This window comes from Streptomyces sp. NPDC104202, from assembly GCF_055584185.1.
Genome location: NZ_JBVJMN010000029.1, coordinates 1 through 95,662, shown reverse-complemented (window position 1 = coordinate 95,662; position 95,662 = coordinate 1). Strand labels below are relative to the sequence as shown.

The following is a 95,662-nucleotide window of genomic DNA, read 5'->3' as shown; positions in this document are numbered from 1 at the left end:
AGAAGGGGCGACCTACGCCCGGATGGTGGATTTGGGAGTGAGGCGCGGGCCCCTCCCCCCCCCCCCCCCCCCCCCCCCCCCCCCCCCCCCCCCACCCCGCACCCCGTCCGACCCCCGTTCCCGCACCCCGTACCGTCCCCGAGCCGGTACCCGCACCCCGGAGAACCCCGTATGACCGTCACCGACCAGACCGTGCACGCCCGGCAGGCCCAGCCGGCCGAGGAGCGGTACGCCGCGGAACTCGCCTTCCTCGCCGCGCAGGACCCCGGCCCCCGCCCGCCCGGCTGGGCGCTGACGCCGCGTGCCGTCGTCACCTTCGTCTGCGGCAGCGGCGGCGTGGAGCTCGCCCTGCCCGGACGCACGGCGGGCCTGCCGTCGAAGCGGGAGATCGCGCCCAAGTTCGTCGGCGAGCGCGCCCTGGTGGAGCGGTGCGTGGTCACGCTGGCGGGGGAGCGCGGACTCCTCCTCACCGGCGAGCCCGGCACCGCCAAGTCGATGCTGTCCGAGCTCCTCGCGGCGGCCGTCAGCGGCACCAGCGCCCTCACCGTGCAGGGCACCGCCGGCACCACCGAGGACGCCTTCCGCTACGGCTGGAACTACGCCCTGCTGCTCGCCCAGGGCCCCACCTCCCAGGCCCTGGTGGACTCGCCCGTGCTCTCCGCCATGCGCACCGGCCGCGTGGTGCGGGTCGAGGAGATCACCCGCTGTCTGCCCGAGGTCCAGGACGCCCTGGTGTCCGTCCTGTCCGACCGGCGGATCACCGTGCCCGAACTCACGGCCACCGAGGACGCCGTGGTCGCCGCGGTCCCCGGGTTCACCGTCATCGCCACCGCCAACCTCCGCGACCGGGGCGTGTCGGAGATGTCCGCGGCGCTGAAGCGGCGCTTCAACTTCGAGACCGTCGACCCGATCGCCGACGCCGACGCCGAGGCGGTCCTGATCCGCCGCCAGGCCGTCGCGGCGGTCCAGCGGGCGGGCGCGGCCTTCGGCGTCGACGACGCCGTCCTGGACGCGCTGGTCACCGTCTTCCGCGACCTGCGCTCCGGCCGCTCCACCGAGGGCTGGGACGTGGAACGGCCCGGCACGGTCATGTCCACGGCCGAGGCTGTCCAGGTCGCGGCCTCCCTGGGCGTCGCGGCCGCCTACCTGCCCGGCGGCGACGTCCTCGACCTGCTGCCCGGCCACCTCCTCGGGGTCGTCCGCAAGGACGACCCCGCCGACCACGCCCGTCTCCTGGGCTACTGGGACGGCCCGGTCCGCCGCCGCGCCGAGAACGGCTCCGCCATGTGGCGCCGCCTCTGGGACCTGCGCGGGAGCCTGCGGTGACGACCCTCGACCCACGGGCCGCCGTCGACGCGCTCGCCGCGTCGCGCGCGCCGTACCTGCTGGGGGTGCGCCACCACAGCCCCGCCCTCGCCGCGGTGGTGCCCGCGCTCCTCGACGACGCCGGGGCCGAGGTCGTCTGCGTGGAACTCCCCGCCGACTTCCAGCCCTGGCTGGAGCACCTGTCCCACCCCGAGACCGTCGCCCCGGTGGCCCTGGCCGGCACGGGCGAGGCCGGCCGCCTGTCGTTCTACCCCTTCGCCGACTTCTCGCCGGAGCTGGCGGCCCTGCGCTGGGCCCGCGACCGGGGGGCCGAGGTCGTCTGCTGTGACCTGCCCCTCTCCGACCCCGGCTGGAACCCGGCCGGGACGGCCCCCGGCGAGGACGGGGAGCCCGGCCGTCGGCGCTCCTACGCCGACGCGCTCTCCGCCGCCGCCACCGGCCGGGACGGCGACGACATGTGGGACCGGGCCGTGGAGGTCCTGGCGCCCGGCAGCTCCCCGGAGGCCGTGCGCCGCGCGGCGCTGGGCGTCGGCTGGGCCCTCCGCGCCGACGCCGCCGTCCCCTCCACCGACCTGGCCCGCGAGGAGCGGATGCGCCGGGTGATCGCCGAGGCATCCGCCGGCGGGCGCCGAGTCGCCGCGGTGATCGGCGCGTTCCACGCGCCGGCCCTGGCCGCCGGGACGGGCGGGGACACCGCGCCGGAACCCCGGGCCGACAGGGGCCCCGGCCCGGCGGACGAGACCCCCGAACCGACGGGCTCCGACGCGCCGGTGACCTCCCTCGTGCCCTACTCCTTCGACCTGCTCGACGCACGCTCCGGCTACCCGGCCGGCATCCGCGACCCCCGGTGGCAGCAGGCCGTCCTCACCGCCGCCGGCGATCCGGACCGCCTCCGCGAGGCCGCCGCCGCGGCGCTGACCGGGCTGTGCCGCGAGCTGCGCCGCGCCGGCCACACCGCGGGCACCGGCGAGGCCGCCGAGACGCTGCGGCTGGCGTGCGACCTGGCCTCGCTGCGCGGACTGCCCGCGCCGGGGCGCGGAGAGCTCCTGGAGGCCGTGACGACCGTGCTCGGCCAGGGCGAACCCCTGGGCCGGGGACGGGCGCTGGCGGCGGCGCTGGAGGCCGTGTTCGTCGGCACGGCACGCGGCAGGATCAGCCCGCACGCCCCCCGCTCCGGACTGGGCCCTTCGGTCGAGGAGGAGCTCGCGGCCCTCCGGCTCCCGCGTCCCGACCAGCCCGAGCCGCGCGAGGTGCGCCTCGACCCGCTCCGCTCGGCCCTGGACGGCCGCCGCGAGGTGCTGCTCCAGCGCCTCCTGGTCATCGGCGCCTCCTACGGCGAACCCGTCGCCGTCGCCGCCACCGGCGACGGCACCGCGCTCGGCACCAAGTGGCGGCTGACGTGGACGCCGTCCGTCCCGGCTCGGCTCGACCTCGCCGGCGCCCGCGGCGTGACCGCGGAACAGGCCGCCGCGGGCACGCTCGCCGACACCGCCCGCCGCGAGGCCGCCGAGGGCGGACCGACACCCGCCCAGATCCTGGCGGGGCTCGCCGCCGCAGCCCGCTGCGACCTGCCCGACCTGGTCGACACCCGGCTCCACGAGGCGGCCGACGTCCTGCCCGCCACCGCCGACCTGCCCGAACTCCTCGCGGCACTCGACCTGCTGGAGGGCATACGGCGCGGCCACCACCCCGGCACCACCGAGCCCGCCCGGGACCTGGCGGCCGCCCTCACCGGCGAACTCCTGGAGGCCGCCGTCCGCGCCCTGCCCGGGCTGGCCGGGAGCGACACCGCGGAGGACGCGGGGGCGCTGGTCGCCCTGGCGGACCGCACCGCCGCCCGGCACCTCGGGCTCCGGCTCGACAGCGCCCTCGCCGCCCTCGTCGCCGACGCGTCGCCGCTGATGCAGGGCGCCGCACTCGCCGTGCGCGTCCTGCTCGACCTCGACCCCGCGGCCGGCCTCGGCGACCGGGTGGCCGGCTGGATCGACGCGGCGACCGCGCCCGACACCCGGCGCGCCCTCACCAAGCGCCTCGCCGGTCTCCTGACGGCCGCGGGCCCGCTGCTCCAGGCGTCCCCGGACGTGCTCTCCCCGCTCCTCGACCGCGTGGACGAGCTGGACGACCAGGGCTTCCTCGACCGGCTGCCCGCCCTGCGGGGAGGTTTCGACGCGCTGGCCCCGGCCGCCCGCGAACGGCTCCTCGCCACGGTCACCGAACGCCTCGGCGACCGGCTCGACCTCTCCCTCGACGCCCCGCCGGAACTCCTCGCCCTGTGGGCGGCGGCCGACGCCGCCGGCATGGCCGCGCTCAAGGCCCTCGCCCTGACCGGACCCGAGACACCGGCCGCGCCGGACGCCTCGCGCCGGATGCCGGACGGCGCCGCCGCCGGGGCCGGGCCGGGCGGCCCGGACACCGCCGCGACGGCCGGGGCGCACCCCGCCGGCGCCGTGGACACGGTTCCCCGTGCCCCGGCGGACGCCGCCCCCGCCGGCGCGCCGGACGACCACGCCCTCGCCACCGCCGACCGGTGGCGGCTCCTGCTCGGCCGTCACCGCGACCGTCTGTCCGCCGACGCCCGCCGGTACGCCCGCGCGCTGGACGAGCTGTACGGCGGCGGGCGGGGAGAAGGCGCCGACGACCCGGACGCGGGATCGGGCCCGGGCGGCGGCCAGGAGGCGTCGTTCCCCACCGCGCGCGAGTGGTCGCAGGAGCTGGAGGCCCTCTTCGGCGCCGACGTGCGGGAAGAGGTGCTCGCCGAGGCCGCCGACGCCGGCCGCGCCGACGTCCTGGCGCAGCTGGACCCTGCGGCGGTCCGCCCGTCGGTGGAGCTGCTGCGTTCGGTGCTCTCGCTCGCCGGCGGCATGCCCGAGGCCCGGCTCGCCCGGCTCCGTCCGCTGGTGAAGCGGCTCGTCGACGAGCTCGCCCGCGAGCTGGCGACGCGGCTCAGGCCGACGCTCTCCGGACTCGCCACCCCGCGCCCCACCCGCCGTCCCGGCGGCCGCCTCGACCTGGCCCGCACCGTGCGCGCCAACCTCGCCCACGCCCGCCGCACCGACGACGGACGCGTGGTGGTCGTCCCGGAACGGCCGGTGTTCAGCACCCGGGCGAGCAAGGAGGCGGACTGGCGGCTGATCCTGGTCGTCGACGTCTCCGGCTCGATGGAGGCGTCGGTGATCTGGTCGGCGCTGACCGCCGCCGTCCTCGGCGGGGTGCCCACCCTCTCCACGCACTTCCTGGCCTTCTCCACGCAGGTGGTGGACCTCTCGGACCGGGTCGAGGACCCGCTCTCGCTGCTCCTGGAGGTCCGGGTCGGCGGCGGCACCCACATCGCGGCCGCCCTCGCCCACGCCCGTTCCCTGATGACCGTGCCGAGCCGCACCCTCGTCGTCGTGGTCAGCGACTTCGAGGAAGGCGCCCCCCTCGCCGGACTCCTCGGCGAGGTCCGCGCCCTCGCCGCCTCCGGCGCCCATCTGCTGGGCTGCGCCGCCCTCGACGACGCCGGCGCGCCGCGCTACTCGGTGCCCGTCGCCCGCCGCCTCGTCGCCGCCGGCATGCCGGTGGCCGCCCTCAGCCCCCTCGCCCTCGCCCGCTGGGTCGGCGACCGCCTCCGTGGAGAAGCCCGTTGAACCCCGACGACCTGCCACCCGTCGCCCCCGACGTCCTCGCCGAGGCAGTGGAGCAGCTCAGCGCACGGCTGCGCAAGAAGCTCGACGCCGCCACCGCGGCGTGCGCCGAGCACGCCGTCCCCGCGGAGGACGGTTCCGTCACGCTGCGTTTCGGTGAGGACGCCGTGGTCACCCTCCGCCCCGGCCCCCTGGGTACGGTCACCCGGCCCGAACAGGCCCTCTGCACCTGTCTGCTGGCCCCCCGCTGCCTCCACCGGGCGGCCGCCCTCGGCGCGGCGCCGATCGCGGACGCCGAGCAGGCGCCGGCCGCCGGGGAGGCGGGTGCCGCCGACGGCACGGCGTCGACGGCGGACGCGGGCGGCGCCCCGGAGAACGCCGCCGAGGAGGCGCGCACGGCGGGAGATCCCGCGCCGGGCGGCCCGACCACGGCCCCCGCGTCCGCGCCGTCCTCCGGGCCCCCGCCCTCCGAGTCCTCCGCCCCCGCGGTGCTGACGGCCGGCCAGGTCCGGGCGGCGGAGGCGCTGTGGGCGGCGGGTGCCGAGGCGCTGGCCGCGGGGGTGACGGCCGGCGGGGCCGTGGTGCAGGCGGAGCTGCTGCGCGCGGCGCACACCGTGCGGCTGGCCGGGCTGCCCCGGGCCGAGGCCGCCGCCCTGCGCGTGGTGCGGGGGCTGCGCTCGGCGCGGCAGCGCGGGCAGGGCCAGCGGCTCGCCGACCTGGCGGACGCCTTCCGTGACCTGCTCGCCGGCGCGGCCCTCCTGATGTCCGGTGCGGCCGGGTCCGAGGCGGCGGGCTCGACGCGCCGGGCCTACGAACAGGGCGGCAGCCTGCGGGTGTTCGGTCTCTGCCGGGAGCCGGTGCTGTCGGCCACCGGCTACGGAGGGGTCGCCACCCACCTGGTGGGACAGGACGGTGCGGCCTATGCGGTGTCCGATGTGCGCCCCGGCGGTCTCGCCCGCGCCAGGGGCGCGGGCACGGCGTCCGTGACGCTCGGCGGGGGCGTGCTCGACCACGCCGGTCTGGCGCGCGGCGGCCTCCGGATCGTCGGTGCCACCGTCTCGGCGGACGGCCGCCTCGGCGCCGGCCGGGGCGTCAGCGCGACGCCGCTGCGCGGGGTCCACTGGTCCGAGGAGCCCGCGGCGGCGCTGTTCGCGCGGCCGGTCCGCGAGGCGACGGCCGCCGCGCTGGACGGTCTCGCCCGGGGGCAGGGCGGTGCCGAGGCGGGGTTGCTGGGGTGCGACGTGGAGGTGGTCGGCGCGGCGGGGGAGTACGTCGTGGTGCGCGTGGCCGGCGACGGCCCCTTGCTGCGGCTCCGTCCGGCCCACCCCCACCCCGACCTGCCGCACGCGGACAACCTGCGGCGCATCGCCGGGTACCCGGGCGTCCGGTTGAGGGTCCTGGGCCGTCCCGACCCGGACCGGGCCGCGACGCTCCGGCCGCTGGCCGTGGGAGCCGTGCCGGACGCGCCGCACACGCTGAGACTGCCGGACGAGTGGCTGGGCCGGGCCGACCTGGGGTACGACCGCCTTCAGGGTGCCCACTTCCCGCGCGGGGCGGCGGACTCCACGCCCCGGGGGCCGGTGACCACGGGGCCCGACCCCCTGGCGGACGCGCCGTTGTGGCGGGTGCGCCGGCTCCTGGAGACCGGTGTCGCGGGCGGCCGCCGGGCCGTGGCCGAGGCGGGCCGCGGGGCGGACGCGCCCGGCCTGTTCGCGCCGCTGCACCGCGCGGGTCTCGGCGGCGCCGCCCGGCTCGCGGCGGAGCTGGCGGCGGAGGCGGACCGGCGTCCCCGGGACTCCTTCGGCCGTCTCACCGACGCCTCGTCCGACGGCTACGCCCGTGCGTGGCTCGCCTCGGCCGCGCACCTGGCCGCCGCCGAACGCTCGCTGGTGATGGCGTCCTGGTCCTGACCCCGGCCGCCCCCGCGGGCGTCCGGGGCGGTTCGTCCGCGGACGGTCAGCCCTCCGCCTCCTTGCGTGCGCGGAAGGCCGCGGCCTTCGTGCGGTTCTGGCAGGCGGTCGAGCAGAACTGGCGGGCGGCGTTGCGGGAGGTGTCGACGTAGACGCGGTCGCAGCGCTCGGCGTGGCAGACGCCGAGGCGGCTCGCGAGGCTGCCGCCGACGGCCAGGGCGAGGGCGGTGGCGCAGGCGGCGGAGTGACCGGTGGCGAAGGTGTCGTCGGCCCCGTGGAAGTGCAGTCGCCAGGGCGGGGCGCCCGTCTCGTCCCCCGCCCGGCCGGCTTCGGGGGTGCGGCCGAGGCGGGGCCGGGCGCCGGTGTCGCGCAGGAGGTCGTTGACGGTGGCTGCGGCGGTGTCGGGGTCGTCGTCGTCCATGGCGCGGAAGACCTCGCGCAGAGCCCGGGCCGTGGTGGCGAGCGCTGCGGCCTGGCCGGCGTCGAGGGTGCGCGGGAGGGAGCCGGAGACGTCGGCGACCGCGGCCTCGACCGCCGCCAGGAGGTCCGGTCCCTCCGGGGCCGGATGCGGACGGCCGCGGGCCTCGCCGGCGGTCACTGCGTTCACGAGCGATACCGCGTACTCCAGCAGCACCGCGACGTGACTGTCGAACATCACTTGACCAGTCACTCCTCGATGGTTAGCGTGCGTGACTGACGATAGTCGATTGGACAGTCACGTGAGAGGGGCGGGATGCCGCGGACCGTATGGCTTCTGGTGGCGGCGCGGGCGATCAACCGGCTCGGCGCCTTCTCGCTGCCCTTCCTGACCGTGCTGATCAGCGCCGACTTCGGCGCGAGCGTCACCACCGCGGGCCTGCTCTCGGCCGCCTTCGGCCTCGCGACCATCCCGTCCCGGCTCGCCGGGGGCCGACTGGCCACCCGGATCGGACGGCGGCGCACGATCGTCCTCGGACTCACCGGGTGCGCCGCCGCCCAGCTCGGCATCGCCGCCGCCGGCTCCCTCGCCGAGGTGGCGGTCCTCGCCGTGCTGCTCGGGCTGTTCTTCGAGCTGTACGAGCCGCCCAGCCAGGGCCTGATCGCCGACGCGGTCGGCCCCGCCGAACGGGTCCGCGCCTACGGCCTCTTCAACGCCGCCCTCGCCGCCGGCGGCACCGGCGCGGGCCTGATCGCCGCGGCCCTGGGCCGCTGGGACCTGCGATGGCTCTTCGTCGCCGACGCGGTGACCTGTCTCCTGTGCGCGCTGGTCCTGCGCCTCGCGCTCCCCGCCGACCCCGCGGGCCGCCCCGCCCCCGGGACCGCCGGCCCCGCGGAGCCCGTACGGCCGTGGCGGGACCGGGCCCTGCGGGCCGTCTTCCTCTCGGGAACGCTGTTCGCGCTGGTCACCACACAGATCACGATGGGACTGCCGCTGACGCTGGCCCGCCGCGGCCTCGAACCCGCCGACGCCGGGCTGCTCTTCACGGCCTCGGCAGTGACGGTCGTCGCCTGCCAGCCCCTCCTGCGCCTGCGCCCGCTCGCCTCGCTCCCCGACCCCGCGGCCCTCGCCCTCGGTCACGTCCTCCTCGCGGCCGGCCTGGCCGGCTACGCCGTCGCGTCCGCGCTCCCGGCGTTCACGGCGGCCACGCTGGTGTGGACCCTCGGCGACGTCCTGATCCTCGGCCGGGTCCTCACCGTGGTCGCGGACCTGGCCCCGCGCGGCGGCACCGACCGGTATCTCGCCGCGTACGGCATCAGCTGGGGCATCGCGACCGTCCTCGCCCCCGTCACCTCGACGCAGCTGCTCGCCCACGTCGGGGCCGGTGCCCTGTGGTCCGGCACGGCGGCCCTCTGCCTCGCCCTGGCGGCGGCCCAGCTCCTCGTCGTCGGACCGCTCGTCCGAGCGGCGGGGGAGCGCCGCGCCGCTCCGGCCCCGGGCGGGGCCGCGCCGCGGACCGCGACGCCCCGCTGAGAGCCGCGGGAGCGGACGCCCCGGGCCCGCTCCCCGCGCGGGCCGACGACGGGAAGCGGGCCCGGGGCGACCGGTGACCGGGTCAGTGGCCCTCGGCGGCGGACGTCGCCACGGTCGTCGGATTCGTGTCGAGCGGGCGCAGGAAGCGCCGCTCGTACCGCTTGATGCAGCCGGTGGTGCGGGCCAGCTCGAAGGCCGCCCGGCACTCCGGGTCCTCGAAGCTGGCGTTGCGGTAGACCTCGTACTCGGCGAGGCCGGGGAAGGAGAACAGGGCGTACGCGATGTCGCTGTCCCCCTCGCCGGGGAGGAAGTAGCCGTGGTGGGTGCCGCCGAAGCGGTTGACGAGGACGATCCAGCGGCGGCCGTACTCCTCGAAGTCCTCCAGCTTGTCGGCGTCGATCTCGTACTTCAGATGAATGGTGATCATGCTCCAGTGTCCCTCCGGTCGTCGGATTTCCGGCACCTCACGGCGCGTCGGTCCTCACCGGCCGCCGCAGGAGATAGGCGGCGGCGGACGCGACGAGCACGAGCATGCACCCGGTGAAGACCAGCCCCGCGCTCTCCAGGCCCAGGGGATCGGCCAGCAGGCCGACGCCGATCACGGGGATCGAGATGCCGGTGTACGCCACCACGAACAGGGTCGAGATCACCGCGGCGCGCTGGGCGGGCGGCGCCGCCCCGGCGACCGCGGAGAGCGCGGCACGGAACGAGAGGCCCTGCCCGACGCCCCCGACCACGGCGGCGAGGACCACGAGGACCAGGAGGTCGGTGGCCAGGGCCCCGGCGAGCAGGGCGAGTCCGGCGAAGAGCACGGCGCAGCCCAGCGGCAGCGACCGGCGCACCCCCACCCGGCCGACGGCGATCTGCCCGGCGGTGGAGGAGAAGAAGGCCAGTGCGACGATCAGGCCCGTCACCGCGTGGTTGTCCACGTGCAGGTACCGGGAGAGAAAGGCGGGGCTGACCGAGGTGAACACGCCAAAGAGGGCGAAGCCCGCGAAGGAGGCGATCGCCGCCGGGAAGAAGACGCTCCGCACCGGGGCGGGCAGCGCGGGGCGCTGCGGCCGCACCGCGCTCAGCGGCCGGCGGTCCCGCACGGTCTCCGGGAGCGCGAGCACCACGACGACGGACACGGCCACCAGCGCGAGGTGCACGGCGAACGGCAGCAGCAGCGGCTCGGCCGCGTACTCCGCGAGGAGCCCGGCGAGCAGGGGGCCGCAGCCGAGTCCGCCCATGTTGGCGGCCGTCGCCACCAGCGTGGCGCGGGCGGCGCCGCCGGGCGGCGCCAGGTCCATGACGTAGGCGGTGGCGGCGCCCGTGAAGAGGCCGGCCGACAGGCCCGACAGGAGCCGGCCCGCGTACAGCCACCCCAGCCCCTCGGCGCTCAGGAAGCAGACGGCGCTCGCCGCCGCGAAACCGAGGCCCCACAGCAGCGTCGTGCGCCTGCCGACCGTGTCCGAGGCGTTACCCGCGAGCAGGAGCACACCGATGACCCCGAAGGCGTACACGGCGTACACGACGGTCACCGTCAGCTCGGAGAACCCGAACTTCTCCTGGTAGAGGGGGTACAACGGGGTCGGCAGCGTCGTGCCGGTCATCCCCACCACGAACACGGCCCCCGCGAGCAGGCACCGGAGCCACCCTTGACGATCACCAGCCATGCCGCCGACCGTAACCCCGGCGGCGGCGCCCGTCGCGGTGGCGCGAGCCCGCGATCGGGTTCAGTGGCCCAGGGAACGCTTCAGCTCGGCCTTGTTCATCGACGAGCGGCCGTGCAGGTTGCGGCGCCGCGCCTCGGCGTACAGCTGGTCGTACGTCGGGCCCTGGGCGCCGCTGTGCGAGCGCAGCCCGCCACGGCGTGAGGAGGAGATGTCCTCGACCGAACTCCTGCTGGCCGTCTTGGACTCGCCGGCGCGGGCCCGCTCCTTGTTGACGGTCCGGGCGGCGATCTCCTCGGCGCGCTCCTCACCCTCGCCGCGGTCCAGGGCGCTCTCCTTGATGTGCTCGTACTGCCGCTCGCGCTTGGCGTTCGATCCGCGGGGCATGGCCGTCTCCTCTCCGGTCGCGGCCGTTCGGCCTGTCGCGGGGCGCATGCCCGATCGGTCCCCTTGTATGCGAATCCGGGAGGGGCTCCCCGTAGAATCCTGAGCGCGGGCGAGGCCCGTCCGACAGGGACGGGCACACGTTCCTCACGGGTCCGCGCGGCGGTGGGACGGAGGGTGCCGTGACCGGTTCCGCAGGTCACCGGGGGCCCCCGCGGCGCGCCGTGGATCCCGGCTTCGCGGGGCTGACCGCCGAGAACCGCTGGCTGCGCTCCCGGCTCGCCCACCGTCACCTGCTCGACCTCGCCACCGGGATCCTCGCCGCCCAGATGCGGCTCGCCCCCGCGGAGGCGGCCGCGTACCTGACCTCCCTCGCCCAGGCGACCGGTCTGTCGGCCGACGACATCGCGGCCGACGTCGTGGACGCGGCCGGCGGGGACCGGCGGTCCGGCACCGCGCCGCTCCCCGAGAGCGGCGACCACGCCGTCGCCCACCTCGCCGAACGCCGGCGGACCCGCCGCACGGCCGCCCAGGCGGAGACCGCCGACACCGCCGGCGAGGCGGCCGGGGTCCTGCTGGCCGGCGGCCTCGCGGCGCTCGGCGCGGACAGTCTGTGGCTGTGGGAGCACACCGGGCCCGGCTGCCTGCGCCTCACCGGCCACGCGGGGGTGGGCGCGGCCGAGGCAGTGGTGTGGCAGTGGATCCCGCCGGCGGCACCGGAGCCGTTCCGCTCCGTCCTCGCGGAGGGTGCGGAGGTCTGGCTGGAGCGAGGCCCGGCCGCGGGCGTCCGGCTCCCCGGGCCGTCGGACGACGCGGCGCGCGCCCTGCTGCCACTGACCCGGCGCGACCGGACCGTGGGCGTCGCGCTCGTCGGCTGGCCGGGGCCGACGGACCTCGACGCCGGCGCGCGCCGGTCCGTCACGGGGCTCCTGGAGGTGGCGGGCACGGTCCTGGGCATCGCCGACAGCGACCGGTCGGCCCTCCCCGCGCTCGTCGACGTCCTCGACGCCCTCGCCCATCCGGCGGCCCTCCTGCGCATGCTCGGTGGTTCCGGTGCCGCGGTGGCCGTCGAGCACGTGAACGACGAGGCCGCCGCGGCGCTCGGCAGCGCGGCCCCGGCGGACGTCTCCTCCCTCGCCCGCGCCTTCCCCCAGGTCCACACGGAGCTCGCCCGCCTGGCCCGGCGGGCCGTCGGCACCACGCGCGTCCAGCGCGCCGCGCGGCTGCCGGCCTCCGCCCTGGAGGGCGAGCTCCCGCCGCTGCTCGACGTGCGCGTCGTGCCCTTCGGCGAGGAGCACGCCGTCGTGCTGTGGCACACCGACGGCGCGCCCGGCCTCGCCGCCGCCCGGGCCGTCGCCCGGCTGCAGAGCGTGGCCCCCTTCCAGGACAGCCTGACCGGCGGCGACACGGTGTGGGCGCCCCAGGCGTACGGCATCCTCGGCAGGGACAGGACCGACGCGCCGATCCCGCTCGCCGGGCTCCGCGCGATCGTGCACGAGGACGACGCCGGAGCCCTCGACGACCTCCTGGCGACGCTGACCGAGCGGCAGTCGGGCGCGCAGGGCGTCCTGCGGATCGTGCTGCCCGACGGGACCGTCCGCCACGTGCGGGTCGCTGCGGAGCCGCTGATCGCCGACGGCGGGGTCACCGGGCTCGCCGGCGTCTACCAGGACGTCTCCGACAGCCGTCGCACCGAGGCCGCCCTCACGGCCACCTTCGACCACCTCACCGCCGTCCACGACCAGTCCGAGGTCCGCCACCAGCTCGCGCTCCAGCTCCAGCAGGCGATCGTGCCCGAGGTGCCCGGCCTGCAGGAGCTGCCCGGCGGGCTCGTGGTGGCCGCCCGGTACCGGCCGGCCGCGGAGGAGTACCGGGTCGGCGGCGACTGGTACGACGTCCTCGCCCTGCCCGACGGCAAGGTCCTCGTGGCCGTCGGCGACATCGCCGGACACGGCATCGACTCCGTCACCGGCATGGTCGCCCTCCGCAACGCCCAGCGGGCGCTCGCCTTCACCGGTCACTCCCCGCGGCGGCTGATGGGCTGGCTGAACGAGGTGACCCTGCGGACCGGGGGCGGCACCACCGCGACGGCCGTGTGCGCGCTGTACGACCCCGAGGACCACGGCCTGCTCTGGTCGAGCGCCGGACACCTGCCGATGCTGCTCCTGCGCGACGGTCGGGCCCGGCTCCTCGACCCGCCCCACGACATCCTGCTGGGCGCGGTGCCCTCGTTCTCCTACCGGGAGCAGCGGATCGGGCTGCGGCCGGGCGACACGCTGCTGCTCTACACCGACGGGCTCGTGGAGCGCCGCCACGCCGGTCTCGACGAGGGACTGGCGCTGTTCGCCGCCGAGGTCGAGCGGCTCGCGGACCACGAGCCGGACCGGCTGGTGGACGAGTTGCTGCGCACGGCGACCGGCGACACCGACGACGACACCAGCATCGTCGCCGTGCGGGTACGGGACGAGGGACCGGAGCGCTGACGGCGCCCTTCCGCCGGGGCCGCCCCCGTCCCGCCGGTACGGTGGGCCGCCCGTCAGTCCGAGAGCCAGTCGCCGATCTTGGCGGTCAGTTCGTCGCCGTCGACGGGCTTGGACACGTAGTCGTCGGCACCCGCCGCCAGGGCCTCCTCGCGGTCGCCCGGCATCGCCTTCGCGGTGACCACGATGACCGGGAGGTGCGCGCGGCCTGGCATGCCCCGGATGGCCTCGATCGCGGTGTAGCCGTCCATGCCGGCCATCATCACGTCCATCAGCACCAGCCGGACCTCGTCGTGCGCGGCGAGCAGGTCGAGACCGGCGCGGCCGCTGTCGGCGGTGAGCACGCGCAGGCCGTGGCCCTCCAGGACCTCGGTGAGCGCGAAGACGTTGCGTGCGTCGTCGTCGACGACCAGCACGGTCCGGCGTTCCGCGGTCTCGCCCGCCGTGTCGTGGGGCGCGGGGCGGACGGCGGGGGCGGGGGCGACGGGGAAGGAGGCGACGGAGGCGGGCGCGGAGTCCGGGGCGAGTGCACGGGCCGGCGGGAGCAGATGGCCGGCGGGCGGCGGGCCCGAGGCGGGCAGGTAGAACGTGAAGGTGCTGCCGCGGCCGGGGGCGCTCGTCGCCTCGATGGTGCCGCCGAGCAGGCCCGCCACCTCCCGGCTGATCGAGAGGCCGAGGCCGGTGCCGCCGTAGCGGCGGGCGGCGGTGCCGTCGCCCTGCTGGAACGCCTCGAAGACGTGCCGGAGCTGGCCCGCGGGGATGCCGATGCCGGTGTCGGTGATGCGGAAGGCGAGCACGGGCCGGCCGCCGAGGAACGCGGGCGGCGTCTCCTCGGGGGCCGCGTAGGCGACGGAGAGGGCCACCCGGCCCTCGTCGGTGAACTTCAGGGCGTTGGACAGCAGGTTGCGCAGGACTTGGCGGAGGCGCGACTCGTCGCTGTTCAGCTCGGTCGGCACGTCGTCCGCCAGGGAGAGGGTGAACGCGATCCCCCGTTCGTCGGCGACCGGCCCGAAGGTCGCCTCCAGGTACTCCATCAGCTGGCGGAGGGGGAACGGCTCCTGCCGGATGTCCATCTTCCCGGCCTCGACCTTCGACAGGTCGAGGATGTCGTTGATCAGCTGGAGCAGGTCGGAGCCGGCGGAGTGGATGACCTCCGCGTAGTCGGTCTGCTTCTCCGTCAGGTTCCCCTCGGTGTTCTGCGCGAGGAGCCGGGCCAGGATCAGCAGGCTGTTGAGCGGGGTCCGCAGTTCGTGGCTCATGTTGGCGAGGAACTCGGACTTGTAGGTGGAGGTGCGGGAGAGCTGCTGGGCGCGTACTTCCAGCTCCTGGCGGGCCTGTTCGATGACCAGGTTCTTGGACTCGATGTCCTTGTTCTGCTCGGCGAGGAGCGCGGCCTTCTCCTGCAGCTCCGCGTTGGACTGCTGGAGTTCCTTCTGCCGGCTCTGCAACTCGGCCGAACGCGACCGCAGTTCGTCGGCCAGTCGGCGGTACTGCCCCAGCAGCTCGTCGGTGCGCAGATTGGCCAGCAGGGAGCTGAGCACGGCACCGAAACTGTCCACGAACCGGTCGAGGAAGTCGCGCCGCAGCCCGGTGAACGGCCGGAGCGAGGCGAACTCGAGCGCCCCGAGGACCTGGTCCTCGACGACGATCGGCAGGACGACGAGGGTGCTCGGCTCGGCCGAACCCGTCCCGGAGGCGATGGTCGCGTAACCCTCCGGGACCTGTTCGACCAGGAGGGCGCGCCGGTCGCGGGCGGCCTGCCCCACGAGGGACTGGCCGAGGTGGAAGCGGCGCGGCGGGGTGTCGGGCCCGTCGGGCGAGCCGTACGAGGCGGTCATGACCAGCTCGGTCCCGTGCTCGCCGTCGCGGGCCACGAAGAAGGCGCCGTACTGGGCGGAGACCAGCGGGGGCACCTCGGCCATGATCAGTTCGGCGATCCCGGGCAGGCTCCGGGTCCCCTGCAGCAGCCCGGTGACGCGGGCGAGGTTGGTCTGCAGCCAGTCCTGGTCCTGGTTCGACCTCGTCGTGGCGCGCAGGGACTCCACCATCGAGTTGATGTTGTCGCGGAGGTCCCGGACCTCGCCCGGCGCGTCGACCGTGATCGAGCGGGTCAGGTCGCCCTCCGCGACGGCGCTGGTGACCTCGGCGATGGCGCGGACCTGGCGGGTCAGGTTGCCGGCGAGCTCGTTGACGTTCTCGGTCAGCCGCTTCCAGGTGCCGGAGACGCCCTCCACCTCGGCCTGGCCGCCGAGCTTGCCCTCCGTGCCGACCTCGCGGGCCACGCGGGTAACTTCGGCGGCGAAGGAGGACAGCTGGTCGACCATCGTGTTGATGGTCGTCTTCAGCTCCAGGATCTCGCCGCGCGCCGAGACGTCGATCCGGCTCGTCAGGTCGCCCTGGGCGACGGCGGTGGTGACCTGGGCGATGTTGCGCACCTGGTTGGTGAGGTTGTCGGCCATCGAGTTGACGTTGTCGGTGAGGTCCTTCCAGGTGCCGGAGACACCGTGGACCTCGGCCTGGCCGCCGAGCTTGCCCTCCGTGCCGACCTCCCGGGCCACCCGGGTGACCTCCTCGGCGAACGAGGAGAGCCGGTCGACCATGGTGTTGATGGTCTCCTTCAGCTCCAGGATCTCCCCGCGCGCGTCCACCCGGATCTTGCGCGTCAGGTCCCCGAGCGCGACCGCCGTGGCGACCTGGGCGATGGACCGCACCTGCGACGTCAGGTTGTCCGCCATCGTGTTGACGCCCGAGGTCAGCTCGCGCCACACGCCGCGGGCCCCCGGCTCGCGGATCCGGCCGCCCAGCAGCCCCTGGCCGCCGACCTCGCCGGCCACCCGGGTGACCTCGGAGGTGACGAGCGAGAGCTGGCCGACCATGTCGTTGTAGACGCCCGCGATCTCGCCGAGGATGCCGCCCCCGGCGTCGGGGAGCCGGACGGTGAGATCACCGTCCCGTACGGCGGTCAGCCCGGCGAGCAGCCGGCGCAGACCGTCCTCGCCGAGCTCGCCGTGCGTCATGTCCGTGCCGGGAGGGGAGCTGCGCTCTGCCATGAAGGACCTCGCACGGGTAGGGCGCGGGCCCGGTGCCGGGGCACGTCGGCGGCCCGCCTCACTCCTCCACTGTAGGGCGGTCACCGCTCCCGGGCCCGGGGTCCACCTCCACCTCGAACCAGACGGCCTTCCCCCCGCCCCGGCGCGCCCAGCCCCAGTGCGCCGAGAGGCGTTCCAGGAGGTACAGGCCGTGCCCGGAGGCGCGTCCCGCGCGGTGCGGCCCGTGCGGGCGGGGCCGCTCCGGACTCGTGTCGCTGACCTGTACCCACAGTCGCCCGCCGGCCCGGTCGAGGCGCAGTTCGTAGGGGACACCGCCGTGGGTGCAGGCGTTGGTGACGACCTCCGAGACCAGGAGCAGCACGTCGTCGACGACGACCCGCCCCGGAGCGCCCGCGGGGCCGAACCAGTCGGACAGGGCCCGCCCGGTCAGATCGCGGCACTCCCGCACCACGCCGTCACCCCGTGTCAGCATGTGACAGCGGGTGGAAGGGGCCACGGGAGGCGTGGGCCGAGCGGTCATGCCCGGCCCCTGCCCCGGCGTCCCGCCCTCATGCGCCGGCGCGAGGGTCCTCGAGCGCGCTCTCGGCGTCCTCGTACACCCGGAACACCAGCCGCGCTCCGGTGATCTCGAACATGCGGGCCACCGGAGGGCGCAGCCCCGAGAGGTCGACGCGCCCGCCCTGGGCGAGCAGCCGCAGCCGCGCCCTCAGCAGCAGGTTCAGGCCCGTGGAGTCGCAGAAGCGCAGTCCGGAGCAGTCCACCACGAGCCGTGCCAGGCCGGCGGTGTCCCGCAGCGCCTCGCGCAGGGGTCCTGCCGTGTCGTGGTCCAGCTCGCCGCTGAGGAGCAGCACGACGGTGCCGGCGCCCCCGGCCTGGCGTCGCACCACGCGCAGCCGCCCCGGCTCCGCGGTGCTGCCCGCGGGAGCGATGCGGCCGGGGGAACCGGGGGGCGCCTGCCCGTGGCCACCACGCTCCGCTCCCGGTGTGTCGGCGGTGCCGTCGGGAGTCACGGCGGTGCGCCGTCCTCGCGGGGCGCGGCGTGGGCACCGGCCACTGCCCCGGGGCCGGGGGTGGTGCGGGTGGGCCCGCGCCCCCTCGGGGTCGGTCGCGTCGTCGCGCGCTGGGACATGATCGGCCTCGCGGTCCGTGTCGCCGTGCCGTGCGCTGTCGGTGGGCGGCTGCCCCCCGCCGCCCCGGCCATGCCCACGAGGCGTGACCGGCCGACGGCCGGGTAGGCGCGCCGCAGGCACCGAGGGGTGCGGCACGGGCGCCGGACGCGCCGCCGCAGGGGTGCGGAACGAGAGGACGTGGGGCGTGATGGTGCCGTTCGAGCTGATGGACGTGTCGCCGGTCCCGGAGGGCCGTGGCGGACGACGCACACCGCCCCCGGAGGCACGGCACGGAGAGCCGGTGGCCGTGTGGGAGGGAGCGGCGGTCAGCCTGGCCCTCACCTTCCGCGTGGGCGAGGAGACCGCCGGACTGGTCGTGGAGATGACCTGGTCCTTCGAGGGCGAGCCCCTCGGCACCACCCGGGCCGCGCTGGGCGGGTTCCGGCCCGGCGGGCCCTACGAGGTCCACCTGCCGCCCGAACGGCTGCCGGTCGGCCGGGCGCGGTGCGGGAGCTACGCGGCCGAGTGCCGCGTCCTCGACGCGAGCGGGCGCGAACTCGACCGGGCGGGTCACCGCTTCCTCGTCGTGCACCCGGCGGACTCCGTGGGCGAGGCGGCTTGAGGGCACGGCCGCCGGTCCGCCCGGGCACCCTCGGGGCGGTGCGGAGGCGCCCGGCGGGGCTTCCCGCCGCGCCGGCGCGGCCGCCGGGCGACGGGCCGGGCCCCGGGTGGGCGACCGGGAGACCTCCCCGTCGCCCGCCCCGGAAAAGGTGTACAAAGAGCGAAGGGCACGAGGAGGCTGGGGAGTCGATGCGGGACGATGGTCTGGTGGAGAGAGACTCCGGGCGGGAGCCCGATCGCTTCGGTGTCACGGTCCGGCCGGTGGCCGGCCGGGACACGTTCGTGCTGACGCTCGCCGGTGAACTCGACCGGGACACGGTCGATCCGCTGTGGGAGGTCGTCGAGACGTGCCCGGCGAGCGCCAGGATCGTCGTCGACTGCTCCGGGCTGGGGTTCTGCGACTCCTCCGGACTGAACGTGCTGCTCAGGGCGCGGATGCGGATGCAGGAGGGCGGCGGGCACGCCGACCTCGCGGGACTGCGCCATCCGGTGGCCCGCATGTTCGAGATCACCGGGGCGCTGGGGGTGTTCGCGGTCTACCGGAGCGTGGACGAGGCACTGACGGACCACGGCGACGGAGGCGGCCATGACACCGAGCGCTGACCTCCCCCAGGAGCAGGTCCGCCGGCTCGTCGTGAACGGGACCCGGGGCGTCGTGGCGCGCTGCCGGGACTTCACCGCGGCGGCGCTCGCCGACTGGGGCTGGACCCCGCCGGAGACCGAGCAGGACGAGGAGCGGGTGGAGGACGTGCTGCTGCTGGTCTCCGAGGTCGTCACCAACGCCTGTCTGCACGCCGGCGGCCCCGAGGAGCTGGTCCTGCGGCACGTGGACGGGCGGCTGCGGGTGGAGGTCTCCGACGCCAGCCCCGACCACCCTCGGTCACAGGGTCCCCGTCCGCCCGGCCTGCCCGGCGGTCACGGTCTGATGGTGCTCGACCGGCTGGCCGGCGCCTGGGGCACGGTCGACAAGAAGGGGGAGGGCGCCGTGGGCAAGGTGGTCTGGCTGGAGGTCAGCCGGCCGTCCCGCCCGCCGTGGCGTCCTCACTGAGGAGCCCCTGCCGCAGCTCGCCCAGGATGCGGGTGAGCAGCCGCGAGACGTGCATCTGGGAGAGGCCGATGCGCCGGCCTATCTCCGCCTGGGTGAGTTCCTCGCCGAAGCGGAGTTCCAGGATGCGCCGGTCGCGGTCGTCGAGCCGCGCGAGCAGGGGCCGGAGCGACGTGAGGGACTCGATCAGCTCGTAGGAGAGCTCCGAGGTGGCCAGGTGCCGCGCGCTCGCCCCCGGCCCCGAGTCCTCGTCGCCCGCCGAGGCGTCCAGCGAGCGGGCGGCGTAGCCGTGGGCCGCCAGCTGGCCCTCGGCGACGTTCTCCTCGGTGACGTCCAGCTGCTCGGCCAGCTCGGCGCGGCTGGGCCTGCGGCCGAGCCGCTGCTCCAGGACGTCGGCGCCCTTGGCGAGGTCGATCCGCAGCTCCTGCAGACGGCGGGGGACCCGGACGGCCCAGCTGGTGTCGCGGAAGAAGCGCTTCATCTCGCCGACGATCGTCGGCAGGGCGAAGGCGGAGAAGTCCACGGCGCGGCCCGGGTCGAACCGGTCGATCGCCTTGATCAGACCGATCGTGCCGACCTGGACGATGTCCTCGGTGGGCTCGGCCCGGTTACGGAAGCGCCGTGCGGCGAACTTGACCAGGCTGAGATTGAGCTCGATGAGCGTGTTGCGCACGTACGCGTACTCCGGCGTGCCCTCCTCCAGGGCCCGGAGCCGGACGAAGAGCGCCACCGAGAGCGTCCGGGCGTCGTCCGTGGACGCGGCCCTCGGCCTGACCGGCTCGGGCAGCCCGTCCAGCGCCGCCCGCCGGGTGGCCGCCCCCGGGCCCCCGGTGAGGTCCGGTGCGGGCGCGGTGGTGCGGGCGGATCGTTCTGCGGCGGTGGGCATGACGGCCGCTCCTTCGACGGTGGCGGTGGGCCTTCGGCGCCCGTACTGCGGGGCGGCGGGGGTCCGTCGGTCGGGCTTCTCCGTAGAGGATGCCCGTTATCGAGAGGTTTGACACGATTTACCCGGGAACTCGCAAGGTGCGACGCGCGCGCGTCGCCCATCGATCGCGAAGCCCCGGCGCGGGCGCGGATCGGGAGGAGGTGTCCGAGATGGACGAAGCACCGCTCTCGGCCCGTGAACGACAGGTCCTCGCGGAGATCGAGGAGGCGCTCGACCGCGACGAGCCGCTCGCCCGCCGGCTGCGCACGATGCGCGGGGGGCCACGGCTCCGCCTCCCCGCGCTCTCCCGGCCGCACCGGCGGAGTCCCGGCCGCCGCGGGCATCCCGCGCGGGCGGTCGCCGTCCTCGGCGTCCTGACGCTCGCCCTGCTCGTCCTCGCCGCCGCCACCGAGGCGCCGGCGCTGATCTGGTCGTTCGCGGCCGTGTGGGTCCTGACGCTGCTCTCGCTCGTGCGGCTCGTCCTCCGCTGGACGCGGCGCCGGACGGGCGGCCCGCGGAAGACCGGATGAGGCTGCGCCGCGGACCGCCGCACGCGCATGCTCCCCGGACACCGTCCGGGGCGCATGCGCGTGTTCAGGATGTTCGGGAGGGGAGGGCCGGGATCACCAGCGGTACCAGCGGCCGCTGCCGCTCCGCATGAAGAAGCCGAGCAGCCACAGCACGAGGACGGCGATCGCGACGTACCAGAGCACCTCGACGGCGAACCCCGCGCCGAACAGCACCAGGATCAGAAGGAGTACGAGAAGAAGGGGAACCATGATGAGCACCTCCCGGGTCTCCGAGGCCTGCCGGTCGTCCTCGGCGCGGGGGCACTCGGTTACAGCGGCGGCTGCCCCCTCCCCCCGCGATCATGCGTGGGTACACGGCGTCCGCCCCCGTACGCCCGGCCGGCGGGGTGCGAGTCCCCCGGGGGACGTTTGAGGCGCCCGGGTGAGGTGAGGCGCAGAGGTGGCGGGGGTTCCGACGGAGGAGAGGAACGCGTCGTGTCGCTCGACGGAAAGAACGTGCTCGTCCTCACGAGCAACTACGGCACGGAACAAGACGAGTTGCTGAAGCCGGCGGCCGTCCTGCGCGGTGCCGGCGCCCGGGTCACGGTCGCCGCCCAGCAGGACGAGGGCGTCCGCACCCTGGTGTCGGACCGCAGGCCGGGGGAAGTGGTCCGGCCGGACACAACCCTCGCGGAGGCCACGGCGGACGGGTTCGACGCGGTGGTCGTGCCGGGCGGCACCCTCAACGCCGACCGGCTGCGCACCGACGGCGACGCCCGACGGCTCCTGGCCGCCTTCGCCGACGCCGGCAAACCCGTGGCCGCGGTCTGCCACGGGCCCTGGCTCCTCGTGGAGAGCGGGCTGGTCCGGGACCGCGCCCTCACCTCGTACCCGTCGCTCCGCTCCGACCTGGAGAACGCCGGCGGGAACTGGGTCGACCGCGAGGTCGTCGTCGACACCTCCGGGAACCACCCCCTGATCACCTCCCGCACGCCGGACGACCTCGACGCCTTCTCGTCGGCGATCGTCGACGCCCTCGACGGGCACGGCCACGGGAACACCCACCGCACCTGACCGGAGAGGAACGGACTGATGGACAAGAGCGGCATGGACAAGGGCAAGGGACGGGTCGAGGAGACCGTGGGCAAGGCCACCGGCGACGAGCGGATGCGGGCCGAGGGGCACGCCGACCGGATGAAGGGCAAGGTCGAGGAGGTCGCCGAGAAGGCGCGCGAGCGCGCCGCGCGGGCCCGCGACGGGAAGTGACGGACCGCCTGGCCGGTCGGACCGGCCCGGAACCGAGACCGGGGCCCCGGCGCACGAGCCGCCGGGGCCTTTGCCGTCGGCACGCCGGCCCCGCACGCACGCCGGCCCGCGCGGGCCGGCCGTACCCCTGCCGGGCGCCCGGTCAGGCCGCGGCGCCCGTGGCGTCCCGGGGCAGCACGTCGAGGAGTTCGAGCAGGTACAGGAAGGCGGCGGCCATCGGCGCCTGCCCGGTCTCCCGGCGCACCTCCGGCCAGTCGACCCGCTCGCGCAGTCCGCGGGCCAACGGGAGCAAGGCCCCGAAGTCGCAGTGGTGTTCGGACAGCGCGAGGAGCCGGGAGACCATCAGGTCGGTCGGGGCCAGCACCGGCATGTGCACGGAGTCGACGGGCAGGGTCCGGGCCCGCCCCAGGAGTTCGGCGGTGACCGGCCGCCCGGCGAGGGCGAAGATCAGGTCGATGTGCTCACCGCCCGAGCGCGCCTTCACCAGCCAGTCCTCGGGCGGTTCCACGATCCGTATCCCGCGGGCGCGCAGGGACCGGATGACGAGCTCGGCGTCCTCCCGCCGCACGGCGAAGTCCGTGTCGTGCTGGAGCCGGACCGGGATGCCGTGGGCGTAGGCGGCGACGCTGCCGACGAGCGCGAACGGGCAGCCCGACGCCTTCAGCACGGCGCCGACCTCCTTCGTCGTCTCCAGGATGGCCTGGGTGTGGTCGGGCGGCAGCGCGGTCGCACGGTACTCGCCGGCCTCCCGGTCCGCGCCGTCCCGGAGCTCCGGTGCGACGGGGCGGTCCGGGGAGGCGGGCGCCGGCCGGGCGTGCGGGGAGCGCTCCTCTCCACCCGCCTCCCGGTGGAGGCCCGGCCCCTCCGTCAGGTTCACGGCCCGCTCCCGTCCTCGTGGCCCGCGACGGCCGCCAGGGGGTCGCGGCCGTCGGCCGGCAGCCGCAGGGCGCTCTCGCCGCGGGACCAGGCGTCCACGAGACGGTCGCCGAGGCGGTCGTCGAGCAGACAGGTGGCGGCGATGCCGAAGGCGACGTCGGGGGCGAGCTCCGGCTCGTCGGCCAGGAGTCCGGCGACGACCTCGCGGCGCACCAGCTGCTCGTGGACCGCGTCGGCCTCGACGTGCTCGTCGAAGTAGCGGGCGGCGGCCGGACCCGCGCCCGCGCGGCGCATCGCCTCGGCGAGACGGCCGGCGGCGGGCGGCGAGGTGGTCTCCACGACGGCGAAGTGCCCCACGAGGGCGCCGCGCAGCCTGCGGTGCAGACCGAACAGCGACATCAGGTTCGAGGAGGCCAGGGTCTCGGCACCGGCGACGTCCACGTACCGCCCGTACGCGGGGTCGAGGTCCAGGGCGGCCATGAGGTCGGCGTAGAGCCGGGAGTGCATCCGCTCCGCCCGCCCGCCGCCGTACTCGTCGTACTCGACGGCGACCATGGCGGCCTTGGCCCGGCCGCGCAGCCGGGGGACGACCCACAGGTGCGGGTCGGCCTCCTTGAGCTGCTGCACGGAGCGCAGGGCGGCGTACTCCCGCAGAGTCCGGCGTCCGCCCTCGGCCAGGAGGTAGCGGGAGACGCCGACGCCGTCGGCCGGTTCCACCAGGAGCGCGGACAGGGCCTCGTCCGCCTCTGGCGCGTCACGGCAGTCGTACCGCAGCGCGCTCTCGAAGCGGTGCTCCAGGAGCGCCCGGACCCGCAGCAGGTCCGGGTCCCATTCGAGGCTGTCGGGCACCCGGGAGTAACCCCGGTAGTGCAGTTCGTAGCAGAGGTGCAGGGCGAGGTGGAGATCCTCGCCGTACGGGTCGCAGCGCACGGTCTCGTCCTCGCCGGGGAGCCGCTCCGTGCCGTCGAGCAGCCGGCTCCGTACGGCGTGGGACACGGCACCCCGGGCCTCGGGGACCTCGGGCGCGGTCGTGACGGGCGGGTCGAGCAGGGTCATGACGGATCGACCTCCCCGGTCGGAGCCGCGGGGCCGTCCCCGTCCCCCGGGCCGCGCCCCCGCCGTGCGGCGCCGCCAGGCGGGCGGGAGCGCTTCAGGCGCGGGCGGTGGCTCGTGTCGCAGAAGGGGGCGCGGAGGGTGCGACGGCACGTGCAGAGCGCGAACACCGGTCGCTCGCAGCGCAGTACGGAGCCGTCCGGCATCACGATCTCCGCGGGCCCCTCGACGAGCAGGGGGCCCTCGGGGAGCGGACGGAGGCGGGGAGGGTCCCCGCGGCGCCCGGCGGCACCGGGGCCGGCCGGTCCCTCGTCGGTTCCCTCCGGCCGCCGGGCCCGCGGGCCGGCCGCGTCCCGCGCGCCCGCCCCCGGGGCGTTCTCCTCCGGGAAGACTGACATCTCACACCACCGATCGTCCGACTGTTCCGACACCGCGCGGGTGCCCTGACGGGCGTCCACCCCTCACGGGCGGGACGCCCGGATGACCACGAGCTCCTCCGTCCGCGCGCCCGGAGCGACCAGCCCGCGGGCCGCGAACCACTCCGCACGGGCCGACATCACCGGCCCGAAGGGCTGGACGGTCCGCTCCACGACCCGCGCCCGCAGCCCGCCGCGCCCCAGGGCGTCCAGAGTGCCGGCGACGCCGCAGAGCGACGACTGGACCAGCAGCAGGACGCCGCGGGGCGTCAGGAGACGGGGCACGCGCGCGCAGACCCGGTCCAGGAGCAGCCGTCCGTCCCTGCCCGCGTCCCAGCTCCTGCGGGCCCCGCTGACCGGGACCGCCTCGTCCTCGCTCGGGACGTACGGCGGGTTCACCGTGACCAGGTCGAAGCGCTCGTGCCGCACAGGGGCGTCCAGGTCGCCGCGGAGCGCCCGGACGTGGCAGCCGTACAGCAGCGCGTTGAGCCGCGCGCTGGCGACCGCCGCGCGCGACACGTCGACGGCGGTGGCGCGCGCGCCCCGCAGCGAGGCCGTCACGGCGAGCACCCCCGTCCCCGTGCACAGGTCGAGCGAGCGTGCGCCCGACGGCAGTTCCTCGCGCCGCAGGTGCCCGAGCAGCAGACCGGTGTCGCCCTGGGGGGCGTACACGCCGGGGAGGCGGCACATCCGCGGTGCGGGTCCGGTGCCCTCGCGCCGGTGTCCCGGGGCGGCGGCCCCGTCGGGGACGGCGAGGCGGTCGAAGACGGCGGGGCGCACCCGGATCAGCCCCGCACCGTCGCCGCGGCCAGCGCGTCCACCACCGCGGTGAGGCGGCCGTGCCGGCGGAAGACCGCGCGCTGCCGCGCGGCGCCCCCGCCGTCCGCGTGGACGCGTTCCGTCTGCTCGCGCACCCACGAGAGGTCACCGGTGGCGTCCAGGGCCGCCCGCGAGAAGTCGACCAGCGTGTCCAGGAGGTCGAGGGCGGGCCGCTCCCGGCCGTCCAGTGGATCGAGTCCCGTGCCGGAGAGGCCCTGGGCGGCGGCCAGCCGGTGGGCCCGGAGCAGGTCGGCGCCCGGCACCCGCGGCGGGGGCACCCCGTCCTGGGCGCGCGGCAGCAGCGTCGAGGCGAGTCCGCGGACGAGGATCGCGAGGAGCACCACCGTGTCGAGGTCCGCGTTGGCGTCGGCGAGGCGGACCTCCAGCGTCGGCACGTGCTCCGACGGGCGGGCGTGCCAGTACACCATCCGGTCGTCGAGGAGCGTCCCGGCTTCCACCAGCCGGGACACATGGGCGAGGTACTGCGCCTCGTCGAGGTCCGGGGTGGGTTCCACGGTCGGCCAGCGCGCGTGCTCGACCGAACGCCAGCTCTCGTATCCCGTGTCGCGGCGCCCGGCGTACGGCGAGTTGCCCGCCAGCGCCTGCAGGACGGGGAGCCACGGGCGCATGTGCCGGGCCAGGGCGAGGGCCCGCTCCCGGTCCAGCGTCCCGATGTGGACGTGGCAGCCGCAGACCAGCCCGTCGTCCCGCGCCGTGCCGTCGCCGCGGGTCACGAGCGGGGCGAACCGGCGCGCCATCAGCCGGTAGCGCTCGGTGTCCGTGACCGTCAGCGGGTCCTCGGGCGGCAGGACGGGCGTGCCGCAGGCCACCGGCATGCAGCGCGCCTCACGCGCGGCGGCCCCCACGGCCGAGCGCAGCCAGGAGAGTTCGTCGCGCAGGTACCCCCGGTGCGCGGTGGGCACCGTGCAGATCTCGATCTGGGCGTCGAAGAACTCGGCCTGCACCTGCTCGCCGAGCTCCAGGGCGGCTCGGCGGATCACCTCCGGCGCGCGGTTGACGGGAGCCCGCGTCTCCCGGTCGACCAGCACGAACTCCTCTTCCACACCCATCGTCAGGATCTTCATCGCGTGCTCCTCGCCTCGGCACGCGACTACCCGGCGCCCGTCGCCTCATGCCGTACGGCCCGCCCCGCGGCGGCACGTCCCCCTTCCGGGGCCGCCACCCGGAGCGATCGGCGGGCGCGGGCGTGTCCGGCGCCGCCGCCCGGGGCAGTCGCGGGGCGGACCGTCCCCGGCCGACCGGCCGGGACGCACCGAGCCGGGAAGGCGAACGTCATGGACGGGATCGTGCTGCTCCGCGACGACCACAAGACCGTGGAGAAGCTGTTCAAGGAGTTCGAGCGGGCGGACGACGACGACCTCGTGCGCAAGAGCGAGATCGCCGGCGCGGTGATCAGGGAGCTGACCGCCCACGCCTGGATCGAGGAGAAGGTGTTCTACCCGGCGGCCCGCGAGGCCGCGCCCGACACCGTGGACCACGCCCTGGAGAGCGTCGAGGAGCACCACGCCGTGCTGTGGATGCTCTCCGAACTCGACCGGCTCGACCCTGCCGACGAGCGCTTCGACGCGAAGATGACCGTACTCATGGAGAACGTGCGCCACCACGTCGAGGAGGAGGAGAAGGACTGGTTCCCCGACGTCCGCAAGGCCATGGGACGCAAGCGGCTCCAGGAGCTCGGGGAGCGGATGGAGGCCGCCCGCGAGGACGCCCCCGGCAGCCCGCTCGACGTCCCGAGCGCGGGCTGACGGGCGCGGTGGGCCGACGGCGGGCCGTGCAGCGGTCGTCGCCTCGCGTCCGGCGGACCGGTCGCCCCCTCGCGTCGACGGGTCGGCATGCGGTGGACGGGGGACGAGTGGCGGCCCCCGAGCCGGGTAGTCGCCGCGCGGAGGGGACGATCGTGAGGAGGTCCGGACATGCGTGGCGATACCGACGGCGGGACCGCGGGCGACCGGCGCGGCGTCAGCGACGAGGAGTTCCGGACGCTGGTCCGGGAGGCACGCGTCGAGGCGCGCCGCCGGTTCCTCGGACCCCCGCCCCGGGGTGAGGCCGACTTCGCCCTGCGCAGCCAGCACGCCGAGTTCGGCGCCGCCGCCCACTGACCGGGCCCGGCCCGCCGGACCGCGGGGCGCCCCCTCCTCCCCGGGACGCCGCGCTCCGCGCCGCGGGACCCGCGCGGCCCACGGGACGCATGGGCCGCGCACCGCCGGGTACGCGCGGGACATCCCGCCCGTACCCGTCATCACACGAGGAGGCAACCATGAGCAGGGTCGAGCAGACGATCGACGTGGACGTGCCGCTCCGCAGCGCGTACGACCAGTGGACGCAGTTCGAGACGTTCCCGCACTTCATGGAAGGCGTGGAGGACGTCCGTCAGCTGGACGACCGGCACTCCCACTGGCGCACCAGGATCGCCGGTGTGCAGCGCGAGTTCGACACCGAGATCGTCGACCAGCTCCCCGACGAGCGCATCTCCTGGCGCACCGTCGGCGACGGCGTCCGGCAGAAGGGCGTCGTCAGCTTCCAGCCCCTGGACGAGGCCCACACCCGCGTGCGTCTGGCCATGGACGTCGAGCCCGACGGCATGGCGGAGAAGGCCGCCGACATGCTCGGCATCCTGGACCGGCGGGTGAAGGGCGACCTCAAGCGCTTCAAGGGCTTCATCGAGGAGCACGGCGACGCCACCGGCTCCTGGCGCGGCCGCCTGCGCCCGGACGAGGCCGGCAGCGCCGGGACGTACCCGGACGCCGGCACCGTGCGCGGCGACGGACCGGGTCCGATGGGGCAGCCGCCCGGCCCGGGACGGGCCGCTCCTCCCACGCAGGACCGGCCGCTCCCGCCCGGACCCGCCGACCCCATGCTGTGACCGCGGAGCCCGCACCGCCGACCCCCGGCGGTGACCGCAGCGGGTGACGACGCGCCGCCACGGCGCCCCGCGCACGCGCCGACCGCCCGGGTGGACCTCGGGCGGTCGGCGCGTGCCCCGTCACGGGCCTCGCCCCTCCAGGTGAGGGGCGAGGCCCGTGTACTCAGTTGTCGGTGCCGTCCCCGGGCGCCTGCCACGAGTCGCTCCGGGCCCGCGGGGCCGGAGTCCCGGCACCGGTGGGGCGCCTGCGGCGCGCCACCCGGCGCGAACCCCACCAGAACGCCCCGAGCATCACGGCGACGAGCAGGACGCCGACCAGCACGAGGAGCAGGGAGGGGAAGCCCGCCGCGGCGGCCGTGGTGGTGGAGAGGTCGGAATGAGACATGATCGCCCTTCCGGTCGGGAAGGCACGGCGGTCGTCCGCCCGTGCCCGCTTCCGACACGCGGGTACCCGCCGCCCCCCGGCGCCATGCCTCGGGGCCCGTCGGGGCGGCCGGCCGGGAAAGCCCGTTTCGGGGCGGCCGGTCGTGGCAAGTCGCCGGGCATGACGCACATCGGGTACACGATGATGACCGAGCAGGCGGGACCCCGTGAGCTGGTGGGGCACGTGGTCGAGGCGGAGAGGGCCGGGTTCGACTTCTCCGTGATCTCGGACCACTCCTTCCCCTGGCTGGCGGAGCAGGGGCACGCACCGTACGCCTGGAGCGTGCTGGGCGCCGCGGCGCAGGCGACCTCCCGGATACCGCTGATGACGTACGTGACCTGTCCGACGTTCCGGTACCACCCGGCGGTGATCGCGCAGAAGGCCGCCACCCTCCAGTTGCTGTCCGAGGGCCGCTTCCGGCTCGGACTGGGCTCGGGCGAGAACCTCAACGAGCACGTGACCGGGGCGGGATGGCCCTCGGCGCGGGTGCGGCTCGCCATGCTGGACGAGGCGGCCGAGATCATCCGGGCACTGTTCGCGGGAGAGTACGTCACCCGGCACGGCGCGCACTTCCAGGTCGAGAACGCGCGGCTGTGGGACGTGCCGGACACCCCGCCGCCGGTGGGCATCGCGGTCTCGGGCCCCCGCTCGTGCGCGCTCGCCGCGCGGCACGGCGACCTGCTGATCGCGACGGAACCGAAGCGGGAGCTGGTGGAGGCGTTCGAGGCGCGGGGCGGTGCGGGGAAGCCGCGGATCGGCCAGCTGCCCGTCTGCTACGACCCCGACCGGGAGGCCGCGGAGGCGCGGGCCCACGCACAGTTCCGCTGGGCGCTCGGCGGCTGGCGGGTCAACTCCGAACTGCCCCTGCCCGCCTCCTTCGACCAGGCGTCGCGGCACACCCGGCCCGAGGACGTCGCGAAGGCCGTGCCGTGCGGCGACGACGTCGGGGCGGTCGTGGACGCGGTCCGGCCGTACGTCGAGGCGGGGTTCACCGACGTCGCCCTCGTGCAGATCGGCGGCGACCACCAACTGCCCTTCCTGCGCTGGGCGGAGGAGCGGCTGCTGCCCGCCCTCCGCGACCTCTAGGGGCCCGGCATGGACCGCGCCGCGCTCTTCGACGTCGACGGGACCCTCGTCGACACCAACCACCTGCACGTCCTCGCCTGGTGGGAGGCCCTGCGCCAAGGCGGCCACCGGGTGCAGGCGCGGGCCGTCCACCGGGCGATCGGGCTGCCGGGCGAGCGGCTGCTCGGCCACCTCCTCGGCGAGGACCGCGACCACGCGGAGGACGACCGCCTCAGCGCCTCCCACGACACCCTCTACGCGACCTTCTTCGCCCGGCTCCACGCGTTCGACCGGGCCGCCGACCTGCTGCGGACCCTCGCCGCCGACGGCTGGAAGGTCGTGCTGGTGACCTCCGCCAGGAACCGGGAGCTGGACGCCCTGCGGCGGGCCCTGGACGCCGACGACGCGATCACGGCCACCGCCACCTCCGACGACGTCGACGAGGGCAAGCCCGCCCCCGACCCCGTCGACCACGCCCTCGCGCTCGTCGGCGTCGACGCCGGCCGGGCCGTGTTCGTCGGCGACAGCGTCTGGGACATGAAGGCCGCGGAGCACGCCCGCGTGGCCCGCGTCGCACTGCTGTGCGGCGGCATCCCCCGTGCCGACCTGGCCGCCGCGGGCGCCGGGGAGGTCTACGACGACCCGGCCGACCTCCTGGCCCACCTGGACCGCAGCCCGTTCGCCGCCGTGCCGGCCGTACCGGACGGGAGCGCCGCACGGGGATGACGGGCCCGGCGACCCATCACGGGCGGGCTCCCGGGCCGTCTGCCCGACGGGCCCGGCGGCACCTCCCGGGGGCGGCGCTCTCAGACGGCCGTCTCCCGGACCAGCCGCAGCACGGGCCGCTCCGCCGCACCCCGGGTCGCCGGCCGGCCGGTCGTGCCGTCCTCGCCGGGGCGCCCGGGCGCCGGGCTGATCGTGGCGCCCTCCCCGAAGCGCTCCACCACGACCGGGGCGATGTACGAGGCGCGGCACACCGCGGGCGTGCCGTCCTGAGTCGCACCTTTCCCCCGTGCCGCCGCGCACCTCGGTCCGCCTGCCGCGCAGGGGGCGGCTCCGCTCCGGGTTTGACGGCCCGCCGTCCGGGCACCGCTCCACGCAGAGCGGCGTTTGTCCAGCTGAGGAGGCCGCCATGGCCCTCATGAGACGGCCGGCCGAGGTCGAGTGGCGTACCAGGGGGGACGACGGATCGAGGCGGGCGCGGGCCCAGCGACGGCCGGAAGGCGCGCGGGACCGCGTCAACAGACGGTGGCAGGAGGTCCTCCAGGAGACCCGTGTCGCGCAGACCGGGGTGCAGATCCTGTTCGGCTTCCTGCTGAGCCTCGCGTTCACCGCCCGCTTCGCGGAGCTGGGCGGCTTCGACCGCGCGCTGTACGTCGTCACCGTCGTGCTGGCCGCGTCCGCGACGGCCGCGCTCATCGCGCCGGTCTCCCTCCACCGCTGCCTGGCCGGGCTGCGGATGAAGGAGGAGGTCGTGGAGGCCGCCGGGCGGCTCATGGTCTGCGGCATGGTGCTCCTCGCGCTGACCGTGGCCTGCACGCTCATGCTCATCCTCACCGTGGTCCTGGGCGGCGCCCTGGTCGCCGGGGTCGTCGTCGGCGGGGTGATGCTGTGGTTCGTGCTCTGCTGGTACGCCGTCCCGTACAGCCTGCTGCGCAGGGCACAGCGCGGCGGCCCCCCGGGCGGCGTCGACCGGGGCGACCGCGTCGACCGCATCGACCGGGGCGACCGCGTCGACCGCGGCGAGCGGGCCGCGCGGGCCCGGGCGGAGGCCGCCGAGGCCGTCGGGACGGAGGCGGCACGATGAGCGCCGGGGAGCACGAGTACCGGATCGCGCGGTTCAGGGACCGTCTCGCCCGCGAGGAGGTCGCCGAGCTCGGGGTGCGCGTGGAACTGCGCGGTGCGGCGGTCGTCCTGACCGGCACCGTGCCGAACGCCGGGCGACGCGACGAGATCCTCCGGATCGCCGACGCGGAGCTGGCCGGCCTGCCGGTCCGCCAGGACCTCGTGGTCGCCTGCGCCGATCCCCCGGAACGCCCCGAGGAGCTGGCGTGACCGGCCGCGAGCGGACGGACGGGGTGGTGCGGGTGGCGGCCGTGGGGGACATCCATCTGAGCCCGGACTGCCGGGGCCTGCTGCGGCCGTCCTTCGAGACCCTGCCGCTCTGCGCGGACCTGCTCCTGCTCGCCGGCGACCTCACCCGCCACGGCACGGTCCCGGAGGCCGAGGCGGTCGCCGACGAGGTGCGCGACCTGGGCGTGCCGGTGGTGGCCGTCCTGGGCAACCACGACTACCACTCCGAGCGCGAGCGGGACGTGACGCGGGTGCTCGCCGACGCGGGCGTCACCGTCCTGGAGGGCGAGAGCGTCATGGTGCCGGTGGACGGCGGGAAGGTGGGCGTCGCCGGGGCGAAGGGGTTCTGCGGAGGCTTCGCGGGCCGCAGCGCCGGCGAGTTCGGCGAACCCGTGATGAAGGAGTTCGTGCGCACCGCCCGCCGGAGCGCCGAGGCACTGCACCGGGCGCTCGCCGGCCTGGCCGGGGAGGAGTGCGCGGCCAGGATCGCGCTCACGCACTTCGCGCCGGTTCCGGACACGCTCGCGGGGGAGCCGGTGGAGATCTACCCCTTCCTGGGGAGCTATCTCCTGGCCGAGGCCATCGACGGGGCGGGAGCCGACCTCGCCGTCCACGGGCACGCCCACCTGGGCACGGAGCACGGCATCACGGCGGGCGGGGTACGCGTCCGCAACGTCGCCCAGCCCGTCATCCGCAGGGCGTTCGCCCTCTACCACCTGCCGCCGGCCCGCCGGGGCGAGCACGGCGGGGAGTCGCGGCAACCGGCGGTCCGGGGACCGGGCCGAGGGACGCGCCCGTCCGGCGGGGTCAGCTGACCGCCTGCTTCACGAGGGCGCCGATGCGCTCCTCGACCTCGGGCGTCACCTCGGTGAGCGCGAAGCCGGCGGCCCACATCGTGCCCTCGTCGAGCTTCGCCTGGTCGCTGAAACCGAGGGTGGCGTAACGGGCCTTGAACTTCTCGGCGCTCTGGAAGAAGCACACGATCTTGCCGTCCAGGGCGTACGACGGCATGCCGTACCAGAGCTTGGGCGCGAGGTCCGGGGCGCTGGTGGTGACGACCGCGTGGACGCGTTCGGCGAGGATCCGGTCGGCGTCCTGCATCTCGGAGATCTTGGCCAGGACGTCCCGCTCCGCCTCGGCCGCCTTGTCCGCCTTCGAGCTGCGGCGCGCGGCCGCCTTCTGCTCCTTGGCGTGCTCCTTCATCGCGGCACGCTCGTCGGCGGAGAACCCCTCGTACGTTCCGCTTTCGGTCTTGCCCATGGCAGATTCCCCCTTGAGGGTGTGGCGAACGGGATCTTGAGACGGGACTGTAGCCCGGCAGATCACCGGCGCCCGTCATAACGCGCTGGTTTCACCACACTTGTCGTATCTGCTGTCGATCGCTTTCGCTTTCTTGTACCGCGTGCCCGCGGGCGTGTCACGGGGTCGCGGAGGTGAGGTGCCGGTGAACGCGGCGCAGGAGGGAGGCGAGTTGACGGCGCTCGTCCTCGTCGAGGGGTCCGAGGACCTCGTCGTCCGTGGCGGCGATCTCCGCGGTCAGCCCCGCGAGGGCGGCTCTGCCGTGCGGGGTCAGCCGGACCACGATGCGGCGCCGGTCGCCGGTGTCGCGGACGCAGACCACGTCGCCGAGGCGGACGAGGTCGTTGACGATCTTCACGAGGTCGCTGACGTTGATGTCGAGCCGCGTGGCGAGGGCCGTCTTCATCTGCGGGCCGAGGTCGTCGAGCAGGGTCAGGACGGTCAGGTGCCAGAGGCGTAACCCCCGGGCGGCGAGCGCGTCGGTGAGCCTGCGGCGCGCCGCCTTGCCGACGGCCGACATCAGGTAGGCGTTGAGGTCGAGCACGCTCGGCGGCGGCGTCCGCACCGGCTTCGGGGGCTGCGCCGGGCCGGGCTCGGCCGGCTCGGCCGGCTCCGGTGGAGCGGCGCCGGGGACCGGTCCCGGGGACAGGTCGGTGCCCGCCAGGGCTCTGAAGACGTCCGCCCAGTCGGTCGGCACGCTGGAGATGCCGACGAGGGTGAAGCGGTTGCCCGACGCGTCGTGCGCCGTACCGGAGACGACCGGCTGATCCATCAACTCTTCCTAGGGGTCCGGCCGGTGCGTCGGAGACACGCCGGCGACGTGCCCCGGGACCGTCCGGGGCACGTCGGTTCAGGCGGCCGTACGCAGCTCCAGCGTGCAGCACTTGACGCTGCCGCCGGCCTTGAGGAGCTCCGAGAGGTCCACGCCGACGGGGTGGAAGCCCCGCTCGCGCAACTGCTCGGTCAGCGCCGTGGCGTTGTGGGGCAGGACGACGTTGCGGCCGTCCGAGGTGGCGTTGAGGCCGAAGACCGCCGCGTCCTCCTCCGTGGCGATGACGGCGTCCGGGAAGAGCCGCCGCAGCACCGCGAGGCTGCCGGGCGAGAAGGCCGCCGGGTAGTAGGCGACCGTCGTCTCGTCGAGGACCGCGAGGGCGGTGTCCAGGTGGTAGTAGCGCGGGTCGACGAGCGTCAGCCCGATGACGGGGCGCCCGAAGAACTCCTGCGCCTCGTCGTGGGAGCGGGGGTCGCTGCGGAAGCCGGTCCCCGCGAGCAGCCACTCGCCGGCGAGCAGGTAGTCGCCCTCGCCCTCGTTGACGACCCCGGCGGTACGCAGGTCGGGGAAGCCGTTGTCCCGCAGCCAGGCGTGGTAGGCCGGGCCCTCCGCGATGCGTTCGGCGTCGCGGAAGCGGGCGACCAGGGCGCGTCCGTCGACGACGGTGGCGCCGTTGGCGGCGAAGACCATGTCGGGGAGGCCGGGGACGGGGTCGATGGTGTCGACGGTGTGCCCGAGGCTCAGGTAGACCTCGCGCAGCTTCTCCCACTGGGCGATGGCCAGGGGGGTGTCGACGGGCTTCGCAGGGTCCATCCAGGGGTTGATGGAGTAGACCACGTCGAAGTGGGTGGGCCGGCACATGAGGTAGTGCCTGGGCCGTGCGGTACGCATGGGTTTCCTCGGGGTCAGGGGCGGCCGGTGAGGTAGCCGCCCATGGAAGTGAAGTACTCGGTCGCGGGGAGTTCGCGGCCGTCCTCGGTCCGCACGCGGGTGACGGCCAGGCCGTGGTTGCGGCCGGTCCGGGCGTCGGCGCCGGCGACGATCACCACCCCGTCGCCCTCGCGGTAGAACACGCGGCCCGGGGTGCCGCCGTAACGGCCGGTGGAGACGACGGCCGAGAGGATCTCCAGGCGCTTGCCGCGGTGGTGGGTGAAGGCGGCCGGATAGGGCGCCGACTGGGCGCGGACCAGGCGTTCGAGGACGTCCGCCGGCCAGTTCCAGTCGATCCGGATGTCCTCTTCGGCGCGCTTGTGGAAGAAGCTCGCCCGGGACCGGTCCTGCGGGGTGAAGTCGGTCCGGCCGGAGGCGATCAGGTCGAGGGCGCCGATGGTGACGGGGGCGATGAGGTCGACCGTCTTGTGGAAGAGGTCGGTCGCGGTGTCGGTGGGTCCGACGGCGACCGCCCGCTGCCCGACGATGTCGCCCGCGTCGAGCACCTCGTCCATCATGTGGGCCGTCACGCCCACCTCCGTCTCGCCGTTGATCAGGGCCCAGATCAGCGGGGAGAAGCCCGCGTACGCGGGCAGCAGCGAGTCGTGGACGTTCAGGGTGCCGTGCCGCGGCAGGGTGTAGATCCGCGGCGGGATCCACGTGCGCCAGTTGTTGGCCACGATGATGTCCGGATCCGCCTCCTTGAGCCGGAGGAACAGCTCCTCGTCGTCGGGCCGGTTGCGGATGACGACGGGGACGTCGTGCTCCGCGGCCAGGTCGGCGACCGAGTCGCTCCAGATCTTCTCGTAGGCGTGCTCGCTCCGGGGGTGGGTGACCACCAGCACGACGTCGTGTTCGGAGTCCAGGAGCGCTCGGAGGGTCCGATGGCCCCAGGTCTGATAGCCGAACATGACGACCCGCATGGGCTTCCTCCTCGGATGGGGGTGGCAACGACGGCAAGTTAAGCAAGGCTTACCTAAGTTGGCAACTAGGCGTCTTTTCAAGGGCGTTCACAGCCATTGGCTGAATTCCGACTCCCGTTGCCCTGTCGACAGTCCCCGTCAGATGAGGTTAGCTTTACCTAAGTTCGGGTCGGCCGCCGTCATCGGTGTGCCCGGTGTCCCGTTCCCCCACACGCCCCACAGACGGCCCGCACGATGGGAGTGACATGTCGCAGGTCCATCCTGGTGACACCCCTCTGGTCCACGACCTCATTGGCATCGGCTTCGGCCCGTCCAACGTGGCCATGGCATTGGCGCTCAGCGAGCACAACGCCCGCGTCGGCCGGGAGGAGGCCGTCACCGCCCACTTCTTCGAGCGGCAGGCGTGCTTCGGCTGGCACCGAGGCATGCTGATCGACGACGCGACCATGCAGGTGTCCTTCCTCAAGGACCTGGTGACCCTGCGGAACCCCGCCAGCGAGTACAGCTTCCTCTGCTACCTGCAGAGCAGGGGCCGGCTGATCGACTTCGTCAACCACAAGAACCTCTTCCCGCTCCGCGTCGAGTTCCACGACTACTTCGAGTGGGCGGCGGCGAAGGTCGACGACATGGTCTCGTACGGCCACGAGATCATCTCCGTCGAACCGGTCCTCCAGGACGGCGCCGTGGAGTACCTGGAGGTGACCGCCCGCGCCGGCGACGAACTCGTCGTCCACCGCGCCCGCAACCTCGTCCTCGGCACGGGCCTGCGCCCCCGCCTGCCCGACGGCATCGAGCGGAGCGACCGCGTCTGGCACAACTCCGACCTGCTCGCCAAGGTCGACGGCCTGGAGGGCACCGACCCCGAGCGGTTCGTCGTCGTCGGCGCCGGACAGAGCGCCGCCGAGAACGTCGCCTACCTCCACCGCCGCTTCCCCGGCGCCGAGATCTGCGCCGTCTTCTCCCGCTACGGCTACAGCCCCGCCGACGACAGCGGCTTCGCCAACCGGATCTTCGACCCCGACGCGGTCGACGCGTACTTCAGCGCCCCCGACGACATCAAGCGCAAGCTGATGGACTACCACGGCAACACCAACTACTCCGTGGTGGACATCGACCTCATCGACGACCTCTACCGGCAGTCGTACCAGGAGAAGGTCCTCGGCACCGAGCGCCTCCGCTTCCTCAACGTCTCCCGGCTCACCGGCGTCGAGGACGGCCCCGACCGGGTCCGCGCCTCCGTCACCTCCCTCGTCAGCGGCGAGGAGACGGTCCTCGACGCCGACGTGGTCGTCCTGGCGACCGGATACAGTCCCGCCGACCCCGTCGGCCTCCTCGGCGACGTCGCCGGCCGCTGCCGCCGCGACGCGCACGGCCGCCTCCTCGTCGAGCGCGACTACCGGCTCGCCACCGATCCCGAACTGCGGTGCGGCATCTACCTCCAGGGCGGCACGGAGCACACCCACGGCATCACGTCGTCCCTGCTCTCCAACACCGCCGTCCGCGTCGGCGAGATCCTCGGCTCGGTGCTCGACCGCCGCAGCGCCCCGGTCCCCGAGCAGGCCCGCCCGGTCCCCGACGGCGTCGGCACCCCGCGCTAGGGGGCGTCGTGCCGATCACGCCGGGCGCGCGACGCCTGGTGCCGCGGCTCGCGTCGTCGTCGTCGGTCGGCATGGCTCCTCCGCCATGACTCCCTCCTCCGCCTTGCGATCCGTCCCCTCGGCCCCGGGGAGACCCCGGGCACCGGGCCCCGCTCCCTGATCCGGCCTGATCGACACGACACCCCCTGGCTCCCACCCGGCGCGCCCCGCACCGCGCGCCCCTCGACCGCCACCCCCCACGCACCACCCCCCGCGCCCCGCCGGGCCGCTCCGTCGTGCCCGGCCGACGCGGCACGCACTGTGAATCCCCGTGAAAGGAACGTCCGTGTCCACTGGTGCACCTCCCGTACTGGCGCGATTCGCCAGATCCGCCCCCCGGCTGGCCGTCGTCACCGTCGCGGCGCTCGCCCTCGCCGCCTGCGGAGGCGGCGGTGACCAGGCCGAATCCGGCACCCCGTCCTCGGCTCCCGCCCCGGCCGACGGCGCGCCCGCCGCCTTCCCGGTGACCGTCACGCACAAGTACGGCACCACGACGATCGACAAGGAGCCGAAGACGATCGTCACGCTCGGCCTCTCCGACCAGGACGCGGTGCTCGCGCTCGGCGTCAAGCCGGTCGGCGCCGTCGACTGGTTCAAGGAGGACCCCTACGGCAAGTGGCCGTGGACCAAGGACAAGTGGGGCGGCACGAAGCCCGAGATCGTCGGCGAGCGCGACGAGTACAACATCGAGAAGATCGCGGCGCTCAAGCCCGACCTCGTGATCGCCCAGTACTCGGGGATGAAGAAGGAGCAGTACGACACGCTGTCCAAGTTCACCAAGGTCGTCGCCCAGCCCGAGGAGCACCCCGACTACGGAGCCCCGTGGCAGGTCATGACCCGGCAGATCGGCAAGGCGCTCGGCAAGGACGCCGAGACCGAGAAGCTGATCGCGGACATCGACGCCCGCTTCAAGGCCGTAAGGGACAAGCACCCCGAGTTCTCCGGCAAGACCCTCGCCGTCGCCGACAGCTTCGAGGCCGGCAAGTACTCGGCGTTCACCAGGACCGACCCCAAGGCGATCTTCTTCGCCGGGCTCGGCTTCACGCTGAAGCCCGAGATCGACACCCTCGCCAAGCCGGGGTGGAACGCGGCCGAACTCAGCGCCGAGAAGCTGAACGTCCTCGACGTCGACCGGCTCGTCTGGGTCACCTCCAGCACCGAGGCCGACGACCGCATCAAGGCCGAACCGCTCTACAGGAAGCTGAAGGTCAGCCAGGAGAAGCGCGACCTGTTCGTGCCCTACCAGGGACCCGACATCGGCGCCGCGTTCTCCTTCAACACCGTCCTGTCGATCCCGTACGCCCTCGACGAGATCGAGCCGCTCCTCTCGGCGATCAAGTGACGCACGGTTCCGCGGGGGGGTCCGCCCGCCCCGCAGGGCCCCCATCGACGCACCACCAGGGAAAGGCCACTTCGTACGATGTTTGACGTCGAGTCGGACCGGGTGTCGACCGCCGGGACCGCCCTCACCGGAGGGCAGGCCGGCATCTGGCTGGCCCAGCAGATGGATCCGGACAGCTCCGCCTACAACATCGTCTACACGCTCGACCTCAGACGCGGCACCACCGACGGTGCGGACGGCGCCGCGATCGACCTGCACCGCCTCGCCGCGGCCGTCCGCCGGGCCGTCGAGGAGACCGAGTGCCTCCGGGTGTCCGTCGTCTCCGGTGACGACGGACCGCGCCAGCTGCCCCGGGCCCGGCCCGTCGACGTCCGCGTCGTCGACCTGCGCGGGTCCGCCGACCCCGAGGAGGCCGCCGCCGCGTGGATCGCCGCGGACCGTGACCGGCCCGTCGACCTCGCGCAGGAGCCGCTCACCGCCCACGCGCTGCTCCGCCTCTCCGACGAACGGGTCCTCTGGGCCCAGCGCCACCACCACATCGCCGTCGACGGCATGGGCGTCACCCTCCTCACCCGCCGGGCCGGCGAGCTCTACACCCTGGGGGAGCGGGCCCCCGCCGTCCACGGCCGCTCCCTCGCCCGGCTCGTCGCCGCCGACGAGGAGTACCGCGCCTCCGAGCGACACGCCGAGGACCGGGCCTGGTGGGCCGGGCGCATGGCCGGACGCTCCGAGCCGGTCCGGCTCGTCGAGCGGGCCGCCGCCCCGATGACCCGCCGACTGCGGCACAGCGCCGACCTCCCCGCCCGGACCCTGGACCGGCTGCGCGCCACCGCCCGCGCCGCCGGCGTCCGGCCGTCCCGCGTCCTGGCCGCGGCCGTCGCCGCCTACCTCCACCGCGTCACCGGCGCGCCGGACCTCGTCCTCGGCCTGCCCGTCACCGCCCGCCACGACGAGGTGTCCGCGGCCGTCCCCGGCATGCTGTCCAACATCGTCCCGCTGCGGCTGACGGTCCGCCCCGCCACGACCGTCGCCGCCCTCCTGGCGCAGACGGCCACCGCGATCGCCGACGCCGTCGCCCACGGCCGCTACCGCGCCGAGGACCTCGCCAAGGACCTGGGCCTCGTCGACGGCGTACCGGAGCTCGTCGGCCCCACCGTCAACATCCAGCCCCGCACCGACGGCCTGCGGTTCGCCGACCACGAGGCCGCCCTGCGCCCCGAATGGCTCGGACCCGTCAGCGACCTGGCGTTCGGCTTCGCGGAGACCCCCGACGGCCGGCAGGTCACCCTCCACCTCGACGCGGACGCCGACGTCTGCGACGAGACCGCGCTCGGCGACCACGGCCGACGCTTCCTCGCCCTCCTCGACGCCTTCGTCGACGACCCCGACCGCCCGCTCGGCCACATAGACCTCACCACCGAGGCCGAACGCGCCCTCGTCCTGGAGGAGTTCGGCGTCGCCCCGCGCGAGGTCGAGGAGCTCTCCTGGCCCGCCGCCTTCGCGCGCCAGGTCCGCCGCACCCCCGACGCCGTCGCCCTCGTCTGCGAGGACGAGGAGCTCACCTACGCCGCGCTCGACGCCGCCGCCAACCGCCTCGCCCGGCTCCTCGCGGCCGGCGGCACCGGACCCGGCGACGTCGTCGGCGTCGCCCTGCCCCGCACGCCCGAGCTCGTGGTCGCCCTCCTCGCCGTGATGAAGACCGGCGCGGCCTATCTGCCCCTGGACGCCGACCACCCCGCCGACCGGCTCGCCCACATGCTCGACGACTCCGGCGCCCGCACCGTCCTCACCGTGCGCGCCCTCGCCGGCGAGCTGCCGCGGACCGACGACGTCACCCTCCTGCTGCTCGACGACCCCGCCACCGCCCGGGCCCGCGGGGCCCAGCCGGACACCGCGCCGCAGGTGGACATTCCCCTCGACGGGGCCGCGTACGTCATCTACACCTCCGGCTCCACCGGCCGCCCCAAGGGCGTCGTCGTGCCGCACGACGGCGTCGGCAGCCTCGTCGCCACCGCGACCGACCGGATCGGCATCACCGCCGACAGCCGGGTCGTGCAGTTCGCCTCGGTCGGGTTCGACGTGACCGTGTGGGACCTGATCATGTCCCTGTGCGTCGGCGGCCGGCTCGTCCTCGTCCCCGCCGAGCGCCGCGTCGCCGGCCCCGCGCTCACCGACTACATCGCACGCCACGGCGCCACCCACATGATCCTGCCGCCGTCGCTCGTCTCGGCGCTGCCCCCCGAGTGCGCACTGCCCGAGGGCGCCGTACTCGTCGTCGGCACCGAGGCCGTCCCCGCCGAGCTCATCGCCCGCTGGGAGGGCCGCGTCCGGGTCGTCGTCGCGTACGGACTCACCGAGGCCAGCGTCAACTCCACCCTCTGGCCCGCCGACCCCGCCCGGCCGGGCCCCGCGCCCATCGGCCGCCCCGACCCCAACACCCGCGCCTACGTGCTCGACACGGCCCTGCGCCCCGCGCCCGTCGGCGCCGAGGGCGAGCTGTACGTCGCCGGGCGCGGCCTCGCGCGCGGCTACCTGGGACGCCCCGGACTGACCTCCGAGCGGTTCGTCGCCGATCCCTACGGACCGCCCGGCGCCCGGATGTACCGCACCGGCGACCGCGTCCGCTGGGGCGCCGACGGCAACCTGGAGTTCCTCGGCCGGGCCGACGGCCAGATCAAGATCCGCGGCCACCGCATCGAACCGGGCGAGGTCGAGAGCGTCTTCATGGCCTGCCCCGGCATCGCGCAGGCCGCCGTCCTCGCCCGCGAGGACCACCGCGACGTCAAGCGCCTCGTCGCCTACCTCGTCCCCGAGGAGGGCGGTGCGGACGCCGAGGCCGCGGTGACCGCAGCGCGCGCCCACGTCGCCGCCACCCTGCCCGACCCCATGGTGCCCTCCGCCGTCGTCGTCCTCGACCGGCCGCTCCCGCTGACGCCCAACGGCAAGCTCGCGGCCAAGGACCTGCCCGAGCCCCGGTGGACCGCCGCGGCCGGCGCGGACGCCCCCGGCACCCCGGCCGAGACCGCGCTCGCCGCGCTCTTCGCCGACGTCCTCGGCCTGCCCTCCGTCGGCGTCCACGACAGCTTCTTCGAACTCGGCGGCGACAGCATCGTCGCCCTCCAGCTGGTCAACCGCGCCCGCGCCGCCGGACTGGCGCTCACCCCGCGCGAGGTGTTCCGGCACCGGACCGTGGCGGCGCTCGCCCGCGTCGCCCGCACCCCCGACGCCGCCCCCGCGCACCGCGCCGCCCTCGACCCGGACGCCCTGCCCGTCTCCCCGCTCCAGGAGGGCTTCTTCTTCCACGCGCGCTACGACGGCGGCGCCGGGGACCTCTACCTCGTCCAGGAACTGCTCGACCTCACGGGCCCCGTCGACCCGGACCGGCTGCGCCGCTCCCTCCAGCTCCTCCTCGACCGCCACCCCCTGCTCCGCGCCTCCTTCCACCAGCTGCCCGGCGGCGAGGTCGTCCAGCGCTTCGCGGACCGCGTGACGCTGCCCTGGCGCGAGGCCGACACCGGGGACACCGGACTCGACGAGCTCCTGCGCGCCGACCGCGCCGCACCGTTCGCCCTCGACCGGCCGCCGCTCCTGCGCGCCACCCTCGTCAGGGACGGGCAGCGCCACCGGCTGCTCCTCACCCTCCACCACATCGTGGCCGACGGCTGGTCCGTCGCCGTCCTGCTGCGCGAACTCACCGCCGCCCACCGGGACACCGCCGCGCTGCCGGAGCCCGTCGCCCCGGAGCCGTACCTGGCCTGGCTCGCCGGCCGGGACCGGGACGCGGCGCGCGAGGCGTGGCGCCGCGCTCTCGACGGTCTCGACGGCCCCACCCGCCTCGCCCCGGCACCCCCGGAGGAGGGGGCCGCCGCCGCGCCGGAGCGCGTGGACACCCGGCTGCCCCGGGAGCTCTCCGACGCGCTCGCCGCCTACGCCCGCCGCCAGGGCCTGACGCTCGGCACCGTGCTGCACGGCCTGTGGGGACTCCTCCTCGGCGGGCTCACCGGCAGCCGCGACGTCGTCTTCGGCACCACCGTCTCCGGGCGGACCACCGAGGTCGCCGGACTGGAATCGGCCGTGGGCCTGTTCGTCAACACCGTGCCGGCCCGGGTGACCCTGCGGGCCGAGGAGTCGCTCACCGGCCTGCTGCGACGCGTCCAGGACGAACACGCCGCCCTCCTCGACCACCAGCACCTCGGGCTCGCCGACATCCAGCGGGTCGTGGGCGGCGGCGAACTCTTCGACACCCTCGTGGTCCTGGAGAACCACCCGGCCGCCGCTCCGGCGACCGGCGAGACGGGGCGGGAGGAGACCGAGGAGCTGCGGATCACCGGCGTCGAGGTCTTCGACGCCGTCCATTACCCCCTCGCGCTCGTCGTCGAACCCGGCGCCGACGGCCTGCTGCTGCGGTTCAAGCACGACGCCGCCCGGCTCGACCGGGTCGCCGTCGCCGTCCTCGCGGGCCGGTTCGAGTCGCTGCTGCGGACCCTGCTCGCCGATCCCGACCGCGCCGTGGGCCGCACCGACCTGCTCTCCGACCGCGAGCGCGGACACCTCGCCGCGCTCAACGCCACGGCGCGCCCGCTGCCCGACGCGACGATCGTCTCGCTCTTCGCCGCACGGGTCGCCGCCACCCCGCACGCCCCGGCCGTCGTCTTCGAGGACACCACCCTCACCTACGCGGAACTCGACCGCCGCGCCGAGCGGTTGGCCCGGCGCCTGCGCGCGCACGGCGCCGGGCCCGAGGAGTACGTCGCCGTCGCGGTGCCGCGCTCCGCCGAGCTGATGGTGTCCCTCCTCGGCGTCCTCAAGGCGGGCGCCGCCTATCTGCCCGTCGACCTCGACTACCCGGCCGACCGGGTCGCGTTCATGCTCGCCGACTCGGGCGCCGGGACCGTCGTGACGACCGACGCGGCCGCCGGCCGGCTGCCCGACGTCCCGGGCCTCGCCCGCCTCGTCGTCGGTCCGGCGGAACCGGACGCGCCGGAGGAGCGGGACACGGGCGCCGCCGCGGCGGGACCCGACCACCCCGCGTACCTCATCTACACCTCAGGCTCCACCGGGCGCCCCAAGGGCGTCGCCGTCACCCACCGGGCCATCGTCAACCGGCTGGCCTGGATGCAGGGCGAGTACGGACTCACCGCCGACGACCGGGTCCTGCAGAAGACGCCGTCCAGCTTCGACGTGTCCGTGTGGGAGTTCTTCTGGGCGCTCGTCGAGGGCGCCACGGTCGTCCTCGCCCGCCCCGACGCCCACCGGGACCCGGACCGACTGGCCCGGCTGATCGAGGAACGGGGCGTCACCACCGCGCACTTCGTGCCCTCGATGCTCGCCGCGTTCGTGCGGGCGCGGGAGGCCGTCCCCGGCGACCCCCGGTGGGCGGCGAGCCTGCGCCGGGTGTTCTGCAGCGGCGAGGCGCTCGGCGGCGCCGACGCCCGTCGCTGGTCGGAGCTGACCGCACGCTCCGGCCGGGCGCCCGTGCCGCTGCACAACCTGTACGGACCCACCGAGGCCGCGGTGGACGTCACGTACTTCCCGTACGAGGGGGCCGACGAGCCCGCGGTCCCCATCGGCCGCCCCGTCTGGAACACCCGCCTGCACGTCCTCGACCCGTTCCTCCGCCCGGTGCCGGACGGCGTGCCCGGCGAGCTGTACCTCGCGGGCGTCCAGCTCGCCCGGGGCTACCACGGGCGGCCCGCGCTGACCGCCGAGCGGTTCGTGGCCGACCCGTCGGGCGCGCCGGGGGAGCGGATGTACCGCACCGGGGACCTCGTGCGCCGCCGCGCCGACGGTGCCGTCGAGTACCTCGGCCGCACCGACCGCCAGGTCAAGATCCGGGGCAACCGCATCGAGCCGGGCGAGATCGAGGCCGCCCTCGCGGCCCTCCCCGGCGTCGTCCGCGCGGCGGTGACCGTCCGCGACGGAGCCCTCGTCGGCTACGCCGTCCCGGAACCGGGCACCGCCGCCGACGGCGAGGCGCTGCGCGCGGCCCTCGCCGGAACCCTGCCCGCCCCGCTGGTGCCGGCCGCCGTCGTCGTCCTCGACGCCCTGCCGCTGACCCCCAGCGGGAAGCTCGACCAGAACGCGCTGCCCTCGCCCGCACGCGTGCCGCAGGAGGGCGGCCGGGCCCCGGCCGACGCCCGCGAGCACGCCCTGTGCGCGGTCTTCGCCGACGTCCTCGGCGTGGCCGGGATCGGCGCCGACGACGACTTCTTCGTCCTCGGCGGCGACAGCCTCACCTCGATCGTCGTCGCGACCCGGGCCCGGGAGCACGGGATGACGCTGAGCCCGCGCGACGTGTTCGTCCACCGCACCCCCGCCGCCCTCGCCGAGGCCGCCGCACGCGCGGACCGGGCCGGCACGCCCCCCGCCCCCCGACCGACCCCCCAGACACCCGAGGTACCCGTGAACCAGGACGGCGTGACCGTCTCCGCCTCCGACGCGGGCCAGGCCGCCGCCGCCCTCCAGGCCGTCCTCGCCCTCCAGCAGCAGTCCGGCGCCGCCGTCGACCCCGCCCTCCGGGCCCTGCTCGACCAGCTGACCGCCGCCGCGCCGCCCGAACCGCCGGCCCCCGCCCCCCTCGGCGGACTCGTCCTCACCGCGGAGGAGCGGGACCGGGTCGCGGCCGCCGCCGGGCTCCCCGTGACGGACGTCTGGCCGCTCTCCCCGCTCCAGGAGGGCATGTACTTCCACGCCGGCTACGACGCGGGAGACGCGCTCGACGTCTACCAGTCGCAGGAGACCCTGGACTTCGACCGCCGCGTCGACGCCGACCGGCTGCGGGCCGCCTGCCGGACCCTCCTCGACCGCAACACCGGCCTGCGCGCCGGGTTCACCGGCGACGGACTGCCCCGCCCGGTGCAGTTCATCGCCGACGGCGCCGAGATCCCGCTCGTCGAGGCCGACCTGTCGGGGCTCCCGGCCGAGGAGCGCCGCACCCGCGTGGAGGAGCTGCTCGCCGCCGACCGCAGGCGGCGCTTCGACCTCTCCTCGGTCCCGCTGTGCCGTCTCCTCCTCATCCGGCTCGGCGACGGCCGCGACCGGCTCGTCCTGACCCACCACCTCATCCTGTGGGACGGCTGGTCCGCCTGGCTGTTCCTGGAGGAGCTCTTCACGCTGTACGAGCGGGCCGGCGACGCCACCGGGCTCGAGGCGCCCGGCTCGTACCGCGACTACCTGGCCTGGCTGGACGCCCAGGACACGACGGCCGCCCTGGACACCTGGCGCGAGGCGCTCGCCGGCTTCGACGACCCCACCCTGGTCGCGCCGGCCGGCCGCGACGCGGGCCCCGTCATCCCCGTCGACCACGACGCCCTCCTCAGCCGGGAGAGCAGCGACCGGCTGCGCGGCCTCGCCCGCCGCCACGGCCTCACCCTGAACACCGTCCTCAACGCCGCCTGGGGGCTGGTCCTCTCGGCCATGACCGGCCGCGCCGACGTCGCCTTCGGCACGGCCGTCGCCGGACGCCCGGCGGACGTACCGAAGGTCGCCGGCATCATCGGCATGTTCCTCAACACCGTCCCCGCCCGCGTCTCCCTCACCCCCGAGGAACCGCTGCTCGACCTGCTGCACCGGACACAGGCCGCACGCGCCTCCGTCATGCCGTACGAGTACGTGGGCCTCGGCACCCTCCAGCAGCAGACCGGCCACCGCAGGCTCTTCGACACGCTCTTCGTCCTCCGGTCCGCCGACGGCGAGGACCGGGCGGCGGCGCTCCGGGAGCGGCACGGCATCACCGGCGTGTCCAACGTCGACGGCACGCACTTCCCGCTCACCCTCATCGTCACCCCCGGCACCCGGCTGAAGGTGACGCTCGCCGCCCGGCCCGACCTCTTCTCCGCCGCGGAGGCCACCACGGTCCTCGCCCGGTTCACCACCGTCCTGGACCGCATCGGCGAGGCCCTCGACGGCCCGGCCGCCACCTCCTACCGGGCCGCCTCCGTCGACCTGCTGCTGCCCGCGGAGCAGGCCGCGCTCGCCGCAGGCCGGGCGGCCGGACGCGAGGAGGTCCCGGACGAGACCGTCGCCGACATGCTCACGGCCCAGGTCGCCCGCACCCCCGACGCCGTCGCCCTGGTCTTCGGCGACCGCGCCCTCACGTACGCCGCACTCGACGCCCAGGTCAACCGGCTCGCCCGGCTGCTGCTCGCCCGCGGCGCCGGCCCCGAGACGGTGGTCGCGCTCGCGCTGCCCCGGTCCATCGAGATGGTGGCCGCGCTCTTCGCCGTGCTGCGCACCGGCGCGGCCTACCTGCCGCTCGACCTCGACCACCCCGCCGACCGGCTCCGGCTGATGGCCGAGGACACCGGTCCGCTCTGCCTGGTCTCCACGACCGCCGTCGCCCCGGCCCTGCGCGGCGGCGACGGCCCCGTCGCCCCCGAACTGCTGCTCGACGACCCGGCCGTGGCCGCCGCGCTCGCCGCGCTTCCCGGGGACGACGTCACCGACGCCGAACGTCCCGCCTTCGCCCGCGGCGTCCCCGGACGCCTGGAGCACCCCGCCTACGTCATCTACACGTCCGGCTCGACCGGCCGCCCCAAGGGCGTCGTCACCCCCTACCGGGGACTGACGAACATGCAGCTCAACCACCAGAAGGAGATCTTCGACCCGGCCATCGCCTCGGCCGGCGGACGGCGGCTGCGCATCGCCCACACCGTCTCCTTCGCCTTCGACATGTCGTGGGAGGAGCTGCTCTGGCTCGTCGAGGGCCACGAGGTCCACGTCTGCGACGAGGAGCTCCGCCGCGACGCCGAGGCCCTCGTCGCCTACTGCGACGAGCACCGCGTCGACGTCGTCAACGTGACGCCCACCTACGCCCAGCTGCTCATCGAGGAGGGCCTGCTCGACCGGGACGCGGCCGCCGGGAAGCACCGCCCCGCCCTCGTCCTGCTCGGCGGCGAGGCCGTGTCCGACACGGTCTGGTCGCGGCTGCGCCGTACCGAGGACACCTACGGCTACAACCTGTACGGCCCCACCGAGTACACGATCAACACGCTCGGCGGCTCCACCGCCGACAGCGCCACCCCGACCGTCGGCAGGCCCATCCGCAACACCCGCGCCCACGTCCTCGACACGCTGCTCCGCCCGGTCCCGCCGGGCTGCCCCGGCGAGCTGTACATCGCCGGCACCGGACTCGCCCGCGGCTACCACGACCGGCCCGGCCTGACCGCCGAGCGGTTCGTCGCCGACCCGTTCGGCGAACCCGGCGCACGCATGTACCGCACCGGGGACCTCGTACGGCAGCGGCCCGACGGCCTGCTCGACTTCCTCGGCCGCACCGACGACCAGGTCAAGATCCGCGGCCACCGCGTCGAGCTCGGCGAGATCGCCACCGCCCTCGCCGACCACCCCGAGGTCGCCCACGCCGCCGTCGTCGTCCACCCGCACGCCGGGACCAAGCGCCTGGTCGGCTACGTCGTACCGGAGGACGGCAGGGGGGCCGCGGCCGGCCGGGGCACACCGGGCGACGGCGCCGCGGGACGGGACGAGGAGGCCGTCCGCAGGCTGCGCGACCACCTCAGGTCCCGGCTCCCCGACTACATGGTCCCGGCCGCCATCATGACCGTCGCCACCCTGCCGCTGACCGTCAACGGAAAGCTCGACACCCGGGCCCTGCCCGCCCCCGACCTCACCGGCACCGGCGCGGGCCGCGCCCCCCGCACGCCGCGCGAGGAGACGCTCTGCGCGCTGTTCGCCGAGGTCCTCGGCCTGCCCTCCGGCAGCGTCGGCATCGACGCCGACTTCTTCGACCTCGGCGGCCACTCGCTGCTCGCCACCCGGCTCGTCAGCCGCGCCCGCACCGCGCTCGACGCCGAACTGGCCATCCGCGACCTCTTCGAGGCGCCCACCGTCGCCGAGCTCCTGGAGCGCGCCGCCGCCTCGCGCGGCGCCGCCCGCCCCGCCCTGACCGCCCGCACGGCCGCCGACGCCCCCGCCGGCGGACTCCCGCTCTCCCACGCCCAGCAGCGGCTCTGGGTCGTCCAGCAGATCGAGTGCACCTCGGCCGCCTACAACTTCCCGCTCGTCCTGCGGCTGACCGGCGCCTTCGACCGCGCCGCCTGGGAACGCGCGCTCGGCGACGTCACCGACCGGCACGAGGCCCTGCGCACGCTCGTCGCCGAGCACGACGGCCAGGCCCACCAGCGCATCCTGCCCCCCGGCTCCGCCCCCGTGCCCGTCGAGCACCTGCGCGCCGCCGAGGACGCGGTGCCCGGCATCGTCGACGCCGCCGTCCGCCGGCCCTTCGACCTCGCCACCGAACCGCCCCTCCGCGCCACCGTCGTGGAGCTCGCCCCCGACGACCATGTCGTCGTCCTCCTCCTCCACCACATCACCACCGACGAGTGGTCCGACCGCCCCTTCCTGCGCGACCTGACCACCGCCTACACGGCACGCCTCGCCGGCACCGCCCCCGACTGGGCGCCGCTGCCCGTCCAGTACGCCGACTACGCCCTCTGGCAGCAGCGCCTCCTCGGCGACCCGGCCGACGGGACCAGCCTCGCCGCCCGCCAGCTCGCCCACTGGCGGAGCGCCCTGGCCGGCGCCCCCGAGGAGCTGGACCTGCCCACCGACCGGCCGCGCCCGGCCCGGCCCACCTTCGCCGGGGCCGAGGTCGACATCGCCTTCGACCCCGAGGTCCACGAGGGACTCAGGCGGCTCGCCCGCGACGCCGGCGCCAGCATGTTCATGGTGGTCCACGCGGCCGTGGCCGCCCTCCTCCACCGCCTCGGCGCCGGCACCGACATCCCGCTCGGCGCGCCCATCGCGGGCCGCGGCGACGAGGCCCTCGACGAACTGGTCGGCTTCTTCGTCAACACCCTGGTCCTGCGCACCGACCTCGGCGGCGACCCCACCTTCACCGAACTGCTCGCCCGGGTCCGCGCCACCGACCTCGCCGCGTTCTCCCACGCCGACGTGCCCTTCGAGGCCGTCGTGGAGACGATCAACCCCACCCGCTCCCTCTCCCGCAACCCGCTCTTCCAGGTGATGGTCGGCCACCACGTCCGCACCGGGGACGAGCTGCGGCTGCCGGGCCTCCGGGCGCGGTACCTGCCCCACCGGGTCGGCACCGCCAAGTTCGACCTCGTGTTCAGCTTCACCGAGCACACCTCCGCCGACGGCCGCGCCGACTCCCTCGGCTGCCGCCTGGAGTACGCCGGCGAACTCTTCGACCCCGAGACCGCCCGGCTCATCGGCGACCGCCTCCGCCGGCTCGTCACGGCGCTCGTCGAAGCCCCCGACCGGCCGCTGTCCCGGGCCCGCGTCCTCACCGACGAGGAGGAGCGGCTGGTCGTCGAGGGCTTCAACGGCCCGCCGCGCGCCGTCGACGAGGAGACCTTCCCCGCGCTCTTCGCCCGCCGGGTCGCCGAGACCCCGGACGCGGTCGCCGTCGTCGAACGCTCCCGGCAGGTGACGTACGCCGCCCTCGACGCCCGCGCCGACCGCATCGCCCGGCTGCTCGCCGCCCGCGGAGCCGGTGCCGAGAGCGTCGTCGGCGTCGCCGTGCCGCGCTCGGTGGACATGGTCGCCACGGTGCTCGCCGCCCTGAAGCTCGGCGCCGCCTTCCTCCCGCTCGACCTGGTCCACCCGGGCGACCGCCTCACGTACATGATCGAGAACTCGGGGACGGCCGTCGTCGTCGGCACCGAGTCCGTCGCCGGGAAGATCCCTGACGTCACCGGCGTCCCCGTGGTCCTGCTCGACGCCCCGGAGACCGTCGCCGCGCTCGACGCCTGCCCCGCCGGCCCGCCGCGCGCCGCACCGGCCGCCCTGGACCAGGCCGCGTACGTCATCTACACCTCGGGTTCGACCGGCCGCCCCAAGGGCGTCGTCGTCCCGCACGAGGGCATCGCCAGCCTGGTCGCCACCGCCGTCGACCGGATGGGCCTGCGCCGTGACAGCCACGTCCTCCAGTTCGCCTCGATCGGCTTCGACGTCTTCGCCTTCGAACTGGCCATGGCGCTCTGCCACGGCGGCCGGCTCGTCCTCGTCGGCGACGAGGCCAGGGTCGCCGGCCCCGCCCTCACCGACTTCCTCGCCGACCAGCGGATCACCCACATGATCCTGCCGCCGTCGCTGATGTCCGCGCTGCCGCCCGGCTGCGCCCTCCCCGACGGCTCGACCGTCCTCGTCGGCACCGAGACCGTGCCGCCGGACCTCTTCGAACGGTTCGGCGCCACCGCCCACCTGATCTGCGCCTACGGACTGACCGAGGCGACCGTCAACTCCACCCTGTGGCCCGCCCGCGAGCACGGCGGCCGGGTCCCCGGCCGGGTCCCCATCGGCCGCCCCGACCCCAACACGCGCTGCTACGTCCTCGACGAGCACCTGCGGCCCGTGCCGCCCGGCGTGGCCGGCGAGCTGTACGTGGCCGGGCGCGGCCTCGCCCGCGGCTACCTCGGGCAGCCCGGGCTCACCGCGCAGCGGTTCGTCGCCGACCCCTTCGGCGCCCCCGGCGCCCGGATGTACCGCACCGGCGACCGGGCCCGCTGGCGCGCCGACGGCAACCTGGACTTCCTCGGCCGGGTCGACACCCAGGTGAAGATCCGCGGCTTCCGCATCGAGCTCGGGGAGATCGAGGCCGCGCTCGCCGCCCACCCGTCCGTCGCCCAGGCCGCCGTCCTGCCCGACCGCGACGGGGACATCGTCCGCCTCGTCGGCTACGCCGTCCCCGAGACCGGGCACGGCACCCCGGGCGGGCTCGAGCCGCGGGAGCTGCGGGCCCACCTCGCCGGGCGCCTGCCCGCGTACATGGTCCCCGCCCTCGTCGTCCCGCTCGCCGGCCCGCTGCCCCTCACCCCCAACGGCAAGCTGGACCGCAGGGCGCTGCCCGCCCCCGACTGGTCCGGGATGACCGGCGACGCGCGCCCCGCGACGGCCACCCAGGAACGCGTCGCCGGCCTGTTCCGCGAGATCCTCCGGCTCGACGACGTCGGCGTGCACGACAGCTTCTTCGAACTCGGCGGCCACTCCATGGCCGCGATGCGGCTGCTCGGCCGGATCCGCACCGAATGCGGCGCCGAACTGGGCATCCGGGACGTCTTCGACGCGCTCACCGTCGCCGGCATCGCCGCCAAGCTCGACGGCGCCGCCGCCGCGCGGCCCGCGCTGCGGCCCGGGGACACCGCGGCCGACGACCGCGACGGACGCCCCGCGGCGCCCGTCCAGCGCTGGCAGTGGCAGAGCCACCGCCGCCGCCCCGGCTTCGACCACACCCTGGTCCTCCGGTCGGCCGGCGGACTCGACGCCGAGGCCCTCACCGCGGCCCTCGCCGACGTCACCGACCGCCACGAACCGCTGCGCACGGCCTTCGCCGAGCACGACGGCCGACCGGTCCACCGCGGCGTCCCCGCCCCCGTCCTCACCACCGAACACTGCCCCGACCCCGACGCCCGCGCCACCGAACTCACCGCACTGGCACCGGACCTGGAGCAGGAGGCGCCCCTCCGCGCCCGGCTGCTCACCGCTCCCGACGGCGCCCAGACGGTCGTCCTCAGCCTGCACTACCTCGCCGCGGACGAGTGGTCGGTCGTCCCGCTCCTGCGCGACCTCACCACCGCCTACGGCGCCCGCACCGCGGGCCGCGCCCCCGGCTGGGCCCCGCTGCCGGTGACCTACGCCGACTACACCCGCTGGGCCCACGAGGTCCTCGGCGACCTGGCCGACCCCGAAAGCCGGGGCGGACGCCAACTCGCCCACTGGCGGCGGACGCTCCACGGGGCACCCCGCGAACTCGCGCTGCCCGCCGACGCGCCCGCGCCGGTCCGGGACGGCGCCGCCGGCCACCAGGCGGCGGGACACGTCGGGTTCGTCCTCGACGAGACCCTGCACGCGGACGTCGACCGGCTCGCCGCCGCCACCGGCACCAGCATGTTCATGGTCCTCCACTCGGCCCTCGCCGCCCTGCTCACCGCCCACGGCGCCGGCACCGACCTCCCCGTCGGCACGATGGTCGCCGGACGCACCGACGACCGGCTCGCCGACCTCGTCGGCTGCTTCCTCAACACCGTCGTCCTGCGCACCGACACCGCGGGCGACCCCACGTTCACGGAACTCCTGCGCCGCGTACGCGAGACCACCCTCAGCGCCCTCGACCGCCAGGAGGTCCCCTTCGACGAGGTCGTCCGCGCCGCCGGGCTGCGGCCCGAAGGCCCCCAGGTGATGGTCGTCCACCACGAACAGGCCGACGTCGACCTGCTGGAGGGCGGCCTCGGTGTGCTCGAGGCCCTCCCGACCGGCCCTGCACGCGCCGACCTCACGCTGAGCTTCCACGAGCCCCGCGGCGAAGGAGCCGTGCACTGCGCCCTGATCCACGCGACCGGTCGGCTCGGCGCGGCCAAGGCCCGCCGGCTCGCCGACGAACTCCAGGCCCTGCTGCGCACGGTGGCGGCCGACCCCGGACAGCCACTCTCCCGGCTGTTCCCCGTCCCCTCCACAAGGAGCGAGAACTCATGACGACCAACCCCTTCGAGGACGCACAGGCGCGCTTCCTGGTCCTGGTGAACGAGGAGAACCAGCACTCGCTCTGGCCCGCCTTCGCCGCCGTCCCCTCCGGCTGGCGCACCGTCTTCGGTGACGATACCCGCGACGCCTGCCTCGCCTACGTCGAGACGCACTGGATCGACCTCCGCCCCGCCGGCCTCGCCGCCCACCAGGGCTGACCCCGCCCGCACACGACGAAGCCGCCCGCCGGGAACGCTCCCGGCGGGCGGCTTCGTCGTGTCCTCGGATCAGACCGTCGGCGGGACGAGGGCCGCGGGGTCTCCCGCGGGGCGGGGGACGCACTCGGCGGGGGCGCGACGGCTGTCGGACCAGGCCGCCCAGAGGTCGGCGTACCGGCCTCCGGCGGCGACGAGCTCCTCGTGGGTGCCGGTCTCGACGATCCGGCCGCGGTCGAGGACCACGACGCGGTCGGCGGCGGCGGCCTGGGGCAGGCGATGGGCGACGACCAGCCCGGTACGGCCTTCGAGGGCGCGGGCGGCGGCCTCCTCCAGGACGCGGGCGCCGGCGCTGCCCGCGTCGGCGGTGGCCTCGTCGAGCAGGGCGACGGGAGGGTCGGCGAGGACCAGCCGGGCGAGGGCCAGGTGCTGGGCCTGGGCCACGGTGAGGCGGTGTCCGCCCTCCCCGACGACGGTGGCGAGGCCGTCGGGCAGGGCCTCGGCCCACTCCAGGGCGCCCACGTGGTCCAAGGCCGCGCGCAGGGCGTCGTCGTCGGCGTCGGGGCGGGCGAGGCGGAGGTCCTCGGCGAGGGGTCCGGCGAAGACGTGGACCTCCTGGCTGATGAGGCTCACCGCGCGGCGGACCCCGGCGGGGCCCAGCGTCGTCGCGTCGACGCCGCCGAGGGTGATCGAGCCGGCCGTGGGTGCGTGGACGCCGGCGATGACCTTGGCGAGGGTGGTCTTGCCGGCGCCGCTGGCGCCGACCAGCGCGACCCGCTCCCCGTCGCCCACCTGGAGGTCGATGGCGTGGAGGACCGGGTCACCGGTGCCGTACGCGTGTCCGACGCCGGTGACCCGGACCGAACCGTCGGCGGGGGCGGCGGCGCCCCGCGGGTCGCGTTCGGCGGGCAGCGAGGAGACCCCGACGAGGCGGGCGAAGCTCGCGCCCGCCGACTGGGCGTCGTCGAGGAGGAAGAGCGTCGCGTTGACCGGGTTGAAGAGGCTGTGGAAGTACAGCGCCGCCGCGGTCGCCGTGCCGATGCTGACCGCGCCCCGGTCGACCAGGACGAATCCGGTGGCGAGCATCGCGGCGAGGCCGATGAACTCGGCCAGGTTCAGCCGGGAGAAGAAGCCGGTCACGATGTGGATGCCGCGCAGGCCGAGGTCGCGGGCGGCCGCCGACCGCCGCTCCAGGAGGCCGGTGTGGGGGGCGCCGAGCCGGAAGGCGCGGACGGTCCGCACCCCGCCGACGCTGTCGAGCAGCTGGTGCTGCAGCGCGCCGGTGGCGACGCGGTGTTCGCCGTACACCGGGGCGGCCCGGCGCAGGTACCAGCGGACCGAGAGGACCTGCACCGGCGCGGCGAGCAGCGCGGCGAGGAGGAACCGCCAGTCGAGGACGGCGAGTCCGGCGAACGTGAGCACGATGGTGAGCGCGGAGCGGCTGAACTCGGGGAGCGCCTGCCGGACCGACTTCGCGATCATGGTCACGTCGCTGGTGACCCGGGAGACGAGGTCGCCGGAGCCGGCGGCCTCGACGCGCTCCAGCGGCAGGCGCAGCGCCCGTTCGATGAACTGCTCGCGCAGCGAGGCGAGGACGGTCTCGCCGAGGCGGGCGACGAGGGTGCCGCCGAGCGCGGCGGCCGCGCCCCGCACCAGCGCGACGGCGATGAGCAGGACGAGCGGCACGGTCAGGGCCGCGGCGCCGCGGCGCTCCACGACCAGGTCGACGATGTGGCCGAGCAGCGGCGCGGTCAGCAGGCCGACGCCCGTGCCGGCGACGAGGACGCCGAGCGCGGCCCCGGCCAGCAGCCGGTGGCCGCGCAGCATGGTGCGCAGGGCAGCGAGCGACTCGGCTCCGGTGGCGGTGGGCAGGAGCGCGCGGTCCTGGGGGCTGCCGCTCATGGTGTCGTCCGTCTCCTTCATGCGTCGTCCTTCTCGCGGCGTCCCCCGTACGGGGCGGCGGGGGTCATGCCAGCACCGTCGCCCGGTAGGCCGCGTCGGCGGCGAGGAGTTCCTCGTGGTGGCCGTCGGCCCGTACGGCGCCGTCGTCGAGGACGACGACGCGGTCGGTCACGGCGAGCAGCGCGGGGCTGGTGGTGACGAGGACGGTGGTGCGGTCGCGCCGCAGCGCGCGCAGCCGGTCCGCGATCCGGGACTCGGTGACGGTGTCGACGGCGGTGGTCGGGTCGTGCAGGACGAGGACGGGCCGGTCGGCGGCGAGCGCGCGGGCCAGGGCGACGCGCTGGCGCTGGCCGCCGGAGAGGGACCGGCCGCGCTCGGCGAGGAGGGTGTCCGCGCCCTCGGGGAGCAGCCGGGCGACGTCGTCGGCGGCCGAGGCCGTCAGGGCGCGGTCGACGGCGGCCGGGTCGCCGTCGGCCCCGGCCCGGACGTTCTCCAGGAGGGTGGTCTCGAAGAGGTCGGCGTCGTGGTGGGCGACCAGGACCGTCCGGCGCAGCGCGTCCGGGTCGAGCGCGTCGAGCGCCACCCCGTCGAGCGCCACCGTGCCCTCGGCGGGGTCGCGTTCGCGGCCCAGGCAGAGGAGCAGGTCGGCGGCGACGGCGGGGTCGCCGGCGACGACGCCGGTGAGGCTGCCGGCGGGCAGGTCGAGGTCCACGCCCCGCAGGGTGCCGAGGGACACCCCGCTGAGGGTGAGGCGGCCGGCGGCGGGCGCCGTCGGCTCCGCGTCGCCGCCGTCGACGGTGGCGGGGGAGGCGAGGACCTCGGCGATCCGCCGGGCCGAGGCGCGCCCCTGGGCCAGTTCGGCGTTGACGTAGGTGAGGAGCTGGAAGGGGCCGAGGAGGAACTGGGCCAGGCCGACGGCGGCCACGAGTTCGCCGACGCTGATGCTGCCGTCCATGGCGAGGTAGGCGCCGACCAGGCCGATCAGGGCGATGAACACGCCGGTCAGGGCGAGGATCGCGCCCTCGTGCCCGGCCCGGCTGCGGGCGGCGCGCAGGGCGGCGGCGAGCGAGTCGCGGCTCGTGGTGCGGTAGCGGGCGACGGCGGCGGACTCGGCGCCCATGCCCTTGAGGACGCGGAGTCCGGCGACGAGGTCGGCGGCGACGCCCGACGCGTGGGCGGCGCGCTCCTGTTCGGTCTCGCTGCGTCGTTCGAGGGGCCGGCTGATGCGGTGGCCGAGCCAGAGGAGCGGGGGGATGCCGAGGAGCACGAGGAGACCGAGCGGTACGGAGATCCTCAGCAGAGCGACGGCGCTGATGACGAGGGCGGCGACGGCCGACACCCCGTAGGACAGGACGGTGGCGACCGAGCCCACCCGGCGGGCGTCGTTGGTCGCGATGCTGGTCAGGGCGCCGGGGAGCCGGTCGGCGTCGGCGCCGCCCCGCGGGTCGAGGACCCGGGCGGCCAGCTCCATCCGGAGGCGGTGCGCGGCGAGTTCGCCGGTGCCCTCGCCGATCCGGGCGCTCGTGCGGTAGCAGGTGGAGAGGACGAGGAAGAGGCCCCCGAGGACGAGCAGCCAGCGCAGGAGCGCGCCGGAGGAGCCGGTCGCCACGGCCGAGTCGATGACGACGCCGATGACCACGGGGACCAGGGCCTCGCAGGCCTGGTGGGTCATGCCGAGCACGGACGCGGCGACGACGCGTCCGCGTTGTTCTCTGATCGCCCGTCGGAGGACGAGCCCCCCTGTCGGTGCGCCCGTTGGCATGTGCGTCCTCCACGGAGACGTAGCGATTGGTTAGGTAAGCCTACTCTCACCTCGCCTCCTGGAGGGGGAGTCGAGCGGGGGTTCGAGGGCTCGCCGGGCGGCCTTCCGGCCGGCCGGCCGCGCGCGTTGACCGGTCGATCGAGTTCGGTTAGCCTCACCTAAGTATCGGCTCGTCAGCTTCCGTGTGCCGGGTCGTATCCCACGCCTCAACTGCCGCCAGGGGAGCCGTCGTTGTCCGTCCAGTCCCGTTTACCCCGGGTGGCGTCCGGACCCCCCGACGACGGCCGGGACGGCAGGCCCGCGCCTCCCCGCGCGAGCCGCGCCGGAACGACCCTGCGCGGCCTGGGCCTGCTCACCGCCGCCGCCGCACTGGTGCTCGTCGCGCTCCTCAGCGTGTGGGTCGGCACCCGGGGCATCCCCTTCACCGCCACCTGGGACGTCCTCTGGCACCCCGACGGGTCCGAGACGTCGGTGATCATTCACGAGTACCGCGTCCCCCGCACGGTCCTCGGCGCCCTCGTCGGCACCGCCCTCGGCCTCTCCGGCGCCCTCATGCAGGCCCTGACCCGCAACCCCCTCGCCGACCCCGGCATGCTCGGCGTCAACCTGGGAGCCTCCGCCGGCGTGGTCGTCGCCCTCGCCTTCTTCGGCGTCGCCGCCCCGCTCGGCTACGTCTGGTTCGCCCTCGCCGGCGCCGCCGCGGCCTCCACCGGCGTGTACCTCCTCGGCTCCTCCGGCCGGAAACTCGCCTCGCCCGAGCGGCTGGTCGTCGCCGGCGCCGCCGTCACGGCGGTGCTGTACGCCTTCAACTGGGCGGTCCTCCTCCTCGACCCCCGCGCCTTCGACCAGTTCCGCTTCTGGACCGTCGGCTCCCTCGCCGGCCGCTCCCACGACATCGTCCTCATGGCCCTGCCCTTCATCGGGGCGGGCACGCTGATCGCCCTCGTCCTCGCCCCCTCGCTCAACGCCCTGGCCATGGGTGACCAGCTGGGCCGGGCCCTCGGCGTCGACGTCGGCCGCACCCGGGCCCTGGGCGCCGTCGCCGTCATGCTGCTGTGCGGCGCCGCCACCGCGGCCGCCGGCCCCATCGGCTTCGTCGGCCTCGCCGTCCCGCACGTCGCCCGCTTCGTCGTCGGCCCCGACCAGCGCTGGGTGTTCGCCTACTCCATGCTGCTCGCGCCCGTCCTCATGCTCGGCTCCGACGTCCTCGGCCGGGTGCTCGGAGCCCCGGGCGAGGTGCAGGTCGGCATCGTCACCGCCTTCCTCGGCGCCCCCCTCTTCATCGCCCTGTGCCGCCGCCGAAAGCTGGTCATGCTGTGAGTGCCGTCCGGGGGCCGAAGACCCCCACGCCGCACGGCCCGCCGGGGTCCGCGCCGGCCACGGCCCCGGGTGCCGCCCCCGGCACCGCGCCCGCCGGCACCCCGCCCCGGGTCGTCACCGGCCGCCTCCTCCGCACCCGCTCGGGCAGCCTCTCCCTCCTGGTGCGCGGCCGCGCCGCCGCCGTCACCGCGGCCCTCCTCGCCGCCCTCGTCGCCGTCATGGCCGTCAGCCTCACCACCGGCGACTTCGACCTCTCCGTGGGCGAGGTCGCCCGGGCGCTCACCGGCGGCGGATCGGGACCCGCCGACTTCGTCGTCAACACCCTGCGCATGCCCCGCCTCGTGACCGCGCTGTGCGTCGGCGCCGCGCTCGCGGTCAGCGGGGCCATCCTGCAGAGCATCACGGGCAACCCGCTCGGCAGCCCCGACATCATCGGCTTCACCAACGGCTCCGCCGTCGGCGCCCTCGTCGTGATCGTGGTCCTCCACGGCAGCATGACCCAGATCGCCGTCGGCGCCCTCGCCGGCGGACTCGCCACCGCCCTCGCCGTCCACCTCCTCATGCTCGGCCGGGGCATCCAGGGCTTCCGGCTGGTCGTCGTCGGCATCGGCGTCAGCGCGCTGCTCCTCGCGGTCAACTCGTACCTCATCACCCGGGCGACCTTCCAGGAGGCGCTGGAGGCCCAGGCGTGGCTGATCGGCAGCCTCGGCAACCGGCTGTGGACCCACGCCCAGGCCATCGGACTCGCCGTCGCCGTCCTGCTGCCGCTCGCCCTGCTGCTCTCGCGGCGGCTCGCCATGGTCGAGATGGGCGACACCACCGCCGCGGCCCTCGGCGTCGACGTGACCCGCACCCGCACCGTGCTGCTGGTCGTCGCCGTCGCCCTCGCCGCCTTCGCCACCGCCGTCACGGGCCCCATCTGGTTCGTCGCCCTGGCGGCGCCCCAGGTCGCCCGCCGGCTCACCGGATCGGCCGGCCCGGCCCTGCTGCCGTCCGCCCTCATGGGCGCGGTGATGCTCGCCGTCGGCGACCTCGCCGTCCAGCGCCTCTTCGCGCCCGCGCTCCTCCCGGTGGGCACCGCGACCGGCTGCGTCGGCGGCCTCTACCTCGTCTGCCTCCTCGTCACCGAGTCGCGAAAGAGCCGCGCATGACCCCACCCGACCCCTCGGCCCCCCGCCTGCGCGCCGAGGACCTCACCCTCTCCTACGACCGGCGGACGGTGGCGACCGGCCTCGGCGTCGAGATCCCCGACCGCTCCTTCACCGTCATCGTCGGACCCAACGCCTGCGGCAAGTCCACCCTCCTCACCGCCCTCGCCCGGATGCTCCGCCCCCGCGCCGGGCAGGTCTACCTCGACGGCGCCGCCATCGGCTCCTACCGGTCCCGCGAGGTCGCCCGCAGGCTCGGACTGCTCCCGCAGTCCTCCACCGCCCCCGGCGGCATCACCGTCGGCGACCTCGTGGCCCGCGGCCGCTACCCGCACCAGGGGCTCCTGAGGCAGTGGTCCGCCGACGACGAGTCCGCCGTCGTCGAGGCGATGCGGCAGACCGGCGTCCTCGAACTCGCCGACCGCCCCGTCGACGACCTCTCCGGCGGACAGCGCCAGCGCGTCTGGCTGTCGATGGTCCTCGCCCAGCAGACCCCGATCCTCCTCCTCGACGAGCCGACCACCTTCCTCGACATCGCGCACCAGGTGGAGGTGCTCGACCTGTGCGCCCGGCTGCACGCCCGCGACGGCCACACCGTCGTGGCCGTCCTGCACGACCTCAACCAGGCCTGCCGCTACGCCACCCACCTGATCGTCATGCGGCCCGGCGGCGTCATCGCGGCCGAGGGCGACCCGTCGACGATCATGACCGCCGCCCTCGTCGAGGACGTGTTCGGCCTGCCCTGCCGGATCATCGAGGACCCGGAGACCGGCACCCCGCTGATGGTGCCCGCGGCTCCCCGGCGGTACGCGGAGGAGCGCGACGGCACCGCCGCCGGCCCCGTGCCGGCCCCGACCCCCTGACGACGCCCCCCTGACGACTCCTGACGACGACCGGACGGACCGACGATGCTCTGCACGCGGCTCACGAACGCGCACATCCTCACCCTGGACCCCGACCACCCCGTCGCCCACGACCTCGGCATCTGGCGGGGCCGCGTCGTCGGCCTCGACGCGGCCGTGACCTCGCTGCCCGCACGCGAGGTCGTCGACCTCCAGGGCGCCACCGTGCTGCCCGGGTTCGTCGACAGCCACGTCCACCTGTCCTGGGCCGGACTCAAGGCCGCCACCCCCACCATCGCCCCCTGCGAGCGCGTCGAGGACGTCCTCGCCGTCGTCGAGGAGGCCGCGCTCGGACGCGCCCCCGGCGCCTGGGTGGACATCGCCGGATACGACCAGCGGGCCCTGGGACGCCACCTCACCGCCGCCGAACTCGACCGGGCCGCGCACGGCCGCCGGATCTTCGTCATGCACGACTCGGGGCACGCCTGCGTCGTCGGCACCGCCGTGCTCGACCTGCTGCCGGCCGACGTGCCCCACCAGGACGGCTTCCTGGCCGAGAGCGCGATGACCGCCGTCCGCCGGCTCCGCCTGCCCTACTCCCAGGAGGAACTGGCCGACGCGATCGAGCGCGCCGGGCGCGCCTGCCTCGCCGAGGGCATCACCGCCTGCGCGGAAGCCGGCATCGGCGGCGGCCTCCTGGGACACAGCCCGGTGGAACTCGGCGCCTACCAACTGCTCAGGGACCAGGGCCGACTGCCGCTCCGGGTCCAGCTCATGCCGGCCGGCGACACCCTGCGCCCGCGCGCCGCGCACGCCGACGACGGCATACCCCGCGCCCTCGACCTCGGACTGCGGACCGGGTTCGGCGACGACTGGCTGTCCCTGGGCGCCCTCAAGATCTACACGGACGGCGGCATGATGGCCCGCACGGCCGCGCTCACCGTCCCGTACGAGGGCACCGACCACACCGGACAGCTCCAGGACGACCCCGAGGCGCTCACGCGGCTCGTCGTGGACGGCCACCTCGCCGGCTGGCAGCTCGCCGTCCACGCCATCGGCGACCGCGCCGCCGACCTCGCCCTCGACGCCCTGGAACGGGCCCAGGCCCTCCGCCCCCGCCCCGACGCCCGGCACCGCGTCGAGCACGCCGGGCTGATCCGGCCCGACCAGCTCCCGCGCTTCGCCCGCCTCGGCGTCAGCGCCGTCGTCCAGCCCAACTTCCTGCGGTACTTCGGCGACGACTACGCCGACGTCATGGGCGAGGTGCGGGCCCCGTGGATGTACCGGGGCCGCGGCTTCCTCGACCACGGCGTCACCCTCGTCGGGAGCTCCGACCGCCCCGTCACCGACGGATCGCCGCTGCGGGCGATCCAGTTCATGGTCGAGCGCGCCTCCCTCTCCGGCCGCCGCATCGGCCCCGACGAGGCCGTCACCGTCGACGAGGCCCTCCGCGCCTACACCGTCGCCGGCGCCTACGCCTGCCGCTGGGACGACACCGCGGGCACCCTCGCCCCCGGCAAGCGGGCCGACCTGGTGGTCCTCGGGGACGACCCGCACCGGGTCGACCCTTCGCGCATCGGCGACGTCGAGGTGGTGGCCACCTACGTGGACGGCCGCCGCACGGAAGGCGGCACGCAGTGACGACCGACGACGAGCTCGCTCCCTACGCACCCCTGTGGCAGGCACCGTCCTCGCCGCCCCGCTGGGTCATCTGGCACCCCGCGCCCGAGCTCATGGTCTTCGACACCGAGCTCAACCTCCCCGTCCCCGTCGACGACGCCGCGCTGCCCGAGGTCGTCCGCCGCATGCGCCGCGCCGGCGCCCCGGAGACCGACGCCTACCCGGGACGCGCCTGCGGGTAGGACGCGTCCGCGCGGTCCGGTCCCCGGCCGAACCGCGGCGCCAGCAGTTCGGCCGCCTCCGCCACCGTTCGTACCGGGGGCAGGGCCAGGCCAGGGAGGGACTCCAGGAGGGTGCTGGAGAGGCAGGTGTTCTCCGGCCGGGAGGCGTAGCGGCCGGAGGAGCGGGGGACGGGGCGGACGAGGCCGGGCGGGGCGCCGAGGGCGTGGGCGATGCTCCGGGCCCACTCCGCGCGGGAGACGCGGTCCGGGCCGCCGAGGTGGAGGAGCGGGGGAAGGCCGCCGGTGTGGCGCACCAGCCGCGCGGTCACCGCCGCCACGTCGTCGACGAGGACCGGGGTGGTCCACTGGTCGCCCGGCGCCTCGACCGGCTCGCCCCCGACGAGCCGGTGCGCGCAGGAGGAGAAGAAGTTCAGCCACTTGGCGTGGCCGGCCGGCTCGTGCCCGTAGACGAGGCTGACGCGCAGCACCGTGGCGGGGGAGACGGCCCGGGAGAGCAGGAGGAGTTCGGCGGCCCGCTTGGCCGCCCCGTAGGCGTTCGCCGGCGCGACCGGTGTGGACTCCACGTTCCGGGGCGACGAGCCGTCGAACACGTTGTCCGTGGAGATCATCACGATCCGGTCCAGGCCCGGCAGCGCCGCGAAGGGGGCCGTCGCCGCCGTGTGGGCGGCCGCCGCCTCCTCGGGATGGGCCTCGCACCAGGTGACGTCGGACGGGCCGTGGACGAGGACGACGGCGCGCGGGGCCGTCCGGGCGACCAGGCGCGCGCAGGCCCCGGCGTCGGTGGCGTCCAGCGCGGCCCACCGGGCGCCGTACGACGCGGGGGCCACCGTGGGGCGCCCGCGCGAGGTGAGGGTCACCGGGTGTCCGGAGGCGGCGAGCCGGCGGGCGATCTCCGTGCCGACGAAACCGCTGCCGACGATCAGGACGCCCCCGGGGCCGGGGTCCGCGGCGGGGGAGTTCATCGGGCGGCGGTCCTCTCGGTGCGGCGGGCGGTGCCGAGGCGACGGGAGACGAGCCGGCCCATGCCGATGAGCCCGTGGTCGTCGTCCGCCTCGCCCAGCACGACCATCGCGTCGATCTCGGCGGGTGACAGGCCGAAGCAGCCCTGGCGGACGAGTTCCTCCACGAGCAGGTCCCGGTAGCGCTCGCCGACCGCCAGCGCGAAACCGCCCATGAGCAGATAGCGGCGGACGCCGATCGAGGCGAACACGGCGGTGACGGCGGACGCCAGGTGGACGAGGGTGGAGCGGAGCACGGCCGTGGTGAACGGGTCGCCCGCCCGGACGGCGGCCGCCACCCCCGGGTTGGTGATCTCCTCCGGTCCGGAGGCACCGGCCAGGAGCGAGGCGGCGAGGGCGGCGGGATCGGCCGCGGCGGCCCGGCGGACCGCCGCGAGGACCCCGCGGCCCGAGGCGATCGCGCCCAGGTGCCCCCGGCCGCCGCAGTCGCACCGCGGGGCGTCGGGGGAGCGGTCGCACGTCCAGTGGCCGAGCTCGCCCCCGTGCCCGTCCGCGTCGAGGAGCACGTCGCCGTCGCGGAACACCTTGTTGCCGATGCCGGAGCTGACGGTGAGGAGGCAGAACGGCGCCGCGTCCTCCGTGCCGTAGCGCCAGGCCGCCGCCGTCAGGTCGTTGACGACGAACACCGGCAGGCCCAGACGGTGTTCCAGGAGGTCCCGGAGCGGCAGCGGCGCACCGCCCCCGCCCCAGACGGTCGGGGCACCCAGGACGGTGCCGTCCCGGCCGACCGGCCCCGCGAAGGCGACGCCGAGGGCCGTGACCGGGCGGACGGCCGTCTCCCGCCGCCGCTCGGCCTCGCGCACGATCCCGTCGACCACGTACCGCTGGAGGGCGGCGACGGGGGCGGCCGGGTGCACGGCCATGCCGTCCACGGGCATCCGCCGGATGTCGGACAGGCCGTCCGCGCCGTAGGTGCCGACGCGCAGCGTCGTCCCCCCGACGTCCATGACGGTGATGTCACCGGCCGGGATCGTCATGATGCGCCTCCTCGAAGACGAGCAGGGCGAGGCGCGTGTCGGAATCGTTGCTCAGACCGTGCTCGCCGAAGGGTTCGTTCACGACGACGTCGCCCGCCCCGACGCGGAACGTCTCGCCGTCGCGGTACATCAGGCCGCTGCCGCTGAGGACGATGTACGTCTCGCGGTCCCGGCCGTGGCGGTGGCGGCCGATGGACGTGCCCGGCGGCAGCACCGCCAGGTCGATGAAGTCGGCGCCCGTGCCGTCGCCCCGGGCGAAGACGCGGTGGGCGAGGATCGTGCCCTCGCCGCCGTGGTCGTGCGGTTTCGCGGCCATCAGGTCGCGCAGGTTGACCGGCTCCCTGGTCACGGTCGGTTCCCCTCCTCCGCCGCGCGGGCCCGCCGCGCGAGATCGTCGAGCGCGTGCCGCAGCACCTGCGGGGGGACGTCCTCCAGGTCGTCGACGAACGTGGCCTTGCCGACGGCGGTGGGCACCACGAGGTGGAGCCGGCGGCCGCGGCGCTCCCAGGACTCCTCCAGCGCCCGCGCCATCAGTTCCGGCGTGCACGTGGCCGCGTCGAAGACCGGCAGCCCGATGCGGGTCAGCAGCCCGACGATCCGGTCGCAGCCGTCCTCGTCGACCAGGCCGAGCCGCAGCGCCAGGCAGGCCGAGAGCGCCATGTCGACGGCGACGGCCTCGCCGTGCTCCAGACGGTGGTCGCCGGCCGTCTCGACGACCGGGCTGAAGGTGTGGCCGAAGTCCACCAGCCGGGCGAGCTGGTGCTCGCGCAGGTTGGGGCAGAGCTCCTCCATCATCAGCCGCATCGAGGTGCGCAGCACGTACGTCTCCACCTCGGGCGGCGTGGGGACGCCGGTCCGCCGGAAGGCGTCCGGATGGCGCTCCAGCGTGGCGAACAGCTCCTCGTCCAGGATCACCGCCATCTTCACGATCTCCGCCAGGCCGCAGCGGACCTCCCGCACCGGCAGGGTGGCGAGGAACGCGGGGTCGCTCAGCGAGGCGTGGGCCGGGTGGTAGGCGCCGAACATGTTCTTCGTGCGGAGGGCGTTGACGCCCGTCTTCACCCCGACACCCACGTCCACCTGGCCGACGAGCGTCGTGTTCACCCGGACGTAGCGGATGCCCCGCGCGTACATGGAGGCGGCGAAGCCGACGATGTCGGAGACGATGCCGCCGCCGAGGGCGAGCATCACCCCGTGCCGGTCGAGCCCCGCGGCCTTGGCGAGCGCGCACACCCGCTCGGCCGTGGCCAGGGTCTTGTTCCGCTCGCCGGTCCCGATGACGTGGACCGTCCAGGATCCCGGAGCCAGGTGCGCCTCCAGATAGCCCCGCAGCCTCTCCCCGTACAGGCGGTGGACCGTCGGCCCCACGAAGGCCACGACCCGCCGTCCGCCCAGCGCGCGCGCCAGCGCGGGGTTGCCGGGGGAGAGCACTCCCGGGACGAGGTCCGCGCGGTACCCGGTGCCGTCCGGCGCGAGCAGGCTGAACCCGTCGGCGTCCTCCCGTACCCCCGTGAGCCGTTCGTCGTCAGCGAGAACCCGGCTTGCCATGTCTCTCCTCGGTAGTCACTCGGTGTACTTCCGGCCGGTCCCCGAAGGTCCGGGCCAGGTGGTGGACGAGCGGTGCGGCGGCCAGGTCCTCCAGCGGCACGGGCCGGCCGTTCCCGTCGGCCAGCGGCAGGCACCAGTTGGGGTGCACCCCCGCCGTGCCCGGCAGGTTCTGCGGCCGGCGGTCGCCCGTCACGTCCGGCAGCCAGGCCCCGAGCATCCGCGCCGGGGTGCGGCACAGGTGGGCGTGGAGCGCCGCGACCTCCCCGGCGGGGTCGGGCAGCAGCCCCAGGCGCTCCAGTTCGGCGAGCCAGCCGTCGCGCTCCCCGGCGGCCTCGGCCTTCTCCTCCTCCGCCGGCCGCGTCAGCAGGCCCAGCGAGGCGCGCAGGTCGACGTGTTCCCCGCTGAGCCAGGCGGCGGTGCTCGGCAGGTCGTGCGTGGTCAGGGTGGCCAGGCAGTTCTCCCGCCACCGCTCCGGCGGCAGCGGCCCGTGCCGGCCCTCGGAGCCGCCCTCGTACTCGAAGCGCTGGACGGAGGTGCCGAGGACGCCCCTGCGGGCCAGCTCCTCGCGCACCCCCGGCTCGACCGTGCCCAGGTCCTCGCCGATGACGAACGCCCCGGCGGCCGCGGCCTCCGCGGTGAGCACCGCCAGCATCGCGTCCCCGTCGTACCGCACGTAGGTGCCCTCCGCCGGCGGGCGGCCCTCGGGCACCCACCAGAGCCGGAACAGGCCCATCACGTGGTCGACCCGGAGGGCGCCGGAGTGCCGCAGCCCCGCCCGCAGGAGCCGGGCGAACGGCCGGTAGCCCTCCGCGGCGAGCGCGTCCGGCCGCCAGGGCGGCTGTCCCCAGTCCTGCCCCAGCGGGTTGAAGTCGTCCGGCGGAGCGCCCACCGACATGCCCTCGGCGAGGCAGTGCCGCATGGCCCAGGCGTCGGCGCCCTCCGGCGCCACCCCCACCGCGAGGTCGTGGACGAGGCCCACGGCCATCCCCGCCTCGCGCGCCGCCCGCTGCGCGCCGGCGAGCTGCTCGTCGGTGATCCACGCCAGCCAGGTGTGGAAGCCGACGGCATCGGAGAGCTCCCGGCGGGCCCCGGCCACCGCCGCCGACCGGGGGTCGCGCAGCGCGGCGGGCCAGGAACGCCAGGCCGGACCCCGCACCTCGGCCAGCGCGGACCAGGTGGCGAAGTCGGTGAGGTCGGCGCCCTCCCGCGCGACGAACGCGGCGTAGGCGGCCTCGCGTCCGGGCGTGCGGGGCACCGCGTACACCTCGCGCAGCGCACGGTGCTTCAGCTCCCGCACCTCCTCCCGCCGGATGAGGGAGTCCCCCGACAGGACGGCCGCGTTGAGCGCCGCCGCCCGTGCCGCCCGTTCCACGACCCGGCGGCGCGGGCCCTCCGGCAGGTACGCGAACTCCGGGACGGCCTCCACGCGCACGTGCATGGGGTCGGGGAACCGCCGGCTGCTCGGCCGGTACGGCGAGGGGTCCGGCAGCGCGCCGGGCTCCATCGCGTGCAGCGGCCCGAGCTGCACGAAGTCCGCCCCCAGGTCGCGGCCCGCCCAGGAGACCAGGTCGGCGAGGTCCCCCAGGTCGCCCATCCCCCAGGACCTGCGGGAGAGCAGGAAGTACAGCTGGACGAGGAAGCCCCACGTGCGCGGGGGCGCCTCCAGCGGCCCGGGGGCGACCAGCAGGACCGCGTCCTCGCTCCGCCCGGCCCGTGCGACGCGCAGGGTGTGGCGGCCCGCCGGCAGCGGCCCGTCGAACGGCCGCACCCGGCCGTCGGACCCGACCGCCTCGGCCCGGGCGCCGGGCGGCAGGGAAGGGCGGGCACCGCCGGGACCGACCACGACGCACGGCGGGACCAGGCGCGCGGCCCGCTCCGCCCGGTGCGCGGCGAGCGCGGCCTCGGCGGCGGCCGGCGTCGAGGCGTCGACGCCGCACGCCGCCAGCACCGCGACGAGCGTGTCGCGGCCGACGGGGACCTCCTTCCCCCGGTCCGTGCGGTATCCGGTCGCCACGCCGTACGCCTCGGCAAGCCGCGCCAGCGGATCGCTCACGCGCCACCTCCCACCGGCGTCACGGCCGCGCCGAACAGCCGCTCGAGCACCGCGGCCACGCCGTCCTCGTCGTGGGCGGGCGCGATCTCGTCCGCGACGGCCCGCAGGGCGGGGTGCGCGTTCGCCACCGCCACACCGTGGCCGGCGAGCGCGAGCAGGGGGATGTCGTTGGGCATGTCGCCGAACGACACGGTGTCGGCGCCCGAACAGCCCAGCAGCTCCAGGGCACGGGCCACCCCGGTGCCCTTGGTGATCCCGTGCGGCAGCACCTCCACCATCCCCTGCACGGAGTGCACGATCGTCACCTCGTCGCCGCACAGGCGCCGCGCCGTCTCGGCCAGCTCGTCGTCCCCGACCTCGCGGTGGTGCAGGACGAGCTTGTCGAGGGGCGCGTCCCAGAGCAGGGCGCGGTCGGACGTGACGTCCCAGCCGTGCCGGACCCGCTCCCCGAACCCCGGGGTGACCTTGAACCGGCTCTCGGGCGGCGAGGTGACCACGCCGAGCTCCAGACGCCCGAGGACCGCCTCGACCCGGTCGACGACGGACCGGGCGAGCTCCGTGTCCAGGGCCGCGGAGGACAGCAGCCGGGCCGCGCCGGCGTCGTAGAGCTGCGCCCCCTGGCCGCAGACCGCGAGGCCCGTGTACCCCAGGGAGTCGAGGAGGCCGCGGCAGGCGGCGGCCGGTCGGCCGGTGACCACCAGGTGCCGGGCCCCGGACGCCGCCACCAGGTCGAGCGCCCGCCGGGTCCGGTCGGAGACCGTCAGGTCGCCGCGCAGCAGCGTCCCGTCGAGATCCGTGGCCACCACCCGGTACGGCGGCCGCTCCGGCACGGCCACGGCGTCCCAGGTGACCCGTCCGTCGGACAGGGTCAGCCGGAGGACGAGACCGCCCCGCGGGGCACCGGACGCGAACTCCCCGCGGAAGACGCCGTCGGCGCCGCGCCGCAGCGCGACGAGCCCGGTCGTCCCGCCCCCGGGCACCGGCTCGTCGGAGAGCGCCGCCTCGGCCGCGGACTCCGCCCGTTCCGTGCCCCCGGCGGCCGGCAGCGCGTCGCCCTCGACGACCACGTCGACGGCGACCAGCCCGGGATGGTCGTACGCCACCCGCAGGGGCGCCCCCTCCGACGCGGGCGTGATCCGGCAGCGGGTGAGCACGGGCGCCATCAGCTCCCCGCGCCCCGCCGCCTCGGCCAGCGCGGCGCAGCGGACGAAGTCCGCCCGGCGGTACGCCGCCGCGAACAGCCGCTCGTACGCCGCCGCGTCGAGCTCGGCGCAGGCCGCGTAGGCGGCGGCGTCGCCGAGCTCCTCGGCCCGCCGCGCCATCGCCCCGCGGTGCGCGGCCCGGTCCCGTTCGCCGACGAGCCCGAACCAGCCGTACCGCAGCGCGTCCTCCACCGGCAGGCTCCGCGGCCGGTCGTCGAGCAGCTCCCGGAAGACCTCCAGGCGCCGCCGCGCGCTCGCGCCCCAGGTGAACCGGCGGGCGGTGCGCGACGCGGCGGCGGACAGCCGGGCGTACGCCTCCGGCGCCGCCCGGAACATCCGGGCCGCCTCGCGGATGCGGTCGGCGAGCAGGTGCGCCAGCTCCCGGTCGTCGTCGCGGAACGAGCCGCGCACCGCGAACCCCGTGGCGTCCGGGTCCTCCGGGGGCAGGGCGTGCCCGAAGTGGGCGGTGGTGCGCTGGGCGGTGGCGATCGGGACGGCGCCGCAGGCCATGGCCTCGGCCTGCGCGATCAGGAAGCCGTCGAGTTCGAACTTCGAGGGGTAGACGCAGAAGTCGGCGCAGGCGGCCTCGGTGAAGAGCGTGTCCTCGTCGACGAGCCGCCAGTCCAGCCGTACCCGGTCGGGATAGGTGTCGGCGACGCGCTGGAAGTAGGCGTTGGCGGCGGACGCCTCGGCGGCCCCGCCCGCGCCGGTGGCGCAGCGCAGGACGAAGCTGACCTCGGCGCCGGAGGCCAGGACCTCCTCGACGGCCTGGAGCAGCTCCAGCTGCCCCTTGTGGTGCACCGCGTACCGGGCGGCGTGGTAGAAGACCGGCCGGCGGGGGTCGAGACCCATGGACCGCAGGACGGCGGCGCGGTCGACGCCCGCCGGGTCCCGCGCCAGCCACGTGTCCGACACGCCGCAGCCGCCGTCGAACAGCCGGCCCGCCCGCTCCCGCAGCAGACGGGCCACCGGCAGGGAGGCGACGTACCGCTCCATGGGCGTGTCCGCGAAGGTGCTGTAGTAGTCGCGCTGACCGGGGGAGACGAAGTCCACGAGGTCGGCGTGGGCGAGGATCTGCGGGAACACGGCGACGTGGTCCGGCCCGTACTCGGTGTGCAGCCGGGTCGCCGCCAGCGCGCGGACCATGGCGGCCGCGGGGGAGTCCTCGGGCGGCGGCACGTCCTCCCAGGCGCCCAGGTCGACCGCCGGCGGGCGGCCCCCGGCGTCCTCGTCGCCGAACATCGCCAGCAGCGCCTCCAGTTGCGGCCGGTAGACCTTCTGGGTGATCGGCGCGTTGGCCGCGACCGTGCTGACGCACCGCCAGCGGGGGTCGTCGCGCAGCACCAGGGGGACGAGGTAGTGGTACGACGGCTCGAAGCCGTGGACGACGGCGGGCTCCCCGGCCAGCCACTCCCGGACGAAGCGGAGCCCGGCCACCTGGAAGACCAGCGGCTTGAAGTACGACAGGTCCTGGCCCTCGGAGTTGGGCGGCGGGTACAGCCGGTCCGGCAGCAGGTCGAGCTGGGCGTCGGACAGGAAGTACACGTCCACCCCGTCGAGCCGCAGCCGGTGGGCCCGGGTGGTGAGGGCGAGGGAGGTCTCGGCCGGCCGGCCCGGCCACGTCTTGGGGTCGAGCACCAGCGGCACGGTGTGCTCCCGCCGGTAGTCGAGGTCCTCGACGGCGTGGGTCTCGCGCAGCCGGTCGAGGTGGCCGTGCGCCGGGGTGACGAGGGAGACCCGGTGGCCCAGGGACGCGTACTCCCGGGAGAGGTTCCACACCAGCGGCGACAGGCCGCCGCGCATCAGCCGGTTGTCGAAACCACCGCACTCGTAGGCGAAGTTGACGATGTGCATGTGCGTGCTCCTCAGCGTGCGGCGTGGGGCGCGGGTGCGACGGACTGGACGAAGCCGTCCTCCAGGACCACCGCGGAGTCGATGTCGGCGCCGGCGGGCACCACCGCGCCCGGCAGCAGCACGCTGCGCCGCACCCGGGCGTCCTCGCCGATCCTGACCCCGGGGAAGAGGACGCTGTCCTCGACCCGGCCGCGGCTGACCATGTCGAAGGGCACGACGGAGCGCCGGATCCCCGGCGCGTCCTCGACCCACGACCGGCCCAGCCAGGGCGAGATGGTCCACGGCAGGTCGCGCACCGGCAGCCCGGCGTCCGGCCGGGTCATCGCGAGGTGCGCGCGGTGGTAGCGCTCCACGGTCCCGATGTCCTCCCAGTGGCCCTCGACGCGGTGGCCGCGGATCCGCTCGCCGGCCGCGAGCATGGCCGGGATCACGTCCCGGCTGATGTCGTGCTGCCAGCCGGTGCCGTCCAGCGCGTCGAGGTGGCGTCGCAGCACCTCGGCGTCGAAGACGCAGAAGGCGGCGAACACCAGGTCCGTGGTGGGGTGTTCGGGCTTCTCGACGAAGGCGGTGAGGTCGCCGTCCGCCGAGAAGTCGACCATGCCGAAGAGGTGGACCCAGCGGGGGTCGATCCGCTGGTAGGCGAGGGTCAGCGCCGCCCGCTCCTCGACGTGGCGCCGGATCAGCGGCCCGTAGTCGAAGCGGTACACGTGGTCGGCGTGGAGCACCATCACGTGCTTCGTCCGCGGCCCGAAGATGTGGTCGCCCTTGCGGATCAGCGCGTCGGCCGTGCCCCGTTCGAGGGGCCAGGCCCGCTCGGGGAGCAGCTCCGGCAGCGCGTCGCCGGCGGCGCGGTAGGCCGCGTCGTAGGGTCCGAAGTGGACGCGGAAGCCCGGGTGCGGGGTGTTCCAGGCGAGGTGCAGGTCGTCCATGAGCCTGCGCTCCTCGTACTGGGAGAGCAGCAGGACCTCGTCGATGCCGGAGTCCCGCGCGTTGGCGAGGCTGAAGTCGATGAGCCGGCAGGCGCCGCCGTAGGGGACGAGCGGCTTGAGCCGGCCCGCGCCGAGCCGGCCCATGCGCTCGCCGCGGCCGCCGGCGAGGAGGACGGTGCGGACGGAGTCGTACTCAGCCATGGCGCACCACGTCCCAGGCGACGCGGCCGTCGGACAGGGTGAGCAGCAGCCGGGCGCCGGTGTCCGTCACCGGTCCGGCACCGGTGAACTCACCGGGCCCGGTCCGCCTCCACGCGGTGACCGCTGCCCGCGCCCGGCCCTCCGGGAGGCGCGGCGAGGGGACGACCAGCTCGACCCGCTCGGCGTGCGGCAGCCGGTACACGGGGGCGCCGTCCACGAGCCGGCACCGGTCGCGGACCGCCGCCACCCGCTCCCGCGGCACCGCGCCGGGCCGGCGCAGGACCGCCTCCTCGCAGACGGCGAAGTCGGCGCGCTCCCAGGCGGCGTCGAACAGCCGCCGGGCGACGCCGTCGGTGAGAGGGCCGAGCCGGTCGACGGCCGCGAGGTCGCCGGCGGCCACGGCGGCGGCGAGGACGTCGTCGGGCCGCTCGGTCCACACCCCGTCCGGCAGCAGGTCGAACCAGCCGTTGCGCAGGGCGTCGTCGGCGTCGAGCCTGCCCGGCGCCCCGCGCCACAGCTCCTCGAAGACCTCCAGGTGCAGATCGGCGCACCGGTCCCAGGTGAAGGAGCGCGCCACCTCGCGGGCCCGCCGCGACAGGGCGCGGTACTCCTCGGGCCGCTCGTGGAAGAGCTCCACCGCCGCCCGGAAGCGGTCGGCGAGCGCGGAGGCGAGGAGGGCGTCGTCCTCGGCGAAGGAGCGGTTCACCGAGAAGCCGGTGGTGGTCTCCGGCGGGGCGTCGTGCAGGAAGTGCGCCATGCCCCACTGGGCGGTGGCGACGGGCACGGCCCCGCAGGCCATGGCCTCGCCCTGGGCGATCAGGAAGGTGTCCATCTCGAACTTCGACGGGAAGACGCAGAAGTCGCAGGACGAGGCGTAGGCGAAGACCCGGCTCTCGTCGACGCGCTCCCACTCCAGGTGGACCCGCCCCTTGTGGCGCTCCACGACCTCGTGGACGTACGGGTCGGCGATGCCGGTGCCGGAGATGCACCGCAGCACGAAGTTGGCGCGCAGCCCGGCGGAGAGCACCTCGTCGACGGCCCGGACCAGCTCGACCTGCCCCTTGTGGTGCACCGCGTACCGGGCGTTGTGGAAGAACGTGGGCAGCGCCGGGTCCAGACCGAGGCCGGACAGCACCGCGGCGCGGTCCACGGCGTCGGGATCGCCGGCGAGCCACGAGTCCGCTATCGCGCAGCCGCCGACGAAGCGCTTGTGCGCGGTGCGCCGGACGGTGCCGGCGACGGGCAGCGCCGCGAAGAGGTCCTCGAAGGGGGTGTCGCCGAAGGTGGCGTAGAAGTCCCGCTGGCCCGGCGAGAGGAAGTCGATGCGGTCGGCGTGGTCGGCCACCAGGTCGAAGACGGTCAGGTGGTCGGAGCGGTACTCGTAGTGGAGATGCGTGCGTTCCTGGTACTGCCGCTGCGCCTCGCGCTCGCCGGCCGGCAGGGCCGGCGCCTCCTCCGGCAGCGGCGGGGCGCCGAGCAGCGACAGCAGCCGGCGCACCTCGGGCCCGTACACCTTCTTGGTGATCGGCATGTTGCTCTGCACGGTGGTCACCACGCTCTTCAGCGGGTCGCCGCCGAGCGCCGCGGGCAGTAGGTAGTGGTAGTACGGCTCGTGGGCGTGGACGACCGCCCGTTCGTCGGCGAACCGGCTCCGCAGGAAGCGGACGCTGTCGACCTGGAAGACGAGCGGTTTGAAGAACGTGAGGTCCCGCCCCTTCGCCGCGTACGGCGGGTAGAAGGTGTCGGGCAGCCGGTCGAGGTACTCGTTGGACAGGAAGTACAGGTCGACGCCCTCCAGCCGGATGCGGTGGGCCGTCGTCCGCAGCTCCAGGGACACCTCGGCGGGGAAGTCCGTCCACACCTCGGGGTCGAGGACGAGGGGCAGGGTGTAGCGGTCGTCGTGGTCGAGGTCCTCGACCACGTGCCGGCGGCGCAGGTCGTCCAGGCGCCCGTGCGCGGGCGTCACGATCGACACCCGGTGGCCGCGGCGGGCGAAGGCGCGGGAGAGGTTCCAGAGGTACACCGAGGTGCCGCCCTGGAGGAAGGTGTGGTCGAACCCGCAGCACTCGAAGTAGGTCTCGACGATGTGCAGGGGGTCTGCGGTCACGTCACTCACGTCAGTTCCTCGTGGTGAGAGGGCGGGGCAGTGGGGAGGGGAGGCCGAGCGCGATCGCGTGGCGCAGGTCGATCGCGGCGTGGTAGGGCCGGGCGTGGGCGAAGTTGTAGTCCAGCTCGTGCAGCAGCCGGCGCAGGTAGAGGAGCCGGCGCAGCGGTGCGTCGGCGGGCCCGCCGCGCAGGGCGGGGGAGAGCAGGAGTCCGAGGACGCGCCGCCGCCAGACGTCCGCGGCCTCGAACACGCCCAGCAGCACGACCCGTTCGCGCGGTGGGAGACCGGCGGCGCCGTCCAGCGCGCCGAGCATCGTCTGCGTCGGGTCGACGCCGAGGCGCCGGGCGCTCTCGAAGGCCGCCTCGTCGGCGCTGAAGTACTCCAGGGCCCGCTGGAGCGCGACGACGTCCTCCAGCGGGGACTGCTCGGCCCACCCCGGCTGGTCGGGGCCCGTGCTCGGGGTCGAGAGGTCGATGAGGCCGGGCGGGTCCCAGAGCAGGTGCGACAGATGGAGGTCCCCGTGGCACGGCCCGGCCGGCCGGGGGGCGTCGGAGACATCGAACTCGACGCGCAGCAGCTCCAGTTCTGCGGTGATCGCCCGGAAGGCGTCGCCGGTCGCGGGCGTCGGCAGGTGCGGCTCGGTCCGTGCGCGTTCCGCGAGCGCGGCGGCCCGCGCGGCGGCGGCGCGCAGGCCCCGCCCCGCCGGGTAGTCGGGCGGCGCCGTCCCCGCGCCGAGCCGGTCGCGGAGGTCGTCGTGGAACTCCCCGAGGAAGCGCCCGGCGGCGCGCAGGGGTGCGGCGAGCGGTTCCAGGTGGCGGTGGACCCGCTCCTCCGCCGGACCGTCCGCGAGGGAGCCCGGCAGCAGGGGCCAGAGGGAGCGCAGGTTCGCGCGCAGCGGGTCGTCGATGCCGGTGCCGGGGGAGTAGGTGTAGACGACGCCGAGCGGGAGGCGTTCGGCCCCGCCCGGCGGCAGGTAGCTGTAGTCGCCGAACCACCGCGGCGTCCGGCCGGTGCCGTCCATCAGGCGCAGCAGCTCGGGCTCCCGGACCTCGGGGCCGAGCGTGCGGTAGGCCTTGTGCAGGTGCGGGACGCCGTCGACGGCGAGCAGCGAGAGCGAGTTCGACGACCAGCCCTGCTCGAAGGGGAGCGGCCGGATGGAGCGGACGGCGCCGCCGCCGCGGAACTCCACGTGGCCGCCCCGCGCGGTCGGGACGAGGCCGCCGGCCGCCATGTGCCGGACGCAGGCGAGGTCGAAGGCGTGGGTGCCCTGGGACTCGGCGAGGCGGCCGTCCCCGTCGGTGTGCACGGGGACGAACAGCCGTCGGCCGTGGGCGGGGCCGCCGACGGGGGAGACGACGAGGAGCCTGGCGTCCGGGCCGAGCGCGGCCTCGTCGATCGTCTCGTAGGCGTCGGCCCGGCGGCCGTCCTCGGGCATCCATGCGGCGCCGCGCAGCAGTTCGCGGAGCTGGGTGTCGCTGGTCACGCGGTGGTTCAACTCCCGGTCATCTCGTATCTGGAAAGTCCGCGCCGCCAGACGGCCAGCGCGGCGAGCAGCGCGAGGCCGGTCACCACGGGCATCCAGCGGACGAGGTCCGTGTCGCCGTGGAGCAGGTAGACCGCGGGCGCGTACGACGTGAAGGCGAACGGCAGGACCCAGGTCAGCAGGCCCCGCAGCGAGGGGTGGTAGAGGTCGAGCGGATAGCCGGCGAACTCGGAGACCTGGGTGACCGCCTGCATCGCCGGCAGGGACGTCACCGTCCAGAAGGACAGCGAGGCGAAGAACAGCTTCACCGCGGTGTGGATGAGGGCGCCCGCCAGGATCATGAGCGGGACGAGCGCCCACTGGACCGGGGTGGGGTCGAGGCCGAGCTCGGCCCCCGCCGCCACCACGAGCACGGCGCCGACGGCGATCTCGCCGAGCCCGTCGGGGTGGAAGAAGCGCTCCGAGAGGAGCGAGAACAGCGGGTCCACCGGGCGGATCAGATAGCGGTAGAACTCGCCGCGCTGGACCAGCTTGCGGCCCAGCTCCCACAGCTGGTCGGTGAAGAGGTGGTCCAGGCCGCGCGGCAGCAGGGAGCAGCCGAGCAGGAAGAGGACCTGGGGGTAGGACCAGCCTGCGACGGCGGGGACGTGGGTGAAGACCAGCGTCACGGCGACGGTCTGGAGGCCGACCCGGACGAGGAAGGCCCCCGAGCCGAGGACGAAGTCGAGCCGGTAGGCGGTGAGCCGGTGCAGGCCGACCCCGCCGAGGAAGAACGCGAGGCGCACGTGGCCGCGCAGGGAACGCGTCATCCGCCGAGCACCTCCAGACGGGCCGCGGCCGACCGCCACAGCGCGGCGCACAGCAGGACGAGCCCCGCGGACCAGAGGAGCTGGTGGCCGAGGACCGCCGCGGCGCCGCCCGCTCCCTCGTACCGCCCGAGGAGCAGGGTGAGCGGCCCGTCGGCCAGGGCGCGGAAGGGCAGCACCATGGCGAGCGTGTGCAGGGGGCCGGGCATCAGGGCCAGCGGGACCATCTGGCCGGCGAAGAAGGCGACGATCCCCTGCTTGACCATCCGGACGCCCCAGGTGTTGGTGGTGACGAATCCGGCCATGCCCGTGAGGAGGTTCACGCAGAAGGCGATGACCGCCGAGAGCAGCGTCGAGCCGAGGAACAGCGCGGCGTCGAGGGGGGTGGGGGTGGTGAGGGGGACCAGGACGGCGAAGAGCACCAGCAGCGGCGCGCCGACCAGGACGGCGTTGGCGCCGACGACGGGCAGGCAGGCGGCGAAGCGGACGAGCGGATAGCTGACGGGGCGCACCAGCATGACCGCGATGTCGCCCCGGTAGACCTCCGCCGCGACCTCGTCGTCCACCCGGTTGGCGTGGAGCACGCCCAGCACCTGCGCGACGACGAGGTAGGTGGTGATGCTCTCCGGCGTGAATCCGCCGGGCCCGGGGCCGGGTGACCCCGCGTACACCGCCCGCCACAGGAAGACCGTGACGGCGGCGCCCGCCGCGGCGGTCACCCCGGTGACGAGGAAGGTGGAGCGGTACTGGAGCAGGGACTGCAGCCCGCTGGTGGCGAAGGGCAGGTAGGTCCCGGCACGGGGCGACGGCCTCACCGGACGCCCCCGTCCCGGGCGGCCGGGACGCCGCCGCCCCGGTACGTCTGGCGCAGCACGGACTCCAGGTCGGGCTCCGGGGCGTAGCAGTCGGCGAGGTCGAAGTGCTCCAGGAGGAAGCCGAGCACGTGCCGGGAGGTGAACGCCCCGGCGGGATAGTCGACGCGGATGCGGCCCTCGGGGGTGACGCCGGCCGTCGCTCCGGGCAGACCGGCCTCGATGCGGAGCGCGGCGGCCTCGACGGCCGGACCGCCGCGGTGGTCGAAGACGACCGAGCGCCGGTCGGCCCGGCGCAGCAGCTCGTGGAGCGGGCCCTCGTGCACCACCCGGCCGCCGTCCACGACGAGGGCGTCGTCGCAGATGGCGGAGATGTCGGCGAGGTCGTGGCTGGTGAGCAGCACGGTCGTGCCGAGCTCGGCGCTGGCCCGGTTGATCAGGGTGCGGACCGCCTCCTTCAGGACCATGTCCAGGCCGATGGTCGGCTCGTCCCAGAAGACGACCTTGGGGTCGTGCAGCAGACTGGCCGCGATCTCCGCGCGCATGCGCTGGCCGAGGCTCAACTGGCGTACGGGGGTGGTCCCGAGGGCGTCGATGTCGAGCAGGTCGCGGTAGAGCGCCAGGTTGCGCCGGTAGACGGCGTCGGGGATCTCGTAGATCCGGCGGAGGATCCGGAAGGAGTCCGGCACGGACAGGTCCCACCACAGCTGGCTGCGCTGGCCGAACACCACGCCGATGTTGCGGGCGTTGGCGCGCCGGTCCCGGTAGGGCTCGACGCCGTTCACGAGGCACCGGCCCGACGTCGGCGTCATGATGCCGGTGAGCATCTTGACGGTGGTCGACTTCCCGGCCCCGTTGGCGCCGATGTACGCGGTCCTGGAGCCCGCGCGGACGTGGAAGGAGATGCCGTCCACGGCGCGCACGACGCGGTGTTCGCGGGTGAAGAGGGTGGCGAGGCTGCCGAGGAGCCCGGGCCGCCGCTCGACCAGCCGGAACTCCTTCGTGAGGTGCTCGGCGACGATCACGCGGTCACCTGCTCCAGGGCGCGTTCGAGGAGGTCGGCGCCTTCGTCCAGAAGTGCCTCGTCCATCGTGAACGGCGGTGCGAGGCGCAGGATGTGACCGCCGACGGAGGTGCGCAGGCCCAGGTCGAGCGCGGTGGTGTACACGGCCCGAGCGACCTCGGGCGCGGGGGTGCGCGAGGCGCGGTCGCGCACGAACTCCAGGCCGTGCAGCAGGCCGAGGCCCCGGACGTCGCCCAGGACGTCGAACCGGGCGTGCAGGGCGGAGAGCCGCTCGGCGAGCCGGTCGCCGAGGACCCGGACCCGCTCGACGAGGTGGTCGCGCTCGACCACCTCCAGGGTCGCCCGGGCGGCGGCGATCCCCAGCGGGTTGTTGGCGTAGGTGGAGGCGTACGCCCCCGGCGGCGAGGCCGCGGGGTCGCGCAGCAGCTCGCCGCGGCCGGCGAGCACGGCGAAGGGGAAGCCGTTCGCCATGCCCTTGGACATCGCGACGAGGTCGGGTTCGACGCCGACGCGCTCCGAGGCGAGGAAGGACCCCGTGCGCCCGCCGCCGGTGAGCACCTCGTCGGCGACGAGGAGCACGCCGCCCTCCCGGCACGCCGCCGAGATCCGCTCCCAGTACCCGGCGGGCGGCACGATGACCCCGGCCGCGCCGAGGACGGGTTCGAAGACGAGGGCGGAGACGTTCGGCTTCCGGGCGATGTGCCGCTCGACCAGGGCGGCGCAGCGGACGTCGCAGGAGGGGTACTCCAGCTCCAGCGGACAGCGGTAGCAGTAGGGGGCGTAGCCGAGGACGCTGTTGCCGGCGAAGGACTGGTGGCCGACGTCCCAGTGCACCAGCATGCGGGAGCCCATGGTCTTGCCGTGGAAGCCGTGGCGCAGGGCGCCGACGCGGTGGCGGCCGGGGGCGGCGGTCGACTGGACGACGCGCAGCGCGGCCTCGACGACCTCGGCGCCGGTGGAGAACAGCGCGTAGGTGTCCAGGTGTTCGGGCAGCAGCCGCGCCAACAGCTCCAGGAAGTCGGCTCGTTCGGGTGTGGCGCTGTCGTGGACGTTCCACAGGAGGCCGGCCTGGCGGGTCAGCGCGGCGACGACCTCGGGGTGGCCGTGGCCCAGGGACTGGGTGAGGGTTCCGCCGGCGAAGTCGATGTACTGGTGGCCGTCCAGGTCGGTGAGGACCGCGCCGCGGCCCGAGGCGAAGACGCGTCGGCCGAGGGCCGCCTCCTCGGAGGCGCCCGGTGCCAGGTGCCGTGCCTCCCTGACCAGCTGCCGTCGCTGGTGACCTGTCACCGGTGCCCCCCGTGGTGGATGAACTGAAGCGGATTTCCGGCCAGTTGATCGATTCGACGGCGAGTGAAACATCCGGGCGGGACCGATAGCAAGAGATTGCAGAAACTTTCAGAACAGCCTTGCGACGGGCCGCGCGGCTCTGCTTGAGTTCGGCGGTACGACCACAGACATATGCCTCGATCACGAGGAGGGACTGTGCACAGACATCCCCGGACCGCGTCCGACCGAAGGCAGCTGATGTGAAAGCCCTGGTCCTGGCCGGCGGAACCGGCAGCCGACTGCGCCCGTTCACCCACTCCGGGACCAAGCAGCTCCTGCCGATCGCCAACAAACCCGTGCTCTGCTACGGACTGGAGGCCATCGCCGCCGCCGGCATCCGCGACGTGGGACTCGTCGTCGGCGCCTACGAGGACGACATCCGCCACGTGGTCCGTGACGGCGCGGACCTCGGACTCCGCGTCACCTACGTCCGCCAGGAGCGGCCCCTCGGCCTCGCCCACGCCGTCGCCACGGCACGGGAGTTCCTCGCCGACGACGACTTCCTCCTCTACCTCGGCGACAACTACCTCCAGGACGGCATCCGCGGCTTCGTCGCCCGCGCGGCCGCCGAACCCGCCGCCGCCCGCCTGCTCGTCACCTCCGTCCCCGACCCCAGCGCCTTCGGCGTCGCGGAGGTGGACGGCGACGGGCGCGTCACCCGCGTCGAGGAGAAACCCCCCTTCCCGCGCGGCGACCTGGCCCTCATCGGCGTCTACGCCTTCACGCCCGAGGTGCACGAGGCGGTGGCCGCGATCCGGCCGTCCGCCCGGGGCGAGCTGGAGATCACCTCGGCCATCCAGTGGCTCATCGCCCGGGGCCGAGCCGTCCGGGCCGAGAACACCGCCTCCGTCTGGCGGGACACCGGAAGCGTCGACGACATGCTGGAGGTCAACCGCCACGTCCTGGACGGCCTCACCGGCCGCCTCGACGGCAAGGTCGACGAGGACAGTGCCGTCGTCGGCCGGGTCAGCCTCGCCGAGGGCGCCGTGGTCCGCGGCTCACGGATCACCGGACCGGTCATCATCGGCCCCGGCAGCGTCATCAGCAACGCCGTGATCGGTCCGTACACCGCCATCGGCGCCAACTGCCGGGTGCGCGACAGCTCCATCGAGGCGTCGGTGCTCCTCGACGGGGCGGACGTGGAGCGCGCGGGCCGCATCGAGCGGTCCTTCATCGGCCGCGGCGCCGTCGTCGCCGCCCCCCGCTTCCCCTACGCCCACCGCCTCGTCATCGGCGACCACAGCAAGGTGCACCTCAACCCATGACACGACGCATCCTCATCACCGGCGGCGCCGGATTCATCGGCTCGGCGTACGTGCTCCACCTGCTCGGCCCCGGAGGACCGCCCGACGTCGAGGTGACCGTCCTCGACCGGCTCACCTACGCGGGCAGCCTCGACCACCTGGCCCCGGTGAGCGGCGACCCCCGGTTCCGCTTCGTGCACGGCTCCGTCGACGACGTCCCCCTCGTCGACCGGGTCGCACCGGGCCACGACGACCTCGTCCACTTCGCGGCGGAGTCGCACGTCGACCGCTCCATCGCGGACGGATCGCCCTTCGTCCGCACCAACGTGACGGGCACCCAGGTCCTGCTCGACGCGGCCCTGCGCCACGGCGTCGCGACCTACGTCCAGATCTCCACCGACGAGGTCTACGGCTCCCTCGCCACCGGCGCCGCGACGGAGGACGACCCGCTGCGGCCCACCTCGCCCTACGCGGCCTCCAAGGCGGCCGCCGACCTGATCGCCCTCGCCCACCACCGCACCCACGGCCTCGACGTCCGCGTCACCCGGTGCACCAACAACTTCGGGCCCCGCCAGTACCCCGAGAAGCTCGTCCCGCGGTTCGTCACCGCCCTCCTCACCGGCCGCGACCTGCCGCTCTACGGCGACGGCTCCCAGGTCCGCGACTGGCTGCACGTCGACGACCACGTGGCCGCGATCGAACTCGTCCGCACCGGCGGCCGGGCCGGCCGCGTGTACAACATCGGCGGCGGCACGGCGCTCACCAACCTCCAGCTGACCCACCGGCTCCTCGACCTGTGCGGGGCGGACGCCGACCGCGTCACCCACGTGACCGACCGCAAGGGCCACGACCGGCGCTACGCCGTCGACGACGGCCGCATCCGCCGCGAACTCGGCTACCGGCCCCGCGCCGACTTCGCCCGGGCCCTCGCCGAGACCGTCCGCTGGTACGCCGACCGCCTCCCCGCCACCGTGCCCGCGCCGTGACCGCGCGGCCGCACGGACACCTCCCGGGAAAGGGACCCCGACAGTGAACCGAGCACACACCCCCGCACGCGTGGTGCGCCCCCGCGGACGCCGAGGCACCCGCGTCGTCCTCGCCACCGCGATCGCGCTGACGGCGACCGCCGTGACCGCGCAGCTCCCGGCGTCGGCCGCGCACCGCACCCCGCCGCCGCCGTCGGACCGGACGCTCGCCGCGCACCCCGCCCGGCACGATCTGACCCGCGAGCAGTTCTACTTCGTGCTGCCGGACCGGTTCGCCAACGGCGACGCGTCCAACGACCGCGGCGGCCTGACCGGCAGCCGTACGGAGACCGGCTTCGACCCCACGGACAAGGGCTTCTACCAGGGCGGTGACCTGAAGGGCCTGACCCGGCGGCTCGACTACATCAAGGGCCTGGGCACCACCGCCATCTGGATGGCGCCGATCTTCAGGAACAAGCCGGTACAGGGCACGGGCAAGGACGCGTCGGCCGGCTACCACGGCTACTGGATCACCGACTTCACCCAGGTCGACCCCCACTTCGGGACCAACGAGGACCTGAGGAAGCTGATCGCGGCCGCCCACGCCAAGGGCATGAAGGTCTTCTTCGACGTCATCACCAACCACACCGCCGACGTCATCCGCAGCGCCGAGAACGCCCAAGGCTACCGCTCCAAGGGCGCCTACCCCTACCTGGACCGCGAAGGCCGTCCCTTCGACGACACCGCGGGGACGGCGCCCGTCACCGCCGCGGGCTTCGCCTACACCCCGGTCGTCCCGGCCGCCGAACGGGACGTCAAGAAGCCCGCCTGGCTCAACGACCCCACGATGTACCACAACCGGGGCGACTCCACCTTCGTCGGCGAGAGCGGACTCCAAGGCGACCACACCGGCCTCGACGACCTCTGGACCGAACGCCCCGAGGTCGTGCGCGGCCTCGCCGACATCTACCGGCGCTGGGTGGAGGACTTCGCCATCGACGGCTTCCGCGTCGACACCGTCAAGAACGTCGACATGGCGTTCTGGACCCAGTGGGCCACCGCCCTCGACGCCTACGCCAGGAAGAAGGGCCGCCCCGACTTCCTCATCTTCGGCGAGGTCATGTCCGCCGACCCGTCCGTCACCGCCCCCTACGTCACCCGCGGCCGGCTCGACGCCACCCTCGACTTCCCCTTCCAGGACGCCGCCCGCGCCTTCGCCTCCCAGGGCGCCGGCGCCGACCGCCTCGCCAAGGTCCTCGCCCAGGACCACCGGTACACCACCGACAAGGCCAACGCCTACGAGCAGGTGACCTTCCTCGGCAACCACGACATCGGCCGCATCGGGGGCTTCCTGCTCAAGGACAACCCGGGCGCCGACGACGCCGAACTGCTCCGCCGCGCACGCCTCGCGAACGAGGTGATGTTCCTGTCCCGGGGCAACCCGGTGGTCTACGCGGGCGACGAGCAGGGCTTCACCGGCGCCGGCGGCGACAAGGACGCCCGCCAGCCCCTCTTCGCCTCGCAGGCCGCCGACTACCTCGACGACGACCGGATCGGCACCGCCCGCACCCACGCCACCGACGCCTACGACACCACCCACCCCCTCTACCGCGCCGTCGCCCGCCTCTCCCGCCTGACGAAGGAGCACCCCGCGCTCCGCGACGGCGTCCAGATCGAGCGCCACGCCGACCGGACCGCCGGCGTGTACGCGTACTCGCGCATCGACACGGCCGAGCGCACCGAGTACCTCGTCGCCGTCAACAACGCGACCGCGCCGAGGAGCGTCGCCGTCCCCACCGGCACCCCGCGCAGCGAGTTCACCCCGCTCTACGGCGCGACGAAGCCCCTCCGCAGCGACCGCTCCGGCCGGCTGACCGTGACCGTCCCGGCGCTCTCCTCCGTCGTCCTCCGAGCACGCCGCCCCGCCCCCGTCCCGCACACCGCGCCGACCGTCACCGCGGTCGCCCCCGCGGCGGGCGCCACCGGCGACGTCGAGGTCTCCGCCGAGGTCGGCGCCGGAGAGCTGAACCGCGTGGTGTTCGCGGCCCAGGTCGGCGACGGCCCCTGGACGGTACTGGGCTCCGCCGACCACGCCCCCTACCAGGTCACCCAGCACCTGCCCGCCGACGTGCGGGAGGGCACACCGCTGCGCTACAAGGCGGTGGTGGTGGACCCCCGGGGCCGCACGGCGGGCGACCTCGCCTCGACCACCGCGGGGCGCCCCGCCGCCCCCTCCCGCCCCAGCGCCTTCGAACGGGCCTACGCCGTCGTCCACTACCGCCGCCCGGACGGCGACTACACCGGCCTGCACCTGACGTCCGGCACCACGACCGCCGCGTTCACCGGCCGTGACGCCTTCGGCGCCTTCGCCTGGGTCGCGGTCGACCCCACGGCCACCGGCGTGCCGTACACCGTCGTCAAGGACGGGATCGCGGACGGACCCGAGCGCACCGTGGAACTCCGCCGCACCGGCGAGGTGTGGATCGAACAGGGGGCCGCCGGCCAGTCCGAGACGGTCCCCGCCGGCGTCTACCCGCCCCAGGACGAGAGGAAGGCGGTGATCCACTACCGGCGTCCCGACGGCGACTACACGGGCTGGGGCCTGCACACCTGGACCGGGGCCGCCACCGGCACCGACTGGTCCGAGCCCCTCGCCCCCGTCGGCCGCGACGCCTACGGCGTGGTCTACGAGGTGCCCCTCGCCGAGGGGGCCACCTCGCTCGCCTACATCGTCCACCGCGGCGACGAGAAGGACGTACCAGCCGACCGCTCCCTGGACTTCGCCGCCCTGGGCAAGGAGGTCTGGCTCGTCGGCGGCGCCACCGACTACCTGCTCCCCGGTGCCCGCACCGCCCCCGTGCTCGACCTCTCCCGCACCGACGCCCGGTGGATCGACGCCACCACCGTCGTCTGGGACGTCCGGCCCTCCGCCGCCACCAGCCAGCAGCTCGTGTACGCCCCCGGCGACATCACCGTCGAGGACGGTGCCCTCTCCGACGAGGGGCGCTGGCTCCGCCTCCTCCCCGCGGTCCTGACGGACGCGCAGCGGGCCGCCCACCCGGACCTCGCGGGCCGCCAGGCGTTCACCGTCGACCCCCGCGACCGCGACCGCGTCGCCGAGGCGCTCCGGGGCCGCCTGGTCGCCACCCAGCGCAACACGGCCGGCGCGCTCCTCGCCGCGACGGGCGTCGCCTCCCGCTGACGCCCCGGACACGACGGTGCCCCTCCGGCTTCGACCGGAGGGGCACCGTCGTGTCGGCGGCGGAGGGATCAGCCGAGGAGGACGCCGGTCCGCGCCGCCTCGGTCCGGCGCAGTTCCCCGCCCCGCCCGCGGACCAGGGCGGGCGTCCGCAGCTCGCGGGCGAGGAGCCGGGCGGCGAGCTCCTCGGGGGACGCGTCCGCGGCCAGGGCGCGCACGGCGGCGATCAGCCCGGGGACGGACGACGCGTCGAGGGCGGGGCCGTCGAGGAGCCCGTCGAGGGCGGCGTCCACGGCGTCCAGGCGGTCCGCGTCCTCCCGGGGCGGGGTGCGCGGACGCAGCGGCGCGGCGGCCCGCTCCGGGAGCAGCTCCGCGTACGCCTCCAGCTCCTCGTCGGGGGCGACGAGCAGCAGGTGCTTCGCCAGCAGGTCCGCCTCGGGGAACGGCGCGTGGACGGCGAGCGGGGCGAGGAGCGCCGGCGGGAGGGCGAGGACGCACCCCGCGTGCAGCAGGATCTGCCGGACGCGGTCCGACGCGGGGGCGTCGGGCAGCAGCGCGGTGGTCCGGGACAGGAAGTCCGTGACGGTGCCGAGCGCCTCCCCGGTGTCCAGGGACGCCCCGCCGCGGAAGTAGCGCCCGAGGTAGGCCCGCCACCAGGCGAGCTGGAGGGCGTACAGCCCCGCCACCACGCCCTCGTACGCGGCCGGCGCGACCAGCCCCTCGTCCCGGAGGTCGCGCAGCAGCGGGACCAGTTCGCGGTAGACGAGCCGCAGCCAGGTGTGCGGGGAGCGCTGCACGCCCCAGCACTGCTCCCGCACGTGGTCGGCGAGGAGCTCCTCCAGGCTCGTCACGCCGGCGGCGAGGTCGGTGCGGACGCCCGTCGCGGTCATGTCGAAGCGGTAGAGGTGGTCCTCGGACAGGGGCGGCCGGGGCACCGGCAGCACGTCGTCGACGAACCGTTCCAGCGCCGCGAACTCCCGCAGCAGCGCGGGGGAGTCCGGGGCGATCCGGGGGTGCAGCGGATCGGTGAACCGGCTCTTGAGCTTGGCCGTCTCCTCGGAGAACGCCTGGTACAGGAAGACCTTGTCGAAGCGGTAGCTGAAGGACAGCCCGACGTACGGGAAGACCGTGCAGCCGCGGCACTCCTGGCGGTGGCCGACCTCCTCGTCCCTGACCCGCAGGAACTCCTCGTCCCGCACCAGTTCCGCCAGCGGACGGTCCCACAGGACGGAGTTGTCGAAGGCGTGGTAGCAGGGCAGCACCAGACGTCCGTCGGGGCCGACGGTCAGGATGCGCTTGTTGGCGTAGCACTGGGTGGACGCGGTCGGGTCCTGCGCCTCCACGTACTTGCGGAAGTGCAGGTTGATCAGAGTGAACGGCCGGTAGAGCAGGCCGAGGAGGAGGTCGGGGATGTCGGACGCGGAGCCGTCGGCCGGCGCGGGCGGATTCGCGGCGCTCCCGCACGCGGGCCCGGAGTCCACGGGCCGGCCGTTCTGCTCGATCACCTTGAGCTTGCGAGCCGTCCGGCGCACGTCCCGCACGGTGTCCTGCTCGTCGAAGTACTCGAACATGGTGGAGAAGTAGACGGTGACGCGGTTCTCCTGCGCGAAGCGCAGCAGGTCGGGGACCTCGTCGACGTTCTCGCGGGTCACCACGCAGATGAGCTTGAGGTTGCCCGAGCCGGAGGCCACGATGCCGCGGATCACGTCGAGCGCCCGGTCGAGGGTCGGCACGCCGCGGATCGCCCGGTAGCGCTCGGGACGCAGGGTGTCCAGCGACACGTTCATGGTGTCGACGTGCGGGACGATCGCGTCGATGTGCCGGGCGAAACGTATGCCGTTGCTGGTGATCTCGACGGTCATGCCGAGGGACTTGGCGTACTGGACGATGCCGTCGATGTGCGGGTGCAGGACGGGCTCGCCGCCGGTGAAGTCGACGTAGCGCACGCCCAGCGCGTGCAGTTCGTCCAGGATCCGGCGGCCGCCCTCCAGGGTCAGCTCCTCGTACCCCTTGAACTTGTCGTCCTGCCAGACGTTGCAGTAGCCGCACAGCGAGTTGCAGCGGAAGGTGATGTAGAACCGGGCCGACTCGAAGGAGGCGGCGGGGGCGGTGGGGGTCACGATGCTCCGTACGGGGTGCGGGGCCGGGCGGCGGGTGTCCGCACGCCCGGCGGGGGAAGGGGGTCCGTGCCTCACGGCAGCGGGGCACCCCGCGCGGCCGTCCACAGCGCGTACCACTCCTCGTGGTCGAGGCGGGGCGCGGACGTCACGGCGTCCCGGCAGGCCCGGATGCGGGCGGGCCGCGTGGTCCCGATGACCGGCGCGATCCCGGCGGGGTGGCGGCGGAGCCACCACAGCAGCACGGTCTCCGGGGTGGTGCACTTGCGCCGGGCCAGTGCGTGCACGAGCCGCCCGGCCGGCGTGGCCTCCGGGTCGGCGAAGCGGCCCCCGGCCAGCGCGCCCCAGGCCTGGAGGCGGATGCCCCGCTCCAGGCAGTACTCGGTCGTCCCGGCGGGGTAGCCGACCGCGGCGCCCGCCGCCGTGTTGACGAGCACGCCCTCCTCGACCCAGTCGCGCCGGTGCAGGCTCATCTCCAGCTGGTTGACGGTCAGGGGCAGGGCGAGGGGGGCCTGGAGGCGTGCGATCTGGGGTGCGCTCATGTTGGACACCCCGAAGTGCCGCACGAGGCCCTGGCGGTGCAGGGAGGTGAGGGCGGCGGCGATCTCCTCGGGGTCGGCCAGCGGGTCGGGCCGGTGCAGCAGCAGGACGTCGAGCACGTCGGTGCGCAGCCGGGCCAGGCTCTCCTCCACACACCGGACGATCGACGGGCCCCGCAGGTCGTAGCGGCCCGGCCGGCCTCCCTCCGGGAGGCGGATGCCGCACTTGGTCTGCAGCGTGATCCGCTCGCGCAGCTCCGGGGCGCGGGCCAGGACCTCGCCGAAGACGGCCTCGGACTTCCCGTGCCGGTAGATGTCGGCGTGGTCGAAGGCGGTGATGCCGGAGTCGAGGGCGGCCTCGACGGCGGCCTCCGCGTGGGCGATGTCGGCGGGGCCGTAGGGGCTGGTGTCCCAGCCGCCGCCCAGCCCCATGCAGCCGTAGAGGACGCGGGCCCGGGGGGCGTCGGCGGCGTCGGCGGCGCTCACGCGGCCGGCTCCGCGGCGAGGAGGTCCGCGAGCAGTTCGGCGAGGGCGAGGACCGGCAGCTGGGTGTTGGCCGCCGGCACCGTCGGCAGCACGGAGGCGTCGGCCACCCGCAGGTTCGCCGTCCCGTGGACGCGGCCCTCCCCGTCCACCACGGCGGCGGGGTCGTCCGCGGGGCCCATCGCGCAGGTCCCGACGGGGTGCCAGTACGTGCCGAGCCGGGCCCGCAGCTCCGCCTCGGGCCGTGCGTGTGCCGGCGTCCCGGGGGCGACGGAGGCCAGTCCCCGGAAGGCCGTGGCCCCGGCCAGCCGGCGGGCGGCCGCGAGTCCGGAGCGCAGCACGGCCAGGTCGTGGCCGCCGGGGTCGGAGAGGAACCCGGGGTCGATCTCCGGCGGGACCGCGGGGTCGGCCGACCTCAGCCGTACGGAGCCCCTGGAGCGGGGCTTCATGAGGAAGGCGGAGACGCCCGCCTCGTACTGGCCGGGCGGCAGCGACCCGAAGAGCGGATCGCCCGCCGAGGGCAGCAGGTGCAGGTCCCAGGCGCCCTCGGGGCAGTGTTCGCTCGCCGCCCTGACGAGCATGCGGCTGACGTACAGCTCGCCCCGCGCGTCCTTCTCGGCCAGCGCCGCGTTCAGCTCCGGCGTGGGCGTCAGCGGCAGGAACACGCCCGGCTGGTCGCTGAGGTTGCCCCCCACGCCGGGGAGGTCCACGGCCGGGGTCACACCGGCCCGGCGCAGGGCGTCGGCGGGTCCGATCCCGCTGCGCATCAGGAGCGCGGGTGAGCCGAAGGTGCCGCAGGCCACGACGTACCGGTCGGCGGTGAGGGTGCGGCGTCCGCCCGGGCCGTCGACGACGACGCCGTCGACGCGCCCCGCGCGGACGATCAGCCGGTCGGCGGTGGAGCCGTCGAGGACGGTGAGGCGGGGGCGGGCGCGGGTCGCGGGGTCGAGGTAGGCGAAGGCGGCGTTCCAGCGCCGGCCGTCCGCGGCGTTGAGCAGCGGGGTGCCGTATCCGGGCGCGCCGGGCAGGGCCGTGTCGACCTCCCGGTAGCCGAGTTCCCGGGCCGCGTCGAGGGCGGCGCGGCTCCAGGCGGACAGCTCGCCGTCGGGCACCTCGCGCAGCCCCATCCGGCGGACGGCCCGGTCGCGGTAGGGCTCCATGGCGGCGGCGCTCCAGCGGGGACCGCCCGCCCGGGCCCACTCCTCGTGGTCGGCGGTCGAACCCCAGGTGTTCCAGCAGCCGTTGACGCAGGAGGAGCCGCCGAGGACCCGGCCGCGGATGCGGTGGACGGGGGCGTGCCGCTCCCAGACGTCGTCGCGGGGGAGGGCGTGGGCGTCGAGCAGCTTGCGGGGCCAGTCGCCGGGGTGCGGGCCGTAGTCCGGGCCCGCCTCGACCAGGCAGACGGTCCGTCCGGCGTCCTCGCTCAGCCGGGAGGCGAGCACACAGCCGGCGACCCCGCCGCCGAGGACGAGGACGTCGTACGCGTCGACGGACGGCGTGGCGCGCGGGGGCGTGTCCGTCATCGTCCGCCCTCCGCGCGGCCGGTGGGCGCGTCGGCCTCGCGCAGCAGGGTGGCGCGGTCGATGGCGTCGCTGCCGGTGGCGGGCACGGTGCAGGCGAAGGCGCCGGCGATCGCGCCGTAGAGGGCGCACCGCTCCAGGGGCTCGCCGGTGAGACGCCCGAAGAGGAAACCGGAGGCGAAGGCGTCGCCGGCGCCGTTGGAGTCGACGACCGGTGCGTGGGGCCGCACGGTCGGGACGTGGACGAGCCCGTCCGCGCTGAGCATGAAGGCGCCCTCGGCGCCCGCGGTGGCGACCACGACCTCGGCCCGGCCCTTCTCCAGGATCCGGCGCATGGTCTTCTCCGGGTCCGTCAGGGCGGTGGTGGAGACGAAGACGATGTCGGCGCCGTGGGCGAACGGCTCGTGGTAGGGGTTCTCGCCGTCCCAGTTGTGCAGGTCGGTGGAGACGGTGAGCCCGGCCTCGTGCAGCAGCGGCAGGGTGAAGGCGCAGGGATAGGTGATGGACACGTGCGCGTGCCGGCTCGCGGCCGCCAGCCGGGAGACGAGCGCCTCGGGCAGTCGGTCCGACTCCTGCGAGCGGCTGTCGTCGTAGAGCGAGAGCCGCCGGCCGTCGGGACCGACGAGGTTGACGGCCCGCTTGGTGCCTCCGGGCAGCGGCACCTCGGTGAACCCGATGCCCCGGTCGCGGTGGAAGGCCCGCAGGAGGTCGCCGGACGGGTCGTCGCCGATCATGTCGAGGTGGTGGGTCCGCAGCCCCAGTGCGCTCAGCCCGAGCGCCACGAAGTCGCCGGTCTGCCCGGCGCGGGTCTCGATGCCCGGCCGGATCATGTAGCTGTCGGCGTACGGAAGCGGGAGCTCGGGGACGTACACGATCGTGTCGACGCCTGAGCCTCCCAGGACGAGGACGTCGTACTCGCTGCTCATCGCTGCACCTCTCGTGGCGAGGGAAGGAGTCCGGCCCCGCCGCGGACGCGTGCGGAGGGGCTGGTAACTACCTCTGATCGCTGGCGAGTTAAGCAGTCGACGACGTCGGCGGCAAGATCTTGCTGAATGTTTCAGAAAGGTGTTGCCGCATCAGGAGGTGCACGGGAGCGGGTTCCCGCGGGGCGCCGGAGGTGCGCCGGGCCCGACGGGTGCCGGACGGCCCGGCCGCCCGGCGGTCGTCAGGTCGTGCGCCGGGGCGGGAAGGTGGTGCGCGGCCGGTACACCCTCAGTCCCGTCACCTCGTACGACATCTCCGAGGTCGTCGGTGCGGGCGCCGGGTGGTAACGCCCCGCGCAGACCGAGAGGTTGACGATCAGGTGGGCCCGCCAGCCGCGCCCGACCCCGCGGCGGTCGTCGAAGGCCCGCACCCCGTTCACCCACCAGATGACCGAGCGGGCGCCGAACTCGATCCGCAGGTCGACCCACGCCCCCGGCCGGATGGCCGGGTTCCGGTAGTAGTGGTAGCGGCCGCGGACCCGGTTGGAGAGTTCGAGCAGGTCGGGGTTGTCGGGGTGGTACTCGAAGACGTCGATCTCCTGCCCGCCGTCGAGCCAGGTCCAGATCGCCGGCCACGCGCCCGTCTCGACGGGCAGCCGCACCCGCGCCACGAGGATGTCGCCGGTGCGCACCAGGAAGCCCTCGGGGCTGCCCTCCGTGGTGAGCAGTCCGGCGTTCCAGTCGCCGTCGGTGCGGCGGGTCGCCCGGAAGACGCCGGTGCGGCTGTACGACGGGTCCTCGACCAGGTGGTCGAGCTTGTTGTCGCCGTGGTTGGTCGGTCCGCCGTCGGGATAGGCCCAGGAGTGGCCCGCGAGCCACTGGGAGGCCGAGGCGAAGTCCGCGTCGAGCACGAGGTCCCCCGGCTGCTGTTCGGGGATGGCCGCGGCCCCTTCGGGGGCGCGGGCGCCCCGTCGCAGGAGCCGGTCGAAGAGGTCGTTCAGCACGGCACGCTCCTTTCGTGCGGGCGTCCCTCGCCCGCGGGCGATCTGCCCCACCTTGCCCGGTGCGGAAGGTGTTCATCCGTATGTGGCGACAAGTCGTCACCGGAGGAGAGCCGTGTCACCCCTCGCATATTTCGGTTACGGTGTATCCATTAATGATGCGGCTCCCCTCCCCGGGGCCGACGAGGGGAGCGCGATGAACGCACAGGCCACCAGCGGAACCGACACCGACGTGATCGTCGTCGGCGCCGGACCCGTCGGGCTCGCCCTCACCCTCGACCTCGCCCGACGCGGCGTCCCCGTACGGCTCCTGGAACGCGACGGGGCCCGGGTCCAGGGGTCCCGGGCCAAGGGCGTCCAGCCCCGCACCCTGGAGGTCCTCGACGACCTCGGCCTCGCCGGCGCCGCCCTCGCGGCCGGCGGCGCCTACCCTCTGATGGGCCTCCACCTCGGCCCCTTCACCGCCACCTGGCAGATGCACGCCACCGCCCCGGCGTCCGCGGGCACGCCGTACCCCGACGTCCTCCTCCTCCCGCAGGACGCCACCGCCGGACTCCTCCGCGCCGCCGTCGAACACCTGGGCGCGGGAGTCGAATACGGCGCGCGCGTCGTCGCGGTCACCCAGGAGGACGACCACGCCGCGGTCCGACTCGCCGACGGCCGGCGGCTCACCGGCCGCTACGTCGTCGGCGCCGACGGCGGCTCCAGCACCGTGCGCAAGGCGGCGGGCATCGCCTTCGAAGGCTCCACCGACGAGACCGACCGGATGATCCTCGTCGACGCCGCCGTCGACGGACTCTCCCGCGACCGCTGGCACGTCTGGCCCCGCACGCGCGGCCGGGCCGTCGCCGCCTGCCCGCTGCCCGGCGGCGACCGCTTCCAGATCATGATCAAGGTGCGGCCCGGGGAGGCCGGCACCGCCGCCGACCTCACCGGCCCCGCCCTCGCCGCCCTCTTCCGCCGCCGCGTCGGCCGCTCCCTCGCCCTGCGCGACATCGGATGGACCTCGGTCTTCCGCCCCAACGTGCGCCTCGCCGCCCGCTACCGGCACGGGCGCCTCCTGCTGTGCGGCGACGCCGCCCACGTCCACACCCCCGCGGGCGCCCAGGGCCTCAACACCGGTGTCCAGGACGCCCACAACCTCGGCTGGAAACTCCAGCAGGTCCTCGCCGGCGCCGCGGACGCCCTCCTCGACGGCTACGAGGCCGAACGCCGTCCCGTCGCCGCCCGGGTCCTCGGCCGCTCGACCGAGCTCCACGCCGGCCTCCGCCGGCCCCGGCCCGGCCGGCTCACCCGCGGCCACAGTGAACACCAGCTGGACATCTCCTACTTCGGCGGACCCCTCGCACCGGCCGAGGCCCCCCGCACCACCACCCTCCGCGGCGGCGACCGGGCCCCCGACGCACCCCTGCCCCACCCCACGCCCACCGCGCGCCGGCTCTTCGACCTCTACCGGGGCCCGCACTTCACCGCCCTCGCCTTCGGCGGCCGCGCCGCCGCCGCCCTCCGACGCCTGCCCTGGCCGGCCGCCGGCGCACCCCTGGTCCGCCACACCGTCCTGACCCGCACCACACCCCGCACCCCGGAGGAGAAGGCCCTGCTCGCCGCGTACGGCATCACCCGCGACACCGTCCTGCTCGTCCGCCCGGACGGCCACGTCGGCGCCGTCGCCCCCGTCGACGGGACCGGGGACGTGCGGCTCCCCGCCCTGTTCGGGCCGCCCGCCCCCGACGGGTACCGTGTCCACGCCACCCCCGAGGGCCGCCGGTAGCCCGCACGGCCCCGGGCGTCCCCCGCGCAGCGAGAGAGAGCCACGCCCCATGGCCGCCACCACGCCGCCCCCCGGCAGCCCCGCCTGGTGGGCCGCACGCCACGCTGCCGCGCCCGCTCCCGTCGCGGAGCGGCGCCGTGGCCGCCCCTCCCTCGACACCGCCCGCATCGTCGACACCGCCCTGCGCCTCGTCGACGCGCACGGAACCCAGGCGTTCTCCCTGCGCCTGCTCGCCGACGCCCTGAACTCCGGCACCGCCACCCTCTACCGGCACTTCGAGGGCAAGGACGAGATCCTCGCTTACGTCGTCGACCGCGTCCTCGGAGAACCCGTCCTGGACGACCTCGCCGGCCTGGCCGACTGGTGCGCGGTGCTCACCGTCACGGCCCACCGCTTCCACGACGTCCTGCGCCGCCACCCGCACGTCCTGCCGGCGCTCATGGCCCAGGTCCCCGTCGGCCCGCACGGCCTGGCCCAGCGCGAGCGCGTCCTCGGCGCGCTCCTCGCCCACGGCCTCCCGGCGGACCTCGCCGCCCGCGCCTTCACCGCGGTCACCCACTACGTCATCGGGTTCACGGCCCAGCAGTACGGCCCCGCCGCCGCGCCCGACGACGGGCCCCGGCTCGCCGCCTTCTACCGGGGGCTCGACCCGGCCGCGTACCCCTCCCTCCTCCAGGCCGCGCGCTCCCTCACCTCGGTCTCCGCCGACGAGGAGTTCGCCTTCGGACTCGGCCTCCTGGTCCACGGCCTCACCCGCCTGCACCCCTGAGCGGCCGCTGACGCGCCGGTGCCCGCCGGACCGGGGGAAGCCGGGTCCGGCGGGCCGCCTGGTCGTGCCGCGGTCAGGCGTACGTCTCGAACTCCGCGACCCGCGGGGCGCCGGTCGATCCGGTGATCTCGAAGGTGATCTTGCTCAGGGTCGTCCGGGCGAAGGTGATCACCCCCGCTCCGCTGCCCGAGGCGAGGACGCTCCCCGTGCCGGCGTCGAGGAGCCGCCAGGAGCCGATGCGGCCCGCCGCGCCGGACGGCTCCCTGACGACGACGGAGGACACGGCGGTGGGGGAGCCCCACTTGATCGAGACGGAACCGGTCGCGCCGGGCGGCGACCAGAAGGTGCTCAGGACGCCGTCCCGCACGTCACCGTAACTCGTGCCGTCGGCCTTGCCGGAGCCGTCCGATCCGGCACCGATGCTGAGGTTGGTCCCGCCGGGCGGAGCGGTGGTGGGCGGCGTCGTGGGAGTGGTGGGCGTCGGGGTCGGGGTCGGGGTCGGGGTCGGGGCGGTCGGCGTCGGGCTCGGCGTCTGGGGCGAGCAGGCGCCGTCGGAGACCAGCAGGCCCTTGCCGGCGCCGGCCGTCCTGCCGACGACGTCCGGCACGCAGCCCGCCGCGTCCGCGGTGAAGCCGTAGGGGAGGGCGACGGTCGTGGTGGACTGGGGGTCGGGGCCCGCCGGGTTGTTCTCCGCACCGCGGGCGGACCAGGTGACGTTGTCGTAGATGTTGCCGCTGACCTGCCAGTATCCGGCGGCGTCGGTGTAGAAGGTGCCCAGGACGTCCTTGGAGTCCTCGAAGTAGTTGGCGTCCACCCTGGCGCGGGCACCGGCCCGCGCGTTGATGCCGGACTCGTTCAGGTTCAGGTAGTGGTTGTTGTACATGTGGGCGACGCCGCCGCGCAGCAGCGGGGCGCGGGAGTCGATGTTCTCGTACAGGTTGTGGTGGTAGGTGATGAAGCTGTTCGACAGGTCGGTCTCACTGGAGCCGACGAGGCCGCCTCGGCCGGAGTTACGCAGAATGCTGTAGGACAGGGTCACGTACCGGGTGTCGTCCTTCATGTCGAAGAGGCCGTCGAAGCCCTCGGACTCGCCGCCGGACGCCTCCAGGGTGGTGTGGTCGACCCAGACGTTGCGGACGGTGCTCTCCATGCCGATGGCGTCGCCGCCGTTGGACGTGGGGGAGCCGGACTTCTTGACGTTCCTGACGGTCACGTTGCGGATGACGATGTTGCTCGCCTCGCGCAGGTGGATGCCCACCTGGTCGAAGACGGCGCCGGCGCCGACGCCGACGATGGTCACGTTGCTGATCTGCTTCAGCTCGATCACGCCGGCGGCCGTGTTGCAGCTGCCGCCCGACACCTTCGCGGTGTTGGCGTGGTCGACGGTCCCTTCCACCTCGATGGTGATCGGTGTGCCGCTGTCGGCCCGGCCGCACAGGGCTTCGTGGATCGCGGTGCCCGTGGTGGCCCGGACGGTGATGCCGCCCGCGCCGCCCGTGGTGCCGCCGTTCTGGGTCGCGTAACCGGTGACGCCTCCGGTCGCCGCCGATGCCTGGGGCATCGTCAGGACCGCACCGGTCGCGACCGCGAGGGCCATCGTCGCGAGTGCCGCGTGGAGCCGCGGCGCGACTGGTCGTCTCATCCTCGCCTTCCTTCTCGTGGGGAACGGAATGGAGAAAGCGCTTTCTGTCCGCGACCATAGGGGCGCCCGTTCCCGGCTGGCAAGGCTCCGCGATGTGGCGGAATTGTGCCGAAGATCGTCGCTGCGGGACCCCCGACCTCCCTCTGCTGCAAGGGAGTTGAGAGCGGGGGTGAGGAGCCCCGGAGGTCCGGCCGACGCGTCGGGACCGGGGGGCGGGGGGGGGGGGGGGGGGGGGGGGGAGGGGGAGGGGGGGGGGGGGGGGGGTCGGGGGGGGGGGGCACCCTCCCCACT

The 95,662-nt window shown here is 75.3% G+C and carries 73 protein-coding genes and 1 pseudogene; 33 read left to right on the top strand and 41 right to left on the bottom strand.

The features are described 5' to 3' along the window. Positions 1-171: 171 nt before the first annotated feature. The 3 genes from ACZ60W_RS20090 to ACZ60W_RS20080 are packed head-to-tail and all read left to right on the top strand — an operon-like array spanning position 172 to position 6,859. On the top strand, positions 172-1,326 hold the full coding sequence (locus tag ACZ60W_RS20090) for an ATP-binding protein (RefSeq protein WP_469756672.1): 1,155 nt from the start codon (positions 172-174) through the stop codon (positions 1,324-1,326). Beyond that, the gene (locus tag ACZ60W_RS20085) at positions 1,323-4,952 is read left to right on the top strand and encodes a DUF5682 family protein (RefSeq protein WP_469756671.1); all 3,630 of its coding nucleotides are present in this window, start codon (positions 1,323-1,325) and stop codon (positions 4,950-4,952) included. The genes ACZ60W_RS20090 and ACZ60W_RS20085 overlap by 4 nt, the downstream gene beginning before the upstream one ends. Further along, on the top strand, positions 4,949-6,859 hold the full coding sequence (locus tag ACZ60W_RS20080) for a hypothetical protein (RefSeq protein ID WP_469756670.1): 1,911 nt from the start codon (positions 4,949-4,951) through the stop codon (positions 6,857-6,859). The genes ACZ60W_RS20085 and ACZ60W_RS20080 overlap by 4 nt, the downstream gene beginning before the upstream one ends. A gap of 46 nt (positions 6,860-6,905) precedes the next feature. Here the strand turns inward: ACZ60W_RS20080 and ACZ60W_RS20075 are convergent, their stop codons facing one another. Continuing rightward, positions 6,906-7,514: a CGNR zinc finger domain-containing protein gene (locus ACZ60W_RS20075; protein WP_469756669.1), complete on the bottom strand. Its 609-nt coding sequence runs from the start codon at positions 7,512-7,514 to the stop codon at positions 6,906-6,908. A 78-nt stretch (positions 7,515-7,592) separates the two neighbouring features. Here ACZ60W_RS20075 and ACZ60W_RS20070 point away from each other — a divergent pair, with 78 nt between their 5' ends. Then, a complete protein-coding gene (locus tag ACZ60W_RS20070) occupies positions 7,593-8,810 on the top strand; it encodes an MFS transporter (RefSeq protein ID WP_469756668.1) in 1,218 nt (405 codons plus the stop codon). A gap of 82 nt (positions 8,811-8,892) precedes the next feature. On the opposite strand, the gene ACZ60W_RS20065 is transcribed toward ACZ60W_RS20070, so the two are convergent. The 3 genes from ACZ60W_RS20065 to ACZ60W_RS20055 are packed head-to-tail and all read right to left on the bottom strand — an operon-like array spanning position 8,893 to position 10,852. Beyond that, positions 8,893-9,237, bottom strand: a complete 345-nt coding sequence (locus tag ACZ60W_RS20065) for an NIPSNAP family protein (RefSeq protein WP_469756667.1) — start codon at positions 9,235-9,237, stop codon at positions 8,893-8,895. Between the two features lie 37 nt (positions 9,238-9,274). Beyond that, the gene (locus tag ACZ60W_RS20060; RefSeq protein WP_469756666.1) at positions 9,275-10,468 is read right to left on the bottom strand and encodes an MFS transporter; all 1,194 of its coding nucleotides are present in this window, start codon (positions 10,466-10,468) and stop codon (positions 9,275-9,277) included. Between the two features lie 60 nt (positions 10,469-10,528). Then, the gene (locus tag ACZ60W_RS20055) at positions 10,529-10,852 is read right to left on the bottom strand and encodes a plasmid stabilization protein (RefSeq protein ID WP_469756665.1); all 324 of its coding nucleotides are present in this window, start codon (positions 10,850-10,852) and stop codon (positions 10,529-10,531) included. A 179-nt stretch (positions 10,853-11,031) separates the two neighbouring features. Between ACZ60W_RS20055 and ACZ60W_RS20050 the strand changes: the two genes are divergently transcribed. Next, positions 11,032-13,332: a SpoIIE family protein phosphatase gene (locus tag ACZ60W_RS20050; protein WP_469756664.1), complete on the top strand. Its 2,301-nt coding sequence runs from the start codon at positions 11,032-11,034 to the stop codon at positions 13,330-13,332. A 53-nt stretch (positions 13,333-13,385) separates the two neighbouring features. Here ACZ60W_RS20050 and ACZ60W_RS20045 read toward each other — a convergent pair whose 3' ends face one another. The 3 genes from ACZ60W_RS20045 to ACZ60W_RS20035 all read right to left on the bottom strand — a co-directional run bounded on the left by ACZ60W_RS20045 (position 13,386) and on the right by ACZ60W_RS20035 (position 17,389). Continuing rightward, on the bottom strand, positions 13,386-16,379 hold the full coding sequence (locus ACZ60W_RS20045) for a HAMP domain-containing protein (RefSeq protein WP_469756663.1): 2,994 nt from the start codon (positions 16,377-16,379) through the stop codon (positions 13,386-13,388). A 58-nt stretch (positions 16,380-16,437) separates the two neighbouring features. Beyond that, complete coding sequence (locus ACZ60W_RS20040; RefSeq protein ID WP_469756662.1) at positions 16,438-16,851, bottom strand: ATP-binding protein; 414 nt, start codon at positions 16,849-16,851, stop codon at positions 16,438-16,440. A 76-nt stretch (positions 16,852-16,927) separates the two neighbouring features. Then, on the bottom strand, positions 16,928-17,389 hold the full coding sequence (locus ACZ60W_RS20035; protein ID WP_469756661.1) for an STAS domain-containing protein: 462 nt from the start codon (positions 17,387-17,389) through the stop codon (positions 16,928-16,930). A 304-nt stretch (positions 17,390-17,693) separates the two neighbouring features. Here ACZ60W_RS20035 and ACZ60W_RS20030 point away from each other — a divergent pair, with 304 nt between their 5' ends. From ACZ60W_RS20030 to ACZ60W_RS20020, 3 genes are all read left to right on the top strand, one after another. Then, the gene (locus ACZ60W_RS20030; RefSeq protein ID WP_469756660.1) at positions 17,694-18,110 is read left to right on the top strand and encodes a rho GDP-dissociation inhibitor; all 417 of its coding nucleotides are present in this window, start codon (positions 17,694-17,696) and stop codon (positions 18,108-18,110) included. A 206-nt stretch (positions 18,111-18,316) separates the two neighbouring features. Further along, positions 18,317-18,712 carry an STAS domain-containing protein gene (locus ACZ60W_RS20025; RefSeq protein ID WP_469756659.1) on the top strand — a complete coding sequence of 132 codons (396 nt, stop codon included), beginning with the start codon at positions 18,317-18,319 and terminating at the stop codon, positions 18,710-18,712. Then, positions 18,696-19,157 carry an ATP-binding protein gene (locus ACZ60W_RS20020; protein WP_469756658.1) on the top strand — a complete coding sequence of 154 codons (462 nt, stop codon included), beginning with the start codon at positions 18,696-18,698 and terminating at the stop codon, positions 19,155-19,157. Before ACZ60W_RS20025 ends, ACZ60W_RS20020 begins: the two co-directional genes overlap by 17 nt. Here the strand turns inward: ACZ60W_RS20020 and ACZ60W_RS20015 are convergent. Next, positions 19,120-20,040: a SigB/SigF/SigG family RNA polymerase sigma factor gene (locus ACZ60W_RS20015; RefSeq protein WP_469756657.1), complete on the bottom strand. Its 921-nt coding sequence runs from the start codon at positions 20,038-20,040 to the stop codon at positions 19,120-19,122. The genes ACZ60W_RS20020 and ACZ60W_RS20015 overlap by 38 nt on opposite strands. Positions 20,041-20,249: 209 nt before the next feature. Here ACZ60W_RS20015 and ACZ60W_RS20010 point away from each other — a divergent pair, with 209 nt between their 5' ends. After that, on the top strand, positions 20,250-20,609 hold the full coding sequence (locus tag ACZ60W_RS20010; RefSeq protein ID WP_469756656.1) for a DUF3040 domain-containing protein: 360 nt from the start codon (positions 20,250-20,252) through the stop codon (positions 20,607-20,609). Positions 20,610-20,702: 93 nt separating this feature from the next. On the opposite strand, the gene ACZ60W_RS20005 is transcribed toward ACZ60W_RS20010, so the two are convergent. After that, positions 20,703-20,858: a hydrophobic protein gene (locus ACZ60W_RS20005; protein ID WP_469756655.1), complete on the bottom strand. Its 156-nt coding sequence runs from the start codon at positions 20,856-20,858 to the stop codon at positions 20,703-20,705. Positions 20,859-21,083: 225 nt separating this feature from the next. Here ACZ60W_RS20005 and ACZ60W_RS20000 point away from each other — a divergent pair, with 225 nt between their 5' ends. Both ACZ60W_RS20000 and ACZ60W_RS19995 read left to right on the top strand, forming a co-directional pair. Continuing rightward, positions 21,084-21,662, top strand: a complete 579-nt coding sequence (locus ACZ60W_RS20000; protein WP_469756654.1) for a type 1 glutamine amidotransferase domain-containing protein — start codon at positions 21,084-21,086, stop codon at positions 21,660-21,662. 18 nt (positions 21,663-21,680) lie between these two features. After that, on the top strand, positions 21,681-21,854 hold the full coding sequence (locus ACZ60W_RS19995; RefSeq protein ID WP_469756653.1) for a CsbD family protein: 174 nt from the start codon (positions 21,681-21,683) through the stop codon (positions 21,852-21,854). A gap of 142 nt (positions 21,855-21,996) precedes the next feature. Here ACZ60W_RS19995 and ACZ60W_RS19990 read toward each other — a convergent pair whose 3' ends face one another. The 5 genes from ACZ60W_RS19990 to ACZ60W_RS19970 form a co-directional block, all read right to left on the bottom strand. Then, complete coding sequence (locus tag ACZ60W_RS19990) at positions 21,997-22,575, bottom strand: nucleotidyltransferase family protein (protein ID WP_469756675.1); 579 nt, start codon at positions 22,573-22,575, stop codon at positions 21,997-21,999. A 152-nt stretch (positions 22,576-22,727) separates the two neighbouring features. Next, the gene (locus ACZ60W_RS19985) at positions 22,728-23,786 is read right to left on the bottom strand and encodes an iron-containing redox enzyme family protein (protein ID WP_469756652.1); all 1,059 of its coding nucleotides are present in this window, start codon (positions 23,784-23,786) and stop codon (positions 22,728-22,730) included. Continuing rightward, positions 23,783-24,181 (bottom strand): CDGSH iron-sulfur domain-containing protein, encoded by a 399-nt coding sequence (locus ACZ60W_RS19980; RefSeq protein ID WP_469756651.1) that lies wholly within the window; start codon positions 24,179-24,181, stop codon positions 23,783-23,785. Before ACZ60W_RS19980 ends, ACZ60W_RS19985 begins: the two co-directional genes overlap by 4 nt. A gap of 63 nt (positions 24,182-24,244) precedes the next feature. Next, positions 24,245-24,979: a HemK2/MTQ2 family protein methyltransferase gene (locus ACZ60W_RS19975; protein WP_469756650.1), complete on the bottom strand. Its 735-nt coding sequence runs from the start codon at positions 24,977-24,979 to the stop codon at positions 24,245-24,247. Between the two features lie 5 nt (positions 24,980-24,984). Next, positions 24,985-26,103 carry a carboxylate-amine ligase gene (locus ACZ60W_RS19970; protein WP_469756649.1) on the bottom strand — a complete coding sequence of 373 codons (1,119 nt, stop codon included), beginning with the start codon at positions 26,101-26,103 and terminating at the stop codon, positions 24,985-24,987. A 210-nt stretch (positions 26,104-26,313) separates the two neighbouring features. Here ACZ60W_RS19970 and ACZ60W_RS19965 point away from each other — a divergent pair, with 210 nt between their 5' ends. The 3 genes from ACZ60W_RS19965 to ACZ60W_RS19955 all read left to right on the top strand — a co-directional run bounded on the left by ACZ60W_RS19965 (position 26,314) and on the right by ACZ60W_RS19955 (position 27,902). After that, positions 26,314-26,784 (top strand): hemerythrin domain-containing protein, encoded by a 471-nt coding sequence (locus ACZ60W_RS19965; RefSeq protein WP_469756648.1) that lies wholly within the window; start codon positions 26,314-26,316, stop codon positions 26,782-26,784. Between the two features lie 168 nt (positions 26,785-26,952). Continuing rightward, complete coding sequence (locus tag ACZ60W_RS19960) at positions 26,953-27,138, top strand: hypothetical protein (RefSeq protein WP_469756647.1); 186 nt, start codon at positions 26,953-26,955, stop codon at positions 27,136-27,138. Positions 27,139-27,296: 158 nt separating this feature from the next. After that, positions 27,297-27,902, top strand: coding sequence for an SRPBCC family protein (locus ACZ60W_RS19955; RefSeq protein WP_469756646.1), 606 nt, complete (start codon positions 27,297-27,299; stop codon positions 27,900-27,902). A 163-nt stretch (positions 27,903-28,065) separates the two neighbouring features. Here ACZ60W_RS19955 and ACZ60W_RS19950 read toward each other — a convergent pair whose 3' ends face one another. Then, the gene (locus ACZ60W_RS19950; RefSeq protein WP_469756645.1) at positions 28,066-28,287 is read right to left on the bottom strand and encodes a DUF6479 family protein; all 222 of its coding nucleotides are present in this window, start codon (positions 28,285-28,287) and stop codon (positions 28,066-28,068) included. A 159-nt stretch (positions 28,288-28,446) separates the two neighbouring features. On the opposite strand from ACZ60W_RS19950, the gene ACZ60W_RS19945 reads away from it, so the two are divergent. Both ACZ60W_RS19945 and ACZ60W_RS19940 read left to right on the top strand, forming a co-directional pair. Beyond that, positions 28,447-29,412 carry a TIGR03557 family F420-dependent LLM class oxidoreductase gene (locus ACZ60W_RS19945; RefSeq protein WP_469756644.1) on the top strand — a complete coding sequence of 322 codons (966 nt, stop codon included), beginning with the start codon at positions 28,447-28,449 and terminating at the stop codon, positions 29,410-29,412. 9 nt (positions 29,413-29,421) lie between these two features. Then, positions 29,422-30,117 carry an HAD family hydrolase gene (locus ACZ60W_RS19940; protein WP_469756643.1) on the top strand — a complete coding sequence of 232 codons (696 nt, stop codon included), beginning with the start codon at positions 29,422-29,424 and terminating at the stop codon, positions 30,115-30,117. Positions 30,118-30,197: 80 nt separating this feature from the next. Here ACZ60W_RS19940 and ACZ60W_RS19935 read toward each other — a convergent pair whose 3' ends face one another. Further along, complete coding sequence (locus tag ACZ60W_RS19935) at positions 30,198-30,368, bottom strand: hypothetical protein (protein ID WP_469756642.1); 171 nt, start codon at positions 30,366-30,368, stop codon at positions 30,198-30,200. Between the two features lie 155 nt (positions 30,369-30,523). Here ACZ60W_RS19935 and ACZ60W_RS19930 point away from each other — a divergent pair, with 155 nt between their 5' ends. From ACZ60W_RS19930 to ACZ60W_RS19920, 3 genes are read left to right on the top strand one after another with little or no spacing between them, the layout of a single operon-like run. Then, on the top strand, positions 30,524-31,198 hold the full coding sequence (locus tag ACZ60W_RS19930) for a DUF6328 family protein (RefSeq protein WP_469756641.1): 675 nt from the start codon (positions 30,524-30,526) through the stop codon (positions 31,196-31,198). Next, positions 31,195-31,446, top strand: coding sequence for a hypothetical protein (locus ACZ60W_RS19925; RefSeq protein ID WP_469756640.1), 252 nt, complete (start codon positions 31,195-31,197; stop codon positions 31,444-31,446). Before ACZ60W_RS19930 ends, ACZ60W_RS19925 begins: the two co-directional genes overlap by 4 nt. A gap of 23 nt (positions 31,447-31,469) precedes the next feature. After that, positions 31,470-32,279 carry a metallophosphoesterase family protein gene (locus tag ACZ60W_RS19920; RefSeq protein WP_469756674.1) on the top strand — a complete coding sequence of 270 codons (810 nt, stop codon included), beginning with the start codon at positions 31,470-31,472 and terminating at the stop codon, positions 32,277-32,279. Here ACZ60W_RS19920 and ACZ60W_RS19915 read toward each other — a convergent pair. The 4 genes from ACZ60W_RS19915 to ACZ60W_RS19900 form a co-directional block, all read right to left on the bottom strand. Further along, a complete protein-coding gene (locus ACZ60W_RS19915) occupies positions 32,272-32,724 on the bottom strand; it encodes an iron chaperone (protein WP_469756639.1) in 453 nt (150 codons plus the stop codon). The genes ACZ60W_RS19920 and ACZ60W_RS19915 overlap by 8 nt on opposite strands. Before the next feature lie 157 nt (positions 32,725-32,881). Further along, positions 32,882-33,535, bottom strand: a complete 654-nt coding sequence (locus ACZ60W_RS19910; RefSeq protein ID WP_469756638.1) for a MarR family winged helix-turn-helix transcriptional regulator — start codon at positions 33,533-33,535, stop codon at positions 32,882-32,884. Between the two features lie 78 nt (positions 33,536-33,613). Next, the gene (gene ddaH / locus ACZ60W_RS19905; protein WP_469756637.1) at positions 33,614-34,426 is read right to left on the bottom strand and encodes a dimethylargininase; all 813 of its coding nucleotides are present in this window, start codon (positions 34,424-34,426) and stop codon (positions 33,614-33,616) included. A gap of 14 nt (positions 34,427-34,440) precedes the next feature. Further along, positions 34,441-35,388 carry a methionyl-tRNA formyltransferase gene (locus ACZ60W_RS19900; RefSeq protein ID WP_469756636.1) on the bottom strand — a complete coding sequence of 316 codons (948 nt, stop codon included), beginning with the start codon at positions 35,386-35,388 and terminating at the stop codon, positions 34,441-34,443. Positions 35,389-35,633: 245 nt separating this feature from the next. On the opposite strand from ACZ60W_RS19900, the gene ACZ60W_RS19895 reads away from it, so the two are divergent. The 4 genes from ACZ60W_RS19895 (at position 35,634) to ACZ60W_RS19880 (ending at position 53,024) form a co-directional block, all read left to right on the top strand. Further along, entirely contained in the window at positions 35,634-36,986 is a 1,353-nt protein-coding gene (locus ACZ60W_RS19895) for a lysine N(6)-hydroxylase/L-ornithine N(5)-oxygenase family protein (protein ID WP_469756635.1), read from the top strand. A 325-nt stretch (positions 36,987-37,311) separates the two neighbouring features. After that, positions 37,312-38,367, top strand: a complete 1,056-nt coding sequence (locus tag ACZ60W_RS19890) for an iron-siderophore ABC transporter substrate-binding protein (RefSeq protein ID WP_469756634.1) — start codon at positions 37,312-37,314, stop codon at positions 38,365-38,367. Between the two features lie 78 nt (positions 38,368-38,445). Then, entirely contained in the window at positions 38,446-52,818 is a 14,373-nt protein-coding gene (locus tag ACZ60W_RS19885; protein ID WP_469756633.1) for an amino acid adenylation domain-containing protein, read from the top strand. Beyond that, positions 52,815-53,024, top strand: a complete 210-nt coding sequence (locus tag ACZ60W_RS19880) for an MbtH family protein (protein WP_469756632.1) — start codon at positions 52,815-52,817, stop codon at positions 53,022-53,024. The genes ACZ60W_RS19885 and ACZ60W_RS19880 overlap by 4 nt, the downstream gene beginning before the upstream one ends. A gap of 69 nt (positions 53,025-53,093) precedes the next feature. On the opposite strand, the gene ACZ60W_RS19875 is transcribed toward ACZ60W_RS19880, so the two are convergent. Both ACZ60W_RS19875 and ACZ60W_RS19870 read right to left on the bottom strand, forming a co-directional pair. Further along, positions 53,094-54,944, bottom strand: coding sequence for an ABC transporter ATP-binding protein (locus ACZ60W_RS19875; RefSeq protein ID WP_469756631.1), 1,851 nt, complete (start codon positions 54,942-54,944; stop codon positions 53,094-53,096). A 43-nt stretch (positions 54,945-54,987) separates the two neighbouring features. Then, positions 54,988-56,685, bottom strand: a complete 1,698-nt coding sequence (locus ACZ60W_RS19870; RefSeq protein ID WP_469756630.1) for an ABC transporter ATP-binding protein — start codon at positions 56,683-56,685, stop codon at positions 54,988-54,990. A 258-nt stretch (positions 56,686-56,943) separates the two neighbouring features. On the opposite strand from ACZ60W_RS19870, the gene ACZ60W_RS19865 reads away from it, so the two are divergent. From ACZ60W_RS19865 to ACZ60W_RS19845, 5 genes are read left to right on the top strand one after another with little or no spacing between them, the layout of a single operon-like run. Beyond that, positions 56,944-58,005 (top strand): FecCD family ABC transporter permease, encoded by a 1,062-nt coding sequence (locus ACZ60W_RS19865; RefSeq protein WP_469756629.1) that lies wholly within the window; start codon positions 56,944-56,946, stop codon positions 58,003-58,005. Then, positions 58,002-59,156: a FecCD family ABC transporter permease gene (locus tag ACZ60W_RS19860; protein ID WP_469756628.1), complete on the top strand. Its 1,155-nt coding sequence runs from the start codon at positions 58,002-58,004 to the stop codon at positions 59,154-59,156. The genes ACZ60W_RS19865 and ACZ60W_RS19860 overlap by 4 nt, the downstream gene beginning before the upstream one ends. Beyond that, positions 59,153-60,016 (top strand): ABC transporter ATP-binding protein, encoded by an 864-nt coding sequence (locus ACZ60W_RS19855; RefSeq protein ID WP_469756627.1) that lies wholly within the window; start codon positions 59,153-59,155, stop codon positions 60,014-60,016. Before ACZ60W_RS19860 ends, ACZ60W_RS19855 begins: the two co-directional genes overlap by 4 nt. 45 nt (positions 60,017-60,061) lie before the next feature. After that, positions 60,062-61,636 carry an amidohydrolase gene (locus tag ACZ60W_RS19850; protein ID WP_469756626.1) on the top strand — a complete coding sequence of 525 codons (1,575 nt, stop codon included), beginning with the start codon at positions 60,062-60,064 and terminating at the stop codon, positions 61,634-61,636. Beyond that, on the top strand, positions 61,633-61,857 hold the full coding sequence (locus tag ACZ60W_RS19845) for a hypothetical protein (protein ID WP_469756625.1): 225 nt from the start codon (positions 61,633-61,635) through the stop codon (positions 61,855-61,857). The genes ACZ60W_RS19850 and ACZ60W_RS19845 overlap by 4 nt, the downstream gene beginning before the upstream one ends. On the opposite strand, the gene ACZ60W_RS19840 is transcribed toward ACZ60W_RS19845, so the two are convergent. From ACZ60W_RS19840 to ACZ60W_RS19780, 13 genes are read right to left on the bottom strand one after another with little or no spacing between them, the layout of a single operon-like run. Beyond that, positions 61,833-62,819, bottom strand: a complete 987-nt coding sequence (locus ACZ60W_RS19840) for an SDR family oxidoreductase (RefSeq protein WP_469756624.1) — start codon at positions 62,817-62,819, stop codon at positions 61,833-61,835. The two genes, ACZ60W_RS19845 and ACZ60W_RS19840, sit on opposite strands and share 25 nt — an antisense overlap. Further along, positions 62,816-63,853 (bottom strand): ROK family protein, encoded by a 1,038-nt coding sequence (locus ACZ60W_RS19835; protein WP_469756623.1) that lies wholly within the window; start codon positions 63,851-63,853, stop codon positions 62,816-62,818. Before ACZ60W_RS19835 ends, ACZ60W_RS19840 begins: the two co-directional genes overlap by 4 nt. Next, entirely contained in the window at positions 63,834-64,202 is a 369-nt protein-coding gene (locus tag ACZ60W_RS19830; protein WP_469756622.1) for a cupin domain-containing protein, read from the bottom strand. The genes ACZ60W_RS19835 and ACZ60W_RS19830 overlap by 20 nt, the downstream gene beginning before the upstream one ends. Continuing rightward, positions 64,199-65,401: a sedoheptulose 7-phosphate cyclase gene (locus ACZ60W_RS19825; RefSeq protein WP_469756621.1), complete on the bottom strand. Its 1,203-nt coding sequence runs from the start codon at positions 65,399-65,401 to the stop codon at positions 64,199-64,201. Before ACZ60W_RS19825 ends, ACZ60W_RS19830 begins: the two co-directional genes overlap by 4 nt. Then, complete coding sequence (gene malQ, locus ACZ60W_RS19820) at positions 65,379-67,454, bottom strand: 4-alpha-glucanotransferase (RefSeq protein WP_469756620.1); 2,076 nt, start codon at positions 67,452-67,454, stop codon at positions 65,379-65,381. Before malQ ends, ACZ60W_RS19825 begins: the two co-directional genes overlap by 23 nt. After that, complete coding sequence (locus ACZ60W_RS19815) at positions 67,451-70,510, bottom strand: HAD-IIB family hydrolase (RefSeq protein WP_469756619.1); 3,060 nt, start codon at positions 70,508-70,510, stop codon at positions 67,451-67,453. The genes malQ and ACZ60W_RS19815 overlap by 4 nt, the downstream gene beginning before the upstream one ends. Positions 70,511-70,521: 11 nt before the next feature. Next, complete coding sequence (locus ACZ60W_RS19810; RefSeq protein WP_469756618.1) at positions 70,522-71,640, bottom strand: sugar phosphate nucleotidyltransferase; 1,119 nt, start codon at positions 71,638-71,640, stop codon at positions 70,522-70,524. Next, positions 71,633-73,756: a glycosyltransferase gene (locus ACZ60W_RS19805; RefSeq protein WP_469756617.1), complete on the bottom strand. Its 2,124-nt coding sequence runs from the start codon at positions 73,754-73,756 to the stop codon at positions 71,633-71,635. The genes ACZ60W_RS19810 and ACZ60W_RS19805 overlap by 8 nt, the downstream gene beginning before the upstream one ends. A gap of 1 nt (position 73,757) precedes the next feature. Further along, the gene (locus ACZ60W_RS19800; protein WP_469756616.1) at positions 73,758-75,230 is read right to left on the bottom strand and encodes a phosphotransferase; all 1,473 of its coding nucleotides are present in this window, start codon (positions 75,228-75,230) and stop codon (positions 73,758-73,760) included. Positions 75,231-75,238: 8 nt separating this feature from the next. Then, positions 75,239-76,039, bottom strand: a complete 801-nt coding sequence (locus ACZ60W_RS19795; RefSeq protein WP_469756615.1) for an ABC transporter permease — start codon at positions 76,037-76,039, stop codon at positions 75,239-75,241. Then, entirely contained in the window at positions 76,036-76,851 is an 816-nt protein-coding gene (locus ACZ60W_RS19790; RefSeq protein ID WP_469756614.1) for an ABC transporter permease, read from the bottom strand. Before ACZ60W_RS19790 ends, ACZ60W_RS19795 begins: the two co-directional genes overlap by 4 nt. Next, the gene (locus ACZ60W_RS19785) at positions 76,848-77,873 is read right to left on the bottom strand and encodes an ABC transporter ATP-binding protein (protein ID WP_469756613.1); all 1,026 of its coding nucleotides are present in this window, start codon (positions 77,871-77,873) and stop codon (positions 76,848-76,850) included. Before ACZ60W_RS19785 ends, ACZ60W_RS19790 begins: the two co-directional genes overlap by 4 nt. After that, the gene (locus ACZ60W_RS19780) at positions 77,870-79,159 is read right to left on the bottom strand and encodes an aspartate aminotransferase family protein (RefSeq protein WP_469756612.1); all 1,290 of its coding nucleotides are present in this window, start codon (positions 79,157-79,159) and stop codon (positions 77,870-77,872) included. Before ACZ60W_RS19780 ends, ACZ60W_RS19785 begins: the two co-directional genes overlap by 4 nt. A gap of 239 nt (positions 79,160-79,398) precedes the next feature. On the opposite strand from ACZ60W_RS19780, the gene ACZ60W_RS19775 reads away from it, so the two are divergent. The 3 genes and pseudogenes from ACZ60W_RS19775 to ACZ60W_RS19765 form a co-directional block, all read left to right on the top strand. Then, positions 79,399-80,463, top strand: a complete 1,065-nt coding sequence (locus ACZ60W_RS19775; protein ID WP_469756611.1) for a glucose-1-phosphate thymidylyltransferase — start codon at positions 79,399-79,401, stop codon at positions 80,461-80,463. Next, the gene (rfbB, locus tag ACZ60W_RS19770; RefSeq protein ID WP_469756610.1) at positions 80,460-81,428 is read left to right on the top strand and encodes a dTDP-glucose 4,6-dehydratase; all 969 of its coding nucleotides are present in this window, start codon (positions 80,460-80,462) and stop codon (positions 81,426-81,428) included. Before ACZ60W_RS19775 ends, rfbB begins: the two co-directional genes overlap by 4 nt. Before the next feature lie 70 nt (positions 81,429-81,498). Beyond that, a pseudogene (locus tag ACZ60W_RS19765) lies at positions 81,499-84,597 on the top strand (alpha-amylase family glycosyl hydrolase); the annotation flags it as partial. A gap of 80 nt (positions 84,598-84,677) precedes the next feature. On the opposite strand, the gene ACZ60W_RS19760 reads toward ACZ60W_RS19765, so the two are convergent. The 5 genes from ACZ60W_RS19760 to ACZ60W_RS19740 form a co-directional block, all read right to left on the bottom strand. Next, positions 84,678-86,726: a radical SAM protein gene (locus ACZ60W_RS19760; RefSeq protein ID WP_469756609.1), complete on the bottom strand. Its 2,049-nt coding sequence runs from the start codon at positions 86,724-86,726 to the stop codon at positions 84,678-84,680. Between the two features lie 71 nt (positions 86,727-86,797). Further along, complete coding sequence (locus ACZ60W_RS19755; RefSeq protein ID WP_469756608.1) at positions 86,798-87,748, bottom strand: aldo/keto reductase; 951 nt, start codon at positions 87,746-87,748, stop codon at positions 86,798-86,800. Further along, positions 87,745-89,268, bottom strand: coding sequence for a GMC family oxidoreductase (locus tag ACZ60W_RS19750; protein WP_469756607.1), 1,524 nt, complete (start codon positions 89,266-89,268; stop codon positions 87,745-87,747). The genes ACZ60W_RS19755 and ACZ60W_RS19750 overlap by 4 nt, the downstream gene beginning before the upstream one ends. After that, the gene (locus ACZ60W_RS19745) at positions 89,265-90,191 is read right to left on the bottom strand and encodes an adenosine kinase (RefSeq protein ID WP_469756606.1); all 927 of its coding nucleotides are present in this window, start codon (positions 90,189-90,191) and stop codon (positions 89,265-89,267) included. The genes ACZ60W_RS19750 and ACZ60W_RS19745 overlap by 4 nt, the downstream gene beginning before the upstream one ends. 239 nt (positions 90,192-90,430) lie before the next feature. After that, on the bottom strand, positions 90,431-91,126 hold the full coding sequence (locus tag ACZ60W_RS19740) for a beta-glucanase (protein WP_469756673.1): 696 nt from the start codon (positions 91,124-91,126) through the stop codon (positions 90,431-90,433). Between the two features lie 259 nt (positions 91,127-91,385). Between ACZ60W_RS19740 and ACZ60W_RS19735 the strand changes: the two genes are divergently transcribed. Continuing rightward, positions 91,386-92,960, top strand: a complete 1,575-nt coding sequence (locus ACZ60W_RS19735) for an FAD-dependent monooxygenase (protein WP_469756605.1) — start codon at positions 91,386-91,388, stop codon at positions 92,958-92,960. 49 nt (positions 92,961-93,009) lie between these two features. Next, a complete protein-coding gene (locus ACZ60W_RS19730) occupies positions 93,010-93,729 on the top strand; it encodes a TetR/AcrR family transcriptional regulator (protein WP_469756604.1) in 720 nt (239 codons plus the stop codon). A gap of 73 nt (positions 93,730-93,802) precedes the next feature. Here the strand turns inward: ACZ60W_RS19730 and ACZ60W_RS19725 are convergent, their stop codons facing one another. Then, positions 93,803-95,371, bottom strand: coding sequence for a pectate lyase family protein (locus ACZ60W_RS19725; protein WP_469756603.1), 1,569 nt, complete (start codon positions 95,369-95,371; stop codon positions 93,803-93,805). Between the last annotated feature and the right edge of the window lie 291 nt (positions 95,372-95,662).

Excerpts from the sequence above, each read along its gene's own strand:
- ACZ60W_RS20090 (WP_469756672.1), top strand. The coding sequence starts at position 172 with ATGACCGTCACCGACCAGACCGTGCACGCCCGGCAGGCCCAGCCGGCC.
- ACZ60W_RS20075 (WP_469756669.1), bottom strand. The coding sequence starts at position 7,514 with ATGTTCGACAGTCACGTCGCGGTGCTGCTGGAGTACGCGGTATCGCTC.
- ACZ60W_RS20070 (WP_469756668.1), top strand. The coding sequence starts at position 7,593 with ATGCCGCGGACCGTATGGCTTCTGGTGGCGGCGCGGGCGATCAACCGG.
- ACZ60W_RS20065 (WP_469756667.1), bottom strand. The coding sequence starts at position 9,237 with ATGATCACCATTCATCTGAAGTACGAGATCGACGCCGACAAGCTGGAG.
- ACZ60W_RS20060 (WP_469756666.1), bottom strand. The coding sequence starts at position 10,468 with ATGGCTGGTGATCGTCAAGGGTGGCTCCGGTGCCTGCTCGCGGGGGCC.
- ACZ60W_RS20055 (WP_469756665.1), bottom strand. The coding sequence starts at position 10,852 with ATGCCCCGCGGATCGAACGCCAAGCGCGAGCGGCAGTACGAGCACATC.
- ACZ60W_RS20045 (WP_469756663.1), bottom strand. The coding sequence starts at position 16,379 with ATGGCAGAGCGCAGCTCCCCTCCCGGCACGGACATGACGCACGGCGAG.
- ACZ60W_RS20040 (WP_469756662.1), bottom strand. The coding sequence starts at position 16,851 with ATGCTGACACGGGGTGACGGCGTGGTGCGGGAGTGCCGCGATCTGACC.
- ACZ60W_RS20020 (WP_469756658.1), top strand. The coding sequence starts at position 18,696 with ATGACACCGAGCGCTGACCTCCCCCAGGAGCAGGTCCGCCGGCTCGTC.
- ACZ60W_RS20015 (WP_469756657.1), bottom strand. The coding sequence starts at position 20,040 with ATGCCCACCGCCGCAGAACGATCCGCCCGCACCACCGCGCCCGCACCG.
- ACZ60W_RS20010 (WP_469756656.1), top strand. The coding sequence starts at position 20,250 with ATGGACGAAGCACCGCTCTCGGCCCGTGAACGACAGGTCCTCGCGGAG.
- ACZ60W_RS20005 (WP_469756655.1), bottom strand. The coding sequence starts at position 20,858 with ATGGTTCCCCTTCTTCTCGTACTCCTTCTGATCCTGGTGCTGTTCGGC.
- ACZ60W_RS19995 (WP_469756653.1), top strand. The coding sequence starts at position 21,681 with ATGGACAAGAGCGGCATGGACAAGGGCAAGGGACGGGTCGAGGAGACC.
- ACZ60W_RS19985 (WP_469756652.1), bottom strand. The coding sequence starts at position 23,786 with ATGACCCTGCTCGACCCGCCCGTCACGACCGCGCCCGAGGTCCCCGAG.
- ACZ60W_RS19980 (WP_469756651.1), bottom strand. The coding sequence starts at position 24,181 with ATGTCAGTCTTCCCGGAGGAGAACGCCCCGGGGGCGGGCGCGCGGGAC.
- ACZ60W_RS19970 (WP_469756649.1), bottom strand. The coding sequence starts at position 26,103 with ATGAAGATCCTGACGATGGGTGTGGAAGAGGAGTTCGTGCTGGTCGAC.
- ACZ60W_RS19965 (WP_469756648.1), top strand. The coding sequence starts at position 26,314 with ATGGACGGGATCGTGCTGCTCCGCGACGACCACAAGACCGTGGAGAAG.
- ACZ60W_RS19960 (WP_469756647.1), top strand. The coding sequence starts at position 26,953 with ATGCGTGGCGATACCGACGGCGGGACCGCGGGCGACCGGCGCGGCGTC.
- ACZ60W_RS19955 (WP_469756646.1), top strand. The coding sequence starts at position 27,297 with ATGAGCAGGGTCGAGCAGACGATCGACGTGGACGTGCCGCTCCGCAGC.
- ACZ60W_RS19950 (WP_469756645.1), bottom strand. The coding sequence starts at position 28,287 with ATGTCTCATTCCGACCTCTCCACCACCACGGCCGCCGCGGCGGGCTTC.
- ACZ60W_RS19945 (WP_469756644.1), top strand. The coding sequence starts at position 28,447 with ATGACGCACATCGGGTACACGATGATGACCGAGCAGGCGGGACCCCGT.
- ACZ60W_RS19940 (WP_469756643.1), top strand. The coding sequence starts at position 29,422 with ATGGACCGCGCCGCGCTCTTCGACGTCGACGGGACCCTCGTCGACACC.
- ACZ60W_RS19930 (WP_469756641.1), top strand. The coding sequence starts at position 30,524 with ATGGCCCTCATGAGACGGCCGGCCGAGGTCGAGTGGCGTACCAGGGGG.
- ACZ60W_RS19925 (WP_469756640.1), top strand. The coding sequence starts at position 31,195 with ATGAGCGCCGGGGAGCACGAGTACCGGATCGCGCGGTTCAGGGACCGT.
- ACZ60W_RS19915 (WP_469756639.1), bottom strand. The coding sequence starts at position 32,724 with ATGGGCAAGACCGAAAGCGGAACGTACGAGGGGTTCTCCGCCGACGAG.
- ACZ60W_RS19910 (WP_469756638.1), bottom strand. The coding sequence starts at position 33,535 with ATGGATCAGCCGGTCGTCTCCGGTACGGCGCACGACGCGTCGGGCAAC.
- ddaH (WP_469756637.1), bottom strand. The coding sequence starts at position 34,426 with ATGCGTACCGCACGGCCCAGGCACTACCTCATGTGCCGGCCCACCCAC.
- ACZ60W_RS19900 (WP_469756636.1), bottom strand. The coding sequence starts at position 35,388 with ATGCGGGTCGTCATGTTCGGCTATCAGACCTGGGGCCATCGGACCCTC.
- ACZ60W_RS19895 (WP_469756635.1), top strand. The coding sequence starts at position 35,634 with ATGTCGCAGGTCCATCCTGGTGACACCCCTCTGGTCCACGACCTCATT.
- ACZ60W_RS19885 (WP_469756633.1), top strand. The coding sequence starts at position 38,446 with ATGTTTGACGTCGAGTCGGACCGGGTGTCGACCGCCGGGACCGCCCTC.
- ACZ60W_RS19880 (WP_469756632.1), top strand. The coding sequence starts at position 52,815 with ATGACGACCAACCCCTTCGAGGACGCACAGGCGCGCTTCCTGGTCCTG.
- ACZ60W_RS19875 (WP_469756631.1), bottom strand. The coding sequence starts at position 54,944 with ATGAAGGAGACGGACGACACCATGAGCGGCAGCCCCCAGGACCGCGCG.
- ACZ60W_RS19870 (WP_469756630.1), bottom strand. The coding sequence starts at position 56,685 with ATGCCAACGGGCGCACCGACAGGGGGGCTCGTCCTCCGACGGGCGATC.
- ACZ60W_RS19855 (WP_469756627.1), top strand. The coding sequence starts at position 59,153 with ATGACCCCACCCGACCCCTCGGCCCCCCGCCTGCGCGCCGAGGACCTC.
- ACZ60W_RS19850 (WP_469756626.1), top strand. The coding sequence starts at position 60,062 with ATGCTCTGCACGCGGCTCACGAACGCGCACATCCTCACCCTGGACCCC.
- ACZ60W_RS19840 (WP_469756624.1), bottom strand. The coding sequence starts at position 62,819 with ATGAACTCCCCCGCCGCGGACCCCGGCCCCGGGGGCGTCCTGATCGTC.
- ACZ60W_RS19835 (WP_469756623.1), bottom strand. The coding sequence starts at position 63,853 with ATGACGATCCCGGCCGGTGACATCACCGTCATGGACGTCGGGGGGACG.
- ACZ60W_RS19825 (WP_469756621.1), bottom strand. The coding sequence starts at position 65,401 with ATGGCAAGCCGGGTTCTCGCTGACGACGAACGGCTCACGGGGGTACGG.
- ACZ60W_RS19815 (WP_469756619.1), bottom strand. The coding sequence starts at position 70,510 with ATGCACATCGTCAACTTCGCCTACGAGTGCGGTGGTTTCGACAACCGG.
- ACZ60W_RS19810 (WP_469756618.1), bottom strand. The coding sequence starts at position 71,640 with ATGGCTGAGTACGACTCCGTCCGCACCGTCCTCCTCGCCGGCGGCCGC.
- ACZ60W_RS19795 (WP_469756615.1), bottom strand. The coding sequence starts at position 76,039 with ATGACGCGTTCCCTGCGCGGCCACGTGCGCCTCGCGTTCTTCCTCGGC.
- rfbB (WP_469756610.1), top strand. The coding sequence starts at position 80,460 with ATGACACGACGCATCCTCATCACCGGCGGCGCCGGATTCATCGGCTCG.
- ACZ60W_RS19750 (WP_469756607.1), bottom strand. The coding sequence starts at position 89,268 with ATGACGGACACGCCCCCGCGCGCCACGCCGTCCGTCGACGCGTACGAC.
- ACZ60W_RS19745 (WP_469756606.1), bottom strand. The coding sequence starts at position 90,191 with ATGAGCAGCGAGTACGACGTCCTCGTCCTGGGAGGCTCAGGCGTCGAC.
- ACZ60W_RS19735 (WP_469756605.1), top strand. The coding sequence starts at position 91,386 with ATGAACGCACAGGCCACCAGCGGAACCGACACCGACGTGATCGTCGTC.
- ACZ60W_RS19730 (WP_469756604.1), top strand. The coding sequence starts at position 93,010 with ATGGCCGCCACCACGCCGCCCCCCGGCAGCCCCGCCTGGTGGGCCGCA.
- ACZ60W_RS19725 (WP_469756603.1), bottom strand. The coding sequence starts at position 95,371 with ATGAGACGACCAGTCGCGCCGCGGCTCCACGCGGCACTCGCGACGATG.